Origin of the sequence: Streptomyces sp. 3330 (genome assembly GCF_031456635.1) — a bacterium.
In the GTDB taxonomy this organism is placed as follows: Bacteria; Actinomycetota; Actinomycetes; order Streptomycetales; family Streptomycetaceae; genus Streptomyces.
On sequence record NZ_JAVDVA010000006.1, the window covers coordinates 56,914 to 172,256 of the forward strand.

95 protein-coding genes and 3 pseudogenes (2 of these 98 only partly in view) are annotated in these 115,343 nt (G+C 73.5%); 53 read left to right on the forward strand and 45 right to left on the reverse strand.

Features of this window, described 5'->3' with window-relative positions; genetic code table 11:
* Positions 1-1,189, reverse strand: the 5' portion of a protein-coding gene (lanKC, locus tag J2X68_RS12325; RefSeq protein ID WP_310432526.1) for a class III lanthionine synthetase LanKC. Its footprint begins 1,505 nt before the window's first position; 1,189 of the gene's 2,694 nt are visible here — the first part of the coding sequence; its start codon is at positions 1,187-1,189; the stop codon falls past the left edge of the window.
* Between the two features lie 212 nt (positions 1,190-1,401).
* Here lanKC and J2X68_RS12330 point away from each other — a divergent pair, with 212 nt between their 5' ends.
* The 7 genes from J2X68_RS12330 (at position 1,402) to J2X68_RS12360 (ending at position 8,308) form a co-directional block, all read left to right on the forward strand.
* Positions 1,402-3,852, forward strand: coding sequence for a SpoIIE family protein phosphatase (locus J2X68_RS12330; RefSeq protein WP_310432527.1), 2,451 nt, complete (start codon positions 1,402-1,404; stop codon positions 3,850-3,852).
* 49 nt (positions 3,853-3,901) lie between these two features.
* Positions 3,902-4,249 (forward strand): DUF6479 family protein, encoded by a 348-nt coding sequence (locus J2X68_RS12335; protein ID WP_310432528.1) that lies wholly within the window; start codon positions 3,902-3,904, stop codon positions 4,247-4,249.
* 63 nt (positions 4,250-4,312) lie between these two features.
* Positions 4,313-4,513, forward strand: coding sequence for a hypothetical protein (locus tag J2X68_RS12340; RefSeq protein ID WP_310432529.1), 201 nt, complete (start codon positions 4,313-4,315; stop codon positions 4,511-4,513).
* A 67-nt stretch (positions 4,514-4,580) separates the two neighbouring features.
* A complete protein-coding gene (locus J2X68_RS12345) occupies positions 4,581-5,648 on the forward strand; it encodes a glucose-1-phosphate thymidylyltransferase (protein ID WP_310432530.1) in 1,068 nt (355 codons plus the stop codon).
* The gene (rfbB, locus tag J2X68_RS12350) at positions 5,645-6,613 is read left to right on the forward strand and encodes a dTDP-glucose 4,6-dehydratase (protein ID WP_310432531.1); all 969 of its coding nucleotides are present in this window, start codon (positions 5,645-5,647) and stop codon (positions 6,611-6,613) included. The genes J2X68_RS12345 and rfbB overlap by 4 nt, the downstream gene beginning before the upstream one ends.
* The gene (gene rfbD, locus J2X68_RS12355; RefSeq protein WP_310432532.1) at positions 6,610-7,518 is read left to right on the forward strand and encodes a dTDP-4-dehydrorhamnose reductase; all 909 of its coding nucleotides are present in this window, start codon (positions 6,610-6,612) and stop codon (positions 7,516-7,518) included. Before rfbB ends, rfbD begins: the two co-directional genes overlap by 4 nt.
* Positions 7,505-8,308, forward strand: coding sequence for a class I SAM-dependent methyltransferase (locus J2X68_RS12360; protein WP_310432533.1), 804 nt, complete (start codon positions 7,505-7,507; stop codon positions 8,306-8,308). Before rfbD ends, J2X68_RS12360 begins: the two co-directional genes overlap by 14 nt.
* Here J2X68_RS12360 and rfbC read toward each other — a convergent pair.
* Positions 8,298-8,897, reverse strand: coding sequence for a dTDP-4-dehydrorhamnose 3,5-epimerase (gene rfbC, locus J2X68_RS12365; protein ID WP_310432534.1), 600 nt, complete (start codon positions 8,895-8,897; stop codon positions 8,298-8,300). The two genes, J2X68_RS12360 and rfbC, sit on opposite strands and share 11 nt — an antisense overlap.
* Positions 8,898-8,901: 4 nt before the next feature.
* On the reverse strand, positions 8,902-10,833 hold the full coding sequence (locus J2X68_RS12370) for a glycosyltransferase family 2 protein (protein WP_310432535.1): 1,932 nt from the start codon (positions 10,831-10,833) through the stop codon (positions 8,902-8,904).
* A gap of 134 nt (positions 10,834-10,967) precedes the next feature.
* On the opposite strand from J2X68_RS12370, the gene J2X68_RS12375 reads away from it, so the two are divergent.
* Positions 10,968-11,471 (forward strand): metallophosphoesterase, encoded by a 504-nt coding sequence (locus tag J2X68_RS12375; RefSeq protein ID WP_310432536.1) that lies wholly within the window; start codon positions 10,968-10,970, stop codon positions 11,469-11,471.
* A gap of 195 nt (positions 11,472-11,666) precedes the next feature.
* Here the strand turns inward: J2X68_RS12375 and J2X68_RS12380 are convergent, their stop codons facing one another.
* Positions 11,667-12,767, reverse strand: a complete 1,101-nt coding sequence (locus J2X68_RS12380; protein ID WP_310432537.1) for an XdhC family protein — start codon at positions 12,765-12,767, stop codon at positions 11,667-11,669.
* A gap of 204 nt (positions 12,768-12,971) precedes the next feature.
* On the opposite strand from J2X68_RS12380, the gene J2X68_RS12385 reads away from it, so the two are divergent.
* Positions 12,972-14,834: a cellulase family glycosylhydrolase gene (locus J2X68_RS12385; RefSeq protein WP_310432538.1), complete on the forward strand. Its 1,863-nt coding sequence runs from the start codon at positions 12,972-12,974 to the stop codon at positions 14,832-14,834.
* Positions 14,835-14,901: 67 nt separating this feature from the next.
* Here the strand turns inward: J2X68_RS12385 and J2X68_RS12390 are convergent, their stop codons facing one another.
* The gene (locus J2X68_RS12390; protein WP_310432539.1) at positions 14,902-16,164 is read right to left on the reverse strand and encodes a YncE family protein; all 1,263 of its coding nucleotides are present in this window, start codon (positions 16,162-16,164) and stop codon (positions 14,902-14,904) included.
* A gap of 180 nt (positions 16,165-16,344) precedes the next feature.
* On the opposite strand from J2X68_RS12390, the gene J2X68_RS12395 reads away from it, so the two are divergent.
* From J2X68_RS12395 to J2X68_RS12405, 3 genes are all read left to right on the forward strand, one after another.
* Complete coding sequence (locus J2X68_RS12395) at positions 16,345-17,007, forward strand: TetR/AcrR family transcriptional regulator (RefSeq protein ID WP_310432540.1); 663 nt, start codon at positions 16,345-16,347, stop codon at positions 17,005-17,007.
* A gap of 172 nt (positions 17,008-17,179) precedes the next feature.
* On the forward strand, positions 17,180-17,671 hold the full coding sequence (locus J2X68_RS12400; protein ID WP_310432541.1) for a hypothetical protein: 492 nt from the start codon (positions 17,180-17,182) through the stop codon (positions 17,669-17,671).
* Positions 17,637-19,826: a P-loop NTPase fold protein gene (locus tag J2X68_RS12405; RefSeq protein WP_310432542.1), complete on the forward strand. Its 2,190-nt coding sequence runs from the start codon at positions 17,637-17,639 to the stop codon at positions 19,824-19,826. Before J2X68_RS12400 ends, J2X68_RS12405 begins: the two co-directional genes overlap by 35 nt.
* A gap of 9 nt (positions 19,827-19,835) precedes the next feature.
* On the opposite strand, the gene J2X68_RS12410 is transcribed toward J2X68_RS12405, so the two are convergent.
* Entirely contained in the window at positions 19,836-21,068 is a 1,233-nt protein-coding gene (locus tag J2X68_RS12410; protein ID WP_310432786.1) for a glycosyltransferase, read from the reverse strand.
* Positions 21,069-21,274: 206 nt separating this feature from the next.
* On the opposite strand from J2X68_RS12410, the gene J2X68_RS12415 reads away from it, so the two are divergent.
* The gene (locus J2X68_RS12415) at positions 21,275-23,233 is read left to right on the forward strand and encodes an RICIN domain-containing protein (RefSeq protein ID WP_399039799.1); all 1,959 of its coding nucleotides are present in this window, start codon (positions 21,275-21,277) and stop codon (positions 23,231-23,233) included.
* A 166-nt stretch (positions 23,234-23,399) separates the two neighbouring features.
* Complete coding sequence (locus tag J2X68_RS12420) at positions 23,400-24,170, forward strand: hypothetical protein (RefSeq protein WP_310432544.1); 771 nt, start codon at positions 23,400-23,402, stop codon at positions 24,168-24,170.
* Between the two features lie 178 nt (positions 24,171-24,348).
* Here the strand turns inward: J2X68_RS12420 and J2X68_RS12425 are convergent, their stop codons facing one another.
* A complete protein-coding gene (locus J2X68_RS12425) occupies positions 24,349-24,588 on the reverse strand; it encodes a hypothetical protein (protein WP_310432545.1) in 240 nt (79 codons plus the stop codon).
* Positions 24,576-24,941 (reverse strand): nuclear transport factor 2 family protein, encoded by a 366-nt coding sequence (locus J2X68_RS12430; RefSeq protein ID WP_310432546.1) that lies wholly within the window; start codon positions 24,939-24,941, stop codon positions 24,576-24,578. The genes J2X68_RS12425 and J2X68_RS12430 overlap by 13 nt, the downstream gene beginning before the upstream one ends.
* Before the next feature lie 171 nt (positions 24,942-25,112).
* Here J2X68_RS12430 and J2X68_RS12435 point away from each other — a divergent pair, with 171 nt between their 5' ends.
* Positions 25,113-25,409: a hypothetical protein gene (locus J2X68_RS12435; protein ID WP_310432547.1), complete on the forward strand. Its 297-nt coding sequence runs from the start codon at positions 25,113-25,115 to the stop codon at positions 25,407-25,409.
* A gap of 67 nt (positions 25,410-25,476) precedes the next feature.
* Here J2X68_RS12435 and J2X68_RS12440 read toward each other — a convergent pair whose 3' ends face one another.
* Entirely contained in the window at positions 25,477-27,231 is a 1,755-nt protein-coding gene (locus J2X68_RS12440; protein ID WP_310432548.1) for an ABC transporter ATP-binding protein, read from the reverse strand.
* Between the two features lie 171 nt (positions 27,232-27,402).
* Here J2X68_RS12440 and J2X68_RS12445 point away from each other — a divergent pair, with 171 nt between their 5' ends.
* The 3 genes from J2X68_RS12445 (at position 27,403) to J2X68_RS12455 (ending at position 30,163) form a co-directional block, all read left to right on the forward strand.
* The gene (locus tag J2X68_RS12445) at positions 27,403-28,488 is read left to right on the forward strand and encodes an S-(hydroxymethyl)mycothiol dehydrogenase (protein ID WP_310432549.1); all 1,086 of its coding nucleotides are present in this window, start codon (positions 27,403-27,405) and stop codon (positions 28,486-28,488) included.
* A complete protein-coding gene (locus J2X68_RS12450) occupies positions 28,488-29,117 on the forward strand; it encodes an MBL fold metallo-hydrolase (protein ID WP_310432550.1) in 630 nt (209 codons plus the stop codon). The genes J2X68_RS12445 and J2X68_RS12450 overlap by 1 nt, the downstream gene beginning before the upstream one ends.
* A gap of 131 nt (positions 29,118-29,248) precedes the next feature.
* Entirely contained in the window at positions 29,249-30,163 is a 915-nt protein-coding gene (locus tag J2X68_RS12455) for an SDR family oxidoreductase (protein ID WP_310432551.1), read from the forward strand.
* A gap of 4 nt (positions 30,164-30,167) precedes the next feature.
* Here J2X68_RS12455 and J2X68_RS12460 read toward each other — a convergent pair whose 3' ends face one another.
* Together J2X68_RS12460 and J2X68_RS12465 are read right to left on the reverse strand one after the other, a co-directional pair.
* Positions 30,168-30,704: a hypothetical protein gene (locus J2X68_RS12460; RefSeq protein WP_310432552.1), complete on the reverse strand. Its 537-nt coding sequence runs from the start codon at positions 30,702-30,704 to the stop codon at positions 30,168-30,170.
* Positions 30,705-30,872: 168 nt separating this feature from the next.
* Positions 30,873-32,261 carry a pyridoxal-dependent decarboxylase gene (locus J2X68_RS12465; RefSeq protein WP_310432553.1) on the reverse strand — a complete coding sequence of 463 codons (1,389 nt, stop codon included), beginning with the start codon at positions 32,259-32,261 and terminating at the stop codon, positions 30,873-30,875.
* Positions 32,262-32,322: 61 nt separating this feature from the next.
* On the opposite strand from J2X68_RS12465, the gene J2X68_RS12470 reads away from it, so the two are divergent.
* Together J2X68_RS12470 and J2X68_RS12475 are read left to right on the forward strand one after the other, a co-directional pair.
* Positions 32,323-33,702 (forward strand): PLP-dependent aminotransferase family protein, encoded by a 1,380-nt coding sequence (locus J2X68_RS12470; protein ID WP_310432554.1) that lies wholly within the window; start codon positions 32,323-32,325, stop codon positions 33,700-33,702.
* A 108-nt stretch (positions 33,703-33,810) separates the two neighbouring features.
* The gene (locus J2X68_RS12475; RefSeq protein WP_310432555.1) at positions 33,811-34,506 is read left to right on the forward strand and encodes a L,D-transpeptidase family protein; all 696 of its coding nucleotides are present in this window, start codon (positions 33,811-33,813) and stop codon (positions 34,504-34,506) included.
* A gap of 46 nt (positions 34,507-34,552) precedes the next feature.
* Here J2X68_RS12475 and J2X68_RS12480 read toward each other — a convergent pair whose 3' ends face one another.
* The 4 genes from J2X68_RS12480 to J2X68_RS12495 form a co-directional block, all read right to left on the reverse strand.
* Positions 34,553-35,698 (reverse strand): Gfo/Idh/MocA family oxidoreductase, encoded by a 1,146-nt coding sequence (locus J2X68_RS12480; protein ID WP_310432787.1) that lies wholly within the window; start codon positions 35,696-35,698, stop codon positions 34,553-34,555.
* A gap of 71 nt (positions 35,699-35,769) precedes the next feature.
* Positions 35,770-37,116, reverse strand: coding sequence for a sugar ABC transporter substrate-binding protein (locus J2X68_RS12485; protein WP_310432556.1), 1,347 nt, complete (start codon positions 37,114-37,116; stop codon positions 35,770-35,772).
* A gap of 11 nt (positions 37,117-37,127) precedes the next feature.
* The gene (locus tag J2X68_RS12490; protein ID WP_310432557.1) at positions 37,128-38,066 is read right to left on the reverse strand and encodes a carbohydrate ABC transporter permease; all 939 of its coding nucleotides are present in this window, start codon (positions 38,064-38,066) and stop codon (positions 37,128-37,130) included.
* A gap of 16 nt (positions 38,067-38,082) precedes the next feature.
* Positions 38,083-39,048 (reverse strand): sugar ABC transporter permease, encoded by a 966-nt coding sequence (locus J2X68_RS12495; RefSeq protein ID WP_310432558.1) that lies wholly within the window; start codon positions 39,046-39,048, stop codon positions 38,083-38,085.
* A gap of 173 nt (positions 39,049-39,221) precedes the next feature.
* On the opposite strand from J2X68_RS12495, the gene J2X68_RS12500 reads away from it, so the two are divergent.
* Positions 39,222-40,382 carry an ROK family transcriptional regulator gene (locus J2X68_RS12500; protein ID WP_310432559.1) on the forward strand — a complete coding sequence of 387 codons (1,161 nt, stop codon included), beginning with the start codon at positions 39,222-39,224 and terminating at the stop codon, positions 40,380-40,382.
* Between the two features lie 111 nt (positions 40,383-40,493).
* The gene (locus J2X68_RS12505) at positions 40,494-40,664 is read left to right on the forward strand and encodes a hypothetical protein (protein WP_020129024.1); all 171 of its coding nucleotides are present in this window, start codon (positions 40,494-40,496) and stop codon (positions 40,662-40,664) included.
* Positions 40,665-40,730: 66 nt separating this feature from the next.
* Here J2X68_RS12505 and J2X68_RS12510 read toward each other — a convergent pair whose 3' ends face one another.
* The 3 genes and pseudogenes from J2X68_RS12510 to J2X68_RS12520 form a co-directional block, all read right to left on the reverse strand.
* The gene (locus tag J2X68_RS12510; protein ID WP_310432560.1) at positions 40,731-42,122 is read right to left on the reverse strand and encodes a S1 family peptidase; all 1,392 of its coding nucleotides are present in this window, start codon (positions 42,120-42,122) and stop codon (positions 40,731-40,733) included.
* Positions 42,123-42,241: 119 nt separating this feature from the next.
* Positions 42,242-42,438 (reverse strand): annotated as a pseudogene (locus tag J2X68_RS12515) (SAM-dependent methyltransferase); the annotation flags it as partial.
* A gap of 2 nt (positions 42,439-42,440) precedes the next feature.
* A complete protein-coding gene (locus J2X68_RS12520; RefSeq protein ID WP_399039803.1) occupies positions 42,441-43,556 on the reverse strand; it encodes a hypothetical protein in 1,116 nt (371 codons plus the stop codon).
* Here J2X68_RS12520 and J2X68_RS12525 point away from each other — a divergent pair.
* On the forward strand, positions 43,555-44,733 hold the full coding sequence (locus J2X68_RS12525; protein WP_310432562.1) for an aminotransferase class I/II-fold pyridoxal phosphate-dependent enzyme: 1,179 nt from the start codon (positions 43,555-43,557) through the stop codon (positions 44,731-44,733). The two genes, J2X68_RS12520 and J2X68_RS12525, sit on opposite strands and share 2 nt — an antisense overlap.
* 152 nt (positions 44,734-44,885) lie before the next feature.
* Positions 44,886-45,266: a PPOX class F420-dependent oxidoreductase gene (locus J2X68_RS12530; protein WP_310432563.1), complete on the forward strand. Its 381-nt coding sequence runs from the start codon at positions 44,886-44,888 to the stop codon at positions 45,264-45,266.
* Between the two features lie 153 nt (positions 45,267-45,419).
* On the opposite strand, the gene J2X68_RS12535 is transcribed toward J2X68_RS12530, so the two are convergent.
* The 4 genes from J2X68_RS12535 to J2X68_RS12550 all read right to left on the reverse strand — a co-directional run bounded on the left by J2X68_RS12535 (position 45,420) and on the right by J2X68_RS12550 (position 50,703).
* Positions 45,420-48,206 carry a hypothetical protein gene (locus J2X68_RS12535; protein WP_310432564.1) on the reverse strand — a complete coding sequence of 929 codons (2,787 nt, stop codon included), beginning with the start codon at positions 48,204-48,206 and terminating at the stop codon, positions 45,420-45,422.
* Between the two features lie 179 nt (positions 48,207-48,385).
* Positions 48,386-48,799, reverse strand: coding sequence for a Zn-ribbon domain-containing OB-fold protein (locus J2X68_RS12540; RefSeq protein WP_020129036.1), 414 nt, complete (start codon positions 48,797-48,799; stop codon positions 48,386-48,388).
* Between the two features lie 220 nt (positions 48,800-49,019).
* Positions 49,020-49,733 (reverse strand): TetR family transcriptional regulator, encoded by a 714-nt coding sequence (locus J2X68_RS12545; RefSeq protein ID WP_399039890.1) that lies wholly within the window; start codon positions 49,731-49,733, stop codon positions 49,020-49,022.
* Positions 49,734-49,854: 121 nt separating this feature from the next.
* On the reverse strand, positions 49,855-50,703 hold the full coding sequence (locus J2X68_RS12550; protein ID WP_307166753.1) for a bifunctional methylenetetrahydrofolate dehydrogenase/methenyltetrahydrofolate cyclohydrolase: 849 nt from the start codon (positions 50,701-50,703) through the stop codon (positions 49,855-49,857).
* A 185-nt stretch (positions 50,704-50,888) separates the two neighbouring features.
* Here J2X68_RS12550 and J2X68_RS12555 point away from each other — a divergent pair, with 185 nt between their 5' ends.
* A complete protein-coding gene (locus J2X68_RS12555; protein WP_310432566.1) occupies positions 50,889-51,716 on the forward strand; it encodes a hypothetical protein in 828 nt (275 codons plus the stop codon).
* Between the two features lie 57 nt (positions 51,717-51,773).
* Complete coding sequence (locus J2X68_RS12560) at positions 51,774-52,634, forward strand: peptidoglycan-binding domain-containing protein (RefSeq protein ID WP_310432567.1); 861 nt, start codon at positions 51,774-51,776, stop codon at positions 52,632-52,634.
* A 216-nt stretch (positions 52,635-52,850) separates the two neighbouring features.
* Here J2X68_RS12560 and J2X68_RS12565 read toward each other — a convergent pair whose 3' ends face one another.
* From J2X68_RS12565 to J2X68_RS12590, 6 genes and pseudogenes are all read right to left on the reverse strand, one after another.
* On the reverse strand, positions 52,851-55,199 hold the full coding sequence (locus J2X68_RS12565; protein ID WP_310432788.1) for a SpoIIE family protein phosphatase: 2,349 nt from the start codon (positions 55,197-55,199) through the stop codon (positions 52,851-52,853).
* Between the two features lie 147 nt (positions 55,200-55,346).
* Complete coding sequence (locus J2X68_RS12570) at positions 55,347-55,727, reverse strand: hypothetical protein (RefSeq protein WP_310432568.1); 381 nt, start codon at positions 55,725-55,727, stop codon at positions 55,347-55,349.
* Positions 55,728-56,030: 303 nt separating this feature from the next.
* Positions 56,031-56,954, reverse strand: coding sequence for a MurR/RpiR family transcriptional regulator (locus tag J2X68_RS12575; RefSeq protein WP_054241013.1), 924 nt, complete (start codon positions 56,952-56,954; stop codon positions 56,031-56,033).
* Between the two features lie 98 nt (positions 56,955-57,052).
* Positions 57,053-58,713 (reverse strand): annotated as a pseudogene (locus tag J2X68_RS12580) (glycosyltransferase family 39 protein).
* A 96-nt stretch (positions 58,714-58,809) separates the two neighbouring features.
* A complete protein-coding gene (locus J2X68_RS12585; RefSeq protein WP_310432569.1) occupies positions 58,810-60,726 on the reverse strand; it encodes a phosphatase PAP2 family protein in 1,917 nt (638 codons plus the stop codon).
* Between the two features lie 213 nt (positions 60,727-60,939).
* Positions 60,940-61,848, reverse strand: coding sequence for a BadF/BadG/BcrA/BcrD ATPase family protein (locus J2X68_RS12590; protein ID WP_310432570.1), 909 nt, complete (start codon positions 61,846-61,848; stop codon positions 60,940-60,942).
* A 321-nt stretch (positions 61,849-62,169) separates the two neighbouring features.
* Here J2X68_RS12590 and J2X68_RS12595 point away from each other — a divergent pair, with 321 nt between their 5' ends.
* The 6 genes from J2X68_RS12595 to J2X68_RS12620 all read left to right on the forward strand — a co-directional run bounded on the left by J2X68_RS12595 (position 62,170) and on the right by J2X68_RS12620 (position 70,455).
* Complete coding sequence (locus tag J2X68_RS12595; protein ID WP_310432571.1) at positions 62,170-63,303, forward strand: ROK family transcriptional regulator; 1,134 nt, start codon at positions 62,170-62,172, stop codon at positions 63,301-63,303.
* Between the two features lie 275 nt (positions 63,304-63,578).
* Positions 63,579-64,907 (forward strand): extracellular solute-binding protein, encoded by a 1,329-nt coding sequence (locus J2X68_RS12600; protein ID WP_310432572.1) that lies wholly within the window; start codon positions 63,579-63,581, stop codon positions 64,905-64,907.
* A gap of 110 nt (positions 64,908-65,017) precedes the next feature.
* Positions 65,018-65,929 carry a sugar ABC transporter permease gene (locus tag J2X68_RS12605; protein ID WP_310432573.1) on the forward strand — a complete coding sequence of 304 codons (912 nt, stop codon included), beginning with the start codon at positions 65,018-65,020 and terminating at the stop codon, positions 65,927-65,929.
* Entirely contained in the window at positions 65,926-66,828 is a 903-nt protein-coding gene (locus tag J2X68_RS12610) for a carbohydrate ABC transporter permease (protein WP_310432574.1), read from the forward strand. Before J2X68_RS12605 ends, J2X68_RS12610 begins: the two co-directional genes overlap by 4 nt.
* A 2-nt stretch (positions 66,829-66,830) precedes the next feature.
* Positions 66,831-68,549 (forward strand): hypothetical protein, encoded by a 1,719-nt coding sequence (locus J2X68_RS12615; protein ID WP_310432575.1) that lies wholly within the window; start codon positions 66,831-66,833, stop codon positions 68,547-68,549.
* A 70-nt stretch (positions 68,550-68,619) separates the two neighbouring features.
* Positions 68,620-70,455: a hypothetical protein gene (locus J2X68_RS12620; RefSeq protein WP_310432576.1), complete on the forward strand. Its 1,836-nt coding sequence runs from the start codon at positions 68,620-68,622 to the stop codon at positions 70,453-70,455.
* On the opposite strand, the gene J2X68_RS12625 is transcribed toward J2X68_RS12620, so the two are convergent.
* The gene (locus J2X68_RS12625; RefSeq protein ID WP_310432577.1) at positions 70,445-71,080 is read right to left on the reverse strand and encodes a DUF6461 domain-containing protein; all 636 of its coding nucleotides are present in this window, start codon (positions 71,078-71,080) and stop codon (positions 70,445-70,447) included. The genes J2X68_RS12620 and J2X68_RS12625 overlap by 11 nt on opposite strands.
* Positions 71,081-71,090: 10 nt before the next feature.
* Positions 71,091-71,762, reverse strand: coding sequence for a nucleoside/nucleotide kinase family protein (locus J2X68_RS12630; RefSeq protein WP_310432578.1), 672 nt, complete (start codon positions 71,760-71,762; stop codon positions 71,091-71,093).
* Positions 71,763-71,826: 64 nt separating this feature from the next.
* On the opposite strand from J2X68_RS12630, the gene J2X68_RS12635 reads away from it, so the two are divergent.
* From J2X68_RS12635 to J2X68_RS12645, 3 genes are read left to right on the forward strand one after another with little or no spacing between them, the layout of a single operon-like run.
* Complete coding sequence (locus tag J2X68_RS12635) at positions 71,827-72,222, forward strand: SgcJ/EcaC family oxidoreductase (RefSeq protein ID WP_310432579.1); 396 nt, start codon at positions 71,827-71,829, stop codon at positions 72,220-72,222.
* Positions 72,223-72,281: 59 nt separating this feature from the next.
* Positions 72,282-73,058, forward strand: a complete 777-nt coding sequence (locus tag J2X68_RS12640; RefSeq protein WP_310432580.1) for a beta-phosphoglucomutase family hydrolase — start codon at positions 72,282-72,284, stop codon at positions 73,056-73,058.
* Positions 73,055-75,397, forward strand: coding sequence for a glycosyl hydrolase family 65 protein (locus tag J2X68_RS12645; RefSeq protein WP_310432581.1), 2,343 nt, complete (start codon positions 73,055-73,057; stop codon positions 75,395-75,397). The genes J2X68_RS12640 and J2X68_RS12645 overlap by 4 nt, the downstream gene beginning before the upstream one ends.
* 138 nt (positions 75,398-75,535) lie before the next feature.
* Here J2X68_RS12645 and J2X68_RS12650 read toward each other — a convergent pair whose 3' ends face one another.
* Complete coding sequence (locus tag J2X68_RS12650) at positions 75,536-76,495, reverse strand: hypothetical protein (protein ID WP_310432582.1); 960 nt, start codon at positions 76,493-76,495, stop codon at positions 75,536-75,538.
* Positions 76,496-76,506: 11 nt separating this feature from the next.
* The gene (locus J2X68_RS12655; protein WP_310432583.1) at positions 76,507-77,979 is read right to left on the reverse strand and encodes an APC family permease; all 1,473 of its coding nucleotides are present in this window, start codon (positions 77,977-77,979) and stop codon (positions 76,507-76,509) included.
* A 334-nt stretch (positions 77,980-78,313) separates the two neighbouring features.
* Between J2X68_RS12655 and J2X68_RS12660 the strand changes: the two genes are divergently transcribed.
* Positions 78,314-78,775, forward strand: a complete 462-nt coding sequence (locus tag J2X68_RS12660) for a DUF5709 domain-containing protein (protein ID WP_310432584.1) — start codon at positions 78,314-78,316, stop codon at positions 78,773-78,775.
* 16 nt (positions 78,776-78,791) lie between these two features.
* Here the strand turns inward: J2X68_RS12660 and sthA are convergent, their stop codons facing one another.
* The gene (gene sthA, locus J2X68_RS12665) at positions 78,792-80,195 is read right to left on the reverse strand and encodes a Si-specific NAD(P)(+) transhydrogenase (protein ID WP_310432585.1); all 1,404 of its coding nucleotides are present in this window, start codon (positions 80,193-80,195) and stop codon (positions 78,792-78,794) included.
* Positions 80,196-80,258: 63 nt separating this feature from the next.
* Complete coding sequence (locus J2X68_RS12670) at positions 80,259-80,465, reverse strand: hypothetical protein (RefSeq protein ID WP_310432586.1); 207 nt, start codon at positions 80,463-80,465, stop codon at positions 80,259-80,261.
* Positions 80,466-80,605: 140 nt separating this feature from the next.
* On the opposite strand from J2X68_RS12670, the gene J2X68_RS12675 reads away from it, so the two are divergent.
* Positions 80,606-82,858 (forward strand): MMPL family transporter, encoded by a 2,253-nt coding sequence (locus J2X68_RS12675; RefSeq protein WP_399039812.1) that lies wholly within the window; start codon positions 80,606-80,608, stop codon positions 82,856-82,858.
* Here J2X68_RS12675 and J2X68_RS12680 read toward each other — a convergent pair.
* On the reverse strand, positions 82,815-83,906 hold the full coding sequence (locus tag J2X68_RS12680; RefSeq protein ID WP_310432588.1) for a PP2C family protein-serine/threonine phosphatase: 1,092 nt from the start codon (positions 83,904-83,906) through the stop codon (positions 82,815-82,817). The genes J2X68_RS12675 and J2X68_RS12680 overlap by 44 nt on opposite strands.
* A 232-nt stretch (positions 83,907-84,138) precedes the next feature.
* Between J2X68_RS12680 and J2X68_RS12685 the strand changes: the two are divergent.
* Positions 84,139-84,366: pseudogene (locus J2X68_RS12685) on the forward strand (GNAT family N-acetyltransferase); the annotation flags it as partial.
* A gap of 59 nt (positions 84,367-84,425) precedes the next feature.
* Here J2X68_RS12685 and J2X68_RS12690 read toward each other — a convergent pair.
* The 4 genes from J2X68_RS12690 to J2X68_RS12705 all read right to left on the reverse strand — a co-directional run bounded on the left by J2X68_RS12690 (position 84,426) and on the right by J2X68_RS12705 (position 89,192).
* Positions 84,426-85,316 carry a Gfo/Idh/MocA family oxidoreductase gene (locus J2X68_RS12690; protein WP_310432589.1) on the reverse strand — a complete coding sequence of 297 codons (891 nt, stop codon included), beginning with the start codon at positions 85,314-85,316 and terminating at the stop codon, positions 84,426-84,428.
* Between the two features lie 122 nt (positions 85,317-85,438).
* Positions 85,439-85,642: a hypothetical protein gene (locus tag J2X68_RS12695; RefSeq protein WP_310432590.1), complete on the reverse strand. Its 204-nt coding sequence runs from the start codon at positions 85,640-85,642 to the stop codon at positions 85,439-85,441.
* A gap of 71 nt (positions 85,643-85,713) precedes the next feature.
* Positions 85,714-87,012 (reverse strand): diaminopimelate decarboxylase, encoded by a 1,299-nt coding sequence (locus J2X68_RS12700; RefSeq protein ID WP_399039892.1) that lies wholly within the window; start codon positions 87,010-87,012, stop codon positions 85,714-85,716.
* Positions 87,013-87,341: 329 nt separating this feature from the next.
* Entirely contained in the window at positions 87,342-89,192 is a 1,851-nt protein-coding gene (locus tag J2X68_RS12705; protein WP_310432592.1) for a helix-turn-helix domain-containing protein, read from the reverse strand.
* Positions 89,193-89,458: 266 nt separating this feature from the next.
* Between J2X68_RS12705 and J2X68_RS12710 the strand changes: the two genes are divergently transcribed.
* The 14 genes from J2X68_RS12710 (at position 89,459) to J2X68_RS12775 (ending at position 109,060) form a co-directional block, all read left to right on the forward strand.
* Positions 89,459-90,391 carry an alpha/beta hydrolase gene (locus J2X68_RS12710; RefSeq protein WP_310432593.1) on the forward strand — a complete coding sequence of 311 codons (933 nt, stop codon included), beginning with the start codon at positions 89,459-89,461 and terminating at the stop codon, positions 90,389-90,391.
* A 216-nt stretch (positions 90,392-90,607) separates the two neighbouring features.
* On the forward strand, positions 90,608-93,814 hold the full coding sequence (locus tag J2X68_RS12715) for a LuxR C-terminal-related transcriptional regulator (protein WP_310432594.1): 3,207 nt from the start codon (positions 90,608-90,610) through the stop codon (positions 93,812-93,814).
* 108 nt (positions 93,815-93,922) lie between these two features.
* Positions 93,923-95,296, forward strand: a complete 1,374-nt coding sequence (locus tag J2X68_RS12720; protein WP_310432595.1) for a helix-turn-helix domain-containing protein — start codon at positions 93,923-93,925, stop codon at positions 95,294-95,296.
* A gap of 494 nt (positions 95,297-95,790) precedes the next feature.
* Positions 95,791-96,510: a hypothetical protein gene (locus tag J2X68_RS12725; RefSeq protein WP_310432596.1), complete on the forward strand. Its 720-nt coding sequence runs from the start codon at positions 95,791-95,793 to the stop codon at positions 96,508-96,510.
* A 90-nt stretch (positions 96,511-96,600) separates the two neighbouring features.
* Positions 96,601-98,802, forward strand: a complete 2,202-nt coding sequence (locus tag J2X68_RS12730) for a glycosyltransferase (protein WP_310432597.1) — start codon at positions 96,601-96,603, stop codon at positions 98,800-98,802.
* Entirely contained in the window at positions 98,799-100,073 is a 1,275-nt protein-coding gene (locus J2X68_RS12735; protein ID WP_310432598.1) for an acyltransferase, read from the forward strand. Before J2X68_RS12730 ends, J2X68_RS12735 begins: the two co-directional genes overlap by 4 nt.
* An 883-nt stretch (positions 100,074-100,956) precedes the next feature.
* Complete coding sequence (locus J2X68_RS12740; RefSeq protein ID WP_310432599.1) at positions 100,957-101,739, forward strand: ABC transporter ATP-binding protein; 783 nt, start codon at positions 100,957-100,959, stop codon at positions 101,737-101,739.
* Positions 101,736-102,611 carry an ABC transporter ATP-binding protein gene (locus J2X68_RS12745; RefSeq protein WP_310432600.1) on the forward strand — a complete coding sequence of 292 codons (876 nt, stop codon included), beginning with the start codon at positions 101,736-101,738 and terminating at the stop codon, positions 102,609-102,611. The genes J2X68_RS12740 and J2X68_RS12745 overlap by 4 nt, the downstream gene beginning before the upstream one ends.
* Positions 102,608-103,504 carry a branched-chain amino acid ABC transporter permease gene (locus J2X68_RS12750; protein ID WP_310432601.1) on the forward strand — a complete coding sequence of 299 codons (897 nt, stop codon included), beginning with the start codon at positions 102,608-102,610 and terminating at the stop codon, positions 103,502-103,504. The genes J2X68_RS12745 and J2X68_RS12750 overlap by 4 nt, the downstream gene beginning before the upstream one ends.
* The gene (locus J2X68_RS12755; RefSeq protein WP_310432602.1) at positions 103,497-104,609 is read left to right on the forward strand and encodes a branched-chain amino acid ABC transporter permease; all 1,113 of its coding nucleotides are present in this window, start codon (positions 103,497-103,499) and stop codon (positions 104,607-104,609) included. The genes J2X68_RS12750 and J2X68_RS12755 overlap by 8 nt, the downstream gene beginning before the upstream one ends.
* Positions 104,606-105,883 carry an ABC transporter substrate-binding protein gene (locus J2X68_RS12760; protein WP_310432603.1) on the forward strand — a complete coding sequence of 426 codons (1,278 nt, stop codon included), beginning with the start codon at positions 104,606-104,608 and terminating at the stop codon, positions 105,881-105,883. Before J2X68_RS12755 ends, J2X68_RS12760 begins: the two co-directional genes overlap by 4 nt.
* A gap of 169 nt (positions 105,884-106,052) precedes the next feature.
* Positions 106,053-106,913: an aldo/keto reductase gene (locus J2X68_RS12765; protein ID WP_310432604.1), complete on the forward strand. Its 861-nt coding sequence runs from the start codon at positions 106,053-106,055 to the stop codon at positions 106,911-106,913.
* Between the two features lie 26 nt (positions 106,914-106,939).
* Complete coding sequence (locus tag J2X68_RS12770) at positions 106,940-108,709, forward strand: ABC transporter ATP-binding protein (RefSeq protein WP_310432605.1); 1,770 nt, start codon at positions 106,940-106,942, stop codon at positions 108,707-108,709.
* A gap of 105 nt (positions 108,710-108,814) precedes the next feature.
* The gene (locus tag J2X68_RS12775) at positions 108,815-109,060 is read left to right on the forward strand and encodes a DUF5133 domain-containing protein (RefSeq protein ID WP_310432606.1); all 246 of its coding nucleotides are present in this window, start codon (positions 108,815-108,817) and stop codon (positions 109,058-109,060) included.
* Between the two features lie 65 nt (positions 109,061-109,125).
* Here J2X68_RS12775 and tgmB read toward each other — a convergent pair whose 3' ends face one another.
* The 3 genes from tgmB to J2X68_RS12790 form a co-directional block, all read right to left on the reverse strand.
* On the reverse strand, positions 109,126-110,112 hold the full coding sequence (tgmB, locus tag J2X68_RS12780) for an ATP-grasp ribosomal peptide maturase (RefSeq protein WP_310432607.1): 987 nt from the start codon (positions 110,110-110,112) through the stop codon (positions 109,126-109,128).
* Positions 110,113-110,128: 16 nt separating this feature from the next.
* Positions 110,129-110,320: a putative ATP-grasp-modified RiPP gene (gene tgmA, locus J2X68_RS12785; RefSeq protein WP_020129087.1), complete on the reverse strand. Its 192-nt coding sequence runs from the start codon at positions 110,318-110,320 to the stop codon at positions 110,129-110,131.
* A 223-nt stretch (positions 110,321-110,543) separates the two neighbouring features.
* On the reverse strand, positions 110,544-110,831 hold the full coding sequence (locus J2X68_RS12790) for a DUF1232 domain-containing protein (protein WP_310432608.1): 288 nt from the start codon (positions 110,829-110,831) through the stop codon (positions 110,544-110,546).
* 227 nt (positions 110,832-111,058) lie between these two features.
* Here J2X68_RS12790 and J2X68_RS12795 point away from each other — a divergent pair, with 227 nt between their 5' ends.
* A complete protein-coding gene (locus J2X68_RS12795) occupies positions 111,059-112,156 on the forward strand; it encodes a hypothetical protein (RefSeq protein ID WP_310432609.1) in 1,098 nt (365 codons plus the stop codon).
* Between the two features lie 22 nt (positions 112,157-112,178).
* Here J2X68_RS12795 and J2X68_RS12800 read toward each other — a convergent pair whose 3' ends face one another.
* The 3 genes in view from J2X68_RS12800 to J2X68_RS12810 are tightly spaced (at most 50 nt apart) and all read right to left on the reverse strand, a layout consistent with a single transcriptional unit that may run on beyond the window.
* Positions 112,179-114,290 (reverse strand): xanthine dehydrogenase family protein molybdopterin-binding subunit, encoded by a 2,112-nt coding sequence (locus J2X68_RS12800; protein ID WP_310432610.1) that lies wholly within the window; start codon positions 114,288-114,290, stop codon positions 112,179-112,181.
* A complete protein-coding gene (locus tag J2X68_RS12805) occupies positions 114,287-115,282 on the reverse strand; it encodes a xanthine dehydrogenase family protein subunit M (RefSeq protein WP_310432611.1) in 996 nt (331 codons plus the stop codon). The genes J2X68_RS12800 and J2X68_RS12805 overlap by 4 nt, the downstream gene beginning before the upstream one ends.
* A 50-nt stretch (positions 115,283-115,332) precedes the next feature.
* Positions 115,333-115,343, reverse strand: the 3' portion of a protein-coding gene (locus tag J2X68_RS12810) for a 2Fe-2S iron-sulfur cluster-binding protein (protein ID WP_310432612.1). The gene runs 550 nt beyond the window's last position; only the last 11 of its 561 coding nucleotides appear in the window; its start codon lies beyond the right edge, outside the window; the stop codon is at positions 115,333-115,335.

Here is a 115,343-nt window from a genome sequence, read left to right on the forward strand (position 1 = left end):
GGGCCGCCGCCTCGAAGTCGATCAGGTACACCGACTCCTCGTCGGGCGCGACCATGATGTTGAAGACGTGCAGGTCGTTGAAGACGATCCCGCGCGCGTGCACCGCGCGCACCGCCCGTTCCACCGCCCCGTGGATCCGCACCGCCCACGCCGTGTACGCGGCCACGGCCTCCGGATCGGGGTCGGGGTTCAGCAGCGGGTGCCGCTCCGCGAAGAACGAGTTGAGCGGACGCCCCTCCACGAGGTCCATGACCAGGAAGCGGTGGTCGCCGAGGGTGAACCAGTCCCGCACCTCGGGCACCACACCGGTTCCCGCGACCGCCTCCAGGGCCCGCTTCTCCCGTTCGAGCCGGGTGATCGCGTCGGCCCCGTCCGCGGCCAGCCCGGCGTGCGGACGGCCCTCCTTGAGGACCACCCTGCGCCCGTCCCGGGTGTCGGTGCCCGCGTAGACCCCGCCGCCGTTGGAGAAGTGCAGCGCCTTCTCGATGCGGTAGGGCAGTTCGCCCACCGTCGTCGTGTTGCGGGCCGCCAGATGGGGCTCCAGGAACGGGGGCAGCGTCACCCACTCCGGCACCTGGAAGGAGGGCGCCCGCCGGTCCGGGACCAGCGTTCCCGCGCCGTCGCGCACCGCCGGCACCAGCGAGCCCCGGTCGTCGACCACGTAACTGCGGGCGAACGCCCCGTAACGGACGTAGAGCGGGCCGTCGGACCAGCGCAGGTCGGTCAGGATGTACGGGCCCTCGAAGCCCTCCAGCAGCGCGCCCAGCTCGCGCAGCACCGTGTGCAGCTGCTCCTCGCCGGACGGGTAGACGGTGACGAACTTGCCGCTGGTGTCGCGGCCCGCGTACTTGGTGTTGCGCAGGTGCAGCAGGTGGGGGCCCGGCACGAACTTGAACGGGACGCGGCGCGGGACGCAGTAGTCCCACACGATCGCCGCGATCCGCTCCGCGTTCGCCCGGGTGGCCGAGGCGTGGATCTTCCAGCCCTGGGCCGGGCCCGGCGCGGGCGAGCCGTCCGCGGCGAGCGGCGTCAGGGTCAGCCAGTCGCCGACGCGCGCCGAGGCCCAGCCCGCCGGGACCGGGCGGCACGCCGTGGCGAACAGCGGAGCGGGCCCGTCGCCGGCCAGCCGGTCGGGCGTCTCGTAGAAGTGCGCGTCCGCCAGGGCGTACACCTCGTACCGCTTGTCCATGCCTCCCCTTCCGTGGCCCTTTCCGTGGCCCGGCCAAGAGACTCGCAAGCGGACGGGGGCCGTGGACAGTCACGCCTGTCACGACATCCCTGTGCGGAACGCACGCGTAAAGACATGTTCGGTCCGTTTCGAGCGCGGAGCGGCCGTCCGTACCCCTGACCGCCTCCGTGAAACGGTCGCAGGGGCTGCGCGGGCGCACCTTTGGCGCTGTAATGGCGGACGTGGTCGACGAGGGTGCCGCAGAGCGCAGAACGGGACCCGTGCGTGCCGAAATCGCCCTCAAGACGATCGCAGCCGAACCCGCCACGCCCGAACGGGTGCGGCGCACGCTCGAACAGGCCCTCGTCTTCGCGGGCGCGGTCCTCGCCGCGGTCTACGCACCCGGCGGAGACGGCGACCTGCTCCGGCTGGTCGAGTCGGCCGGTGTGCCGAGGACCCTCTACGGGCTGCGGGAGAGCTACCCGCTCGACGGCCACTCACCGGCCGCCGACGTCCACCGGGCCGGACGGCCGGTGTGGCTGGGCCCCGCGGAGCTCGCCGACCGCGCGGAGGCGCGGCGGATGCCCGGCAACGACGTCCACCTGGCCGTGCTGCCGGTGTCCGGCCGTCCCGGCGGCTGTCTGCTCGCGGTGAGCGAGCGCCCCGGTGGCTTCGGCGCGGACGAACGGGCGTGCCTGGAGCTCGTCGCCGAGGCCGTCGCCCTCCCCGCCCCTGCCCTCCCCGCCGAGGAGGGGGAACTTCTCCCGAACGCCTTCAGCCTGGCCATGGACACCGGCCGGGTCGAGGTCGGCGACGCCCTCCTGGAACTGTTCGGGCTGAGCCGGGACCGCTTCGACGGCCGGGTGGAGACGCTGCTCGGGCTGACCGTCCCCGAGGACCTGCCCTCCCTGATGTCCGTCGTCGAGGCCGGCCACATGTCGATCGGCGAGCGCGAGCTGGAGTTCCGCGTCCTGCAGCCCACCGGGCCGCCGCGCTGGCTCAGGCTGCGCGGCCGGCTGCTGCCCGGCGACGGCCGCCCGGCGCGGCTCGTCGGCACCGTCACCGACGCCTCCACCCTGCGCGGCGAGGTCACCGACGTCGCCCGCGTCCAGCGGCTGGCCGCCGCGCTCGCCACCGCGGGCACCGTCAGCGACGTCGGCCGGGCCGTGGTCGCGGCGCTGCGCAAGCCGCTGCGGGCCGACCGGATCGCGCTCGCCGAGCTGGAGAACGACCGGCTCGTGGTCACCGTCCTCGACCCGCCCGAACCCGAGTCCTGGCCTGACCTGTGGCAGCTGGAGTGGCGCGCCGAGTGGCCCGACGCGCCCGTGCGCGCCATGCCCACCCTCGCCGCCGCCCTGCGCGAGGGCCGTGCCCGCATCTGGCCCGCGGGCACCGCCCTGGAACCGGCTCTCGCCGAGGTGGGCCCCGGCGGCCTCGCCGTGCTGCCGCTGTCCGCCGGGGGACGCATGGCCGGGGTCTGTCTGATCGGCTGGGACGAGCCGCACGACTTCGGCCCCGACGAACGCGCCCTGCTCACCGCCTCCGCCGGCCTCGCGGGCCAGGCGCTGACGCGGGCCCGCGCCTTCGACGCCGAGCACGAACTGGTCGGCATGCTCCAGCGCCAGCTGCTCCCGCGCCGCCTGCCGGACCTCCCCGGCGCCGTCGCCGTCGCCCGCTACCTGCCGGCCACCGCGGGCCTCGAGGTGGGCGGCGACTGGTACGACGTGATCCCGCTGTCCGACCACCATGTGGCCCTCGTCATCGGCGACGTCCAGGGACACAGCGCGGGCGCCGCCACCCTCATGGGCCAGATGCGCACCGCGCTGCGCGCCTACGCCGCCGAGGGCCACCCGCCGGACGTCGTGGTCTCCCACTCCAACCGGCTCCTGATGGAGCTGGAGACCGACCTCTTCGTCACCTGCTGCTACGTCGACGTCGACATGGAGGAGGGCACCGCCTGGTGTGTCCGGGCCGGACACCCGCCGCCCGTGCTGCGCCACCCGGACGGATCGACCGAGATCGCCGAGACGGACGGCGGCCCGCCGCTCGGCGTGGTGACCCGGGCCGACTTCCCGATGACCCCGCTGCGGCTGCTGCCCGGCACCGTCGTCGCCCTGACCACGGACGGACTCGTGGAGTCCGCCGAGATGGACATCGACACCGGCCTGGACCGCCTCGCCCATGAACTGGCCCTGGCCGACCCCGCCCACCTGGGCCTCGTCGCCGACGCCCTGCTCGGCAACGCCCACCGCGGCGACGACGTGGCACTGCTCCTCATGCGCTACGACGGCATGGCCGTCAAACCGCTGCGCGAGGGCTGGACGGTGTGGCGGGTGCCCGAGGCGGCCCGGCAGGCCCGCCGCTTCACCCGGCGCACCCTGCGCGTCTGGGGGGTGCCTGTCGGGGCCATGGACACCGCCCTGCTCGTCGTCTCCGAACTGGTCACCAACGCCCTGGTGCACACCGACGGCCGGGTCCGCCTCGACCTCGTCCTGATCGACCGCAGGCTGCGCGTCGCCGTCACCGACGCCTCGCCCCGCACCCCCGTGAAGCCGACCGGCCTGGGCTGGGAGGCGACCGGCGGCCGGGGCATCCTCCTCGTCGAGGCCGTCTCCGACGCCTGGGGGACGGTGCCGGTCAGCGGCGGCAAGCAGGTGTGGAGCGAACTGGCGCTGGAGTACTGAGCCGCCGGTCGCCTGGTGTCCCGGGGCACGAACGGGGTACCCGCCGCCCATGGACACCTTCGCTTCCGCCTACCTCGCGGCATCCGGAAAGTCCGTGCTGGCCACTGTCGCCTTCATCGTCGTCGGGATCGTTCTCGTCGGCGGTCTGATCTGGGCCTTCCGGCTCGGCGCCAAGGTCCGGGCACGCGAACCCGCGCCTCCGAAGCCGCACGAACAGCCCCGCAGGCCCGCCTCCGGCCCGGCCCACGAGACCAGCCGGGTCCGTGAGCCCAACGAGATGCCGCGGGCGGCGGACGGCAGCGGCGAACGCCTCACGCCGCACGAGCTGCGGCCCACCGGCAGCCGGGACAGCGCCGACCAGAGCCGGCCCCGCTGGGACGAGGGGTCCACAGGCTAGTCGGCAGGGGCGGCCGCGAGGCCGCCCGACCCGGGGCGACAGCCCCAGCGAGCGAGAAGGGCGATGAACAGCGTGACCGCGTACACCCAGGAGATACCGGCGATACCGGCGGTACGCCCGGCCGAGACCGGCTGGGCCAGGGCCCGCCGGCTGCGCCGCGCCACCCCGGTGCCGCGCACCTGCCTGGCCGCCGTCGCCGTCCCCGGGGCGGTCGCCGGGATGCAGTCCGGCCCGGAATGGAACATCGTCAGGGGTGAGGACTGACCGGCAACCGGTCGGCATGAGCGGATGAATCGGTCGCGGCCGGGCGACCGGGGCGGGAGTGGGACCGATGAAGGCTCTCGTACTGTCCGGCGGCGCCGGGACCCGCCTTCGGCCGATCACCCACACCTCGGCCAAACAGCTCGTGCCGGTCGCCAACAAGGCCGTCCTCTTCTACGGCCTGGAGTCCATCGCCGACGCCGGGATCACCGAGGTCGGCGTGATCGTCGGCGACACCGCGCAGGAGATCCGGGAGGCCGTCGGCGACGGCTCCCGGTTCGGCCTCGACATCACCTACATCCCGCAGGACAGGCCCCTCGGGCTCGCCCACGCGGTCATCGTCGCCCGTGACTTCCTCGGCGAGGACGACTTCGTGATGTACCTCGGCGACAACTTCATCGTCGGCGGCATCACCGACCTCGTCGACGAGTTCCGCAGGACCCGGCCCGACGCCCAGATCCTGCTCACCCGGGTCTCCGACCCCCGCGCCTTCGGCGTCGCCGAACTCGATGCCGCGGGACAGGTCGTCGGCCTGGAGGAGAAGCCCGCGCGGCCCAAGAGCGACCTCGCCCTGGTCGGCGTCTACCTCTTCACCCCCGCGATCCACGACGCCGTGCGCGCCGTCGGGCCGTCCCGGCGCGGCGAGCTGGAGATCACCGACGCCGTCCAGCGGCTCATCGACACCGGCGCCCGGGTGCACTCCACGATCGTCAAGGGCTACTGGAAGGACACCGGGAACGTCGTCGACATGCTGGAGGTCAACCGGACCGTCCTGGAGGGCGTCGAGCGCCGCATCGACGGCGAGGTCGACGAGGCCTCCGAGACGATCGGCCGGGTCGTCGTGGAGGCAGGGGCCCGGGTGGTGAACTCACGCCTGGTCGGACCCGTCGTCCTCGGCGCGGGCAGCGAGGTCCGCGACTCCTACATCGGCCCCTTCACCTCCGTCGGCGAGGACTGCCGGATCACCGACAGCGAGCTGGAGTTCTCCATCGTGCTGCGCGACTCGTCCATCGAGGGAGTGGGCCGCATCGAGAACTCCCTGATCGGCCGGCACGTCGAGGTCACCCCGGCGTCCGGTGTGTCCAGCGCCCACCGGCTGGTGCTCGGCGACCACAGCAAGGTACAGATCCACACATGAACCTCCTCGTCACCGGGGCCGCCGGATTCATCGGGTCGACCTATGTGCGCGGCCTGCTGGACCGCGACCCCGCCGTGCGCGTCACCGTCCTGGACAAGCTCACCTACGCGGGCAGCCGCACCAACCTGCCGGCCGGACACCCCCGGCTGGCCTTCGAGCACGGCGACATCTGCGACGCGGGCCTGGTCGACAGGCTGACGGCCGCCGCCGACCAGGTCGTCCACTTCGCCGCCGAGTCCCACGTCGACCGGTCCATCGACGGCGCGGGCGCCTTCGTCCGCACCAACGTCCTCGGCACCCAGACGCTGCTGGACGCCGCCCTGCGGCACGGCGTCGGCCCGTTCGTGCACGTCTCCACCGACGAGGTCTACGGCTCGATCGAGACCGGCGCCTGGACCGAGGACCAGCCGCTGCGCCCCAACTCCCCGTACGCGGCCTCGAAGGCCTCCGCCGACCTGATCGCCCTGTCCTACCACCGCACCCACGGCCTGGACGTCCGCGTCACCCGCTGCTCCAACAACTACGGCCCGCACCAGTTCCCGGAGAAGCTGATCCCGCTCTTCGTCACGAACCTCCTGGACGGCGAGCAGGTCCCCCTCTACGGCGACGGACGCCACGTCCGCGACTGGCTGCACGTCGAGGACCACTGCGAGGCCGTCGACCTCGTCCGCACGAAGGGCCGCCCCGGCGAGGTCCACAACATCGGCGGCGGCACCCAGCTGAGCAACCGCGAGCTGACCGGACTGCTCCTGGACGCCTGCGGGGCCGGCTGGGACCGGGTCGAGTACGTCGAGGACCGCAAGGGCCACGACCTGCGCTACTGCGTCGACTGGACGAAGGCCCGCACCGAGCTCGGCTACCGGCCCCGCCACGACTTCGCCGCCGGTCTCGCCGCGACGGTCGCCTGGTACCGGGACCACCGCGACTGGTGGGAACCCCTGAAACGACGGGCGCGGCTGCCATGAGGTGGCTGGTCACCGGCGCGGGCGGGATGCTCGGCCGGGACACGGTGGCGGAACTGGTCCGGCGCGGCGCGGACGTCACCGGCCTCGACCGCACCGGCCTGGACGTCACCCGCCCCGGATCCGTGGCCCGGGCGTTCGCCGCGCACCGGCCCGACCTGGTGGTCAACTGCGCCGCCTACACGGCCGTCGACGACGCCGAGACCGACGAGGACCGCGCGCTGCTGGTCAACGGCGAGGGGCCCCGGCTGCTCGCCGCCGCCTGCGCCGCGCACGGCGCCCGCCTGGTCCACGTCTCCACCGACTACGTCTTCGACGGCGCCGCCCGCACCCCCTACCAGGAGGACCATCCGCCGTCCCCGCGCACCGCCTACGGCCGCACCAAGCTGGCCGGCGAGCGGGCCGTCCGCGCCGTGCTCCCCGACACCGGCGTGATCGTGCGCACCGCCTGGCTCTACGGCGTCCACGGCCGCAGCTTCGTCCGCACGATGCTGGAACTCCAGGCCCGCCGCGACACCGTCGACGTCGTCGACGACCAGCGCGGCCAGCCCACCTGGAGCGCCGACGTCGCCGCCCGCATCGCCGATCTGGGACCGCGGGCCGGCCGCGGCACGACGGGCGTCTTCCACGCCACGGCGTCCGGCGAGGCCACCTGGTACGACCTGGCCCGCGAGGTGTTCCGCGCCGTCGGCGCCGATCCGGACCGGGTACGCCCCACCACCGCCGACGCCTTCCCCCGCCCCGCGCCCCGTCCCGCCTACAGCGTGCTCGCGCACGGCCGCTGGCGGGAGGCGGGCCTGCCGCCGCCCCGGGACTGGCGCGCCGCTCTGGGGCAGGCACTACCCCTGATCCGCACGGCGACCTTCGACACGGTGTCCCCCAAGGAGTCCCTTCGTGAAACGCCATGAGTTCCTGCGGCAGCTGCACCAGGCCACCGCCAACCGCAACTACCTGGAGATCGGCGTCAACGACGGCCGCAGCCTGCGGCTGTCCCGCGTGCCCAGCATCGCCGTCGACCCCGCGTTCAAGGTGACCTCGGAGATCCGCTGCGACGTCCACCTGGTGAAGGCCACCAGCGACGACTTCTTCGCCCGCCGCGACCCGCTCGCCCATCTCAAGGGCGGCCGCCGTCCGCTGCGCAACCTCGCCCGGGGCCGCCACCCGCTCGGCCGCTGGCGCCGCACCACCCTCGACCTGTCGTTCATCGACGGCATGCACCTGTTCGAGTACGCGCTGCGCGACTTCATCAACGTCGAGAAGCACTCCGACTGGTCGAGCGTGATCGTCCTCGACGACATGCTGCCCCGCGGTGCCGACGAGGCCGCCCGCGACCGCCACACCACCGCCTGGACCGGCGACGTCTTCAAGCTCGTCGAGATCCTGGCCCGCTACCGCCCCGACCTGGTGGCGGTCCCCGTCGACACCCAGCCCACCGGACAGCTCGTCGTCTTCGGCGCCGACCCCCGCAACCCGGTGCTGCGCGAGAAGTACCACGAGATCGTCGCCGAGTTCGACGTCCCCGACCCGCAGAAGGTCCCCGAGGCGCTCCTGGAACGGGTGCGCGCGGTGCGTCCCGAGACCCTCCTGCGCGCGGGCTTCTGGAAGCCCCTCGTGCGGGCCCGCAACCGGGGTCTCGACCGCTCCCGGGGCTGGGAACCGCTGCGCGGGGCGCTGGAGCGGACGGCCCTCAGCCGCTGACCCGCAGCTCCCGGTAGCGGTCCCGGCAGGAGGCGTACGACGGCAGCAGCCCCGACGCCTTCGCCCGGGCCAGCGACGGCGCCCGCGCGTCCTTCGCCGACAGCACCGGCTCCAGGCCGGGCGGCCAGTCGATGCCCAGCGCCGGATCGAGCGGGTGCACCCCGTGCTCGTGCTCGGGGGCGTACCCGGTCGAGCACAGGTAGACCACGGTGGCCTCGTCGGTGAGCGCCAGGAACGCGTGGCCGAGGCCCTCGGCGAGGAACACCGCGTGCCGGGTGTCGTCGTCCAGCCGGACGGCCTCGCAGCGCCCGAACAGCGGGGAGCCCACCCGCAGGTCGACGACCACGTCGAGCACCGCGCCGCGGACGCAGGTGACGTACTTGGCCTGCCCCGGCGGCACGTCCGAGAAATGGACCCCGCGCAGCGCGCCCCGGCGCGAGACCGAGCAGTTGGCCTGGGCGAGTTCCAGACCGTACCCGGTGGCCGCCCGGAACTCCGGTGTGCGGTACCACTCGTGGAAGCTGCCCCGCCCGTCCGTGAAGACCTCGGGTTCCACCACCCAGGCGCCCTCGATGTCCAGCGGCCGCATGCCGTCATGCCCTCCGGGGCGTGACGCTCTGCAGCGCCCGGTACAGCGCCCGGCGCACCCTGCGGGCCAGCCGTCGCACACCGGCGGGCTGGGGCGCCGGGACCACGAGGACGCCGTCCGACGCCACGTGCAGGGCGAAGGGGAGCGGGTGGAAGCGCGCGCCCTCCACTTCCGGGGTGAGGCAGACGGTCGTCAGCCAGGTCCCGCCCATCAGGTCGCCCACCGGCAGCACGGCCGCCAGCCGGCCGCCCGGCGCGAGCGTCCCGAACACCTCGTGGGAGCCGCCCGACTTCGCCCCGGTCAGCCGCAGCAGCACGGCGACGGCCTCGGGCACGTGCAGCGGCAGGACCACGTGGAGGCGTTCCTCGGCGACGGTGACGTCCCCCGCCGCCACGCGGCCCAGGCCCAGCCGCTTCCCGGCGTGGCCGACGTCCAGCGCGAGGCTGGCGTACCGCTCGGTCCAGTACGGCAGCACCACGCGCCCCGCGACGACCCCGGCGGGCGGGACGGGACGGCCGTGGCGCGGCGCCGGGCCCAGCCGCAGCTCCTTCGTCCAGCCGCCCAGGCCGACGCGCACGTACACGTCCCACAGCCCCTCGCCCGCCGGGCCGCCGCTCAGCGCGGTGGCGGGATCGATGGTGGCGGTCGCGCGCAGCACCAGCCGCACCTGGCTGCCGTCGCCGGCCGGGACCGTCTCCCGCACCACGTCCACCGGCTGGAAGTACTGCGCCGAGCTGGCCCGCTCCCGCAGCAGCAGGTCGGGCACGGCCCGGTCGAAGCGGCCCACGGTGTCCGTGCCCAGCCACCAGACCGCCTCGGCCACGTCCCGCGGCGGCCACTGCGGGGAGCCCCCGGCGGACGGGAAGGTCATCGGCCCGCCGTCGTGCGTCAGCTCGGCGGCGAAGGCGATCCGCAGCACGCCGCCCTGCCAGGTGACGTCCTCCGGGTCGACGGCGAGCGCGACGCCCGCCTCCCACTCCGCGAACGCGACGACGTCGTCGTAGCGTCCCTCGGCGGCCAGCGCGGCGACGATCCGCTGGGTGGGCTGGAGCGGCGCCGCCACGCCCGGCCCGAACCGCTCGACGACGACGCCGTGGATCTCCTCGAACAGTTCCCTGCGGTAGTCCTCGGGCAGCCCGAGGAAGCGGGTGCCGCGCAGCCGCTCCACCATCTCCACGCGCAGCCAGCGCCGGAACAGCCTGTCGCGCAGCGGACCCGGCTCGGTGTACCGCTCGACGACGTCCAGGGCCTCCCGGAGGTTCTTGAAGTACCCCACCGGGTCGAACCGCCGGAAGCCCGCGTTCCCGGCGTCGTCGCGCCTGACGTGGTAGTAGCAGACGTAGTCGCTGAGCACCGCGACGTTGTCCGCGCGCAGATAGGCCTCGGTGACGAAGACGTGGTCCTCCAGGCGCCGCCGCCCCTCGGGGAAACGCAGGCCGGTGCGGTCCAGGAAGGCCCGGCGGACCATCTTGTGCGGGGTGAGGCTGTCGATCAGCGGCGCGTTCTCGACGGTGGCGTGCGGGCGGTTGACGCGGAACAGCTCCACCGGAACCCCCCGGCCCTTGCCCGCCATCTTGCCGACGACGATGTCGGCGTCGTTCGCGACCCCGTAGGCGTACATCCGCTCCAGGGCCTCGTCGCCGAGGTGGTCGTCGTTGTCGACGAACATGACGTACTCGCCCCGGGCGAGGTCGATGCCGATGTTGCGGGGCTTGCCCGCCCAGCCGGAGTTCTCCTGGTGGACGACGCGGATCCTGGGGTCCTCGGCGGCGGCCGCGTCGAGGCGGGCGGGGGTGGCGTCGGTGGACCCGTCGTCGACGAGGATCACTTCGTACTCGTCCGGCGGGAGCGACTGCCTCAGCAGCGAGGCGAGACAGTCCTCGATGTAGGGACCTGGGTTGTAGACGGGGACGATGACGCTGACCTTGACCGGCATCGGGCTCCTGGCCCCCTTGCTGGATCGCTCTGCCGTGCGCGGGACGGAGGGTGCGTGTGGCCCGATGCTAACCCCGCCGTCGGCGCCCCACCTGTCCTGATGGGTCCGGGTCGGTGATTTTGTAGTCTGGCGCCGTGCGCCTGCTGATGATGTCCGACACCCACCTGCCCCGGCGCGCCAAGGCGCTGCCCGCCGCGCTGCTCGACGAGCTCCCGCGCGCGGACGTGGTGATCCACGCCGGGGACTGGGTCGACACGGACACCCTCGACCTGCTGGAGAGCCGCAGCCACCGGGTCGTCGGGGTGTACGGCAACAACGACGGGCCCGAACTGCGCGCCCGGCTGCCCGAGGTCGCGTTCGCCGACCTGGGCGGACTGCGCTTCGGGGTCGTCCACGAGACCGGCCCCGCCCAGGGCCGGGAGGCACGCTGCGCCGCCCGCTTCCCCGACCTGGACGTCCTGGTCTTCGGCCACAGCCACATCCCCTGGGACACCACGGCCCCCGGCGGACCGCGCCTGCTCAACCCGGGTTCGCCGACCGACCGGCGGCGCCAGCCGCACTGCACCTACCTGACGGCCACCGCGGCCGACGGCCGGCTCACGGACCTCGTCCTGCACCGGCTGCCACCGCGCCGGTGACGCAGAACCGGGCCGCGCCCGGCCGTGAGGGTCGGGGGCGGCCCGGAACTTGCGAGTGTGCGTTGCTTCAACGGACCTCCTTCCTTCGTGAGACGAAGGACCGGGACATGCATGCCTGTCCGTGATGGGCGCGTACCCCGCTGGTCCGCCCTTCACACATCTTCCCGGAAAAACCGGGACGTCCCGGGACTCTCCTCACGCCGGGCGGTGGATCGCCCCGGCCGTCGAGCTCAGCGGAGCTCCGCTGCCGCCCCAGCGCAGCGCGACGATCTCGGCGGCCACCGACACCGCGACCTCCTCGGGCGTCCGGGCCCCCAGGTCCAGTCCGACCGGTGAGCGCAGCCGGGCCAGCTCGGCCTCCGTGACGCCGGCCTCGACGAGCCGCGCCCGGCGTTCCTCGTGGGTGCGGCGGCTGCCCATCGCCCCGATGTACGCGGCCGGCCGGCGCAGCGCCACCTCCAGCAGCGGCACGTCGAACTTCGGGTCGTGGGTCAGCACGCAGATCGCCGTGCGGGCGTCGGTGTCCGTGCCGCGCAGATAGCGGTGCGGCCACTCCACGACCACCTCGACGCCCGGCGGGAATCGCCTGGGGGTGGTGAAGACGGGCCGGGCGTCGCAGACCGTGACCCGGTAGCCCAGGAAGTCGCCGACCCGTGCCACGGCGGCCGCGTAGTCGATGGAGCCGAACACCAGCATGCGCGGCGGCGGCGCGAAGGACTGCAGGAACACCGCGACGGCGTCCTCGCGCCGCTGGCCGCGCGGCCCGTAGTGCCGGACGCCGGTGACGCCGAGGGCGAGTTCGCCGCGCGCGTCGGCCGTGACGGCCGCGTCCAGACCCTGCGTGCCGAGCGTGCCGGAGGTCCGGTCCGGCCAGACGGCGAGGGCGGCCCCGCGCGGCGCGGGTCCGTCGGTCACCGTGGCCACCGTCACCGGCTCGCCCGCGGCGACCGACTCCGCGACGGCGCCGAACGACGGGTCGAGGCCGGGCGTGACCGCACGGACGAGCAGCGTGATCTCACCACCGCAGGTCAGCCCCACGGCGAAGGCGTCCTCGTCGCTGTAGCCGAAGGTCTCGAGCCGGGCCGCCCCGTCGGCCACGACCTCCCGGGCCAGCTCGAACACCGCGCCCTCGACACAGCCCCCGGAGACGCTGCCCACCACCTCGTCGTCCGGGCCCACCGCCATCGCCGCGCCCGGATCGCGCGGCGCGCTGCGGCTGACGGCGACCACGGTGGCGAGCCCGAACGGCGCACCGGCCGCGTACCACCCGTTCAGCACCGGGAGAATCTCGCGCACGATCGGTTCCCTTCCGGCCGCGACGACCGAAGCGGCCGTTTCCCCTGAACGGTAATCCGCGGCCGGGTCGCGCGCTGTTCCGCGGCCCGGGGCGCGCCTGGGGGAACGGGCGGGGCCGGTTGCCAACTGGGTTGGCAGGGAATGAACTTACTCGCGGGTCAGAAGGTATTGACGGTGTCCGGAAATCACCGGACTGTAGGGGACATGCCGAATATTCGGGCACGTCTGCTCGCTGTTCTGGTGGTCCTCTGCGGACTCTGCGGCTTCCTGACGGTGGCGGGCTCCCCGGCCGCCGGCGCGGCCCCGCTTCCCGACTCCCTCTCCTTCGACGGCACGGCGCTCACCGTGTCGGGCGGCCGCTTCCTCGACGCGCACGGCCGCGAGGTCGTCCTGCGCGGCTACAACGTCTCCGGCGAGACCAAGCTCGCGGAGAACAAGGGCCTGCCCTTCGCCTCCGTCGCCGACGCCAGGAAGTCCGCGACGGCCCTGCGCGCCCTCGGCGGCGGCAACTCCGTCCGCTTCCTGCTCTCCTGGGCCTACGCCGAACCGGTGCGCGGCCAGGTCGACACGGCCTACCTGGCCGCCGCCACCGACCAGCTGCGCGCCTTCCTCGACGCCGGCATCCGCGTCTACCCCGACTTCCACCAGGACCTCTACTCCCGCTACCTGTTCGACCCGGGCAGCTGGTACACGGGCGACGGCGCCCCCGCGTGGGCGGTGGACCTCGGCGACTACCCCACCGAGTCCTGCGGCATCTGCTTCGTCTGGGGCCAGAACATCACCCAGAACGGGGCGGTCAAGGCCGGTCAGTACGACTTCTGGCACAACAACCACGGACTCCAGGACTCCTTCCTGGCCACCGCCCAGAAGACCATGGCCTACCTCAAGGCGAACCTCTCCACCGAGCAGTTCACCGGCGTCCTGGGCTTCGACCCCTACAACGAGCCCTACGCCGGCGCCTATGACTCCGGCCAGACCAGCCGCACCTGGGAACGCGACCTGTTGTGGCCCTTCTACGTGAAGTTCCGGGCCCGGATGGACGCGGCCGGCTGGACCGACAAGCCCGCCTTCGTCGAGCCGAACCTCTTCTGGAACGGCAACGTCAGCAAGGAGGAGGGCGGCCTCCTCGACGCGGGCACGCTCGGCTCCCGCTACGTCTTCAACACCCACTTCTACGACCAGAAGGCCATCTCGGGCGTCCTGATGTGGGGCAACGCGCAGGACGGCCAGTACGTGACCGACTTCGGCACGGTACGCGACCGGGCGTCGGCCGCCGGGACGACGGCGATCGTCAGCGAGTTCGGCCACCCCCTGAACGGCACCACCGCCGGCAAGGCGCCGACCGTCCTCAAGGCGATGTACCAGGCGCTCGACTCCCGGGTGAAGGGCTCCGGTTGGTGGACCGCACCGGCGGCGTCGGGCCCGGTCCTCTCCGGGTCGCAGTGGCAGTGGGACATCTACAACGGCCGCCACCACGAGCTGATGAACGGCAACGCCGACAAGGTGCTCACGACCGGCGACGCCTGGAACGACGAGGACCTCTCCGCCGTACGCCTGGACGACAGCGGCACGGCGACCCTCCGTCAGGACGCCCGGCTGCTCGACCGGATCTACCCGAGCGCCACCTCCGGCACGACCCTCGCCTTCACCTACGAGGACCGCTCCCGCGACGGGTCCACCACCCTCACCTGGAATTCGGTCCCCAGCTCCCTGCCGAGCACGAGACAGCTCGTCGGCTCCGGCCAGTACGGGCTGCTGGTGTGGCGCTCGAACGGCGGCACGGCGCCCACCGAACTGCATCTGCCGGCCTCCTTCCCGACCGCCACGACGACCGTCGTGTCCGACCTCGGCACGGTGTACGCCCCGCCCGCCTACACCACGGCCACGAAGATCGCCGCGGCCGCCGAACCGGGCGGCACCGGCAGCCGCCGGCTGCTGCTCAGCGCGCCGGACTCGGGCACCGTGCACTACGCCCTGGTCACCAACGGGGCGACCGCGCCGTCCGCGACCCTGCTGGCCGCCGCCCGCACGGAGCTGTCGGCGTGGGTGACCCAGAAGGTGGGGTAGCCCCCGCCGGACACGACAGAAGGGGGGCGGCGGTGACCGCCGCCCCCCCCGGGAGCCCGCGGAACCGTCAGCCGCCGGTTCCGGTCCAGTCCGCCGCGACATGGCCGATCCGGACCCGCTGCGGATGGTCGCCGACCGGCACGGACACGGTCTTCCGGCCGGTGGCGAAGTCGATCGCCGTGACCTGGTCGGCGCCGCTCTCGGAGACGACACAGCTCCTGCCGTCGCCGCTGACCGTGGCCCAGTAGGGCTTGGAGGCGGTGACCAGCGGACCCTCCTGGAGGGTCGCGCGGTCGACGACCGTCGCGTAGTCGTCCATCGTGCCCGCCACGCACAGCTTGGCGCCGTCGGGACTCATCGAGATGCCGTGGTGGCGCGAGTCGTTGACGAAGGTGGTGCGGTCGTCGCCGGTCGCCGGGTTCTTCGGCAGGGTCTTCGTCCGCGTGATGCGGTCCGTGGCGAGGTCGTACTCGAAGAAGCCGTTGAAGAACGAGACCTGGAAGTACAGCTTGGACTCGTCCGGCGAGAAGACCGCCGGGCGCACCGCGTCCGAGTAGTCCGTGAGACCGATCGCGTCCAGTCGCTGGCGCATGTCGATGACCCTGACCTGCCGGTACGTGGTCGCGTCGACGACGGTGATGCGCCGGTCGCCCTTCGTGAAGTCCTGCCACGGAGCGTCCTGGGAGGTGTTCACGTCGCCGATCGACATGTTGTAGAGGTACTTGCCGTCCTTGGTGAAGATGTTCTCGTGCGGCTTGTCGCCGGTCTTGAACGAGCCCAGCTGCCTGCCGGTGGCGATGTCGAGCACGTGCACGGTGTTCGAGATCGACGCGGAGACCGCGACCCGGGTGCCGTCGGGCGAGACGGCCATGTGGTCGGAGCGGTAACCGGACACCGGGAAGCGCCACTCGATGTTCCCGGTGGCCAGGTCGATGGAGACGACGTCGGCGAAGCTGGGCCGGGAGACGACCACCGAGGCGCCGTCCGGCGTGGTGTACATGTCGTCGACGAACTGGTCGTGTCCCTCGCCGACTCCGTTGCGGATGGCCTGGAAGTAGATCCACTTGATCGGGTCGGCGTTGATCTCCGCCATCCGGGCGCTCTTGTCGGGGATGACGTTGATCCGGCCGACCTTTCCGAAGTCACCGCTGGACCGGATGACGTCCGCGGTGCCCTCCCAGTTGTTGCCGACGAAGAGCACCTCGCGCAGCGCGGCGGCGGTCGGGGCGTCCGGGGCGGTGGCGGCCGTGGCGGCCGTCGCGGGGGCGGTGACGGTCAGGACGAGGGCGGCGGCTACGGAGCAAAGGTGCCTGGATCTGAAGGCAGGCATGGCTGCTCTCTCCTCTGGGGGCGCAGGTGTGGGGGCAGGGCGGAAGAGGTCCCGCCCGATCTGAACACGGGGGCATTCAGATTTACTTACTGGAAAGTAAGGAAGGGGGGCCCTTCGCCACAAGACTCCGTACACGACAAAATCGACGGCGGGGGAGCACGGAACCACGAGGGAGGGTCAGTGGCGGGCAGGCTCAGGGCGCCGACCGGCCGTTACGGCGGCAAGACCGCCGCACAGCGGCAGGCCGAGCGGCGCGGGAGATTCCTGGCGGCGGCGTTGCAGCTGTTCGGCGACCTCCCCGGCTACCGCGGCGCCACGGTCGCGTCGCTCAGCGAGGCGGCCGGTCTGTCCACCCGCCAGTTCTACGAGGAGTTCCGCACCCTCGAGGACGTCCTGGCCGCCCTGCACCTCCAGGTCAACGACTGGGCCGAGGAGGCGGTCCTGGCCGCCTTCGCCGCCGCCGAGGACATGCCGCTCGTCGAGCGGGTCACCGGCATCTTCCGCGCCTACGCGGCGAACGTGACCTCCGACCCGCGCCGCATCCGGATCACCTTCGTGGAGATCGTCGGGGTCAGCCCCCGGCTGGAGGAACAGCGCCTGGCCCGCCGCGCCCGCTGGGTCGACCTCATCTGCGCCGAGGCGTCGGCGGCCGCCGCCCGCGGCGAGGCGGCCCCCCGCGACTACCGCCTGGCGGCGACGGCCTTCATCGGCAGCGTCAACGGCCTCCTCCACGACTGGAGCGCCGGCTGGGTCGACGCGACCCTGGACGAGGTCGTCGACGAACTGGTACGGCAACTGCTGGGGATCCTGCGCCCGGAAGGGTGGGGACCCCATTCCTCCTGAACCGCTGTCGGGGGACGGCCACGGCCCGGGCGCGTTCCGAAGCGACCTGGAACTGACCCTGCTCGGTCCCGACGGCGAAGGGGACCGGGAACCGCCACCACCCGGTCTGGAGGACGAGCAGGAGTGGGCGGCCTACACGAGAGCGCTGGAGGAGTGTCTGACGGTCGCCGAGGTGGCGAGCCGCCTGGACCGGCGCCCCGGAGCGTTCCGGACGGACGTCACGCGGGCGATGCGGCTGCCGGAGAACGTCACCCGGGTCCGGGGAGCGCCGCTGTACCAGGAAGCCCTGCAGCGCTACGAGAACGCGCGCGACGAGCGGGACGGGGCCGAGGAGCGCGTGCTGGCTCTGCTGCCCGGTCTGGCCTGGGACCTTCCGCTGGTCTCGGCCGCCCTGTCCGCGACGGTTCTGATCGTCCTGGCGGTGGCCGGAAGCGGCTGGTGGCCCGCCGGGCTCGGCGCCGCGCTGGGCGCGGTGGGCTGGGTCCTGTGGCGGTCGGCGTTTCCGCGGCAGGGTGCGGGCCTTCGCCGGATGCGTGCGCGCGCTGACGGCCAGGGCCGCAGGGCTGCGCGCGGTGCGGCACCGGACCGCCGACCTCACGCGTGTCGCGGCGCGGGACGTCATGCCCTCGGTGGTGCAGAACGTCGTCTCGGACCTCCTCGGTGAGGATGCCGACTGTCTGCTCGTCGCCACGCGGTACGAGGGTGTCAGGGACCACCGCGACCGGCGCTATGTGGTCGGCAACCAGGCGCGGGCCGAGATCCGGCAGAAGCTCGACGCCCTGGTCGACGGCACCATCGCCGTGTGCGGACCGCGCGGTTCGGGGAAGTCGACCCTGCTCGCCTCCTGCGCCGACCCGCACGACCTGAAGATCTCCGTCCAGGCGCCCGCCTCCTACGCCCCTCTGGAGTTCCTCACCTCGCTCTTCGTCGACCTGTGCCAGACCTACCTGACGGACCACGGGTACCGGTTTCCGGAGTTCCGGCGGCTCAGCCCGCTGCGCACCGTGCTGCGCAGGCTCGGTGCCGCCGCGAGGGCGTTCACCCAACGCCTGCTCGTCGGGCTGCTGGCGCTCGGGCTGTTCCTGGTAGGCGTCTTCGCGACCGTGCGCGACTTCGTCGAGCACCGGTCCGCAGCGGTCGCGCGGGCCGGTGACGACGGTGCGGAGCGGCTGCGGGACGGTCTGGTGGCCGTCCTGGAGGGCAGGCGGCCGTGGCTGGCGCTGTCGGCCGTCGTCCTCGGTCTCCTGGTCTGGAAGTACGTCAGAAGGTGGCGGTTGAGCGGCCTCACGGGCGTGCTGCGCAAGGTCCTCCTGGCCCCGGTCGGCCGGTTGCTGATCGTGCTGGCCCTGTTGACGACGTGGTCGCCGAAGGCGGTGATCGCCTGGTTCGGGGACTGGCGGCACGACGAACCGGCCGTCTACTACCCGACGATGACCGTCGTGGCGGTGCTCGTCGTCATCGCGGTGTGGAAAGCGGTCACGCCCTTCTGGGACGACGTGCACGGGACCCCCACGCGGGTGGCGGTCCTTGTCTTCGTTCTCGGGCTCGCAGGGGCCTTCGCCGGCGACCGGACGCGGCATGCGGCCTTCGGATGGGACCTGTCGCAACGGGTGGCCCTGGTCTGCCTGGGCCTCATCCTGATCCGGGTGTGCCGGTGGAAGCGCGTGAAGCGGGAGCCGACCCTGGCCGGACGGTGCCGGGACCACCTCTACCGGCTCCAGACGGTCCAGAGCGTGACGTACGGCGCGAGCGGAGCCCCGGCCGGTGGGCTGCTGAGCCTGGGATCCACCTACGGCACCTCGTTCACCGCGTCCCCCGTCACCCTGCCCGAGCTCGTCCAGCAGTTGCGGCGCACCCTGGCCGAAGTGGCCGGGGAACTGCGGCCGCAGGGACGGCGTCTGGTGGTCACCATCGACGAGATCGACCGGCTCGGAACCACGGCCAAGGCGCTGGAGTTCCTCGGGGAGATCAAGGCCATCCTGGGCGTCACCGGCGTGCACTTCTTGATCTCTGTCTCGGAGGACGTGGGGGCGTCGTTCGTCCGACGGGGACTGCCGGGCCGCGATGTCGTGGACAGCACGTTCGACGACGTCGTCCATGTGCGGCCCTGCTCGTTCGAGGAGTCGCAGCGGATACTGGACCGGCGCGCCCCAGGCGTCTCGGAGCCGTTCGTCGCGCTCGCCCACGCCCTGGCGGGCGGTGTGCCGCGGGACCTGATCCGGTACTCCAGGGAGATGGTGGCGCTGCGCGAGAGCAAGGGGGAGGTCGAGCTGCGGAACATCGCCGCCTGGCTCGTCACCCGCGCGATGCGGGACACGGTCGATGCCTTCAGGGCCGGAGCGAAGGAGGCCGCCCTGCCCACCCGGAGCGCGGACATGATCTTCGGGGCGACCCGGCGGCTGGCGGAGTTCCTGCACGCCGACTGCCTGTGCGAACTCGACAGGATGCGAGGACACATCGGCCGGTTCGCGCGGTGGGCGGACGGTCCCGGCGGGGTCGAACTGAGGGCGGAGCTGCCCGCCGACACCCTGGAACGTCTGGACGAGGCCGCCGCCTACGCGTACTTCAGCGTCACCCTTCTCGACGTGTTCGCGATGCCGGGGTTCGAGCGCCGCCGTGCGCAGGCACACGTGCACGGACCCGACGGAAGCGTCGAGCGGTTGGCAGTCGTGCGGGGAGAGCTCTCCCTCTCGCCGCACAGTGCCCGTCGGCTCCTGGACGACACCAGGACGGCGTGGGGCCTGCCGCCGGTGCCCGCTCCCGACCTGCGGGAGATCATCGAGACCGTGCGCAGGTCCTGCCCGCACTACGCCGAGTGAGTCTGCCGGTCACGTCTCTCCCAGCCGCTCCACGGCCTCCACCACCCGCGCCGTTCCGTCCTCCGCCCGTACCCGGGTCCCCAGTTCCTCGGCCCGTTCGCGGAAGCCGGGGTCGCGGGTGGCCCGCAGGAGTGCGGCGGTCAGGGTCTGTGCGGTCAGCCGGCGCAGGGGGACCGGGTTCGGGGCCACGCCGAGGGCGACCAGGCGGCCGGCCCAGAAGGTCTCGTCGAACTGGACCGGCACCGGCACGGCGGGGACCCCGGCGCGTACGCCCGCCGCCGTCGTGCCCGCCCCGCAGTGGTGGACCACGGCGGCCGTCTCCGGGAACAGCAGCGCGTGCGGGACGTCGTCGACGGTCAGCATGTCGTCGCCGTCGGCCGCGAGGCCCGCCCAGCCGCGCTGGATCACGCCGCGCAGCCCGGCCCGCCGCAGCGCCCGGACGATCTCGGCGCTCAGCCGCCGGGGGTCGGGGACGGTCGCGCTGCCCAGCCCGACGAAGACCGGCGGCGGCCCCGCGTCCAGGAACTCCCGCAGGGCGGGCGGGAGTCGGGTCTCCCGGTCGTAGGGCCACCAGTACCCGGTGACGTCCAGCCCCGGCCCCCAGTCGCGGGGCCGGGGGACCACCAGCGGGCTGAAACCGTGCAGGACCGGGCCGAGCCGGTCCCGGCCGCGCGGGCCGACGCCGGGGCGGCGTGCCGCGGGCAGCCCCAGCCGGGCCCGCACCGACGGCAGGACCGGCGCGAAGATCTGCTCCACGGCCAGTCCGACGCCGTGTCCGGCGAGGCGGTTGCCGACCGCTCCCCAGGAGCCACCGCCCAGCAAGGGCGGTGCGAACTCCCGCGTGGGGGCGACGGGTTGGAGGCAGAGGTCGAGGCTCGGCAGCGACAGCCCGGCAGCGATGGTGTGCCCCAGCGGCGCCACCGAGGCGGACAGCAGCAGGACGTCGCTCGCCTGCGCGGCGGCGAGGAGGTCATCGGTCATCCGCCCGACCAGTGACCGCGCCATCCGGGCCACCCGCAGCAACTTGCCCGGGCCGGTGGTGCTGCGGTGCAGGCCCCGGCCCCGTTCCGACTCCAGCTCCGCCCGCGGGTCCACCGGCAGCGCGTGGAAGCCCACCCCCGAGCCCGCCACCAACGGCGCGAACCGCCCGTGGGTGACCAGGGTGACCTCGTGTCCCGCCCGCGCCAGCGCGTGGCCCAGCCCCGTGAAGGGGGCCACGTCGCCCCGGGATCCCGCCGTCATGATCGCCACTCGCACGTCGGACAGTATGGGGGCGCGGCGCCGGGAACGGGTGAACGACCCTTCGCATGCGGCCACTTCACCGTTGAGACCGGTCACATCACTTCTGTCGCAGGCGTTGACTTCACCCTCCGGCGGTTCTAACTTCGGCCCGCAATGCGTTCGGTTCACCGACCCATGTTCGATATTTCGAAGCCTGGAGCCGCCGTATGTTTCCCCCACACCCCCCGCGCCCGGCCCCGCGCCTGAGATCCGCCGTCGCACGGATGCTCGCCCTGCTCCTGACGGTGACCGCCGTCCTGCTGTTCGCCCAGCCCGGACCGGCCCGGGCCGCGACCTCGCGGCAGATCGCCGTGCCCACCGCCCCGATGGGCTGGGCCTCCTGGAACAGCTTCGCCGCGAAGATCGACCACGACGTCATCGAGCGGCAGGTCGACGCGTTCGTCGCGGCGGGCCTGCCGGCCGCCGGATACCGGTACATCAACATCGACGAGGGCTGGTGGCAGGGCACCCGCGACAGCGGCGGCAACATCACCGTCGACGAGTCCGAGTGGCCCGGCGGCATGAGCGCGATCGCCGACTACATCCACAGCAAGGGTCTCAAGGCCGGGATCTACACCGACGCGGGCAAGGACGGCTGCGGCTACTACTACCCGACCGGCCGGCCCGCCGCCCCGGGCAGCGGCAGCGAGGGCCACTACGACCAGGACATGCTCCAGTTCTCGCGGTGGGGCTTCGACTTCGTGAAGGTCGACTGGTGCGGCGGTGACGCCGAGGGCCTCGACGCGGCCACGACGTACACCGCGATCAGCGCCGCCGTCACGAAGGCGACGGCCGCCACCGGCCGCCCGCTCACCCTCTCCCTCTGCAACTGGGGATACCAGAACACCTGGAACTGGGCCCCCGGGCTCGCCCCGATGTTCCGGACCAGCACCGACATCATCTACTACGGCGACAAGCCGTCGATGACGAACCTGCTGTCCAACTTCGACCAGGGCCTGCACCCCACCGCCCAGCACACCGGCTACTACAACGACCCGGACATGCTGATGGTCGGCATGGACGGCTTCACCGCCGCCCGAAACCGCACCCACATGAACCTGTGGGCGGTCTCCGGCGCCCCGCTCCTCGCCGGCAACGACCTGACCACGATGACGACGGAGACGGCGGACATCCTCAAGAACCCCGAGGTCGTCGCCGTCGACCAGGACGCGCGCGGGCTCCAGGGCGTCAAGGTCGCCGAGGACACCACCGGGGCGCAGGTCTACGGCAAGGTCCTCGCGGGCAGCGGCAAGCGCGCCGTCGTCCTGCTCAACCGCACCTCCGCGGCCCGGAACATCACCGTCCGCTGGTCCGACCTGGGGCTGACGGACGCCTCCGCCACCGTCCGCGACCTGTGGGCCCGCGCCGACGTCGGCACGTACGCCACGAGCTACACGGCGAGCGTCCCGGCGGGCGGCTCGGTCATGCTCACCGTCAGGGGCGGCACCGAGGCGTCGGGCAGCACGTACACCGGGACCTCCGGCTTCTCCGGCGTGGTCGCCGGGAGCACGGGGCTGAAGGTCGTCGACGTCGCCTACACCAACACGGCCTCCACCGCCCGTACCGCGACGCTGAAGGTCGACGACCAGGCCTCGACGACCGTCTCGTTCCCGCCGACCGGCTCCGCGCAGGGCACGATCAGCCTCCAGGTCGCCCTGTCGAAGGGCTCGTCCCACACGCTCGTCTTCACGGGCGCCCCGACCCTCGCCGACATCACCGTCAGACCCCTGCCCGGCGCGAACGGGGCGCTCGTCGTCGGCAAGCAGTCCGGCCGCTGCCTGGACCTGTACGACAGCACGATCACCAACGGCGCCCAGGCCGAGCTGTGGGACTGCAACGGCGGCTCCAACCAGGCCTGGACGTACACCTCCCGCAAGGAACTCGTGGTGTACGGGAACAAATGCCTGGACGCCTACGACCTCGGCACCACCAACGGCACCAGGGTCGTCATCTGGGACTGCAACGGCCAGAACAACCAGAAGTGGACCGTCAACGGCGACGGCACGATCACCAACGTCAACGCGGGGCTGTGCCTCGACGCCAACGGTGCGGGCACGGCCAACCGCACCCCGATCGTGCTGTGGGCCTGCGCCGCCGCCGACAACCAGAAGTGGACGCTGACCTGACCCTCGGGTCCCTGACCTGCCCTCAGGACGGGGGCCCGGCCCACGGGTCGGACCCCCGCCGCACCTGGTCGGCGGGGACCCGTCGGCCGGTGGAAGGGAACCGGCCGGGCGTTTCCCGTGTCTGTCGACGTGCCGGACCAGTCGACGGGCGGGACCAGGGGGAACCATGTCGGACACCGAAGAGGCCGAGCCGGTCAGGAGCGGGCGCGCGCGCGTCCGACGGGTGGCGTTCCGCCTCGTCATGGCCGCCCTGATCCTGCTGCTCGCCGGACGCACCTACCAGGAGACGGCCGTGGCGCTCGCCCGGCCGGACGGCCTGCGCACCACCGCGGCGAGCGTGACGGAGCTGACCTCGCACACGGTGTCCGGACGCTCGGGCGGCGGACAGGACGGCGGCGACGGGTCCTCGTTCACCCACACCGAGTACACCGTCCGCCTCGACCTCGGCGACGGCCGGAAGACGGCCGACGACGTCGAGGACCAGGTCGGGCACGACCTCTGGGAGGGGAAGCGGGTCACGGTCGGGCTGTGGCACGGCCGGGTCGTGGAGATCGACGGCCGGGACGTGTGGCCCGGCTGGCACTTCGGCGCGCTGGACGTGACGCTGATCGTACTGACGCCCCTGATCACGGCCTATCTGATCTCCCTCGCCGTGTCCGCCGCCGCCCTCCTGGCGGCCGGGACGGGCCGGGTCCGGGCGGGCCGCGACGACCGCTTCGGGCCCTGCGCGCTCGGAACGGCCGTCGCCGTGGCGGCCCTGCTCGGGCTCCTCGTCCACGCGGCCTTCGGGCACGTCCTCCCGTACTGGCCCGCCGTTCCGGTCTGCGCGGGCACGGCGGTGGCACTGCTGCGGCTGACCGCGGTGGTCCGGCGTCTCGGCCGCACCGCCGCCGAGAGCACCCCGGCCGGCACGGAGGACGCGCCGACGCGGGCCTGAGACGGGGTCCCGCCGCGGCCGCTGACGCGGGCCGCCCGTGGTCAGCCCTGCCACCGCGGCCGGCGGCCCGCCGGAGACGCTCCGTTCCCGCCGTTCCGGGCGCCGTCGACGACACTGCGCGCGTCGGCGCCCGCCCCTGTGGACGGGAGCGGCGGCAGGCGGCACGTGCGGCGCCGGCTCACCGCCGCCGGCCGCACCGCGCGCGCACGGCGGGCGGCGCGGGACGACGCGGACGGCCCCGCACCGCTCGCAGCGCCGTCCGCAGCAGCGCGAGGGACATCAGCCGGCCGGCCTCGGACACCGGCGCCGGCAGCGCGGACCGGGTCGCACGCGACCGCCCCCGCCCCGCCCGCACCGAGAAGGTCCAGGTCAGCCGAGAGGTGACCTGGACCCCTGTCTTCCTCCCTACTCGTCCCATGCCTGGATCATGGTCTGCTCGACGATCTTGCCGTCCCGCAACGTGAGCATCGACTCGGCGAGAACACGGACGCCGTCGCTGTACCGGCAGGACTCGCTGAACGCCGCCCGGTCGCCCTGGACGATGCACTCCTCCAGCTTGTGGGTCATGTCCCGGCTGTAGACGTCGTCGAGCATCCGGCCGATCTCGTCCCGGCCGTGCAGCACCATGGGCTGACTCGGCTGGGTGTTGTGGTCGATGACGCGCAGTTCGGCGTCCTCCGCGTAGAGCGACAGCAGTGTCGCCGCGGTCTGTTCCTCTATGCCCCTGCGCAGGGTGTCGGTATCGAAGGCGGAGCCTGCCACGGTTCCCATGTCGACCTCCTCCGAGGGCCGCGGCCGAGGGGAGATCGGGCCGCCCGACCCTCACCTTCGAGGCTCCTCCGGCGCGCCGGGCTCGGCAAGCGCAGTCCGGTCTCTCCGCCTGTCGGGTGAGCGCCGCCGACCACCCGTGTCCGCGAGGGCGCCGGTGGCGTTGCTGTAGGCATGATCTCCACTCGACGCATCGCCGCAATCGCCGCACTCGCCGCCGGGGTCACGGGCCTCGCGGCGCCGCTGGCGAACGCGGCCGAAGCCCCGGACACCGGCCGGATCAACCCGATGACCGCGCTGGACTCGCTCGCCACGAGCCAGATCCCCGCGGAGCACCGGGCCGACCTCCCGCCGGTCTCCCGCCAGCTCGCCGAGCTCAACAAGGTCAGCGAGCTCGAGAAGCTCAACGAGCTGCACCAGGTCACCGACCTCGTGGCCCCCGTCACCGGGCTGCTGCCCGCGATCGGCTGAGCGCCCCGCCCTTCCCCGCGGGGGCCGTCCGGACGACCGGGCGGCCCCCACCCGCGTCCGGCCCCGTTCAGTCGACGGTCGCCAGGAACTGCGTGGCCGCCAGCTCCGCGTAGAGCGGGTCGCCCGCCACCAGCTCCCGGTGCGTCCCCACCGCGCGGACCCGGCCGGCGTCCATGACGACGATCCGGTCGGCCATCGTGACCGTGGACAGCCGGTGCGCGACGACGAGAACGGTGGTCGTCCGGGCCACGTCGGCGACGGTGTCGCGCAGCGCCGCCTCGTTCACCGCGTCCAGCTGCGAGGTGGCCTCGTCCAGGAGCAGGAGCCGCGGGCGGCGCAGCAGCGCGCGGGCGATCGCCACCCGCTGCCGCTCGCCGCCGGACAGCTTCGTCCCGCGGTGCCCGACCAGGGTGTCCAGCCCCTGCGGCAGCCGCTCGACCAGGTCGCCCAGACGGGTCGTCCTCACCACGCCCCGCACGGCGTCGTCGTCGGCCGACGGGTTCCCCAGCAGGAGGTTGTCGCGCAACGAGCCCGACAGCACCGGGGCGTCCTGCTCGACGTAGCCGATGGACGAGCGCAGCCGGGCCAGGTCCCAGTCCGCGAGGTCGCGCCCGTCGAGGGCGATCGTGCCGGACCCGGGGTCGTAGAACCGCTCGATGAGCGAGAACACCGTGGTCTTCCCCGCGCCCGAAGGGCCGACGAACGCGGTCATGCCCCGGGCCGGGACGGTGAAGGTCACCCCGTGGTGCACGTACGGCAGATCGTCGGCGTACCGGAACCGGACGTCGGTGAAGTCCAGCGCGGCCGGTTCGGCCGCGGGCGGGGGCAGCGGCTCGGGCCGGGAGGCGGGCTCGGCGGGCATCCGCAGGGCCTCCTGGATGCGGCTCAGGGCCGCCGAGCCCGTCTGGTACTGGGTGATCGCGCCGACGACCTGCTGGATCGGCGACATCAGATAGAAGACGTACAGCAGGAACGCCACCAGCGTGCCGATCCCTATGGCGCCCGTCGCGACCCGCGCCCCGCCCACGGCGAGGACGGTGATGAAGGCCGTCTGCATCGCCAGGCCGGCCGTGTTGCCCGCGGCCGCCGACCACTTGGCGGCCCGCACGCTCTGCCGCCACGACTCCTCGGCCGCCGCGTGCAGCGTCTCCTCCTCACGGTGCTCGGCGCCCGACGCCTTCACCGTGCGCAGCGCGCCGAGCACCCGCTCCAGCGAGGCGCCCATCACGCCGACGGCGTCCTGCGCCCGGCGGCTCGCCCGGTTGATCCGCGGCACGATCACGCCCAGGACCGTGCCCGCGCAGACGATCACGGCCAGCGTGACCCCCAGCAGCACCGGGTCCACCAGGCCCATCATCACGACCGTGGCCGCCAGCGTGAGCCCGCCGGTGCCGAGGCCCACCAGCGAGTCGGTGGTGACCTCGCGCAGCAGCGTGGTGTCGGAGGTGATGCGGGCCATGAGATCGCCGGGCTCGCTCCGGTCGACGGCCGTGATCCGCAGCCGCAGCAGATACGAGGACAGCGCCCGCCGTGCGCCGAGCACCACCGACTCCGCGGTGCGCCGCAGCACGAACGAACCCAGCGCGCCCACCGCCGAGTTGGCGAGGACCAGTGCCGTCAGCGCGAGCAACGCGCCCGATATCGAACGGTCGTGGCCCAGATCCTCGATCAACTGACGTGCCACCAGGGGCAGCAGCAGCCCGGTCGCGCCGGTGACCAGCGACAGCGCGGCGCCCGCCAGCAGGGACCATCGGTGGGGCCGTACGTAGTCGAGCAACAGCCGCCACGGCGGTCGGCCGCCGGCGCTCTCTGCGATGGTCACGGGGCTCCTCGGGAGGTCGGTTCGCGGGCCTCAGGCTACGTCGGCCGCCCGCGGCGCGGCCGGGAAGGGCGTGTTCAGAGGGTGCGTCGGCCCCGCCGCCCGTGCCCTTACCGATCCGTCACGCGTAGGGTCGGCAGCGGGACGGATACCGCCGACGAAAGGGGCAGCACCATGCCGCAGGAAGTGCGCGCAGTGATCGCGCCGGGCAAGAACGAGCCGGTACGGGTGGAGACGATCGTGATCCCCGACCCCGGTCCCGGCGAGGCCGTGGTGCAGGTGCAGGCCTGCGGGGTCTGCCACACCGACCTGCACTACAAGCAGGGCGGGATCAACGACGAGTTCCCCTTCCTGCTCGGCCATGAGGCGGCGGGCGTGGTGGAGTCGGTCGGCGAGGGCGTCACCGACGTCGCTCCCGGCGACTTCGTCATCCTGAACTGGCGGGCGGTGTGCGGGCAGTGCCGGGCGTGTCTGCGCGGCAGGCCCTGGTACTGCTTCGACACCCACAACGCGAAGCAGCGGATGACCCTGACCGACGGCACCGAGCTGTCCCCGGCGCTGGGCATCGGGGCGTTCGCCGAGAAGACGCTGGTGGCGGCCGGGCAGTGCACCAAGGTCGACGCGTCGGTGTCGGCCGCGGTGGCGGGGCTGCTGGGCTGCGGGGTGATGGCGGGTATCGGCGCGGCCATCAACACCGGCAACGTGGGCCGCGGCGACACGGTCGCGGTGATCGGCTGCGGCGGCGTCGGCGACGCGGCGATCGCGGGGTCGAACCTGGCCGGCGCGGCGAAGATCATCGCCGTCGACATCGACGACCGCAAGCTCGCGACCGCCCGGAAGATGGGCGCCACGCACACGGTCAACTCCAAGGAGGCCGACCCCGTCGAGGCGATCCGCGAGCTGACCGGCGGCTTCGGCGCGGACGTGGTGATCGAGGCCGTCGGCCGTCCGGAGACCTACAAGCAGGCCTTCTACGGCCGCGACCTGGCCGGCACGGTCGTCCTGGTCGGCGTCCCCACGCCGGAGATGAAGCTCGAACTGCCCCTGCTGGACGTGTTCGGGCGCGGCGGGTCGCTGAAGTCGTCCTGGTACGGCGACTGTCTGCCCTCCCGTGACTTCCCGATGCTGATCGACCTGCATCTGCAAGGCCGCCTGGATCTGGAGGCGTTCGTGACCGAGACCATCCGGCTCGACGAGGTGGAGCAGGCGTTCGAGCGCATGCACCACGGAGACGTCCTGCGCTCGGTGGTGGTGCTGTGATGACCGCGCGCATCGAACGCCTGGTCACCTCGGGCCAGTTCAGCCTCGACGGCGGCACCTGGGACGTCGACAACAACGTGTGGATCGTCGGCGACGACCACGAGGCGATCGTCATCGACGCCGCGCACGACGCCGACGCCATCCTGGCCGCGGTGGGCGAGCGCCGGCTGACGGCCATCGTGTGCACCCACGCCCACAACGACCACATCTCCGCCGCGCCGGCCCTCGCCGACGCGACCGGCGCGACGATCTGGCTGCACCCCGACGACCTTCCGCTGTGGAAGCTCACCCACCCGGACCGCGAGCCCGACGCCCATCTGGCCGACGGCCAGGTCATCGAGGCCGCGGGCGCCGACCTGACCGTCCTGCACACTCCGGGGCACGCCCCCGGCGCGGTCTGCCTGCACGACCCCGGCCTCGGGGTGCTCTTCACCGGAGACACCCTGTTCCAGGGCGGACCGGGCGCCACCGGCCGCTCCTGGTCCCACTTCCCGACGATCATCACCTCCATCAAGGACCGGCTGCTCGCCCTGCCGCCCGAGACGAAGGTGCTGACGGGCCACGGCGACGCGACGACCATCGGCGCCGAGGCGCCGCACCTTCAGGAGTGGATCGACCGGGGGCACTGACCGCCGACCGCGCCCGACCGGGTGACCCGGCCGTCGAAAGACGACAGGAGGTGTCCGGCTTCCGCGGGATCCTCGGGGACGCCATCGATCCTCGATGACGACACCGACGGAACACACGCAGGAGGTCGGACATGTCCGGTCCGCTGGAAGGCAAGGTCGCCCTGGTCGCCGGGGCGACACGGGGCGCGGGACGCGGCATCGCCGTGGAACTGGGGGCGGCCGGCGCCACCGTCTACGTGACGGGACGCACCACCCGCGCCCGGCGCTCCGAGAGCGACCGCCCCGAGACGATCGAGGACACCGCCGACCTGGTCACCGAGGCCGGCGGCCACGGCATCGCCGTGCCCACCGACCACCTCGACCCGGACCGGGTCCGCGCCCTCGTCGACCGGATCGCGGACGAGCGGGGCCGCCTCGACGTCCTCGTGAACGACATCTGGGGCGCAGAGCACCTCTTCGCCTGGGACACCCCGGTCTGGGAGCACGACCTGGACGACGGGCTCCGGCTGCTCCGGCTCGCCGTCGAGACCCACGCGATCACCAGCCATCACGCCCTGCCGCTGCTGCTGCGCAGGCCCGGCGGACTGGTCGTCGAGATGACCGACGGCACCACCGAGTACAACCGTGACACCTATCGTGTGAACTTCTTCTACGACCTCGCCAAGTCGTCCGTCCTGCGCATGGCCTTCGCCCTCGGCCACGAACTCGGGCCGCGCGGCGCCACCGCCGTCGCGCTCACCCCCGGCTGGCTGCGGTCGGAGCAGATGCTGGAGAACTTCGGCGTGCGCGAGGACAACTGGCGGGACGCCCTGGACCGTGTCCCCCACTTCGCCATCTCGGAGACGCCCCGTTACGTCGGCCGGGCGGTCGCCGCGCTGGCCGCCGACCCCGACGTGGCCCGCTTCAACGGGCGGTCCCTGTCCAGCGGGGGCCTCGCCCCGGTGTACGGCTTCACCGACCTCGACGGCAGCCGCCCGGACGCCTGGCGCTACATGGTCGAGGTGCAGGACCCCGGGAAGGCGGCGGACACCACCGGCTACCGCTGAGGACTCAGGCGTCGGGGAGCGGACCGGTCGCCCAGCGCGCCGGGTGCCCCGGCGGCAGGGCGAGATCCTCGCGCACGGCCGCGTAGTAGCCCTCGCGGCCGGCCCGCTGCCGCTCCAGCAGCGCCTGCCAGGCCTGCGGGTCGTGCGTCCCCTCGCGCATGAACCGTTCCATCTCCATCACCGTGGTCACCCACACCCGCGCCCGCTCCACCACCTCCCGGCTGCCCAGCATGAGGAGCGCCTCTCCGGCCGGGTCGCGTCCGTCGGTCGCCTCCGCGAGCAGCGGCTCGGCCTGGGCGGGGGACAGGGGGTGCGGGTGCGGGTCGTTGCCGAGGTGGGAGGCGACGCGGTAGGTCAGGTTCACCGACTTCTTCAGGGCCCGCGCGTAGTCGCCGTACACGCTCAGCCGCCGCTCCTCCCACCGGGCAGCCGTCTCGCGCCGGAACCTGGCTCCGTCGCTGCGCACGATCGCCAGGTACGAGCCGAGGGCGCCGACGACGACACCGAGCAGAGCGGGGAGTTGCTGCAGGAAGGCGGACATCTCCGCACGGTCTCCGTCCTGTTGACGCGGTCGGGGCGCTTGACGGCCCGTGCAGATCCTTTCATCTGACCGCCCGGAGGGCGTCGGGCGGCGGGCGGCCGTGCAGGCCCGCCGCGAACGTCCCTACCGGCGGAACGCGGTGACGAGACCGGCGGAACGCGGTGACGATCAGCCGGAGAGCGCGGCGCCGAGCGCCTTGAGCACCCGCTCCCCGTCCGCCCGCGAGGTGCGCCAGTTGCTGAACGCCGCCCGCAGCGCCGGCACCCCGCCGTACACCGTCGGCGTCAGGAACGCCTCCCCGGACGCGGCCACCGCGTCCGCGAGCGCGCCGACCCGCGCCTGCGTCGGATCGTCGGCGAGGGTGAAGCAGACGACGTTGAGCCGTACCGGGGCCAGCAGCCGCAGCCCGTCCAGCGCGGCGACCCCGGCGCCGAGCCGGGCCGCGAGGTCCACGTTCCGCTCGACGATCTCGCGGTGCCCGTCCCGCCCGTAGGCCACCAGCGAGAACCAGGCCGGCAGCGCCCGCAGCCGCCGCGAGTTCTCCGGCGTGAGATGGACGAAGTCGGGCTCCCCGGTGGGCGGTCCGAGATACGGCGAGGCGTTGTGGAAGACCCGCACCTGGAGGTCACGGCGGCGGGTGAACTGCACCGCCGCGTCGTAGGGCACGTTGAGCCACTTGTGCAGGTCCACGCAGACCGAGTCGGCCGCGTCGAGCCCGTCGACCAGGTGCGCGTACGCGGGGGAGAGGGCGGCGAAGCCGCCGAACGCGGCGTCCACGTGCAGCCAGAAGCCGTACCGCTCCTTCAGCGCCGCGATCGCCCGCAGATCGTCGAAGTCGACGGTGTTGACGGTGCCCGCGTTGGCCACGACGATCGCCGGCCGCCCGTCGAGCGCGGCCAGCGCCGTCTCGAGCGCGTCGACGTCGACCGCCTCCCGGCCGTCGAGCACGGGCACCGGCCGCAGCCGGTCCCGGCCGACGCCGAGCACCGAGAGCGCCTTGGCGACGCTGGAGTGCGGGCTGCCCGACAGCACCTCCACCGGCCCCAGGGCGGCCGCGCCCTCCCGGGACACGTCCACGCCCAGCCGCTCGCCCAGCCACTCACGGGCGACGGCGAGACCGACGGTCGTGGAGACCGTCGCGCCCGTCACGAACGCCCCGCTGTGTTCCTCGCCCAGCCCGAACAGCTCACGCAGCCAGGCCACCGTCTCCCGCTCCAGCGCCGCCGCCCACGAGCCGCCCGCCCCGGAGACGTTCTGGTCGTACGCGGCGGTCAGCCAGTCCCCGGCGACCGACGCCGGCGTCGCGCCGCCGGTGACGAAACCGAGGTAGCGCGGCCCGGCCGAGCCGGAGAAGCCGGGCGCCCAGTGCTCGGCGAACCGCGCCAGCGCGCCCGCGGCCCCGGCGCCCTCACCGGGAAGGGCCGTCCGGCCGGGCGCACGGTCGAGGCGGACCACCGGCCGCTCCGCCAGGCCGCTCACCTCGCGGACGGCGAAGTCTCGGGCGGACTGGAGAAGGGCGGGAAGCCGGGAGAGGTCGTCGGCGAGCGTGCGATGCATACCGGGAGCCTAGGACGGGGGCGCCGGGCGACGACTGGTCCACCTGAGGGAAACTGGACCGATGCACGATGGTTTCGTCGCCGCCCTCGGAGCCTGGCGCGAGCGCCCGGGACCGCTGGCCCGCTCCCTCGCCGACGCCGTGCGCGAGGCGGTGGTCGACGGCAGACTTCCGACCGGCGCCCGGCTGCCCTCCGAACGCGACCTCGCCCGCGCCCTGCCGCTCAGCCGCGGCACCGTCGTCGCCGCCCTCGCCCTGCTGAGGGACGAGGGCTGGCTGCGCACCCGGCACGGCAGCGGCAGCACCGTCCGGCTGCCCGGCCGCCTCACCGAACGCACCGCGCCCTGGTCCCAGGACCACGGCGGAGCGGGCGACGCCGCACTCGACCTCACCCTGGCGGTCACCGCGGCCCCGCACGACGCCTACCTCGCCGCGCTGGCCCGCGCCGCCGAGCGCGCCGCGACCCTCCTGGTCGACGCGGGAGTCGCCGGCCCGGGGCTGCCCCGCCTGCGCGCACTCCTCGCCGACCGCTACACCGACGCCGGCCTGCCCACCCGCCCGGAACAGATCCTCGTCACCTCCGGCGCCCAGTCCGCGCTCACCCTGCTCCTCGACCAGCTGCACACCGACCGCCGCCGCCCGGTCGCGGTCGAGAGCCCCACCTACCCCGGAGCCCTGGCCGTGCTGCGCCGCCGCCGCGCCCGGCTGCTGGCGCTGCCCGTCTCGGCGCGGGACGGCTGGGACACCGACCGTCTCGAGGACGCCGCACGCACCCGTGGCGCCCGGCTCGCCTACCTGACACCGGACTTCCACAACCCCACCGGCGCCCACATGACCGAGGCGACGCGGGCGCGGGTCGCCCGGCTCCCGCTGACCGTCATCGCCGACGAGACGATGCGCGACCTCGACCTGCGCACCCCGCCCGGCGCCGAGCCGCACCTCGCGGGACCCGGCGTGATCCAGATCGGCTCGGCCGCCAAGACCGTGTGGAGCGGCCTGCGCATCGGCTGGATCCGCGCGACCGCCGACCTCGTACACGGCCTGCGGGCCAACCCCCTCCAGGCCCAGCTGTCCCCGCCGCCCCTGGAACAGCTCATCGCCTGCGAGCTGTTCGCCGACGGCAGCGGCCTCGCCGACGTGCTCGCCGACCGCCGGGCCCGGCTGCGCGCCCAGCGCGACCACCTGGCACGACTGCTCGACGGGACCGGCTGGACGTACGAGCTCCCGCCCGGCGGACTGACCCTGTGGCTGCACCTGGGGACGGCCACCAGGGCCGCCGACCTCGCGGCCCGGGCCGCCTCCCGCGGACTCGCCGTGCCCCCCGGCCCGCACTTCGCCGCGGACGGGACGACCCTCGTCCACCACCTGCGACTGCCGTTCACGGCGACCCCGCGGACCCTCGACCGGGCGGTGGGGCTGCTGCGCGGGTGCCTGGCGCGCTGACCGGAAGTTCACCGTTTGGTCACAGCGCGCACCGGCCTACAACCGAAGCCCCCGCAGAGCTGTCTAGGAAGGAGAGATCGCCACTGATGTGCCAGGGAGAGGGCAGCCATGGGGGACATACGCAGACGAGGGGCCGTCGTGCTCGGGCTCACCGGCCTGGTCGCGCCGTTGACGCTGGTGCTCGGTACGGCGCCGGCCCAGGCCGCCAGTTGTACGACGCAGGCCGGGCCGTACCAGAAGCAGGTCGAGAAGTTCCTCGGCCGGCCCGTCGACGGCAAGCAGTCGACCACCGACTGCAAGGCCATCCGGGCCTTCCAGACCAAGCACGGCATCACCCCGAACATCGGCTACGCCGGGCCCGTCACCTGGGGCGTGATGGACCTCATGAACAAGCAGAAGGCGGTCGGCAACAAGCCCAACAAGGCCGGCAAGTGCCCGACCAACAAGGGCCGCATCGCCTGCGTGAACCTCACCCTGCAGATCAGCTGGATCCAGGACGGCAGCAAGCTCGTCTACGGGCCCGTCCCGGTCCGTACCGGCCGTAACGGGTACGAGACCCGCACCGGCCTGAAGAAGATCTACTGGCGCAACATCGACCACGTGTCGACCATCTACAACGTGCCGATGCCCTACAGCCAGTTCTTCGACGGCGGCCAGGCCTTCCACTCGGTCGGCGTCAGCATGTGGAACCCGCCGGGCTCCCACGGCTGCGTCAACATGACCACGACGACCGCCAAGAAGTACTGGTCGCTGCTGAAGAACGGCGACGACGTCTTCGTGTACGGCCGCAAGCCGGGCACCTGAGCGCCCGGGCAGCCGAAGTGGCGCGGACGCCCGGCCGGTCCGGGCGTCACGCCCCGGGCGCGTCCCCGAAGTCCGGGATCTCCAGTCTGACGCCGCCCTGCCGCGCGGACTCGTGCGCGATGATGCCCGGCAGGGTGTAGCGGGCCGCGACCCAGGCGTTGACGGACGGCAGGGTACGCGCGCCGACGGCGGTCACGAAGTCGTCCACCAGGAAGTGGTGGCTGCCCTCGTGGCCGTTGTGCAGTTCGTCGAACTCCCGCGGCAGCCGCGCCCGGTCGTGCACCGGCGCCGAACCCGAGGTGAAGGCGGCCCGCAGCTCGGGTGCGACGTGCCGCAGCGACGGGTCGTCGGGGGACAGGGTGGGCTTGGGTTCGAGCAGCTCGCTGATGTCCTTCACCCCGTTCTTGTCCTGCCACAGCGCCACCGTCGCGAGCTGCTCCATGCTCGCCTCGGTGCCGAAGAAGCGGAAACGGGACTCGCGGATGTGGGACGGGTAGCCCACGCGCCGGAACTCGTTGGTGCGGAACGAGCCGCCGCCCGCCACCTCGAACAGCGCGGTGGCGTTGGAGAAGTCGTTGTCGAACCGGCTGATCTCCTTGTCGAAGACGCCGTCGTCCCGCCCGTCCACGACACCGATCGCCGACACGCTCACCGCGTGCGTTTCCCAGGCGCCCAGGACACCGCCCACCGAGTGCGTCGGGTACAGCAGCGGGGGATAGCTGGCGGTCGCCTTCCAGTGCTCGCCGCCGCTGTACCGGTACGCCTCGTAGAAGCCGAGGTCCATGTCGTGGACGTAGTCGCCCTCGGCGTAGAAGAGCCGCCCGAAGGCGCCCTCCGCGATCTGGTTGCGGGCGTGCACGGTCGCCGGGTTGTACTGGCTGGTCTCGCCCATCATGTACGTCAGCCCGGTCGCCCTGACGGCGTCGATGATCGCCGCGATCTCCTCGGTGGTGATCGCCATGGGGACGGCGGAGTACACGTGTTTGCCCGCCTCCAGACCCTGGAGGACCAGCGGGCCGTGCGTCCAGCGCTGGGTGAAGACGGCGACCGCGTCGACGGCCCCGGACGCCAGCATCGCCTCGTAGGAGGGGAACGTCCCGGTCAGGCCCACGTCTGCCGCGAGCCGCTCGGCGCGCTCGGGCAGCAGATCGGTGACATGGACGTCACCGACGCCGGGGTGGGCCAGGAACAGCTTGGCGAACTAGCCCGAGAACTGTCCGGCACCGACGATGCCGAGGGAGAACGTCATGGGTGGCGTGCCCTTCACTGGTCGAGGATCAGGTTGATCTGGCTGTTGGTCCGGTCGAGACCGCTCACGGACGCGCCGTTGGCGAAGATGTCCTGCATGGCGGGGTGCATGAGGGCGTACACGTCGGCCGCGTAATCGGTGATCGGGTAGGAGAAGGTGGTGAAGCCCTCCTTGTCGGCGACCGGTTCGGTGAACGCGCCGACGTCGATGCCCTTCTTCTCGTAGGCGGCCACCGCGGCCTTCGTGCCGCCGGGCGTAGCCGGGAAGACGATCCCGTAGCTCCCCACCGTCCGCTGGCACTCGTCCGAGGCCAGGTACGCGACCCACTTCTCGGCGCCCGCCTTGTTGCGGGCGTTCCTGGTGACCGAGTCGGCGAGTCCGTTCATCATCGTGGCGCGTTTGCCGGACGGGCCGGCGGGTGTGACGGCGGTGCCGATGTCCAGGCCCTTGAAGCCGTCGTACGACGAGATCATCCACGCGCCGTCGAAGGCGGCGGCCGCCTTGCCCGCGGCCACCTGGGTGTTGGCCTGGTTGGACTGGGAGTTGTAGTCGCTGAAGGGCGCCATGTAGCCCTTCTCCGCCAGGCCGAAGTACCACGCGACGACCGACTGGAAGGTCTTGCTGTCGTACCGGTACTTCGTGCCCCACCGCTCGCGGTCGGTGTAGGTCCAGCCCGCGGAGGCGGTGAAGGTGCTCCACTGGGTCTGGCCGTCGCCGTCCCCGCCGCCGTTGGTGGCGAGGCCGTACACCTTGACGTCGTTCTTGTCGAAGCCGGGCTCGTCGCCCCGCCTGCCCTCGCCGTCCACGGTGAGGTGCGCGACGGCCTTCTCGAACGTGCCGCCGTCCTCGGGGTTCCAGGACAGGTCGTTCAGCTGCCCTGCGGTGAGACCCGCCTCCCTCGCCAGCTCGCGGTTGTAGAACAGGGCGACGGTGTCCCAGTCCTTCGGGGCGCCGTAGCGCCGGCCGTCCCGGCCCCTCCAGTTGGCGCCGAGCCCCGGCTGGTAATCGGCGTCCTCGATGCCGAGGTCGTCGAGCGGTTCCAGCACCTCCAGGTCGGCGAACTGGCCGAACTTCTGGATGTGGTCGGTGAACACGTCCGGCTCGGTGCCCGCGATGAAGCTCGCGGTGAGCTTGGTCCAGTAGTCGTCCCACCCCAACTGGGTTATTTTCACGGTGAGTCCGGGGTGCTGCTGCTCGAAGTCCTTCGCGCACGCCTCGTAGGCGGGCTGCTGGTTGGCGTCCCACAGCCAGTACGTCACCGTGTTCGCCGACGTCCCGGCACCCTCCTGGGCGCAGCCGCTCACCAGGGACAGCCCGAGCGCCCCGGCCAGGGCCGTCACCGTACGCATCCGTGTCCGCATGTCCGTGCCCCTCACTTGATCCCGGTGAAGCCGATGGTGCTGACGATGCGGCGGGCGAAGAACCCGAAGAGCACGAGCATGGGCAGCGCCGCGATGAGCGTCGCCGCCATGAGGCCGGACCAGTCGGTGCCGGTCTGCGGGGTCTGCGCCCGGAAGACGGCCAGCGCCACGGTGAGCACCCGCGAGCCGTCGCTGTAGGACACCATCAGCGGCCAGAAGTAGTCGTTCCAGGAGGTGATGTACGTCAGCACGGCCAGAGTCAGTACCGGCGTGGACGCCATCGGCAGCAGCACCCGGAAGAAGATCCGCACCTTCCCCGCGCCGTCGAGCAGGGCCGCTTCCTCGACCTCCCGCGGCACGTTCATGAAGAACTGGCGCAGGAAGAAGACCGCGAACGGCGTCATGAACATCGTCGGCAGCGCGATGCCCAACAGGGAGTCCACCAGGCCGAGTTCTTTGATGAGCACGAAGTTCGGCAGCAGGGTGAAGACGGGCGGCACCATCAGACCGGCCAGGAAGAGGGCGAACACCTGGTCCCGGCCGCGCCAGCGCAGGCGGGCGAAGGCGTACGCGGCCATGGCGGAGAAGAAGATCTGGCAGACGGTGACGAGGGTCGAGACGACCACCGAGTTGAGCAGATAGCGCCAGAACCGCAGCCCGCCGCCCGCCCCGCCCTGCGCGATCGCCTCCTCGGTGGACTGCAGGCCGAGCGCCCGTTCGAAGCCGCCCGCGGTCGGATCGACGGGCAGCGGATCGCCCGGGCTCGCGGCCAGCCCGGAGTTGGTGGACAGCGCGGTGCGCAGGATCCAGTAGAACGGCAGCAGGGTGACGAGCACGATCACGGCCAGCGCCACCCAGGCCACGATCCGCCCGGGGGCGGGGCGGCGCCTGACGGGCCGTACGCGTGTCGCCTTCGGTGCGGGCGCCGTCGGGACGGTCGCAGCGGTCATGGTCGACTCCTTCCGCTCAGCCGAGGTCGGTCTGTCCGGCTCGGGTGAGCCGGTACTGGACGAAGGTGATCGCGCTGAGCACGACGAGCAGGGCCACCGACATCGCGGAGGCGTAGCCGAACTGGAAGCGGCCGAAGGCGGCGCCGTAGATGTAGTACTGGAGCACGTTGGTGGCGTCCGCCGGGCCGCCCCTGGTCGTCACGGCGACGGTGTCGAACACCTGGAACGACCCGATCACCGTCATGATCAGCACGACCGCGAGGACCGGGCGCAGCAGCGGCAGGGTGACGCGCCGGAACATCCGCCACTCGCTCGCGCCGTCCACCTTCGCGGCCTCGTACATCTCGCTCGGGATGGCCTGCAGTCCGGCGAACAGCAGCAGCGCGGTGTAGCCGACGTGCCGCCACACGTTGATCAGGGCGATCGTGGGGATCGCCCAGGTCCCGTCCGCCAGGAACGGGATGCGGTCGAAGCCGAGCGCCGCGACGATCTCGTTGCCGACGCCGAGCTGGGTGTCCAGGATCCAGAGCCAGACGATGCCGGCGACGACGTTGGACATCAGGTACGGCGTGAGCACGATCCCGCGCAGCAGCGCCGACTGCGTCAGCCGCTGGAGCAGCACCGCGATCGCCAGCGCCGAGACCGTCTGCACCCCGATGTTGATGACCACGTACACGACCGTGACCCTGAGGGAGCTCCAGAAGACCGGGTCGTGCGCCATGCGCACGTAGTTGTCGAAGCCCACCCGTTCCGCGGGCGTGAGCAGGTTGAAGCGGGTGAAGCTCAGGTAGATCCCGCGCAGGGTGGGCCAGAGCAGGAAGACCACGAACCCGAGCAGGGCCGGGGCGATGAACACCGCGGCGAGCCGTCCGTCACCCCGGTTCCCGCCCGCACCCGGTCGCCGGTCCGGCCCCGGTCGGGGTACCGGCCGCCCGACGCCCGGCGGCAGGCGCGACGGAGGGCTGCTGGAGGCGATGGTCATCGGAGACTCCCTTGTCCGCGGCGGCTCGTCCTCGGGCACTTACTTTCGTGTCGGAAGAATCAAGCCGTCAAGGGCTGGGGAGAGCATCTTTTCCGGCCGGGCCGCGCGCAGTAGGGTGGGCTTGATACTTCCGAGGCAAAATAAATCAGCGAGTGTGTGGGAGTCTGCCCCTCATGACCACAGGTACCGCCAGTTGGCTGCCGCTGAGCCCGGGGGAGCGCTCGGTCGCCATCGAGGTCCTCGTCCACGGCCCGCTCTCGCGCACCGACCTCGCGCGGCGGCTCAACCTCTCCGCGGGCAGCCTGACCCGGCTGACCAAACCGCTGATCGAGTCGGGACTGCTGGTCGAGGCGCCCGACGGGGGCCTCGGCGCGGAGGCGCGGCAGGGGCGTCCCTCGCAGCCGCTCGACGTGGTCGCCCAGTCCCGCTCCTTCATCGGTTTCAAGATCACCGGTGACATGGTGTACGGCGTCGTCACCACCCTGCGCAGTGACATCGTGGCCCGTCACGACCGCCCGCTCGCCACGCACGACCCCGCGGAGGTCGTCGCAGTGCTGGGCGAGATGACCGACGAACTGGCCCGCGCCCACCCCGGTCTCGCCGGTATCGGCATCGGGGTGGGCGGGCGCGTCGAGGACCGCGCGAGCGTCGGGGAGTCGCCCTTCCTGGGGTGGCGGGACATTCCGCTGGCCGCACTTGTGGAGGAGCGCACCGGGCTGCCCGTCGTCCTGGAGAACGACGTCGCCGCCCTGGTGGAGGCCGAGACCTGGTTCGGCGCGGGACGCGGCCTCGACCGGTTCGTGGTCCTCACCATCGGCGCGGGCTTCGGCTACGGCCTGGTCCTCTCGGGCCGGCGGGTGCCCTGCGTCGAGGAGGACGGCGGCTTCGGACGGCACCTCATCATCGACCCCAGCGGCCCGCTCACCCCCGACGGGGAGCGCGGCAGCGCCGTCTCACTGCTGACCATCCCCAGCATCCGCTACCAGGTCCAGGCCGCCACCGGCCGTGAGCACACCTACGAGGAGGTGCTCGCCCGGGCGGCGGCCGGGGAGCCCATGGCCGCCCGGGTCGTCGACGAGGCCGCCCGGGCGCTGGGCACCCTGATCGCGCAGATCGCCCACTTCGTGATGCCGCAGAAGATCCTGCTCGCCGGTGAGGGGGTCGGTCTGATGGACGTCGGCGGGGCGACCGTGGAGGCGGCCGTCCGCGCCCGCCGGCATCCGCTGGCCGCGCCGGTGGTCCTGGAGACCAAGGTCTCGGACTTCCACGACTGGGCGCGCGGCGCCGCCGTGCTGGCCATCCAGGTGCTGGTCCTCGGGGCCGCGGAGGGATGAATACCGGTCAGGGGGTTGACAGATGGACGTGATCAGTAACACGTCCGTTTTGTCCGATTCGTTCGTGATGACTCACGCGGTCTTCACTTCTGAAGCCGTAAGCTTCACGGCATGTCCACCACTGTTGAATCCCTCTCCGAGCGATCGGCCGCGGAGGTCAACGAGGAGATCCGGGCCCTGTGGCTCCGGTCGGGCGGGACACTGAGCGTCGAGCAGCGTGCGGAATACCAGCGGCTCGTCCTGGAGTGGGCCGCCGCTCCGTCCTCCGTCGAAGCGGCCTGACGACCACCCGGCCGCGGGCCGCCCGCAAGCGGCGCCCCGCACCGGGCACCTCCCCCAGAAGAACCATCACCCCCACGTCGCCGAGTAGTACCGCTGATACGCCTTGCGGTCCTGCTCGGCGCGGATGTACCGGGTCGCGACGAGAGCGACCATGCTGCCCGCGATGACCAGCAGACCGGGTCCGATGTTCCTCGGATCGGTGAGCCGCGCGGCGAGCGTCTCACTCACTCCGGTCTGCGTCACGGGCGTGGTCGTGCCCGGCGACGCCACGCCGGGGGAGAGCCCCGCCTGGGTGGAGGAGGCGGACGGCGCGGGATCGGCCGACGCCGTGGACGCGCCGGCGTTGTCCGAGGGGGCGGCCACGATCAGCTGGACGCCGAGCTGCGCCAGCGCGCTGTTCACCGGCTGGAAGAACGTCGTCCCCCCGGTGGTGCAGTCGCCGCTGCCGCCCGAGGTGACACCGAGAGCGATGCCGTCCGAGAACATCGGACCGCCGCTGTCTCCCGGTTCGGCGCAGACGCTCGTCTCGATGAGCCCGCTGACCGTGCCCTCCGGGTAGTTCACCGTCGCGTCGAGACCGGTCACCTCGCCGTCGCGCAGCCCGCTGGTGCTGCCGCTGCGGAAGACCCGCTGACCGACCGCCGCGTCGCCGGTGCCGGTGATCCGCACCCCGTTGCCGTTGCCGATGGCCACCACGTCGGCGCCCGCGCCGGCCTTGCCGCTCGCGTACTGCACCAGGGAGAAGTCGGCGCCGGGGAAGTTCGAGTTCACCGTCCGGCCGACCTGCTGCTTGGCCTGATTGTCCGCGAACCAGGTGGACCCGGTGGGCCCGCAGTGCCCGGCGGTGAGGATGAAGTCGTTCGTCCCGTTGGTCACGTTGAAGCCCGCCGAACAGCGCCCGCCGGTCGACAGGATCGGCTGCGCGCCGTTGACCCGGGTCGTGAACTCGCCGGTCGTGCGCTCCATGCGGACGAAGCTGCCGATGCCGCCCGCCGTCTCCGACAGCCGCGACCAGTCGCCGGCCGAGACCGTGCTGTCGGCCTGTACGACGACCTGGTTGGTCCGGTAGTCCATCACCCAGGCCGTGCCGGGCACCTTGGGCGCCGAACGCAGCGTGGCCGTGGCCGACCTGAGCTCGTTCATGCTGTGCGAGACGACCTTGGCCTCGGCGCCCGCCGCCCGGACCGTGTCGGCCGTCTCCTCGTCGGTGACGGCGACCACCGGACGTCCGTCGGCGCCGAGCCAGGTGCCCGCCGTACGCGAGGTGCCGAGCTTCTCGACGAGGGCCGCCCCCGGGTTCGTGGTGACGGACTCCGCCGCGCTGCGCGGCGTCCCGGCCGTGCCGCCCGGCTCGCTCGCCATGGCCGCCTGCGTGACCATGGCCCCTCCCAGGAGGAGTCCGCCGACGGCCGCCAGCCGTGTCACTCGCCGGACGGTCCGTCGTCGTACATGCCTCATGTCTTGGCTCCCGAAACCCCGAACGCACGGCCTCAACACCGCGGGGCGCTCCGGTCGTTGAGTGCCCTCACCTCCATACGTGCGAGGGCCCCGCAGCGTTCAGTCCGGAGATGATCACCTCAGGGCTGGCGCGCCACCCGGCCGGACATCGCGACCTCGTCCGGCGCGCCCCCGCCCCCCGACCGCCACCGGGGCGCCGGCGCGCGCACGACACCACGCCCGGCTCCAGCAGCTCCAGGCCGCCGAGGAAGCGGGCCACGTCCTCCGGCGTGCGCTGGGTGAGCCGGGGCGTGCCGTGCTCGCTCCGGAACGCGACGGTCACGGGCCGGCTCCTGGACGGAAGAAGGGGAGCGGGAGGCACCGACCGGTAATCCGGACCGGTGAGTCGAGCCGCGCGGACCGTCCGCCCGATTCCGTCGTGGGGCCGAGCCGCGCCCAGCTGCGCTCGTCGCCCCACACGGCCGCCGCGCCGGTGTAGGGACGCAGCAGCGCGGTCAGCGCCGGGTCGCCGCGGCCGTTGAGTTCGTCGGAGGCGATCCGGCGGGCGATACCGGCCAGGAAGTCGGCGAGCTGCACCCGCGGGTCGAGCCGCGAGACGACGAGCCGGAAGCCGGCCAGACGGATGCCCCGCACCCGGGCCGCGCCCTCGATCCAGGCGATCCGCTCGGGGGTGAGCATGTTCTGCCGGTCGTGCGCGAGCCGGACCGGACGCCCGCCGGCGCTCCAGTGGTCGGCCGTGTGCAGGATCGAGGGCAGCAGCGGATTGAGGACCGGGGTCAGCACGAACGGCCCGTCCTGGATGCCGGCCCGGTAGGCGAGCGCGCGGGAGCGTTCCTCCGCGAGCCGCGCGAGGATGTCGGCCGCCGCTGTCCCCGGATACCGCTGCCGCAGTTCTCCGACCGTGCGGAAGAAGTGCTCGACGGGCGCGTCCGGTTCACCGTCGTGGCGCACCCACAGCAACTGGTTGGCCGCCTCCAGGAATCGCCGCCATTCCGCCCCGGTGAAGGTCCGCCGCCCGTGCCGGAACAGCGACACGGCCGCCCCGGGGTCGCCGAGCAGCAGGTCGGCGGCCCGGTCCACGACGAAGAAGGACTTCTCGACGAGGTGCACGTGGGCGTGCCCGTACAACGGACCCGAGGCCGACAGCAGCCATTCCAGAACCGCCCGGTGTTTCTCCCGGAGCAGATGGTTGGCCTTGTACTCCTCGGCGGGAGACCGGATCCGGTTCCGGATCTCCTGTACCTGTCCGGCGGCGGAGTCGGCCGACAGCAGCACACTCGCGTGGGCGAACACGTCCGTGTTCCCGCCGGTGAGGTTCTCGCCGTCCGACCCCGACTCGTCGCAGGCGATCTCCGGGATGCCGCCGGCGTCCGCCACAGCTGTCCCGTTCACGTGATCCCAGGTCACACCACAGCCCCCTATCTTGTGCCCCATGACCAGCATCCCGCACGAGACGCCCGGTGCACCGAACCCTTTACAGGCCCTCACGCTCGACCGGCTCCGACGCCGTACGAGCATGAAGTGGCGTACCCATCCCGCGGACGTCCTTCCGCTGTGGGTCGCGGAGATGGACGTGCCCCTCGCCGAACCGGTGGTCGGCGCGGTGGCGCAGGCGCTGGCGCTCGGTGACACCGGCTACCCGGCGGGCACCGCCTATGCCGAGGCACTGGCCCTGTACGCCGCGAAGCGGTGGGCCTGGGACGGGCTCGCGGTCGAGCGGACGGCGATCGTGCCCGATGTGATGCTGGGCGTCGTCGAGATGCTCAAGCTGGTCACGGGGCCCGGTGATGCGGTGGTCGTCAACCCGCCGGTGTATCCGCCGTTCTTCCAGTTCGCCGAGCACATGGACCGGCGGATCGCCGAGGCGCCCCTCGGCGCGGACGGCCGGCTCGACCTCGCCGTGCTGGAAGAGGCGTACCGGCGCGAGGTGTCCGGCGGTCGCCGTGCCGCGCACCTGCTGTGCAGCCCGCACAACCCGACCGGCACCGTGCACACCGCACGGGAACTGGCCGCCGTGGCCGCGCTGGCCGAGCGGTACGGCGTCCGGGTGGTCGCCGACGAGATCCACGCGCCGCTGACCGCTCCCGGCGTCGACTTCGTGCCCTACCTCGCCGTCCCCGGCGCGGAGAACGGCCTGTCGCTGATGTCGGCCTCCAAGGGGTGGAATCTGGCCGGGCTCAAGGCGGCGCTGGCCGTCGCGGGCCCCGGAGCGGCGGCCGACCTGGCCCTGCTGCCCGAGGAGGTGTCCCACGGACCGAGTCACGTCGGCGTACTGGCGCACACCGCCGCCCTGCTGGAGGGCACGGGGTGGCTGGACGCGCTGCTGGCCGGCCTCGACGACAACCGGCGTCTGCTCGCGGCCCTGCTGGCCGAGCACCTGCCCGGCGTCGGATACCGGCCCGGGGAGGCGACCTATCTGGCCTGGCTCGACTGCCGGGCGCTCGGCCTCGGGGACGATCCGGCCGCGGTCTTCCTGGAGAGGGGGCGGGTCGCCCTCAGCCGCGGGCTCGATTTCGGCACGGGCGGGGCCGGGCACGTCCGTCTGAACATCGCCACCTCGCGGGAGATCCTCACCGAGGGCGTGCGGCGGATGGCGGCCGCCCTCCGCTGAGCCGCCCGGCCCTCCGTCGGACCGGGCGCCCCGCGCGAGTTCCTCCGCGGGGCGGCCGGTCCGCGAGCACCCGCCTCGCGGGCGGCCGGATCACGGGACGACGAGCCGCGGCCGCCGAGAGGGTGCGGTGTACGGATGCCTAGACTGCGTGAATGGCTGAGAACGCACTGGACCGGCTGTCGGCGGGCAAGTACCTGCTGATCACCAGCTACCGCAAGAACGGAACCGGGGTCGCCACCCCCGTGTGGGTGGTGCGGGACGGCGACACGCTCGGGGTCTGGACGGTCACGGACTCCTGGAAAGTGAAGCGGATCCGGGCCCGGGGCGATGTCCTCGTGGGCCCGTGCGACGCCCGCGGCAACCCCACCGGGGAGCAGATCCCGGCCACCGCCGAGATCTGCGACGCGCGCACGACCGCCCGCTACCGGACCCTGCTCGCCCGCAAGTACGGCCTCGTGGGCCGCCTCACCCTGCTCGGCAGCCGACTGCGCAGGGGCCCGGAGGGAACCGTCGGGATACGCGTCACGCTGTAGCCGGGAGCCGGGAGCCGGGAGCCGGGAGCCGGGAAGCGGGAAGCGGGAAGCGGGAAGCGGGAGGCGGGAGGGGCGGGAAGCGGAGAAGGGCGTGGAGCCGCGCGAGGGCCCGGACCGTGCGGTCCGGGCCCCGCTCCCGCTCTCGCGGGTGTGCTACGGCGCGTCCACGACCGTTCCCGTCAGCACCGGCCGGTCCGGCAGCGGCGCGGCGTCGTCGTCGGTCAGCGCGAGGCGCATCGACTCGGCCGGCTCGGCCACCTGGTCCTTCACCACGGGCACGGTGAAGTCGGCGCCGGTGGTCCCGGCCGGGATGTTCAGCCAGACCCACAGGTTCGCGTCCGACAGCGGACGCTCCGGGTCGGGCACGTCACCGGAGTGGTCGAGCAGCCACTGCGGGTCCACGTCCTTGGTGGACAGCTCGGCGCCCCCGGTGACCGGCAGCACCCGGACCGGCTGCCAGAAGTCCACGTCGGCGGTCTCGGAGAGGGTGATCCGCCAGCTCAGCGACTCGCCCTCGGTCACCCGGTCGGCGACCGGAGTCAGGGTCACCTCCGGCGCGGGGTCGTCGTTCCGCACCGTCACGCCGCCCCGGTAGGAGCCGACGACCGCGCCGCGCACGGCTTTCACGAGGAGGTCCCGACTCACGTCGTAGCCGAAGCGGGTGTCGCCCTTCACCTCGATCGGCACGTCGATCGGGGTCCTGCCGGCCCGGACCGTGACCAGCTTCTCCGTCGCCTCCCGGGTCTCCGGGTCGACGACGTAGAAGCGGACCCGGCCGCTGCCGTGCCCGGACACCTGGACCGGGACGTGGTAGGTGCGGGTCCCGGAGTCGCCCTCCGCGACCGTGAGCCGGCCGATGTCGACCCGCGGCAGCGCCGCCGCCCTGACCGCGGGCGTGCCCGGGGCCCAGCCCCAGGCGTCCATGAACCAGGCCTGCCCGGATCCCGAACGCGGAGTCAGGACAAGGGACTTGACGTGCCCGAGGTCGAGGCCCGCGCGGGTGGCGGCGGTCAGCGGGACCCGCAGTTCGCGGGCCCAGTACGAGGCGGTGCGGCCGGAGCCCGGCAGGCCGTCGACCGTGACCCGGCCGAGCGTGGCACGGCGGCCCGCCGCGTCGGTCACGGCGACGTCCAGCTGTGTGCCGGTCGTGTTCGGCGGCACGAAGACCCGCAGGGCCAGGTTCGCGGCGCCGGCGAGGGAGACGGGGGCGAGCGAGGCGATCCGCGTCGGTGTGCCCGGCGCGGACCACTTCAGCGCGACCGCGCTCTTGGCGGAGTCCTTCTCCAGATCCCACCAGCCGAAGTGCGGGGACATGCCCGTCGCGTCGGCGTCCAGGCACGCCCTGGCCGGGTCGGGGTCCGCCCAGCACACCCGGCCGCCGGTGACCTCGACGCCGCCGTCGGGCACGAAGCCGCCCGTGCGGCGGGCGCCGACCGCGTGCGTCAGGACGCGGGCCGGGTCGGCGGACGGCGCGCGCCTGCCGGTGCCGTCGAGCAGCGGGCGCACCCGGTCGTCCCCGGCGACGAACAGCCGGGCCGCGGCCGCGATGTAGGTCGCGCCGGCCCGGTGCTGCTGGTCGGCGGTCAACCGGGTGGGGGCGCCGGTGGAGCAGACCGGGTCGGGCTGCGGGGCGTCCGGGTCCTCCCCGAAGTCGTCGAAGGAGGGCGCCACGGCCTTGCCCGGCGTCCACTCGGTGTTGAAGAAGTTGTGGTTGGCGCCCACCACGTAGACCGCGCTGTGCAGGGCCGTGCCCTTGCCGATGCCGCGCGTCCCGTCGAGGTACGTCTCGCCCTCGAGGTCGGCGACGTCGCCGTCGCAGCCGGGCAGGACGGTCGCGGAGGGGACGTCGGCGACCGGATTCTGGCCGAAGATCGTCGGTCCCACGAGAACGGTCCCGCGGATCTTCCAGCGGACCGGGCCCCGGTAGCCGTCCTGCGCGGCGGGCGGCGGGTACAGGCTGTCCAGGGCGGCGCGGTTGACGCCCTCGCCGCCGCGCGAGTGGCCGACGAGCAGGACGCGGGAGAGGTCCGCCTTCGTCGCGGCGGGCACCGACGCCGGGGCGCGGTCCGGATGGGCGGCCCAGTCGGCCCACGCGGCGAGGTGCCGGCGCACCAGCGAGGAGCGCGCCTGCGCACCGCCGTCCTCGGCCTCGCCGTCCTGGCCGTTGACGCCGTTCGCGGAGACCGACACCGTGACATAGCCCTGCGAGGCCAGGAGTTGCTGGTCCTGGAGATAGCCCCGGTAGCTCGGGACCGGCTTCAGGCCGGCCGGGCAGGGCCAGGAGATGTCGAGGTCGTCGCTGCCCGGGCGGTAGCAGGTGGTGTGTCTGCCGTGCAGGAACAGCGCGAGGGGCCGCTTGCCGGCGGCCCCCTTCGGCGCCACCACGACCGCCTGCATCTCCACCGGCCGGTCGAAGCCCGGCACCTTCACGGGGGCGAGGCCGTACTCGCCGCTGACCGTGCGGTACGGGCCCGGCCTGCCCGGGTCGACGGAGTTGGCCGGAGCCGGGGCGGGCAGCCGGGCCGGGGGTGGCCCGGCGGGGCGTGCACGGCGTTCCCGGTGGCCGGAGTCGGCGGCGGCGTCCAGCCGGCGTCCGCCGGCCAGCACCCGGAGGTCCGTCAGGGGGGCGCCGCCGACGCCGTCGAGGGAGAGCCGGAAGGTGCGACCGTCCTTCTCCGCCCTCGGTACGCCGAGCAGCCGCTCGCCCGAGCGGAACTCCACGCGGGCGTCGCCGGGGGGCACGGGCGTGGGCGACCGCCATTCCAGCGCGCGGGCGGCGCCCTCCCCGCCGACCTGCCATCCCGGGGGCAGCGCGCTGTCGGCCGCGCCGGCCGACGGTCTGGTCTCTGCGGGCTGTCGGGCTTGTGCCAGTCCCGGTGTTCCCGCCAGGGCCGCGAGCGCGGCCAGGGCGGTGACACCTATTCGCCGGGCACGGATCAAGGTCCACTCCTCAACACTCGGAGCGCGGGGGCCCCGTCCGTATCGGGAGCCCCTCGCGCCCCGGAGGAAGCGAAAGCACCTCTGTGGGTTGCCTGTGTCCGGCGATCACGTCGTCCGAGCGCAAAGAACCGGACAGCGGGCATCCCGCTGTCCGGACTCGGCCCGCCGACGCGGAAGTTCTAGTGCCAGGCCCGGTACGGCTCGTCGAGGAGTTGGAAGACCGGCTCACCGCGCACCGGGTCCTTCACGGTGGACAGCCGCACGCGGTCGCCGCTGTGGATGCCGATGAGCGGGCCCATGACCCGGCCGCGCACGACGAAACCCTCGGCCATCTCCACCAGGGACACATTGCGGGCGGCGGGGGTGTTGCGGTTCACCACCGTGGCGTGGCGGACCGTACCGGCGCCCTCGCTGCGCTCCGTGCGCAGGTCGCTGCCCTGGCACACCGGGCACAGCAGCCGGTGGTACATCGCGGTGCCGCACCAGGTGCAGCGCTGGAAGAGGATGGTGTCGCCGTCGGTGCTCGCGCGGTCGAGGACGCCCGCCGCGGAGCCGGCGGCCTGCTGAACGGCGTTTCCTGAGTAGTGGTACACGCGGGTCAACTCCCTGCACTCGGCCGGAATCCACGTGCCCGGCTCACCCGTGCACGCACGTGCCCGGTCAGCCGTGCCGCCGTGCACGCCCACAGAGTATGGCACTCAGTGCCACGCGTAAAGGTACTGCGTACCCACAATCTCGCGGGGGTCCGGCGGGGGTCCGGCGGTGATACGGAGGGGGTCCCCGGGGCGCTCCCGACGGGGTCGGCGGCGGAGTTCAGTCGCGTCCGAGCGCCGACTCGAACTCCTGCACCACCCGCCACAGCGGCGCCCCGCGCCGGCAGACCACGACGACGACGTCCTCCGGCAGTGCGTCGGCGGGCGGGGCCGGGAGCGCCGGGAACACGGGGCGGGCCCCGGGCGCCGGGGCTGCCGGGGCCGTGCCGAACGCCGACTGCACGTATCCCAGCGCGTGGTCCACGGTCGCGCTCGCGTCGCCCTGTCCGTCCGAACGCAGCCAGGAGCGCAGCGCGTTGTTGTGGGCGGCGACCACGGCCGCCGCGATCACGTCCGCGTGCAGGGTGCCGTCGGGGCGGCCGGCGAAGCGGCCCCGCAGGTACTCGGCGAGGGCGCGTTCGTAGCGCCAGACGACGGACAGCTCGTACGCCCGCAGCCCGGGCACCTGCTTGGTGAGCCGGTAGCGCTGGACGGAGAAGGAGGGGTTCTCGGCGTACATCAGCAGGACGAGCCGGGCCGCGTCGCAGACGCGTCGCACCGGCTCGTGCTCCTCGCCGCTCGCGGCCAGGAAGGCCGTCATGTCGGCGAGGCACCGCTCGTGGTCGGGGAAGACCACGTCCTCCTTGGAGGGGAAGTAGCGGAAGAAGGACCGCCGGCCGACACCCGCCAGGGCAACGATGTCGTCGACCGTGGTCTGCTCGTAGCCCCGCTCCAGGAACAGCCGGAAGGCCGCCGCGACCAGGGCGTCCCGCATGGGCGGTTTGGCCTCCGCCTTGTGAGTGGCGCTCATGGACGCGAACGTAACACCTGAGCGACACCGATGGCACTCAGTTCCCTCCGCGGGGGGACCGAGTGCCCCGTGCCGGGCGCCGGTGTCACATCCGTTCGGCGGCCTCGACCACGTTGGTCAGCAGCATCGCCCGCGTCATCGGCCCGACCCCGCCGACCGGCGGCGAGAAGGACCCGGCGACACCGCTCACGTCGGGGTGGACGTCGCCGAGGATGCCCTCCACCGTGCGTGTGAGGCCGACGGACAGCACCGTCGCGCCCGGCTTGATCCAGTCGGGCCTGACCAGGTGGGCCACTCCGGCCGCGGCCACCACCACGTCCGCCTCCCGGGCGTGCGCGGCCGTGTCCTGGGTGGCCTCGTGGCACAGGGTCACCGTGGCGTGCTCGGTGCTGCGGGTCAGCATCAGGCCCAGCGGCCTGCCCACGGTGACACCGCAGCCGATGACGCAGAACTGCTGGCCCGTGATCTCCACCCGGTTGCGCCGCAGCAGGTCGATGATGCCGCGCGGGGTGCAGGGCAGCGGGCCCGGGATGCCGAGCACCAGCCGGCCGAGGTTGGTCGGGTGGAGTCCGTCGGCGTCCTTGACCGGGTCGATCAGCTCCAGCACGGCGTGGGTGTCGATATGCGCCGGGAGCGGGAGCTGCACGATGAAGCCGGTGCACGCCGGGTCGGCGTTGAGCCGCAGCACGGCCGCCTCGACGTCGGCCTGGGAGGCGTCGGCGGGCAGTTCCACGCGGATCGAGGCGATGCCGACCTGCGCGCAGTCGCGGTGCTTGCCGCCGACGTACGAACGGCTGCCCGCGTCGTCGCCGACGAGGATCGTGCCCAGCCCCGGATGGATGCCCCGCTCCTTCAACGCCTGGACGCGGAGGGCGAGTTCACTCTTGATGTCGGCCGCGGCGGCCTTGCCGTCGAGCAGTGTTGCGGTGGTCACGGGAGTCGACGAGCCCTTCGGGAGAAAAACGACGGTCCTGTCATCGTACGACCCGCCCGCCCATCGCCCCCCGCGCGTCCCGGCGGCCGCCGCCGTCCCTGCCGCCGCGGCGGTACCGCCCCGGACCGCCCGCACACCGGCTGACGTAACCTTTCCGCACCGTTCGACCGTCCTCAGGAGACCGCATGTCCGCCGCCCGCCCCCGTCTCCTCTACGTCACGGACCTGGCCTACCGGGCGCGCGGGCGCCGCTACGGCGACGAGGACGTCTTCCTCACCTCCCGGCTGCGCGCGGAGTTCGACCTGGCGCTGTGCCACCCGCTGGACGCGGCCTCCCTGATGCACTCCTTCGACGGCGTCGTCGTCCGCAACAGCGGCCCGGTCCTCGGCTACCGCAAGGAGTACGAGGCCTTCCGGGAGCGGGCGCTCCAGGACGGGGTGCGCGTCTACAACCCGCTCACCGGCCGCGCCGACATGGCGGGCAAGCAGTACCTCCTCAACCTGAGCGCCGCGGGCCACCCCGTCATCCCCACCGTCGACCGTCCCGAGGACCTGCACCGGCTGCCCGAGGCCGACCGGTACGTCGTCAAGCCCAAGCTCGGCGCCGACTCCATAGGCCTGCGGATCCTCCCGCCCGACGCGGTGGCCGCGGTGGCCGACGGCTCGGTCCTGGTCCAGCCGTGCGTCGACTTCGCCTACGAGGTGTCCTTCACCTACGTCGACCACGACTTCCAGTACGCCCTGTACGCGCCGCACCCGGACCGCCGCTGGCAGCTGGAGCCCTACCGGCCCACCGTGCGGGACCTGGAGTTCGCCCGGCGCTTCATCGACTGGAACGACCTCGCGCACGGCATCCAGCGCGTCGACGCCTGCCGTGCCCCCGACGGCGAACTGCTGCTCGTCGAGCTGGAGGACCTCAACCCCTACCTGTCCCTCGACGCCCTGGACGAGTCCGGACAGGACGCCTTCGTCGCCGCGACGGCCCGCTCCCTGCACCGGTTCCTCGCCGGCTGAACCCGCCCGGCCGTCCGCCCGTATCTCTCCTGGGGGACCCACGGGAGGGAGACGAGCGTGCCGACACCGGACGAGCCCGGCAAGCCGCACGAGCGCCCGGTCCTGGAACCCATCAGGGTCCTGCGACCGCGCAACACCGACGCGCTCGCGGAGCTGTTCCGCGAGATGACCGAACTGACCCAGGACCCCGACGCCTACGAGTCGATACCCCTGCGGCCCGAGGCACAGGCCCTGGACGAGGCGGAAACGCAGGAACTCCCGCCGCTCCCGCCCGTCCCGCCGTACCCGCGAGGGGACCCTCGCAAGGCCACCGCGGAGACCACGGCCACCGCCACGCCGACGCCACGCGGCGGCCGGGACTGGGCGAGTGAGCGCGGCGGGCACCGACCGCTGCCCGGCGGCGACGGCCGCGCCAGCCGGGAAGGTGCGGCGCGGGAGCGGGTCGGATCCGGGGCCGCGCCGACAGCGGCCGGCACGCGGCCGCGCGCCCGCACCGGGTCCGGGGCGGGGCTGCGCCGCGGCGCCGTCGCGGTCGGCGTGTGCGCGGCGGCCCTCGTCGGCTTCGCCTGCGCGCTGCTGCTGCCGGGCCGCGGCGGCGAGGCCGCCGCGCAGACACCCCCGCCGGCGGCCGCCGCCCCGACCCCGGCCGCCACCGCGACCGGGTCCGCGGATCCCGACGGAGCCGGCACCCTGCGCGAGGGGGACAGCGGCGCCGAGGTGGCCGACCTCCAGCAGCGCCTGCTGCGCATCCCGAACGTGTACGACGACGGCCCCACCGACGGCCGTTACGGCACCGTGCTCACCGAGGCCGTGGCGCGTTTCCAGCTCTGGTACGGCATCCGCGGCGACGAGAGCGGCGTCTACGGCGACGACACCCGCCGCGATCTGGAGTCCCGTACCGCGTCGGGCGGCGGATGACCGGGTAACGCCTCGTCAAAGGGCCGCGGCCGCCGGTGTGCCGCGTGTCACCATGGACGGCGGGTCGGCGGGCGCTCGGCACCCCGGCCCGCCGAGCCGAAAGCCGTCCGCATGAACGTGTCCCGCATCCCGGGTCTGGTGCTGCCCGTCGTGTTCCTGCTGGCCGTCGTCGTCGGGGCGCTGTGGTACTGGCGCCACCGCGGCGACTGAGCCGCCCTACCCCGAACCGCCCTCCCCCTCGGCGTCGGCCGGCACCCGGATGTCGAGCACGCACACGTCGTCCCGCCCCTCCGGCGCCAGCGTCGCGCCCAGCAGCCGGTCCAGCGGCGCGGGGGCGGCCCCGGGACCGGGAGCGGCGGCCCTGGCCAGGCGCTCCAGACCGCGGTCGATGCTCTCCGAGGGCCGCTCCACCAGGCCGTCGGTGTAGAGCAGGATCTGGTCGCCGGGCTCCAGGCCGACCTCCGCCGCCTCGTAGCGAGGCGTGTCGCTCGCCCCGAGCAGAACCCCGAAGGGACGTTCGAGGTAGCGCGCCTCACCGGCGCGCACCAGCAGCGGCGGCGGATGGCCCGCCTGCGCCCACTCCAGTCGTCGCTCGCGCGGGCGGTAGCGGGCCAGCATCATGGTGGCCGAGCCGTGCGGGTCGCGGGAGTGCAGCAGCAGCGCGTTGAGGCGGCTGAGGGCTCCGGTCAGCGACGAACCCGTGATGACCATGCCCTTGGCGGTGAACCGCAGCAGGGCCATCGAGGCCACGGCGCCCATGCCGTGCCCGGCCACGTCACCCACCACGAACAGGGCGTCGCCGTCGGGCAGTTCGATGGCGCTGAACCAGTCGCCGCCGACGCTGAGGCCCGACTGCGCGGGCAGGTAGGCGATGTCCACGCGCAGCCCGGCCAGCCGGACGGGCTCCTTCGGCAGGGGCAGCAGCGCGTCCTGCAGGCGGGCGGCGACCAGGCGCTCGGCCTCGAGCACCCCGTGCTGGGTGAGCATGGCCCGCTCGCTCGCGACCAGGGCGAGTTCGGCGCTGCGCTGCGCGGTCACGTCCTGCACGAAGCCGTGCACCTCGACGGGCGTGCCGTGGGCGTCCGGGACGGCCTCGGCGACCATCCGCAGATGCCGGACGCCGGCCCGGGTGGCGATCCGGAACGGCACGTCGCACGGCCGCCCGTGCCGCACCAGTTCCCCGACGGCGCGGGCGAGCGTCGGCACGTCCTCGGGGGCGGCGAGGCGTGGCAGCCCGGAGAGCGGCACGACCCCCTGCGCGGCATCCCGCTCGAAGATGCGGAAGACCTGGGAGGACCAGTTCCCCTCGCCGGTGTCCGGGTTCCAGGTGACCCAGCCGAGGTTGCCCAGCCGCTGCACGTCCGCCAGCCGCTGCTCCTGCCGGTCGGAGGGGTCGTGCCGGACCCAGCTGACGACCAGGCCGCCGCCCGACGGCATCACCCGCGCCGAGAAGGTGGCCAGCTCGCTGACCCCGGACACGATCTGCTGCCGGGCGAACGGCTCGCTCTCGTACGGCCGTCCGTCGGCCAGCACCCGGAGGCATCCCTCCCACAACGGGTCGCGGGCCGCCTCCGGCCAGCACTCCAGGAAGCGCAGGCCGACCAGCTCACGGCCGCTGCGGCCCACGGCGTCGGAGGTCACGCTGGTCGCGGCGTCGATGCGGAAGTCCTCGACGTCCCCCTGCGCGGAGCGCACCGGGGCGAGGAGCACCGCCGCGACGGGCAGCCGGTCGAGCACGGTCTGCACGGCGTCGGCGGCCTCGTCCGGGGCGGGATCCGGACGGCTGCCGAACGTGCGCAGCGGACCCGCGCACAACTGGGCGACGGCCAGCAGGTGTTCGCGCACCCGCGGCGGGAAGGGGCCCTCGCGGTGGCGCAGGACGCCGAGCACGACGTCGGCCGTCCCGCCGGTCACCACCGGCAGCCAGGCCCGCGACGGCCACCGCTCGGGCGGGTCCCCGATCAGCTGGTACCGCTCGGCGTCCTTGCGGAGGTTCTCCAGCCAGCGCGGCTGCCCCGCCGTGAGCGCGTCCAGCGCGGCGATCCCGCTGACCGGCGGCACCCGGCTCCACTGTTCGGCCAGCGTCCTCTCGATGCCGGCGTGCCCGGTGAGCTCCAGCCCGCCGCCCGGCCGCCGGGCGAAGATCATCACGGCGCCGGCGCCCACGTCCGGGGCGAGCCGGTCCAGCAGGCACCGGGCGAGATCGTGCGGGGTGCCGACCCGGACGAGGACCCGGCTCAGGCGTCCCAGGGCGTCGGCGGCGATCTCCTCGTGAGCCGGTCCGGGCGCGGTCCTGCGCGCCGGAGATCCGACCGGATCCGGCTCGGCGGCGCGATGCGGCGCCGCGGAGAGCGCGCCGAGGACGATCCAGCACTCCTCGAGCAGCGTCCGCTCCCCGGCCTTGGCCCGGTGCTGCAGCTCCTCCTGCGCGGCGTCCGGGGAACAGCCGAGCTGGGCCATCACCGCGCCCTTGGCGCGTTCCAGCACGGCCGCGGTGGCCGCCAGGTCCTGCAGCCGGTCCATCTCCGCGCGCTGGCGCGCCACGATCCGGCTCAGTGCCGCCATGTCGGGCACGTCACCGGACCGAGCGGGCAGGGCGGGTTCGCTCGTCACGCCACGAGCATGGCATATCGCGGTGACTTCGATCGAGGTCTTGCGGCAACGCTCCCGCCAGGCGTGATACCCGTCGGGGAGGGGCGGACGGACTCCCGCTCAGCGTCCGGAGCCCTGCTCGGCCAGGGCCTGGGTGACCGCCCGGACGCTGCGGGCGATGTGCTGCAACTGCATGACCTCGGCCGCGTACATCTTGATCGTGTGCTCGATGACGGACTCGGGCAGGCCGAGCCGGGGCAGGTCGGCGCGGGCGGTCTGCAGAGCGGTGCGGGCCACCCGGACCTCGTTCTGGACCTGGATCTGCGCGTGACGGGCGAGCAGCACCGGGTGGCGCAGCAGCGCCGGGTAGCTCGCGTAGCGCGCGGGCACCAGCTCGCGCAGCCACTTGGCGGCCGAGCGCTCCCAGTCGTAGCTGCCGGGAGTCTTGACCTGGCACGGCCAGTCCGAACTGATGCGCGTCGTCGTCAGGGTCATGATCATCGCTTCCGGTGTTGGCGTCGTGACGGTGGTCCGACGGTTCGGGGCGGCCCCGGCCCAGGGGAAGACCGGGGCCGCCACGGGCGCTCGCGCAAGCGATGCCCCGAACACCCTGGGCGCCGACGCGGGTAGGGGACGGCGGTTTCGGGTGCCCGTACATGAGCCCTTGGCGGGCGGATGCGGCCGTCTGCAGTATTTATATATGCCGACCTGTTTGCAAGACGTATGAAAACATTCATGCGTGATTTGCCCGCAAAGATCCCACTGTGCAATGCCGGGGGAGGGGGGGTGCCTGGGGAAGGAAGGTCACTCACGCAGGAAGAACTGGTGCTGCTCGGCGATCTGCTCGTACTCCTCGAGCCGCGCCTGGGTGCGCTCGGGGCCCGCGTCGGTCATGGCCTGGAGCAGCGCCGCGGCCATCACGCCCGGGGCGGCGTAGGAGTCGAAGACCAGGCGGGAGCCGGTGCCGGTGGCGAAGGTGGCGTCGGCCTCGTCGGCCACCGGCCCCAGCGCCAGATCGGTGATCAGCGCGACCTTGAGACCGGCGCTGCGCGCGACCCGCACGGCGGTCAGCGTCTCCTGCGCATGCCTCGGCATCGAGAACGCCAGCACCCAGGTGCCGCCCGCCTCCCGGGACTGCAGGAGCGCGTCGTAGGCGACGCTGCCGCCCCGGGTCACCAGCCGTACGTCCGGGTGGACCCGGCGGGCGGCGTAGGCGAAGTACTCGGCGAGCGAGACGGAGATCCGCAGCCCCAGGACGGTCAGCGGCGTCGACTGGGACAGCTTGCGCCCCACGTCGATGACCCGGTCCGGGTCGGCGAAGTCGCGCCGCAGGTTCTCCAGGTTCTCGATCTCCGCCTCGACCGCCGCCTGGAGCTCGTTGCTCCGGTTCACCTCGGCCGCCGCCGGGCCGCCGGCCAGGGCGCCCAGCGCGATCGACTGGAGCCTCTCCCGCAGCGCGGGATACCCGCTGAAGCCGACCGCCGCGGCGAACCGGGTCACCGACGGCTGGCTGACCCCCACGCGGTCCGCGAGGTCGGTGATCGACAGGAACGCCGCCTCGGTGATGTGCTCGATCAGATACTGGGCGATGCGCCGTTGCCCCGGGGACAGATGAGGTCCGTCGAAGAGGGCCCTGAGCCGGGAGGTCGGGGACACCTCCGTCTCCGGACCGGTTCTGCCCGAGGTGATCGCGGATGCCTGTGCGCGTGCCTGTTGCGGCGATGGCACCGGTGCGCCTCCTTTGTCTTCCACGGGCTCAACATACTTCAGGGACCGCCCCGGAAAGGGAGGCCGAAGACACCCCTCGCACACCCGGTGATCGCGGCTTACCGCCGGTACAGCGTGATCGAGTGGCCGACCTCGTCGACCGGCCTGCTGGAGCGCAGCAGCACGTCCAGCCCGTCCCGGCCCTCGGCGGCCGCGGAGTCCGACACGACCAGCAGCCCGTGCACCCGCTCGGGCGGCACCCGCCGCGGGTCGTCGGCGTCGATGCCGTAGGAGGCGGGCACCCCGCTGCCCTTGTACACGAGCCACACCCGTTCGCCCGGATAGCGGTCGCGCAGACGGTCCGCCAGCCGGCCCAGGTCCTGGCCCCAGTCCACGTTGGAGTCGTGCAGCCGCAGATGCGTGTCGGCCGGTCCGCCGAACGCCTCGTTGGAGTACGGCAGATAGCAGGGGAAGGTGCGCAGCGAGCTGACGGCGACGAACGCGGCCAGCGCCCCCACCACGACGGGAGCCCACCGCCGGCGCACCGTCAGGACGCAGCCCGCGGCCACCGCCAGGAACATCGGCAGGAAGACGGCGTACCGGGTCCCCAGGTCCCGCGCCCCGGTCATGGCCGAGGCCAGCAGCACGGCGGCCGGGACCAGCACGTACGGCGCGGCGGGCCGCAGCCGTCGCACCCCGGTCATCGCGACCGCCCCGGCCGTCCACAGGGCGAGCATGCCCAGCGGTGTCTTCACGGCCAGGGCGACCGGCAGGTAGTACCAGCGGGCGCCCGTGTAGCGGTGCCCGAACAGGAACCCCTGCCACGACCGGTTCTCCAGGCCGAACTGGATCCGCATGCCGTCCCGGAACGCCTCGGGGAAGGGCAGCGTCCGGACCAGGTGCCCGCGCAGACCGTGCACCACGGGCACATGGGTCGTCCCGGGATCCCAGCGCAGCAGCGGATCGACCGCGAGATACGCGGCCCAGACGACGGCGACGGCGGTCACCGTCACCACGCCCGCCGCCGCCAGGGCCCGCCGCACGGTGCGGGGCCGCCGTCCCGCGCACACCGACAGCGCGGCCAGGGCCGCCAGCACGGGGACCGCGGGCAGCGTGCTCATCTTCGTGGCGAGCCCCGCGCCGAGGGCGGCCCCGGCGAGCGGCAGGTACCGGCGCGCGCTGCCGTGACGGCCCGCCACAGCAGCCACACCGAGGTCAGCAGGAAGCCCGCCGCCGGGACGTCGAGCGTCGCCAGCGACCCGTGCGCGACGACGTCGGGGGAGAAGGAGTACAGGGCGAGCGCCGTCAGCGCGGCGGCGGGCCCGGCGAGGTCACGGGTGAAGGCGAACACCACCAGGCCGAACAGCAGGGTCAGCGCGATCACCGGCAGCCGGGCCCACAGCATCAGCCGCCAGGGGTCGTTGCCCGACCCGTACAGGAGGTGCCGGCCCGCCGCCTCCTGGCCGCCCGTGAACGAGGGATCGACGTGCGGGCGGGCGACGGCCACGCCGACCGCGACCACCAGCTTGCCGAGCGGCGGATGCTCCGGGTTGAGGCGCACCCGGTGCGCGTGGAGGTAGTCGGCCGCCGTGGCGACGTACACCGGCTCGTCGATGGTCGGGGTCTGCAGCACCGCGGCGGTGACCATCACGACGGCCATCTGGGTCAGCAGGACGGCCACCAGGACCGGGACGAGGAGACGACGGCGGACCGACCGCGATGGCCGCGCCGCCTTCGCGTCGGGGGTGGTCCGCGGGACCGGGTGCGCTTCGGTTGCCATCGTCCGCCCTGCGGTGACACCGGCCGGACGGTGGCCGGAGCCGGTGCGGAGCCGCCTCGGGGGCTCGCCGCGCACCGGCTCCCGCCGCGAAGGGTGCTACCGCTTCAGGAGTCGTACCGACAGACCGTCTGCCGTGTACACGGGTACGGCGCGCAGACGGTCGGAGTTCAGCTCGACGCGGTCGAACCGGCCGCGCAGCGCGGAGGCGGCGATCACCGGGACCGTCGTCCCCGCGGCCGGCGGCCGGTCGGCGTCGAGGCGCAGCGACAGCACCGCGCCGCGGCCCAGCCGGACCCGGCCGGACACCGTGAGGACGGGCCCGTGGTGCCCGCGCAGCGCCAGGTCGAGGGCCGCGCCGGACTCCTGGGCCCACCCGCCCCGCACCCGCACCGGGGCGTCCGCGCGCAGCGTGCCGCCGATCAGCCGCACGTCGCCCCGGCCGAGCGCGTTCGCGTGCCCGGCGACGAGCACGCCCTGCGCCAGCACGGTGCCCCCGCGGTAGCCGTTGTGCCCCGTCAGGGTGAGCGTGCCCGAGCCGCGCTTGGTCAGGCCGCCCGCGCCGTCGATGTCGTTGCGCCAAGCGTCGGCGGCGCCGAAACCGCCCTTCGACGCGTCCAGCGTGACCGTGACGTCGCAGTCGAAGGCGCCGTACCCGTCCGCCGCGGCGAACAGGTTCAGCCGGCCCCACTGCTCGAAGCCGTCCAGCAGGACGTACCCCGACGGCAGCGCGGTCGTGCGCAGCACCTCGCGGCGCTGGGCGGCCGTCAGGTACGGCAGCCGGGTCTCCAGCAGCACCTCGGCGCCCTTGGGCACGGTGAGCGGCGTCCTGCGGCCCTCGCGCTCCAGGACATAGGTCATGCGGGGCTCGTTGGCGCGCGCGTTGGCCTCCCGGTCGGCGTAGGCGTCCGTGGCGTCGGAGTGCGCGAAGGCGGCCAGGGTGTCGGCCGTGGTGCCGGTCCTCTCGGTGAAGTAGGCCAGCGCCTGCGCGCGCGCGGCCGCCTTGAGGTCGGCGTTGGCCGGGTCGGCGAGCGCGGCGGCGGCGAGGGCGGTGGCCATGACGCGGCCGCCCAGGACGTCCACGGTCGAGTGCATGCCCGAGACGATCCGGGTGTGGCTGAGTTCGAGGGCGCGGGTCACCAGCTCCTGGAACCGCTCCGGCACGGCGTACGCGAAGGCCAGCGACGCCAGGTGGAAGGCGTTGGTGTGCCCGCTGGGGAAGCCGCCGTCGTCGGTCGCGGAGGTGCCGCGCTGACGCAGCAGCTGCGGGACGACGACCACCTTCGAGTCGTACACCGGGAAGCCGAGGGCGTCGGTCCTGCCGGTGTCGACGACCTCGCTGTTCTCGTTCATGCGCCACGGGCGCGGGTACTGGAAGGCGTACTTGGCCGGGTTGCCGGAGGCGAACGGTCCGCGCACGGTGTCGACGAGCCGGGCCACCTGGCCGAGGTCGGAGGTGTAGGAGCCGGCGCCGATGGCCGAGCCGGCGGGCGCGTCCGCGGGCACCGCGTCACTGATCGTGGTGGCGGGGGTGGTGTCCGGCGCGGCGGTGACCGACGTGACGGCTCTGGCGCCGGTCCTGTAGAGCTCCGCCAGCGGACCGAGTCCGCCGATCATCGCGTAGCTCTGGTGCTGGCGGTCGTAGACGAACGCCTCACGGCCCGCGGCCTCCGAGCGGGCGCGGGTGATCGCGATGCAGTAGCGCATGTTGGCGCGCAGGACGTCGGGGCGCAGCGGCGTGCCGGTGTTCCAGGCGGCGCCGGTCTTCCACACCTGGGCGAAGCCGCCCAGGATCCGCACCACGGCGTTGGTGTCCGGCGTGCTGTTCGCCGTGATGTTCGTCCGGTAGTCGTCGACGAACGGCAGCGGGCCCGTCGCCGCCTTGGCGTCGGCGGCGCCCAGCCACGAGACGAGCGTCGGCGCGGCCACCAGGGCCGCCGAGCCGCCGAGGGAGACCTGCAGGAAGCGCCTTCTGTTCACGGCCGAGGGGGTGGACTGCCCGGCGGGTGACGGCATGGATGTGCCTCTCTCGAGTTCGTCGGCCGTGCGGCCTGAAAGGACGTGCGGTGATGCCTGCGGGGTACGTGCGATCGGGAGCGGCGCGTCGGTCCTGGGACGGCGTGTGCGCCGCACGACGCGTACGAGCGAAGATCTACGGCCGGGTCGTGTCGCTGCCGCGAGGGCCCGGCGACCGGTGCGTGTCCTGCGGGTGAACGAGCGGCCCGCCCCTCACAGGAGGGAGCGCGCCAGCGCCACCGCGCCCTCGACGGGCGCCACGGTGAGCGGCTGCGGGCGCGCGCCGGGCACCGCGCCCGCGAGCGCGGCGGCGAACGCCTCGTAGAGCGCCGGCTGGCCGAGCACCGTGCCGCCGGCCACGACCACGTCGTCGACCGCGACACCGCGCGCGGCGAGGCGGGCGACGAGCGTGGCGAGCGCCGCGCCGGCCTCGGCGATCACGGAACGGGCGAGCGCGGAGCCGTCGGCCGCGGCCGCGAAGACGGCGGGAGCGTGCCGTCCCCACTCGGCGGAGACGTCCGAGGCGCTCTCCAGGGCCGCGCCGAGCGCCGGGACCTCGGGCACGCCGAGAGCGGCGAGGAGGCCCCGAGCCAGGGTTCCGGGTTTCTCGCCGCGGTCGTGGGCCGCCCACACGGCCCGGGCCGCCTCACGGACCAGACCGGCGGCGCCGCCCTCGTCGCCGAGGACCGCGCCCCAGCCGCCCACCTGGACGGGATCGCCGTCGGGCAGCCTGCCCACCGCGACCGAGCCGGTGCCGGCCACGAGGCCGACCCCCTCGGCCAGTCCCGCGGCGGGCGCGAGCAGTTCGGCGTCGCCCACCACGCGCGCGGGCACACCGAGGGAGAGCTGGAGGGCGTCGCGGATCGCCGCGCACTGGCGGGGCGTCTCGCAGGCGTGCGCGCCCACGGCGAGTGCGGCCGGGCGCGCGCCCGGGGGCAGCGTCTCGTGGACGAGGCCGGTCAGCCAGCGGGCGGCGGCGGCCGGATCGTGCGGCCGCCAGCCGGTGCTGCCGCGGACGTGGTCGGCCACGACGGCGTCGTCCGTGAGGGCGCGGAGATGGGTCTTGGTGCCGCCCACGTCGACGCCCACCACGAGGGGGGCCGGAGGTGGAGAGTCCTGCACGGATCCTCTTTCGTCGTTGCTGCGTCGAGCTGCGACGGCGGGCGAACCGTGTCTGAGGGATGGCGGATCGGTGAACTAGGGAAGCCCCGGGACGGGCTTCTGACGAGCACGGCAGGCGAGTACCGTGAAGTTCGTTAGGAAGTTAACTAACGAAGTACAGTGCGTCAAGAGCAATCGCGCACTCGACCGTCCAGGCTCCCGCCCGGGCCGCCGCGGGACGGGGACGCGCGACGTCGGAGCATCCCATCGCCGCAGCCCGCCGAGACGATCGGCCCGGGCGCGCGGCCCTGTACCCGTGTGGGGGAAACTGTGGAACTCGACGTGGCGGAAGCCCCCCGCCTGACCGAGAGCGCGAGTGCGGTGTTCGCCGTGCTGGCGCAGGCGGGCAGCGCGACCCGGCCGCAGCTCGCGAGCCTGGCGGGCCTGTCCAAGCCGACGGTGTCGGCCGCCGTGGCGGAGCTGGAGAGCGCCCGGCTCGCCACGCACTCCGGAACCTCCTCCGGCGGCACCGGGCGCTCCGCGGCCGTCTACTGTCTCGGGCCGGCCGCGGGCGCCGTGCTCGCCGTCGATCTCGGGCCCGCCCGCACCCGGGTCCGCGGCTGCGCCCTGGACGGCTCCCTGCTGGCCGAGGCGAGCGCGTCCCGGACGGAGGCCGCCGACGCCGTGCGCGAGGCGCTCGACGCGCTGCCCGAGGGCATGCCGCTGCGCACCATCGTCGTCGCCGTCGGCGATGTGGCCGCGCGGGACCGGCAGGGCAGCGGGATGCGCCCCGCGACCGCCAAGGCGGGCCCGGTCTTCGACGCCATGGCCGTCGCGCTGCCGCCGGGCGTGCCCGTCCACCTGGAGAACAACGTCAACTGCGCCGCGCTCGCCGAACTGCACGAGGGGGCCGCCCGCGGCCGGCACACCTTCGGCTATCTGCGGATCGGCGTGGGCATCGGCCTCGGCATCGTCGTCGGCGGTTCGGTGCTGCGCGGCTCGAACGGCGCCGCCGGGGAGCTGGCCCGGCTGCCCTACCCCTGGGACGACGGCCGTGAGCCGCGCCAGGAGGCACTGGAGGAGTACATCGGGGCACGGTCGCTGCTGCGCCGTGCCGCGGCGGCCTGGCGCAGCTCCGACGGCCCCTGCCCGCGCACCACCGAGCAGCTCTTCGCCCTGGCGGCGCAGGGCCGCGCCCCGGCGCTCGACGTCGTCGGCCGCCATGCCGCGGACGTGGGCCGGCTGGCCGCGGCCGTGACCGCCGTGCTGGACCCGGGCCTGATCGTGCTGGGGGGCAGCACGGGCGCGGATCCGCAGCTCCTGCCCGGTGTGCGGACCGAGCTGGCGCGGCTGAGCTGGCCCACCGAGGTGGTCAGCAGCACGGTCGGGGATTCCGGCACGGTGGCGGGCGCGGCACGGCTCGCGGTCGCCCGCGGAGTCCAAACCGTGACCGAGGCCGCGCGGGCCAAGGATTGACGGCCCGCGACTCGGTCTGCCAATGTCCGGACAAGCGCTTTCTAAGTCGGCCGGGACGCCGACTCCGGATGAGCCTCCCGCCCGTACTCGACGTACGGCAGCCGCACGAGGGCGTGCTTGTGCGACGACGGCCCTCATGGCCGGGGACCCCATCCTCCAGGGCGACGCGGCCGGGCGAGGCCGCGCCCCCCGGAAAGCGAAACCTCCTGCAAAATGCACCCGTGCCGCATCGATCGGCGCCGTGCTCCATCTCCCATGACGAAAAGGGATCGAAGATGACCAGTGTGGGTGTGCGGCGCTCCCGCCGACTCGGCCGCGGCGGCATACGCCGTCTGGTTCCCCTCGCTGCCGTTGCCACGGCAGGTGCCTTGCTGCTCTCCGCCTGCGGGTCGGATTCCGGCTCGGGCGGGACGTCGAAGTCGCTGACGTTCTGGATCTCCACGGTTCCGGGGCAGGACGCGGGCTGGAAGGCGTCGGTGGCGGCGTACAAGAAGGAAACCGGCGTCAACGTCAAGCTCGTCAACATCCCGTACGACGGCTACGACGCGAAGCTGCACAACGCCGCGCAGGCGAACTCCCTGCCCGACGTGGCGGCGGTGCCGAAGATCGACCCGATCTGGTCGAACAAGCTGCTCGACCTCAGCTCCATCGCCGACAACAAGACCAACAAGATCAACGCCAACTTCGTCGCCAAGGACTCGTCCGGGAAGGTGCTGTCCATCCCCTCGGACGTCACCGCGTCCGGCATGTTCATCAACAAGGCGCTCTTCGACAAGGCCGGCGTCTCCTACCCGACCTCGCCCTCCAAGACCTGGACCTGGACCGAGTTCATCAAGGCGGCGAACGAGGTCCGGGAGAAGACCAAGGCCAAGTACTCCCTGACGTTCGACCAGTCGCCGTCCAGACTCCGCGCCATGGTGTACGAGATGGGCGGGCAGTACATGCACGCCGACTCCTCCGGCAAGTTCTCGGCGGACGAGGCGACCAAGAAGGCCGTGAACACCTTCGTCGGCTGGAACGACGACAAGACCATGCCGAAGTCGGTGTGGACCAGCGGCGCCGACCCGTCGGCCATGTTCCAGAGTGGTGACGTCGTCGCCTACTGGTCCGGTGTGTGGCAGGTCGCCTCCTTCGCGGAGAGCGTCACGAAGTTCGAGTGGGCGAGCGTCCCGACCCCCGCCGAGCCGGTGCAGGCCAGCGACGTCAACAGCGGCGGCATGGTCGTGGGCTTCAACAACAACGGCGACGCGGCCACCGCCGCGAACAAGTTCATCTCGTGGCTGTACGAGCCCGAGCACTACAAGGCGCTGTGCGAGGCGTCCGGGTTCCTGCCGGTCGAGAGCGGCCTGAACCCGACGTACCCCTTCAAGTCCGAGGCGGCGCAGGCGGCGTTCAAGCTCTACAACGAGTCGATTCCGCTCTACGCCCCCATCTCCGGCTACTTCAACGTTGCGCAGACGAACTGGGCGCTGAACGGCAAGAGCCTCACCGACGACCCGACCAAGGCGGAGATCGGCAAGGCGATCAACGGTGAGCAGTCGGCCGACAAGGCCCTGGAGAACATCGTGGCCGGCTACAACCAGCAGGTCGGCGGCGTGAAGTAGGCCCGTCCGGGCGGCGGTGCGAGCCACCGCCGCCCGGACCTGGACGTCCGCGTGATGCCGGGCCCATGTGAGCCCACCGCAATCCCATCCACCAGCACGGAGTCAGGAAGATGACAAAACGAGCCCCGGACGTGTCCGTGAGCCCGCCCAGGAGCCGTAGTAAGTACACCCTTGCGCCGCTCGTCCTCATCGCGGCCAATGTCGTGCTCTTCGCGCTGTTCTTCATCTGGCCGGCGGTGATCGGGCTCGTTTACTCCTTCACGAACTACACGGGCGTGGGGTCGTTCCAGTTCGTCGGACTGGACAACTACCAGAAGCTGCTCGGGGACTCGACCTTCTACGACGCGACGACCCGCACGCTGCTGTACACCGTGCTCTTCGTTCCGCTGAACTTCGTGCTGTCGCTGCTCATCGCCAACGTGCTGGTGAGCAAGCACGCCAAGGGCGCGTCGGTCGCCCGGCTCTTCTTCTTCATCCCGTGGCTGCTGTCGCCCATCATCGTGGGTGTCCTGTGGCGATGGCTGTTCGGTGAGAACTTCGGACTGGTCAACTACCTCATCGAGAAGCTCGGCGGAAGCGCCGTTCCGTGGCAGTCGAACGCGGATCTGTCGCTGATCGTGGTCGTGGTGGCGGCTGCCTGGGCCTGGACGGGCTTCTCGATGCTGCTGTTCATCGCGGCGATCAAGAACGTACCGACGTCGTACTACGAGGCGGCGGCGCTCGACGGCGCCGGTCCGTGGCGCCAGTTCATCAGCATCACGCTGCCGAGTATCGCGCCCACCTCTTTCATCGTCATCCTGCTCAACACGATCCACGCGATGAAGGAATACGCGGTGTTCGCCTCCCTCAACAGCGGCGGACCCGGAACGTCGAACAACCTGCTGGTCCAGTACATCTACCAGACGGGGTTCAAGGCAGGCCAGATCGGCTACGCGAGCGCCGCGTCGTTCGTGCTCATGCTCATCCTGATGGGCGTCGCGATCATCCAGATGATGGTCAACCGGCGGGTGGAGAACCGATGACAACCACAGACATGCCGCGCAAGTCCCACCCCGACTCCGTACGGGCCGTCTCCAAGAAGAGGTCCCGCGGGTCGGCGACCGGCGGGCTTCGGCGCGCGATTGCCCCGACGACTCTGCTGTGGGTCCTGGCGGGCCTCTACGGGATCCCGGTGCTGTGGTTCGTCCTCAGCTCCTTCAAACCGGCGGGAGACCTGTTCTCCCTCCCGCTGACGGTGCTCCCGCAGAACCCCACCGTGTCGGGTTACAAGGAAGCGTGGGCAAGCGCCAACTTCGCCCAGTACTTCATCAACACGACCCTCGTCTGTGTGATCGCGACGATCCTCACGGTGGGTGTCAGCTGCTGCACCGGGTACGCGCTGGCCAAGTACGACAACAGATGGCTCAAGGCCTTCTTCCTCTGCATCCTGGCCACCACGATGCTCCCTGCCGAGGTCATGCTCGCCCCGCTGTTCCTGGTGGTCCGCGACCTGGGCTTCTACAACTCGCTCGCCGGCATCATCCTCCCGGCCCTGCTCACCGCGACCGGCTGCTTCATGTTCCGCCAGTTCTTCCTGACGGTCCCCGACGAGCTCATCGAGGCCGCGCGCATCGACGGCGCCAAGGAGCTGTCGATCTTCCTGCGGATCATGGTGCCGCTCTCCCGGCCCATCATGCTGACGCTCGCCATCCTGTCGTTCCAGTGGCGGTGGAACGACTACATATGGCCGTTGCTCATGCTGAACGACCCCGAGAAGTTCACCGTGCAGATCGGCATCCAGAGCCTCGTAGGGGCGCAGAACATCAACTGGTCGGTGCTGCTCGGCGGGTCGGTCATCTCCATGATCCCGCTGATCGTCGTCTTCCTGGTGTTCCAGAAGTACGTCATGAACGCCGACATCAACGCCGGACTGAAGGACTGACCTTGCCCACCCCGCTCGACCACGAGTTCGTCCGCGCGGCGGCCGGCGCCGCCGACCGGCTGGCCGCCCCGCTGGCGGCCGCGCCCGGCGTGGCACCGGCCGGTGTGACCCACCGCGCACTCGCACGCCGGGTGAAGACTCTGGTCGCCGCGTACCGCTCCGCGGACTCGGCGCTGCACGGCAGCGAGCGGGCCGTCACCGCCGCGACGACCCACCTGCGCGCCCTGCGGGACGCGCAGACGCCCACCGGCCTCTTCGCCGGCGGCGACAACGTGCAGTCACCGCCGGACTCCGCCTTCACCGTCAACGACGTGTGCGACGCGTACGTCCTCGCCGCCGGCGCGGGGCCGGCACTGCACGACGTCGCCGCCGCGCTCGCCGAGATCGCCGGCGCCGCCTCCGGCAGCCTCCTGACCGGCGGGGTGCACACCCCGAACCACCGCTGGGAGCTGTCGGCGGCACTGGCCCGGCTGCACCGGTCGTTCCCCGACGACCGGCTGCTCGACCGCGTTGAGCAGTGGCTCGCCGAGGGCGTCGACATCGACGCGGACGGCCTGTACTCGGAGCGCAGCGCCAACTACGCGGCCCATGTGTCCAACCCGTCGCTGCTCCTGCTGGCCGAGGTGCTCGGCCGCGCCGACCTGCTGGACGCCGTCGAACGCAACCTCGCCACGACCCTGGACCTCATCAGGCCCGACGGCACGGTCGAGACGGTCCACTCGCGGCGGCAGGACCAGAACCACCCGTTCCCGCTGGCGCCCTACCTGCCGCACTACCGGCTGCTCGCGATCCGCACCGGCCGGGGCGACTTCGCCCGCGCGGCACTGCTGGCGGCCGCCGACGGCATCGACGACTCCGACCTGCTCGCCCAGACCCTCCTCACCCCGGACCTGTGCCGCGCCCTGCCCGCACCGGCCGTGGAGCCACTGCCCCGCCACCGCCACCTCGCCACCGCCCGCCTCGCCGCCCGCGCCTCGGCCACCGCGCACACCGTGGTGTACGGCGGCTCCGACGTGCCCGGGCACCGGCGCATCCGCTCGGGCCTGGCCTGCAATCCCACCTTCCTGCGCCTGTTCGCCGGCGACGCGGTCCTCGACGCGGCCCGTCTCTCCCGGGGCTTCTTCGACCTGGGCCCGTTCCGCGCCGCCGACATGCGGCCGTCCGCCGGTCACCGGTACCGGCTCACCGAAACCCTCACGGCCGCCTACTACCAGCCGCTGCCGCCGGACCGGCGACGCGACGACGGCGCCTACCGGGTGGCGGACGAGGGCCGGTTCTCGGCCGCGATGGCCTTCCCGGACCGGCCCCGGGACGAGGTCTCCCACACGACCCGCGTCGAGGTGGACCTGAGGGACGACGGCGCCGACCTGCGGATCGACATCGGCGGACCCCGGGTGCCCTGGGCCCTCGAACTGACCTTCCGGCCGGGCGGCGTGCCGTCGGGAGCCGTACCGATCGGCGACGGGCGCTGGTGCCTGACGACCCGACCGATGACCTACCGGGCCGGTGACGACGAGATCCGGGTCGAGGCCCACGTCGAGGCCGGCGAACCGCCGGCCGGGCCGGACCGCGGCGAGGTCCTGCGGTACGACCCGGGTCAGGACCACACCCTGGTGGGCGGCACCGACGCGACGACCGGGAACCGCGTCTACCTCGGCGGACACGGCCCGCACACGCTGACCGTCGCACTGCGCGCCCGCCGGGCCGCACCCGCGGTGTGACTCCGACGACCCATGCCATGGCCATCTCAGGTATGAAGGGCTGATCCCCGTGCCCCCTACGTCCCCTCCCGTGCACCTCGCCCATCAGGGCGGCCCGCTGCACGACCTGCCGGACACCCCGCAGGCCTACGACGCCGTCCTCGCCGACGTCACCGAACAGGCGCTGCGCCGCCTGACCCCGCAGGGCAACCTGGAGCACCCCGACTGCGTCGACGACATCGGCGACACCTCGCTCGGCATCACCTCGCTGCTGGCCCTGGCCTGGCAGCGCACCGAGGACCACCGGCTGCCCGAGGCGGTGCGCCGCAGCCTCGCCTTCCACCTGCGCGAACGGGTCTACCGGGACGACAACCCGGGCTACCCGAACCTGAAGGTGCGCGGCTCCGGACTCCCGTACGCCCGCTACACCCTGGCGCCCGGCGCGCACCCCGTCGGCGACTGGCCGAGCACGGTGTGGGCGCTGCTCCAGGCCGTCGACGTCCTCGACCTGGCCGACGGACTCGTGCCGGACGACCAGCGCGCCGCACTCCTCGACGTGGCACGCGGCTACTGGAGCTGGCTGACCGAGGCGACCTTCTTCAACCCCCAGGAGGCGGGCAACCAGGCGATCGGCTGCGTGGTCGGCGGCCTGATGCTGGCCCGCCATCTGCCGCCGGAGGACGGCGAGCCGGTCCGCGCCCGGGCCCTCGCGCTGTACTCCGACGAGATCCGCGCCCACCGGGTCCGCGACCGGGGCGCCCTGCTGCCCCCCGAGCACGGCGGCGCCTACGACAACAACTACGGCCCGATCTCCCTCTCCTTCCTCGCCCAGGCCCACCGGGTCAGCGGCGAGGCAGTCTTCGCCGAGGACGGCGAGGCCCTCGCCCGCTACCTCGACGCCCGCCTCACCGGCGGCGGCTTCGACAACGGCGGACCCCGCTACAGCGAGCAGCACTCCGCCTTCGAGTCCGTCCTCGGTCTGCGCTACTTCGGCGCCCGCGTCGGCGCCGACCTGGGCCGCTACCGGGGCGACAGCCGCTGGGCACGGCACGCGGTCAAGGCCGACGGCGGAGTCGACGGCCACTTCGCGTGGATGCTCGTCTGGCAGATCCAGGACACCACGCGCTGGCACCGCGAGCCGTCCACCGGCTCGGCACGGCACCAACTGCGCTCCGGCACGGTCTCGGTGGCCTTCGACGACCGGATGACCCCGGCGGTCGTCGAGGCGGCCGGCACCTACTACCTGCCCGCCGCCGTCGACCGCCAGCACGGCTTCGGCCCCGTCACCGACGGCTTCCTGCTGTGCCGGCCGATGGGCCGGGTCCGGGTCCGCGACGCCCGCGCCGACGGCCTCACGGCCAAGCTGGTCACCAAGCCGGTCGTCGGCCGCGACCACGTCCTGCGCAGCGTGCGCTCCTTGTACGTCACCGACGGCGCCACCCTGTGGACGACGGTCGCCGTGGAGCGCCTGGACGGCAAGCCGTACCTGCTGGCGGGCCTGCCGTACGCCGAGGACGACGGCGACCGGGTCCGCCGCACGGCGCGCGGAGCCGTCTCCTCACCGGGCGGCCTGCGCCTCACGCACCCCGACGCGCAGGGCGCCGAGCACTTCGACGCGCGCGCCGGACTCACCCAGCAGGAAGCCGCCTTCGCGCTCGCCGCCGACCCCCGCGGCTACGGCGACCCCGACGAGGGCTGGCGCCACCTGGTCAGCTCGACGGCGCTGGAGGCACAACCGCTCCCGGACGCGCCGGACGACCTGCACGTGTTCGCGGTGCGGCACGGCTCCGAGGAGCCGTTCACGGTCTCCGCCGCATGGGGCGAGGCGGGCCTGACCGTGCGGACGGACGCCTTCACCGCCGTGCTCGGCCCCGACGACGAGCACGCCGAGCCGACGCTGACGCTGCGCGCCGCCGTCAGGGGCTGAGCGTCATCCGCGGGATGCCGCGCACCGCGTACGCGGGCAGCCGGGCGTCCTGGAGGAACGCGGGGGACAGCGACAGCCCGAACCGCCGCTCCACCACACCGAGGCTGCGGCGGGAGCCCGTCCGGTAGTCCTCGTCCTCCGGCGGAAGCCACGTGCTGCCGTCGGAGGACAGGATGCCCGCCGCGACCAGGTCGGGCAGCAGCAGATCCGGCTCCGCGCCCCAGCGCCACACCTCCTCCCGCAGCCCGTAGCCGGACACGAACACGCCGTCGCGCGCGTAATGGAAGTCGGCGGGCGGGTGCTCCTGCGGCGGCACGTACCGCACCGCCTCCACGCCGTCGCGCGATATCTCCGCGAGCAGGTCCCCGCCGGTCGAGTCCCCGTACTCCAGGGCGAACGACCAGTCCCCGGAGCTGCCCACCCGGACCACGCCGTCCCCGTCCTCGGCCGGCCGCCACTGCGTGATCCCGAGCCGCCACACCTCGGCGTCGGTGATCGGCTCCGTGGCCCTGCCCGGGTCGGCTCCCATGCGCCGGGCCAGCTCCTCGGGGGAGATCCCGCGCGCGAACACGACGCTGGACATCCAGCGGTCCAGATCCACGAGCCACACGATTCCGTCGGTCATGGGACCGAAGCTAGCGCCTGCCACCGACAACGCCCGGGGGGCGGCGGGGCAGGGTCACGACCAGATCGGCCCGGTCCCGCGTCGTCGCCACCAGCTCGGCGTTGCGCTGGTCGCTGCGCAGCACCCAGGCCACCGCCTCCTCGTGCCCCTTGCCGAACTCCTCGTGCCGGGCGATCAGCCGGCGGACGCGCTCGTCCTCGTCCGTCTCGCAGAACCACACCTCGTCCAGGGCGGCCCGCACCCGCGCCCACGCGCCCGTGCCGACGAGCAGGTAGTTGCCCTCCGTGACGACCAGCCGGGCGGTCGGCGGAACCGGCACGGCCCCCGCGAGCGGCTGCTCCAGCTCCCGCTCGAAGCCCGGCGCGTAGACCGGGTCCTCGCCGTCCGCCTCCTCGCGCAGCCGTCGCAACAGGGCCGCGTACCCGGCCGCGTCGAAGGTGTCCGGCGCCCCCTTGCGGTGCCGCCGGCCGAGGCGGTCGAGCTCCACGTCGGCGAGATGGAAGCCGTCCATCGGGACGTGCGCGACCCACGGGTCCCCGCCGCCGTTCAGCTCCCGCACGAGGCGTTCGGCGAGCGTCGTCTTGCCCGCGCCCGGACTGCCCGCGATGCCGAGGAGCGCGCGCCGGCGGCCGTCCCCGGCGAGGGCACGGGCCCGCAGGAGCAGATCGTCGAAAGTGAGCACACAGCAGAGTGTCGCAGTCTCCTGGAGGGTGACCCGCACAGGCCGCGAGGAGAGGAGGACGACCGTGTCCGACGACGAGCGCCAGATCCGCACCCTGATCACCCGCTGGGCCGACGCCGTCCACCGCGGCGACCTCGACACCGTTCTCGACCAGCACGCCGAGGACCTGGTGATGTACGACGTGCCGGCGCCCCACGAGGGCATCCGGGGCCTGGCCGCCTACCGCGCGACCTGGCCGCCCTTCTTCGTCTGGCAGGCCCAGGGGGCCCGCTTCGACCTCGACACCCTCCACGTCACCGCAGGTCCCGACGTGGCCTACGCCCATGCCCTGGTGCGCTGCGGCACGCCCGAGGAGCTCGCCGAGTGCCCCAGCCTGCGGCTGCGGCTCACCTTCGGCCTGCGCAAGGAGGACGGCCGCTGGCTCATCGCCCACGAGCACCACTCCTTCCCGCACGACTGAGCGCGGATGTGGCGCGCGACACACCGGTGAGTGGCCCGATACAGGGGAACGAGAGCCCTATGACGTCGACGCTCGGTCTTCCCGGAACGATCCAGGCATGTCTCTTCGACCTCGACGGGGTCGTCACCCGAACGGCCGTGGTGCACGCGGCCGCCTGGAAGGAGACCTTCGACGCGTTCCTCTACGCGCACGGAGGCAAGGACTTCCGGCCGTTCGACGAGGGCCACGACTACGACGAGTACGTCGACGGCCGCCCCCGGGCCGACGGCGTCCGCACCTTCCTCGCCTCCCGGGGCATCGAACTGCCCGAGGGCGAACCCGGCGACCCGCCCGACGCGCAGACCGTCCACGGGCTGGGCAACCGCAAGAACGAGCTGCTCCTGGAGAAGATCCGCACCCAGGGCGTCCGGCCGTACGACGGCACCCTGCGCTACATAGCGCAGGCACGCGCGCAGGGCCTGCGGACGGCCATCGTCTCCTCCAGCGCCAACACCCGCGACGTGCTGCGCTCGATCGACGCCGAGCACCTCTTCGAGGTGCGGATCGACGGCGTCGTGGCGGCCGAGCGGGGCCTGCCGGGCAAGCCGCGCCCCGACACCTTCCTGGCCGCCGCCCACGACCTCGGCGTCGACCCGGCGCGGGCGGCCGTCTTCGAGGACGCGCTCGCCGGGATGGACGCGGGCCGCGCCGGGAAGTTCGGGTACGTCGTCGGCGTCGACCGGGTGGGGCAGAGCGACGCGCTGTACGCGCACGGCGCGGACGTCGTGGTGAAGGACCTCGCGGATCTCGCGGACCTCGCGGACGGCGGCGACGAGAACGGGGGAGAGCAGGAGTGATCACGGACCGGTCCTACGCCGTCGAGCCCTGGTGCGTGCGCGAGACGCGGCTTGACCTCGACGTCCTCGCGCAGAGCGAGTCCGTCTTCGCGCTCTCCAACGGTCATGTCGGCTGGCGCGGCAACCTGGACGAGGGCGAGCCGCACGGCCTGCCCGGCGCCTACCTCAACGGCGTCCACGAACTGCATCCGCTGCCCTACGCCGAGGCCGGCTACGGCTACCCGGAGTCCGGGCAGACCGTCATCAACGTCACCAACGGAAAGGTCCTGCGGCTGCTCGTCGACGACGAGCCGTTCGACCTGCGCTACGGGCGACTCGTCGCCCACGAGCGGGTGCTCGACCTGCGGCGGGGCGTCCTGGAGCGGACCTGTGAGTGGACCTCGCCCGCCGGGTCCACGGTCCGGGTGCGCTCGACCCGGCTGGTGTCGCTCACCCAGCGGGCCGTGGCCGCCGTCGCCTACGAGGTGGAGGCCGTCGGCAGCACCTCCCGGGTGGTGATCCAGTCCGAACTGGTCACCAACGAGAGCCTGCCCGACCCGAACGGCGACCCGCGCGCGGCCCGTGCCCTGAAGTCGCCGCTGGAGCCGGAGGAGGACGTGGCCGCCGGCATGCGGCTGCGGCTCGTCCACCGCACGAAGCGCAGCGGGCTGCGGGTGGCCGTGGCCGCCGACCACGAGGTCACCGGCCCGGAGCGGACCACCATCGCCGGCGAGAGCAACGTCGACGTCGCCCGGCTCACCGTCACCTCCGTGCTGGAGCCCGGCGAGAAGCTGCGGGTGGAGAAACTCGTCGCGCACGGCTGGTCCGGCGCCCGCTCCCGGCCCGCGATGAGCGACCAGGTGGAGGCGGCCCTCGCGGCGGCCGGGCACAGCGGCTGGTCGGGCCTCCTCGACGACCAGCGCGCCTACCTGGACGACTTCTGGTCCCGCGCGGACGTCGAGGTCGACGGTGACGAGGAGATCCAGCAGGCCGTCCGCTTCGCCCTCTTCCATGTGCTCCAGGCCGGCGCCCGCGCCGAACAGCGCGCCATCCCCGCCAAGGGTCTGACCGGGTCCGGCTACGACGGCCACGCCTTCTGGGACACCGAGACCTTCGTCCTGCCCCTGCTCACCTACACCGCGCCCGGCGCCGTCGCCGAAGCCCTGCGCTGGCGGCAGAAAACCCTGCCCGCCGCCCGCGAACGGGCCGTCCAGCTCGGCCTGCGCGGAGCCGCGTTCCCCTGGCGGACGATCGAGGGCTCGGAGGGCTCGGCGTACTGGCCGGCCGGGACCGCCGCGTTCCACGTCAACGCCGACATCGCCGACGCCGTGGTCCGGTACGTCACCGCGACCGGGGACCGGGACTTCGAAGCGGCCACCGGCGTCGAGCTGCTGGTGGAGACCGCGCGGCTGTGGCGCTCGCTCGGTCACCACGACGCGCACGGCACCTTCCACATCGACGGCGTCACGGGCCCCGACGAGTACAGCGCGGTCGCCGACGACAACACCTACACCAACCTGATGGCCCGGGCGAACCTCCTGGCCGCCGCCGACGTCGTCGCACGGTACCCGGGCGAGGCCGCCCGGCTCGGCGTGGACGAGGAGGAGAGCGCGGCCTGGCGGGACGCCGCGGTGGCGGTGCACGTGCCCTACAACCACGAACTCGGCGTCCACGAGCAGCACGCGGGCTTCACCCGCTACCAGCAGTGGGACTTCGCCGGCACCCGCGCCGACCAGTACCCCCTGCTGCTCAACTTCCCCTACTTCGACCTCTACCGCAAACAGGTCGTCAAGCAGGCCGACCTGGTCCTGGCGATGTACACCTGCGCGGACCACTTCGACGAGGAGCAGATCGCCCGCAACTTCGCCTACTACGAGCCGCTGACCGTCCGGGACTCCTCCCTCTCGGCCTGCTGCCAGGCGGTGATCGCCGCGCAGGCCGGCCATCTGGAACTGGCCTACGACTACACGACCGAGGCCGCCCTGATGGACCTGGCCGACCTCGAGCACAACACCCGCGACGGGCTGCACATCGCGTCCCTCGCGGGCACCTGGATGGCCCTGGTCGCCGGGTTCGGCGGGCTGCGCGGTGACAGCGACGGCCTGCGCTTCGCCCCCCGGCTGCCGGAGCGGCTCAGCCGTCTCGCCTTCAGCGTCCAACTGCTCGGCCGCCGCCTGCGGGTGGAGATCGGCCCGGAGAAGGCCGCGTACACCCTGCTGTCCGGCTCCCCGCTGACCATCCGGCACCACGGCACCCCGGTGCTGCTGAACGGCGACGGGCCCGTCGTGCGCGCCGTGCCGCAGGTGCCCGACCGGCCGGTGCCCCGGCAGCCCCGGCACCGGGGGCCGAACACCCGCTGAGCGCCCGGCCGGTGTCCGGCGGCGTGTCTCCCTGCCGCCGGACACCGGCAGGCCGGGGCCGGCCCTGCCGCGCTCCGGCGCCGTACGACGCGGAGAGCCGGCCGGGCCCCTGTGGCGAAGGGGGCCCGGCCCGAAGGCTCAGTCGCGTACGCCCCATTCCTTGCGCCGTCGGGTGATCTGCTGGACCGGGTCGCCCGTGTACGACCAGGGGGTGCGGGTCAGCCGGCGGCCGAGGATCCGCAGCAGCGGTGTCGCCACGTCCGCGAGGGCCGCCGCACACGCCGCGTGGGCCAGGTAGTGGACGTCGCGCAGTTCACCCGGTGCGACGGCGTCCTCCTTGCGGCCCATGACCCAGCGTTCCCAGGTGCGGCGCACGTCGCCGACGGCGCCGTCGTTGTTCCAGTGCTGGCCGAGCCGCACCGCGGTGGAGCGGTCCTGTGCGCTGTCGAGGGCGTGACGGAACTCCTCGACGCGCGCGTACTGCACCAGCACCGGCAGCGGACAGCCCGGTGGTGCCGCCCCGGCCGCGTCCCGGGCGAAGTCGTACATCAGCCCGTGCGAACCGTGCCAGCGGGCGGAGTAGTAGTGCAGCACCTGCAGGTGGCCCTCCATGCTGTACGGATCGCGCTGGTGCAACTCGTCCCACCAGCGGGCCAGTTCCTGCCGCCGCACCCCGGCCGGATAGAGGCGGGCGACCGAGATCAGCGAGGTCCACGGCGTCGGATCGTCCGGGTACGCCTCGGCGGCGGACAGACAGGCCAGCACCGCGGCGTCGACCCGGCTCTGGTCGATCGGCACGCCGCGGCCCGCGGTGATGGCCAGGTTGAACGCCCGGGCCGTCTCCGTGGCCGCCCGCAGCACCAGCGCGTCGCCGCTGTGCGGCTCGGCGGCCAGCCAGGTCTCCACCGTCGAACTGCCCGCGCAGGCCTGCGCCAGCAGCCGGACCCGGTGGCCGCGGGCGAGCCAGTCGGGACCGGTGGCGCGCAGCAGGTCCCGCAGGCCCTGCCAGCGGCCGATGACGATGTCGTGCCGGGTGGAGGAGAGGGGAGCGTCCCCGCAGTCGGGATCGAAGTCGGGAACGAAGCGGTCGCGCGCCATCGGGTCCCCTCTCAGAAGTCGGTGGACAGACCCTCGTGGCCGGCGGCGTGCGTCGCCGGGCGCCCCTCGGGCACGTAGTCGGCCTCGACGGTGCGCGAGGCGTCCAGGCGGGCGGGCCGGTAGTAGTCGCTGCCCTGCCGCCAGTACCAGAGCATCGGCACGAGCCCCACGGCGAGCCCGCCGATGCCGATGGCGACCGCCGCGGGGGACAGTTCGCCGAGCGACTCCACGAAGATCCAGAACATGAACGCGGAGCCGAACAGCGGCCACAGCCCGCCGAGGAGGAAGTCGGCGGGCGACTTCAGCAGCGTCCTGCGGTAGGCGACCACCGCCGCCAGGCCCGCCAGCCCGTAGTACACGGCGATCTGCAGGCCGATCGCCGAGATCGCGTCGGCGAGGATGTCGCCCACCGAGCCCAGCGCGTTGGAGGCGACGAACAGCACCAGCGCCACTCCGCCCACCACCGCGATCGCCACCCAGGGCGTGTTCCAGGTGCGGTGCACCCGGCCCAGCGCGGACGGCATCGTACGGTCCCGGCCCATCGCGAACAGCGAGCGCGTGACCTGGATCAGGGTCGTCTCCAGGGTGGCCACGGTGGACAGCATCACGGCCACGATCAGCACCTTGCCGCCCCAGCCCGGCCACACCTCCTCGCCCAGCGCCGCCAGCACGTTCGCGCCGTTCTCCTCGATCCGCCGCGAGCTCAGGACGACGTTCACCGCGATGGTGAAGACCTCGAAGAGGAGGAAGACGACGCCCACCCCGACGAGCCCCGCCAGGCCCGTCGTCCGGCGGCTGTCGCGGGTCTCCTCACTGAGGTTGCTCGTCACGTCCCAGCCCCAGTAGTAGAAGGCGGCGACCAGCGCGCCCGAGGCGAAGCCGGACACCCCGTCGAAATGGCCGAATCCGAGCCAGGACCAGTCGAACGGCTGGGCGTTGTCCGTGTGGAGGACGGCGAGCACCGCGAACAGCGCCAGAATCACCAGCTCCACGCCCGACATGAGGAGCTGCGCGCGCACGGTGAGCCGGGCCCCGCCCAGCACCACCGCCAGCATCACCAGGAACCAGGCGGCGCCGACGACGGTCGACAGCGCCGTGTCGTCGGCGAGGCCCTCGTCGAACAGGGCGAGCGTCATCGACCCGGCCGGCAGCGAACCCGCCACCATGAAGATGGTCGCCGAGATCACCAGCGCCCAGCCGCTGATGAAACCGAGGAAGGGGTGGAGCGTGCGCCCCACCCACGAGTAACTGGCGCCCGCGTTGACGTCGATCCTGCTGAGCCGGCTGAAGGCCAGCGCGATGCCCAGCATCGGTATCGCGCAGTACAGCAGCGCCGCCGGCCCCGCCAGGCCCACCGCGCCGGCCAGGACCGCGGTGGTGGCGGCGATGGAGTAGGCCGGCGCGCTGCCGGCGACCGCCATCACCACCGTGTCGAAGGTGCCCAGGACATTCGCCTGGAGGCCTCTTCCCGTGCTGTTGTTCATGGTTGCGCTGCTTTCCGTCGTGCACGCCGCCCGAGCGGGGACGACCGACCCGGCGGCATATGGGGGGTGAGGGGTGGGGCGCCGCCGCGCGTCGAGAGGGATGACCTCGGGGTACGTCGGCGGAGTAGGCGCGGAGGGTACCGTTCCAGCACTGCGTCGGCGGACGGTCACACCGAGTGTGCGAGTGACTATAGCCCTACCTCTTGAGCTTTCAAGATTGACGGATCGGTAATCTCCGCGGCCGCTCGTGCGGGTGGCATGTGCCGCGATTGGAGCGGGCCGCACGGGAAACGCGGACGGGGAGACAGCAGACCCCCACGGCAAGGAGCAACCCATGGGCACGGAGTCCGAGGCGATGGGCGACGACGTCTACCAGCCCACCGGCACGAACGAGGAACAGCAGGACGCCGCCCCGCTCGACCTGCAGGACGCCGTCGGTGAACGCACCTACGACGACGCCCTCGACGAGGGCTGGTCCCCGCCCGAGAAGCCGCTCGGCGTGACCAAGTACGGCACCACCGCGGCCGAGCAGCACGAGGGCGAGAGCCTCGACCAGCGCCTCGCCCAGGAGGTGCCGGAGGTCTCCGAGCCGGCCGGTGACGGCGTCGGCGACCTGCCCGGCGGTGAGGGCGAACCCGTCGACCCCGAGGCCGGCGACGGGCGCGCGGGCCGGCTCGTCGCCCCCGACGAGGGCGCCCGTCCCGACGCCACCTCACAGGAGATCGCCCGGGACGTCGGCATCGACGGCGGGGCCGCGGGCGCCGAGGAGGCCGCCGTCCACATCATCGAGGAGTGAGGTCCCGGCGCCGCCCTCAGTCGCCGATGCGGTCCAACTGGCGCAGCCGGTTGGTGGCGTCGAGGGCGGCGACCTTGTACGACTCCGCCAGCGTCGGGTAGTTGAACACAGCGTCGACCAGGTAGTCGACGGTCCCGCCGCAGCCCATCACCGACTGCCCGATATGGATCAGCTCGGTCGCGCCGGTGCCGAAGCAGTGCACCCCGAGCAGCGTCCGGTCCGCGGGCGAGACCAGCAGCTTGAGCATGCCGTGGGCATCGCCGATGATCTGCCCGCGGGCCAGCTCCCGGTAGCGGGCTATGCCCACCTCGAACGGCACGCTGTCCTCGGTGAGCTGGTCCTCGGTCCGCCCCACGAAGCTGATCTCCGGGATCGTGTAGATGCCGATCGGCTGGAGGTGGTGCATCTGCCCGACGGGCTCGCCGCACGCGTGGTAGGCGGCCGCCCGGCCCTGCTCCATCGCCGTCGCCGCGAGTGCCGGGAAGCCGATGACGTCGCCCACGGCGTAGATGTGCGGGACCGAGGTGCGGTAGTGCTCGTCCACCTCGATCCGGCCGCGCCGGTCCGCCGTCAACCCGGCCTTGTCCAGATCCAGTTCGTCGGTCAGGCCCTGGCGGCCCGCCGAGTACATCACCGCGTCCGCGGGAATCTTCTTGCCGCTCTCCAGCACGGTCAGCGCACCGCGCGCATGCCGTTCCACCGCGGCGACGGTCTCCCCGAAACGGAAGGTCACCGCCAGGTCCCGCAGGTGGTACTTCAGCGACTCGATGACCTCGACGTCGCACATGTCGAGCATCCCGGCCCGCTTCTCCACCACCGTGACCCTGCTGCCGAGCGCGGCGAACATCGACGCGTACTCCATGCCGATCACACCGGCGCCGACGATCACCATGGACTGCGGGACCCGTTCGACCGTCAGCACGTTGTCCGAGTCGAGGATGGTCCGCCCGTCGAACTCCACGCTGTCCGGCCGCGCCGGCCGCGTCCCGGTGGCGATCACGATGTGCTCGGCGCCGATCAGCCGCTCCTGCCCGGTGATCTCGCGCAGCGCTACGGTGTGGGCGTCGACGAACCGGCCGGTGCCGGCGAACAGGGCGACGTGGTTGCGGGACAACTGGCTGCGGATGACGTCGATCTCACGCCCCACCACATGCTCGGTGCGGGCGGTCAGATCGGCGACCGTGATGTTCTCCTTGAGGCGGTAGCTCTGCCCGTACAGGTCCCGCTGGGTGAGGCCGGTGAGGTACAGCACCGCCTCGCGCAGCGTCTTGGAGGGGATGGTGCCGGTGTGGAGGGAGACCCCGCCGACCATGTCGGGGCGGTCGACGACGGCGACCCGGCGGCCCAGTTTGGCCGCGGCGATGGCGGCCTTCTGGCCGCCGGGACCTGATCCGAGGACGAGCATGTCGAAGTCGGGCACCCTCGGGAGTCTGACAGCTGCGGGGCCCACCGGGAAAGGGCGGGCCCCGATTGCCCCGGATTACTAGGGCAGCAGCTTCTCGATCGCGCTCGGTCCCTCCTCGTCGAGCTTGCGCCGCGCCCACTCGAGATTGCGCGGGGTGATGTCCCGTCCGGTGGCGAGGACCATGTCCTCCGGCGACACCTCGGTGCCGGTACGGGTGTGGAGCAGCTTGTCCGGGGTGGCGCGCTCCGGGGAGGGCCGGGAGCCGCCTGGCTGTGACGTCGGCATGATGTCTGCTCCTCGCGTCCGAAGAAGGGCTTCGGCCCGGTGCGGTCATCGGGTCCACTAACACCATTCATCCTGGAGCCGCACCCTGCAATCGCGATCACCTCCGGCCCGAGATGCCGGGAAGATCAAGCAGGGGTGTAATGGGCCGCATGGCACCCACCACCGCCGGGACCCCGCACCGCGGGGGACTGCGCAGGCTCGGCGCCTGGTGCGCCCGTCACTTCGTCATCGTCATCATCGCCTGGCTCGTGGCCGTCGTCGCCCTCCAGGCGGCCGGCCGGTCCATCGGCGGGACCTACGAGGACAACTTCCAGCTGCCGGGCGTGCAGTCCACGGACGGCCTGGACGTCCTCAAGGAGCACGACCCGCAGGCCGGCGGCTACAGCAGCCAGATCGTCCTGCACGACGACCAGCCCGTGAGCACGCTGGGCTCACAGCTGTCCACGGCCGTCGGCGACCTGCAGAAGCTTCCCCATGTGCTCTCGGCGCAGAACCCGCTCTCCGTGACGTCGTCGACGGTCGGCCCGGTGTCGAGCGACGGCAAGACCGCGTACGTCACCGTCCGCTTCGACGTGCAGCCCTCCACCCTCGGCGACGACTACCTGACCGGCGTCGACCAGGCCGTCCAGCCGCTGCGGGCGGCCGGCGCCGACGTCGAGTACGGCGGTTCGCTCGGCGAACTCGCCCGTCCCGCCCCGGACGACCGGGTCAGCGAGCTGATCGGTTTCGCGGTCGCCATCATCGTCCTGCTCGTCGGCTTCGGCAGCGTCATCGCGGCCGGACTGCCCCTGGTCACCGCCCTGATCAGCGTGGTCGGCGGACTCGCCTGTCTCGGGCTGCTGGCCGCCGCGTTCACCTTCGCCACCGTCTCGCCGACCCTGGCCACCATGATCGGACTGGGCGTCGGCATCGACTACGCCCTCTTCCTGATCACCCGGCACCGGCAGAACCTCATGGACGGCGCCGATCCCGCCGAGGCCGCGGGACACGCCGCCGCCACCAGCGGCCGCGCCGTGCTCGTGTCCGGCACCACCGTGATCATCGCGCTCTTCGGCCTGTACGCGTCCGGGGTGTCCTTCATCGGCAAGCTCGGACTCGCCGCCGCCGTCACCGTCGTCACCGCGGTCGTCGGCGCCCTCACCCTCGTGCCGGCCCTGCTCGGGCTCATCGGCAGACGCATCGACCGCTACCACGTCCGCAAGCCGGTCGCCGAGACCGACGCCGAACCGGGCGCCACCCCGCACGGCACCTGGCACCGCTACGCCAAACGCGTCGAGCGCAGGCCCTGGCAGTACCTCGGCGCCGGGGTGGCCGTCATCGCGATCCTCGCGATCCCGGTCTTCTCCATCCAGCTCGGCCACATCGGCGACGGCGCCGACCCGACCTCCTTCACCGACCGGCGGGCCTACGACCTGATGACCGACGCCTTCGGGCCCGGCTCCAACGGACCCCTCACCGTCGTCATCGACCAGACGTCCGTCCCGTCCGACAAGCGCTCCGACCTCTCCGCCCAGGCGCAGAAGACGCTGGGCGCGGTGCCCGGCGCCGTCACGGTCACCCCGCTGACCCCCACCAGCGACGGCGACGTGCTGCTCGCGACCGTCTACTCCAAGCAGGCCCCGCAGGACGCGAGCACCACCGAACTGACGAACCGGCTCGTCGACGACACCCTTCCCGACGCGGTCTCCGGCTACGACGCCAAGGGCTACGTCACCGGCACCACGGCCGCCCAGGTCGACTTCCGGGACATCGTCGCCAGCCGGCTGCCCCTGATCATCGGGGTGGTCGTCGGCCTCGCCTTCCTGATCATCCTCGCCGTGTTCCGCGGACTCCTCGTCGCGGTCAAGGCCGCCGTCCTCAACGTCCTGTCGATCACCGCCTCCTACGGCGTCGTCGTCGCCGTCTTCCAGTGGGGCTGGGGCGGGCCCGCGCTGGGCGTCAACGGCACGGTGCCCATCGAGAGCTATGTGCCGATGATGATGTTCGCGATCATCTTCGGCCTCAGCATGGACTACGAGATCTTCCTGCTGTCCCGGGTGCACGAGGCCTGGCTGCGCACCGGCGACCCCAAGGACGCCGTGGCCCACGCCCTGGAGATCACCGCCCGGGTCATCACCTGTGCGGCCCTGATCATGGTCAGCGTGTTCGCGGCGTTCATCATCAGCGACAACATCGTCGTCAAGATGCTGGGCCTCGGCCTCGCCGTCAGCGTGCTGATCGACGCCACCGTGGTCCGGCTGCTCATGGTGCCCGCCGTGATGACCCTGCTGGGCGCGCGGGCCTGGTGGACCCCGCGCCGGCTGGACCGGATCCTGCCGCACATCGACGCCGAGGGTGACGCGGAGACCCTCAGCGGTCCGCCGGACCCACCGGCTCGAGAACGAGCATCGTGACGTCGTCGCGGACGGCGGGGCAGTGCCGCCGGACGTCCGCCCACACCCGTTCGGCCGTCCTTGCCGGGTCCGCGTCGGCGGCGAGGCCGGGCAGCCGGTCGAGCAGGGGGTAGAAGACCCCGTCGGCGTCCCTGGCCTCCGAGACGCCGTCGGAGGCCAGGAAGAGGCGGTCGCCGGGGCGCAGCGGCAGGACGTGGGCCTTGAGCGGGACGCCGTCCGGGAGACCGAGGCCCAGCGGGGTCCACGGGACGACGTCCAGCTCCGTCGCCCTGCCCTCGCGCAGCAGCACCGGCGGGGGATGCCCGCAGACGACCACGCGCACGGCGTCCGCCTCCGGCGTGAACTCCAGCAGGACCGCCGTCGCGAACAGCTCGGCGTGCGTGACCCGCGCCGAGTCCACCGTCAGCCGCCGGTCCAGGCGCGCGGCGACCCGCGCCAGGTCCGGCTGGTCGAGCACCGCCTCCCGGAACGCCCCCAGGAGCGAGGCCACCGTCGCCACCGCCGCCAGCCCGTGCCCCTGGACGTCGCCGAGCACCGCCCGCACCCCGTGGTCGCTCGTCCGTACGTCGAAGAAGTCACCGCCGACCAGCGTGCCGCGCTCGGCCGCCCGGTACAGACCCGCGCAGCGCACCGGACCCACCCGCTCGGGGACCGGCGGCACGACGGCGTGCTGCGCGGCCTCGGCGATCGTGCGCTCGGTGTCCAGCTGGGCGTCCCGGCGGTGCCGGACGAACGCCACGAACACGCTCAGCACCGCGACGAACGACACCGTCAGCACATCGGTCTGGCCCGGCTGGTCGAGCCGGAAGGCGGGCAGGTCGAGCATCACGATCACCAGGGCGCCGAGCAGCGCGGTCGCCGCCGGACCGTACGACAGCACCGCCAGCGGCGGGATCGCGCCCAGCAGGAACCCGATGTCCAGCGGCTCGGGGCTGATCAGCGTGGCGACGCAGACGCCCGCCACCAGGACGAGCGGCAGCGCCCGCACCCAGCGCGGCGGCGGCGCGCCCCGCAGCCAGCCCCGCCGGTCCGCGTCCAGTCGTCCCACACCCACCACGCTCCACCGTGGCCGCGGCGGGCGCACGCCGAAAAACCGGTGAACGCGGTCGAGGCGGGCCTCCTACCGTGTGACCGCACGCCCGGACACCCACGGAAGGAGGCGAGCGCCATGCGACACCCCTGCATCCCGCGCTCCCGCCCCGTGACCCCGGCGCGCCGCGTCCGACCCTCGTCCGACGCCCCCGGGAGCGCACCACGCCGTACGTCACCCGGAGGAATCCGTGACCGATCTGGTCATCCGCGCTCTCGACGAGAGCGACGCCCATCTCTTCGCCACCCTGCCCGACCCCCTGCGCGCCGCCGACGCCTACGGCAGGATCGCCTACCGGCCCGACTGGAAGCGCGTCGCCCTGCGGGACGGCCGCGCCATCGCCCGCGCCGTCTGGTGGGGCGGGCCCGAGGACACCGAACCGCTCGTGGTGGAGTGGTTCGACTTCGCCGACGGCGAGTAGGAGGAGGCCGCGGCCGAGCTCCTGCGCACCGCCCCCTGCCCCGGGAGCGCGGTGCGTCAGTGCGCCCCGTCCGTCAGCAGGGCCTCGGCGTCCGCCAGGATCTCCGTGACCCGCAGGCCGAAGGCCGCGTCGCAGGCGTGGGCGCGGCCGCTGCGGGCCGAGGCGAGCAGTGCGTCGGCGGCCCGGGCGAGGGCGTCGGCGGCGTCGCCGCCACCCTGGGGGAGCCGCGTCACCCCGGTCGTGCCGCGCAGCTCCACGCCCGCGCCCGTGGCCGCGGGCGGGGCCGTCAGACTCAGCGTCACGGTGCTGGAGGCGCCGTCCGCATGGTCCAGGACCATGTGGACGGTGTCCCGGGGACCACGGGCCGCGGCCGTCACCCGGCGGACGTCGCCGAGGACCGGCAGCAGTACGGACAGCGCGTGCGGGCCCACGTCCCACAGGGCGCCCTTCTCGCCGCGCCAGGGCGTGGCGAACGGGTGGTCGCCCGCACCGTGGAACACGTCGCCCAGCCACTGGGCGTGACCCGTGAACCATCCGCCGGCCTCCGCCTGTTCGGCGATCCAGTCGCCGGCCTCGGGTACGAACCGGGTGGTGAAGAAGACGACCGAGGCGACCCCGGACTCCCGCGCGGCGCGGACCACGGCCCGCGCCCCCGCCACCGTCGCGGCGACGGGCTTGTCCAGCAGCAGATGACAGCCGGCCCCGGCGGCCCGCACCGCGAACTCGGCCTGGACGTCCGGCGGCAGGGCGACGGCCACCGCGTCCACGTCCGCGAGCAGGGCGTCCACGTCGTCGTAGGCCCGGGTGCCGTGCCGGTCGGCGAGTTCCTTCGCCGCCTCCGGGCGCCGTCCCCACACCCCGACGAAGTCGAGCGCCGCGTGGGCTTCCAGGACGGGGGCGTGGACCATCCGCGCCCAGGGACCGGTGCCGAGCAGACCGATGCGCATACCGCTGACTCTCCCTGATGCCGACCGACGTGACGGGCGGCGTCCCCGCCGGGGCGCCGACTCCGACCGCGAGCCTCGCACACCGTCCTCGCCCGGGACACCCCGGACGGCGCCTCGGGCCGTCAGGCGGCGCGGGCGTGGGTGCGGCGGGAGCCCTCCGCCACCGGGGTGGCCGTGGAGCCGCCGCGGATCAGGCGGAGATGCCGCCTGCGCCCGGCATGGCGCCGCTTGGCCTCGGCCGGCGCGAGCAGGCGTTCCTCGACGCGGTCCATGACCGCCATCAGCACGGACAGCAGCGGCAGCAGCAGCACGGCGACCCAGAGCACGGTTCTCTCCTCCGCAGGCGACGCCATGCCGGGTGCTCAGAATCGGGCCGCTGATGCCTGCCGGGCACGGATCAGCCCCCGGACGGCGCCGCGAAGCCCGTCACCAGGGCGTCCGCCTGGGCCAGACCGCTCTCCGCGGAGATCTCCCGCACCGTCTGCGCGGACCGGATCGTGGCGAACGCGACCTCGCCGCCTTCGAGCCGGTAGCCGTACACCGCGGGCCTCGGCAGGCTGTTGTACGACCAGTGCGACGAGAAGTAGTACCCGCCCGTGTCGTGCAGCACCACCAGGTCCCCCTCGGAGAGGGCGGGCAGCGGCCGGTCGTGCGCCACGACGTCGCCGGCGAAGCAGAGCGGCCCGGCGACGTCCTGCCGCACGAGGGGTGTCCGCTTGGGCGTGCCGTCCGGGCCGTACGCGGACACCCGCAGCGGCCAGGCCTCCGGCATGAACACGGTGCGGGTGGCGACCTGCCCGCCGGCGTGGGTGAGCGCGACCCGGCGTCCACCGGCGTCCTTGACGTACTCGACGAGGGCCGCCGTGAAGCCGTTCTTCGCGATCAGGGAGCGGCCGAACTCGGTGACCACCTGGTAGCGGCCGTCCAGCAGCGCCGGCTCGGCGGCGGTCAGCGCGGCCACGTACTCCGTGTAGGTGGGGGTGACGGTGTCGTCGGCGAAGTTCACCGGCAGCCCGCCGCCCAGATCGAGGCTGGTCACCTGGCGGCGGCCGACATGGGCGTTGATCTCCTCGGCGAGCCGGTGCGTCTGCGCCAGGCCCTCCGCGATCAGCGGCAGGGGGCAGCCCTGCGAGCCCACGTGCGCGTGCAGCCGGGTCAGCCACGGCCGCCGCGCGAAGGCCTCGACGACGCGGGCGCGGGCCCCCGGGTCACGCAGGGCCACCCCGAACTTGGAGTGCGCGGTCGCCGTGCTCATCGCGCCGATCGAACCGCCCCCGACCTGCGGGTTGACCCGCACGCCGAGCACCGAGGCGCAGTCGTCGGGGCGCAGGTCGTCGATCCGGTCCAGCTCGTCGAGGTTGTCCGCGTTCAGCGCGACGCCCAGGGCGAGGGCCTCGCGGATCTCCCGGCGGGTCTTGGCCGGCGAGTCCAGCACGATGCGGGCCGGGGCGAACCCCGCGTCCAGCGCCAGCCGCAGCTCACCGGGGCTCGCCACCTCGCAGCCCATGCCCGCGTCGGCGAGCAGCCGCAGCACGGGCACCAGCGAACAGGCCTTGGCGGCGAAGGTGTGCAGGACGTCCGGTACCCGCGCGAACGCCTCGTGCAGCCCGGCGACGCTGTCCTGCACACCCCGCACGTCGACGAACCCGGCCAGCGGCCGGTCCTCGCCGAGCAGCCCGTCGGCGACGGCCCGCAGGACGGCGAGGGCGACGGGAGAACCGTCGGCCGGCTGGTGGGTCTGCTGGTGGGTCGCGCCGCGGCTCCCCCGCTCGGTCGGTTCGTCGGTCCGCTGGTTCTCGATGGGGAGCAGCACGCGCTCGTCTCCTTCGGGCGAGGAAGGGCGTCACCGCCGTCGGGTGACCCTTCCAGCCTCCTCCCGCACGGCCCCGACGTCTTCGGGGGCCGGTCCAAGGACAGGCGGAACCTTTGTGTCCTCGGACAACCGGACGCCGGGCGCGAGGACGCCCGGGCCATCGGCAACGCGATGCCCGGCATCCGGTGACCCGGGCCCCGGCACGCGGGCGGTCAGGGCCGCCCTTCGGGCGGGAGCAGCCGGGTCGCCACGGTCAGCAGCAGCCGGGTGTCGGGGTCGTCGGGATCCACGCCGTACCGCTCGCGGATCCGGCCCAGCCGGTAGCGGAGCGTGTTGGCGTGCACGACCAGCCGGCGGGCCGCCTCGGGAACGTCGCCCCCGGCGTCCACATAGGCCGCCAGCGTCCGCACCAGCTCGCCGCCGGCCGCCAGGTCCGTCCGGATCAGGTCGTGGACCGGCCCGCCGCCGGACTCCCACACCGGACGCGCCGCGTCCAGGATCCGCAGCACCTCCAGTGCCGCGCCCGCACCGGCCGCGTCGGCGTACCGCGGCGGCCGGGGCCGTCCCGCGGCAGAAGCCCTGGCCTCGCGCTCCCGCAGCGCCCGCACGACGAGCCCGGCCCGCCCGAACGACACGTCCGTCCGCTCCGGGGTGACGACCGGGCCGACACCCAGCCACACCGCCGGAGCACCCGGCAACGACGAGACGACGGCGTCCAGTTCGCGGACGACGCCGAGCACCGCCCCCGCGTGTTCCGCCGCGGCGGTGTCCCCGGGGAGGAACAGCGCGAGCCGGTCGCCGTCCCGCAGGACCCCGGCGCCGGGACGGTGCGCGGAGATCTCCAGGGCGAGGACGTCCAGGGCCCGGTCGTCGGCCCGCGCGCCCGGCCGCCGCTCGGCCACCACCACCGCGCACGGCGCGTCCGGGGACAGCCCGAGCGACCAGGCGTGCGTGCGCCGGTCCCCGAGCCCGTGCAGCAGACCGCGCAGCGCGGCCTCCCGGCGGTGGGCCGTACCGCTCTCGCTCAGCCGCTCGCGCACCAGCAGCGGAGCGGCGAGCCCCGCGGCCGTCCGCAGATGGCGGGCGGCGTCCGGGGCCAGCGCGGCGCCGTCCGCGGCGGCCCAGAGGGAGCCGAGGACCTCCCGCCCGCTGCGCACGGCGACGACCAGCCGCTCCGGGCTGTCGCCGTCGGCGGGCCGGTGGATGACGTCCTCGGAGGTCCACAGGGCGCGCAGCAGACCGCTGCGCCGCAGCTCGGCGACCCGCCAGTCGGGCACCCGGCCGCCGAGGATGACGGTCCGGCGCAGCGGGTCGGCGCCGGGACCGGTCGCCGAGTGGGCCAGGACCCGCAACCGCGTGTCCTCGATGGTGATCGACCCCTTCACCTGCGCCGCGACCCGCGCCGCCAGGACCGCGAGGGAGGGCGCCGTCTCCGGGCCCCCGAGCGTCCCGGCATCGTCGGACCGCCCGACGCGGACGTAGGAGAGCGCCGACCGCAGCAGCGCGGCCGCCTCCCCCCAGCCGATGCCCTCGGCCCGGACGAGGAGGGCGACGCCGGCCTCCCGGGCTGCCTCCAGAGGCCCGGTGACCTGCGGGTCGGTGGTGTGCGGGGCGGTGACTCGCGGGTCGACCTCCGGTGCCGGGGTGTGCGGACGTGCGGATTCCGGGCCGGAGGCGCGCCGACCGACGGCGTGCCGGTCGGTGGTCTCCTCGCCCATGTCTGCCAGCACCACCGCGCAGGCACCGCGTCGAGCGGCCTCGCGCACGGTGGCCGCGTCCGGGGCGGCGCCCACGGCCAGGAGCAGCACGCCCGCGCCCGGCGGACGCTCCCGACCCGGCCCCCCGTCCGGGATGCCGAGGCGGCCGGGGTCGTCGAGGGCACCCTCGGGGTCTCCGCTGTCGCCGGGACCGGCGAGGTCGTCCAGGCCGACGGCGATCCGCCGGACCACGGTGCCGGGCACGGCGGGCGCGCACAGCAGCCGTACCGCGTTGCCGTCCTCGAAGGCCAGCAGGGACCGCAGGGTCGCGACGGCCTCCCGGGGGCCCGGCTCCTCCTCGTCCATCGTCCGATGCTCCCGCCCTCGTCCCCGCGACGCACCCCCTGTGCTCCCCGCCGACGGCAGTCGTCCGGCGCGGAGCCCCGGCCATGACCCGGGCCCGGGGCGGCGCCCCGGCCATGACCCGGGCGCCGCCGCCCGCTCTCCTGCGGCGGAAATCCGCGAGACCGGTGACATCGCCGATCCCCTCGCGCCGGTCCCGACCCGACAGTGGCACCGCCCGACCAGTGGCGGAGCCCTCGCGGCCCGCCCGACCGAGAGGACGACTCCTCGTGCAGGATCACACGCGCACCGGTGCGGCCCACCGCGCCTCCACCGGCTCCCCCCACCGCAGGTCCGGACAGCTCGCCCGGCTCGCGACGGCGGTCGCCGCCGTCGTCGGCCTCACCACGCTCAGCGGCCCCGGCGCGCAGGCGGCGGACAACCCCTACGAACGCGGCCCCGCGCCGACCACCGCGAGCATCGAGGCGGCGCGCGGCCCGTACGCGGTCTCCCAGACGACCGTCTCCTCGCTCGTCGTGACCGGGTTCGGCGGCGGCACGATCTACTACCCGACCAGCACCAGCGACGGCACCTTCGGCGCGATCGCCGTCTCGCCCGGCTACACCGCCACCCAGTCCTCCATCGCCTGGCTGGGCCCGCGGCTGGCGTCCCAGGGCTTCGTCGTCTTCACCATCGACACCCTCACCACACTGGACCAGCCCGACTCCCGCGGCCGTCAGCTGCTCGCCGCCCTGGACCACCTCACGCAGGTCAGCTCCGTCCGGAGCCGCGTCGACAGCAGCCGGCTCGGCGTCATGGGCCACTCGATGGGCGGCGGCGGAACCCTGGAGGCCGCCAAGGCGCGGCCCTCGCTCCAGGCCGCGATCCCGCTGACGCCGTGGAACCTCGACAAGACCTGGCCCGAGGTCACCACACCCACGCTGATCGTCGGCTCCGACGGCGACACGGTCGCGCCCGTCGCCTCCCACGCCGAGCCGTTCTACACCAGCCTGCCGTCCTCGCTGGACCGCGCGTACCTGGAACTGAACAACGCCACCCACTTCACCCCGAACTCGTCGAACACGACGATCGCGAAGTACGGCATCTCGTGGCTCAAGCGCTTCATCGACAACGACACGCGCTACGAGCAGTTCCTGTGCCCGCTGCCGCAGCCGAGCCCGACGATCGACGAGTACCGGGGCAACTGCCCGCACACGTCCTGAGACGGGATGAGGAGAACCGGACCGCTGTCGCCGCCGCCGTCGCCGCTGTGCCCGTGCACGCGGAGCGGCGGCGGCCGTTGGGACCCGGCACAAGGTGTGTCACGGCCGTCGCCGACGAACCCACTGGTGACGGGCCCCGAACGGCCCGTGCCGGAGCCGTCGCCGGCACTGTCGCACGGCTTCCACCGCTCGTTACCTGTACGTAACGTCACGGGAATGACCGGACAGACGACCGCCGTCGGCGGCGGTGCGCGGGTCGTGACCGGTGAACCCGGTTGCGGCCGCACGGCGTTCCTGGCCCGCGCCGCCCGCTCGTGCCCGGCCGCGTCCGTGGTCGGTGTCCGGGCCGACCGCGTGACGTCGGCCGTACCCCTCGGGGGTCTGCGCGCGCTGCTGCGCGCCCTCGGCGCACCGGTGGGCCCGTGGTCCGCCACCGGACAGCCCGGGGCGCAGCTCCTCGACGCCTTGCGGGCCGCCTCCGCGGGCGGGCCGATGCTGGTGTGCGTCGACGACGCGCATCTGTGGGACGCGCCCACCAGGGCCGCGGTGGGCCGCGCCGCCGAGCAGCTGCGCGGGAGCGGCCGGGTGAGCGTGCTGCTGAGCGTGTCCGGACACCGCCCGGTCGACCGGGAGTTCGCCGCGCTGCCGGTGGTCCGCGTCGACCCGCTCTCCCCGGCGGAGGCGGCGGCGCTCCTGGACGAGGCGACGGGCGGGGCCCTGGACCGGGCCGTGCGCGACGACCTGGTGGACGCGGGAGAGGGCAGCCCCGCCCTGCTGCTGGCCATGGTCCGGCGGCTGTCGCCCGCCCAGATCCGCGGTCACCGGAGGCTGCCCGGCCCGCCGGCCGACGCCGAGCTCCTGACCGGCCTGGTCGGCGGCCACCTGACGGGGTTCACGCCCGCGCAGGAGGACCTGCTGCTGACGGTCGCGGCGGCGGTACGGGACGCGGACGACACGGAGGACGCCCGGATCGGGCTGGCGCTCGCCCGGCGCGGAGCGGAGCACCTGCGCGGGACGCGTCCCGGCACGGAGTCCGCCCCGTCCGCCGATCCGCTGCCCGGGGTGCTCGTCCCGGCCGAAGGCGAGGTCGGGTTCCACAGCGATCTGCTGCGCCGCGCGGTGTACGCCGGAGCACGGCCCGAACGCCGCCGCGACGCGCACCGCGCGCTGGCCCGGGCGCTGGAGGAGGCGGGCGGCGGGGGACTGCCCGCCCTGCTGCACCGGGCCCGGTCCGTCACCGTGCCCCGGCCCGGGACGGCGACCGAACTGGCCGTGGCGGCCGGTGACCGGGCGCGTCCCCGGAGTCTGCGGTGCGCGGCGTACGCCCACGCCGCCGCACTGGCCGAGGACGGCACACGGCGCGCGGAGTGGTACACGGCCGCGGCCGAGCAGGCCCTGCTGGGCGGACGCACGCACCGCGCCCTGCGGCTGCTCGACAGGGCCCGGGACAGCGCGCCGCCCACGCCGCTGCGCGGCCGCGTCGCACTGGTACGCGGCACCACGGTTCTGTACGACGGCCCGGTCGACGAGGCCCGGGCCTCGCTGCTCCTGGCGGCCCGCCTGCTGACCTCGTCGTCCCCGCGGCACGCCCAGGCGGCCCTCCTGTCCGCGGTGGACGCCGCCTGGGCGGCGGGCGACGCCCAGGGCTGCCTCCACCTGCTGAGCGCCGAGGACGACTCCCCGGCCTCCGGCACCGGCCCGCCCCGCCGGATCCCACCGGCCCGCCCGGTGTCTCCGGCCGGGAGCCCGGTCCGCCAGGACCGGCGGGGTGATGACGGGGACCGCTCCCCGGGTACCGGCCCGCAGTCCGGTCTCCGGCCGTCCGGCGATGTGTCCGCAGCCCGGTCGGGGTCTCCGGCCGAACACCCGGTCCGCCAGGACCTGCCGGGTGACGGCGGGGACCGCTCCCCGGGTACCGGCCCGCAGTCCGGCCTCCGGCGCTCCGGTGACGCTTCGGCGGGCCGGCCGGGGCGTGCGGATGCCGCCCCGGGGCGTCCGCACGTGCCCGGCGGAGCTCCGGATCCCGAGGTCCGGCCCGGTGCGGGACCGTTCGGGGACCGGACGCCGGGGCGTGCGGACGGCGCACCGGACACCGATCCGCGGCCCGGCGACCGGGACCTTGGGGCGGCGCCGGGCGGGTCGGCGTACGGGGGAGTGCCGGCGCGTGCGGGCGGCGGTGCCGTGTCGCGTGGCTATCGCACCGGGCTCCGGGCCCTGCTCGAAGGGCAGTTCACGCAGGCGGCGGGGCCGTTGCGGCGGCTGGTGGCGGACGCGGAGGCCGCGGGCGGCGGGGCGGGCGGGGCCGGCGCCGACGAGCCGGACACGGCGTTGCGCGCGGCGGCCGCCGCCCTGCTGCTGGGCGATCTCGCGGCCGCCCGCCGCGCCGGGGCGCGCGCCCTGGCCGCCGCCCGTACCCCCGGGACCGCCGCGGCCCTCGCGCGGGCCCGGGAGTACCTCGCCTACGCCGAACTGCGCGCCGGACGGCACGCGCTGGCCCGGACCCACGCGGAGGAGGGCCTGCGGGCCGCGCACCGCACGGGGCAGCGCAACACGGCCGCCCACCACCACGCCGTACTCGCCCTCGCCGCGTGCATCGAGGGCGCTCCGGAGGAGGTCGCCGCCCACGCGGACATCGCGCTGGCCACCGCCCGGCGGCACGGCCTCGTCCAGGCCGCGACGCTCGCGGAGTGGGCGGTGGCCCGCGCCGACCTCGCCCGCGGGCGCCCCCGGGAGGCCGCGGACCGGCTCGGTCCGCTGGTGCGCCCGGGGCCCCGCAGGGGGCACTTCGCGGTGTGGATGCTCGCCGTGCCCTGCTTCGTGGAGGCCGCCGCCTCGACCGGACGGGCCGACGAGGGCGTCGCCGGAGTCGTCGAGGAGTTCGCCCGGTGGGCCGGATTCGGCGCCGACCCGCAGGCACCCGCCCAACTGACGCGCTGCCGCGCGCTGCTGGCCCCGGCCGACCGGCCCGACGCCCTGTACCGCCTCGCGCTCGACCTGCACGACGCGGCCGGCGGCGACTTCGAACGGGCCCGCACCGAGCTGCTCCACGGCAAGTGGCTGCGCAGGCGCCGCCGGCTGAGCGAGGCCCGGGACCGCCTCGGCGCCGCCCTGGTCGGGTTCGAACGCTGCGGAGCGCGCCCCTGGGCCGACCAGGCCCGCGCCGAACTGCGGGCGGGCGGCGTGGCGCCGGGCGGCGGAGCGAGGGCGACGGGGTTCGGGCCGGGGCTGGACGGACTGACCCCGCAGCAGTTGCGGATCGCCCGGTGCGTCGCCGAGGGAGCCACCAACCGGGAGGTGGCGCTGACCCTCTCGGTCAGCACCCGCACCGTCGACTACCACCTGCGCAAGGTCTTCGCGGCGCTGGGCGTGCGGTCCCGCGTCGAACTGGTGCGCATGGTCGAGAAGGCCGGAAAGGAGGGTTGATCGGAGCGAAAACAATCGTGCACACCCCTAGGGACCGACCGGACGGTATGCCATCCTTCGTGGCAGGACGAGTCGGACGGCCGGACACTGCCCCGGGGGAGGACCGCGATGCATCAGGCCCTAAGGTCACGGACCGTGTTCCGCCCCGCGGCCGGCGCGCCGGCCGCCCCCGGCCCCCGGCCGCATCCGCAGCACGTCCGGTCACTGATCGACGCCGACGCGCTGCGGGTCCTGCACCGTGCCGCCCGGGTGCTCCTGGCGGACCTGCCCGACCTCACCGACCGGCTGGTGGCCGCGCTCCAGGAGCAGGAGCCCGCCTACCGCGCGGCCGTGACGAGCGATCCCGCCGCCACCTGGCAGGAGGTGCACCGCTCGCTGCGGCACAGCGTGTCCTCGCTGATCGACCCGCGCGGCAGCCGGGACGCGGCCCGCCGTTGCTCGTGGAAGATCGGCGCGACCCGCGCCGAACAGGGCCTCCCGCTGGACGCCCTGCTGCACGCGTTCCGGCTGGGCGGCTCCCTGGTGTGGCAGGGGCTCATCGAGGAGACCTGCCGCACGGCTCCCGAGGACGTGCGGCTGCTCGTGCACATCGCCACCGACGTGTGGAACTTCGTCGACGAGCACTGCTCCCTCGTCGCGGACGCCTACCGGCAGGTCGAACGGCAGCTCGCGTGGCGGCGGGAGAACCGTCTGCGGGTGCTGGCCGGCGCCCTGCTCGACGGCGCCAGCCGGATCGCGGACCTGCCGGAGACCGCCCAGGCGCTGGACCTGCCCGAAGAGGGCCGGTACGTCGTCGTGGCGGTGACGGCCGGGTGTCCTTCCGACGGCGCCGGGGCGCGAGCCGCGCACGGCCGGGGCAGGCGCGTGTACTGGCACACCGGGGTGGAGGTGGACTACGGCATCGTCCTGCTGGGGGAGGGTGAGAGCGAGGGCGGGAGCGGAGGTCCTGACGCCGTCCCGCCGCCCCTGCCGTCCCCTCTCCCGTCGGCCGCGCTTCCGGCGTCCGCCGCCCCCTCCTCCGCCGCCCTCTCCGCTGCCGTCCCGTCGGCCGCCGGGAGCGCGCGGGTCGGGGTCGGCACCGCGGTGTCGGGACTGGCCGCGGTCGGGGACGCCCGCCGCCTCGCGGACATCGCGCTGGACATGTGCCCGCGGGCCGGTGGCACGGTCCGTCTCACCGAACATCTCCCGGCCGCGCTGGTGGTCTCCGCGCCCGACCTGGGCACGGCCCTGGTCGAGCGGGTGCTCGGCCCGCTGAGCGGTCTGGAACCCGCCGACGAGGCCGTGCTGCTCGACACCCTGGCGACCTGGCTGGCCTGTGACGGCTCGGCCCAGCGGGCGGGGGAGCGGCTGTACTGCCACCGCAACACCGTCCTGAACCGGCTGCGCCGCTACGAGCAGCTGACGGGCCGTTCCCTGTCGCGGCCGGCCGACCTGGTGGAGATCAGCCTCGCCCTGACGGCACGGGGCCTGCGCACCCGCTGAACGCCGACGGCAGGTCGTTCTGGAGCAACAAGCGGCTTTTGTTCGGAGTTACCGAACAGTCACCTATGGCGCCGCCTGGGAAAGTCGTCCGCCTTGTGAGATGAGATGCATTCGGGGCGCATGTATGTGCGAGGATCATTTTCGGTCACGCTTGGCGGACCATCATCTTCACACTTCTGACACAAATTTCACGCTTTCACTAGGTGAGTTATAGTCACTGTCCAAGCATCAACAATTTGGGGGGCGCTCGGACCAGGTGGGGGCTTGGTCCGATCGACGTGTGCCTGGCATCGTCTGCGCATCCCTGCAGCAGTCCCGTGGGGGTTGGGTAAGTGGAACATTGGCTGGATGACGCCCAACCTGAAAGGTCGGGCGATGCATCCGGGTCCGACGGCGACACGTTCGCCGGGCGCAGGACCGGCCTTCAGGCCGGCACGCTGCGAGCCGGGAGCTTCTGGGCCGCGGAGGATCCCGGTGCCGCGCGCACCGAGGCGATGGCCCCCCTGTCCGAGGGCACCGCGGTGTACCCCGGTTTCACCGACGCCGCCCCGGCCGAGCCCCTCCACGACGCGGACGAACTGACGGTGCAGCTCGCGGGCATCGACCCGGCGGCCGCGGCAGGCGCCTCCCGCAGCCCGTTCGGGTCCCAGGGCGCCCCCGGCACCCCGGTCTTCGTCGACGAGTCGGGCCGCCGCAGCCGCCGGTTGCGCCGGCTCGGCGTGGCCGTCGGCGTCTCCTGCGCCGTGTACGCCCTCGTCATCGTCGCCACCCTCGTCTCCGGCAACTCCAGCGCGCCCTGGCTGCCCCTGCCGGGCCAGAACGACGACACGCCCGCCGGAAAGGTCGAGACCTCGTCCGTGCCGGCGGTCTCGGAGAGCCCCTCCGGCTCGGACGGCGCCGCTCCGGGCGCGGAATCGTCGGACACCGCCCCCACGGCCTCGTCGACGGGCGGCGCCACCGAAGGGCCCGGCGCCACCGCGAGCGCCGGTGGGGCCGAGGCGTCCGCCTCTCCCGCGGCGTCCACCGGGACCACTCCCGTGAACCCCGCCGTCACGGCCCCCGTCGCCAGCCCCGCCGCGTCGGAGTCCGCCGCCCCCTCACCCGAGGCGAGCGAGCCCACCGCCGGCGGCAGCCCCTCGCCTAGCACCGTCGAGGACACCGGAGGGACCGGCGAGATCGTCGGCGAGGCGAACTCCGCGTCCTCCCTCGGCTGACGCGCCTCCCCCCCTCGCTCCCCCCTCTCGCTCCCCCCTCTCGCTCCCCGCTCACTCGTCCCCTCCTGTCGTTCTGGAGCACACCTTCCGATGGCATTCCCCGCCCGCCGTCGTCGGGCCGCAGTCGCGACCCGTGACAGCGCCGCCCGGCGCCGCCGTGTACCGATGCGCCTGATGCTGCCCAGCCTCGTCCTCGTCGCCATGATGGCGATGTTGATGGTGCGCGGTTACGTACACAGCGAGATCCTCGCCGACCACCGCATCCAGCCCGAGGCGGCCGCCGACAAGGTGCCCGACGAGATCCTGGACGGCGGCCCGGTCATCGACAGCCGGAACGGCCGCAGCACCAGCCGTGAGGTGCCCGACCACCGGCTGGTCCTCACCTTCGACGACGGACCCGACCCGGTCTGGACGCCGAAGGTCCTGGACGTGCTGAAGAAGCACCACGCGCACGCCGTCTTCTTCGTCACCGGCACCATGGCCTCCCGCTATCCCGAGCTGGTCCAGCGGATGGTGGACGAGGGGCATGAGGTGGGCCTGCACACCTTCAACCACCCCGACCTGTCCTTCCAGTCGAAGAAACGTATCTCCTGGGAGCTGTCCCAGAACCAGCTCGCGCTGGCCGGCGCGGCGGGCATCCGCACCTCGCTGTTCCGCCCGCCGTACTCGTCCTTCGCCGACGCGATGGACGACAAGTCCTGGCCGGTCACCGAGTACATCGGCTCGCTCGGCTACCTCACCGTCGTCAACAACACCGACAGCGAGGACTGGAAGAAGCCCGGCGTCGAGGAGATCATCAGGCGCGCCACGCCCGAGGGCGGCGAGGGCGCGATCGTCCTGATGCACGACTCCGGCGGCGACCGCCACCAGACCGTCCAGGCGCTGGACCGCTTCCTGCCCGAGCTGACCTCCCGCGGCTACCGGTTCCAGAACCTCACCGAGGCCCTCGGCGCGCCCAGCGCCCACACCCCTGTCACCGGCCTCGACCTGTGGAAGGGCAAGGCGTGGATCTTCCTCGTCGGGGCCGCCGAGAACGTCACCGGCGTTTTGGTGGTCGGCCTCGCGGTGATCGGCGTCCTCGTCATCAGCCGGTTCGCGCTCATGCTGCTGCTGTCCGCCCTGCACGCCCGCAGGGTGCGCCGGCCCGGATTCCGCTGGGGCCCGACGGTCACCGAACCGGTGTCGGTGCTGGTACCGGCGTACAACGAGGCCAAGTGCATCGAGAACACCGTCCGCTCGCTGATGGCGAGTGAGCACCCCATCGAGGTGCTCGTCATCGACGACGGTTCCTCCGACGGCACCGCCCTGATCGTGGAGGCCATGGGCCTGCCGAACGTCCGGGTCGTCCGCCAGCTCAACGCGGGCAAGCCCGCCGCCCTCAACCGGGGCATCGCCAACGCCCGTCACGACCTCATCGTGATGATGGACGGCGACACGGTCTTCGAGCCGTCCACCGTCCGCGAACTGGTGCAGCCCTTCGGCGACCCGAAGGTCGGCGCCGTGGCGGGCAACGCCAAGGTCGGCAACCGCGACTCGCTCATCGGCGCCTGGCAGCACATCGAGTACGTGATGGGCTTCAACCTCGACCGCCGGATGTACGACGTGCTGGGCTGCATGCCCACCATCCCCGGCGCGGTCGGCGCGTTCCGCCGCTCGGCCCTGGAGCGGGTGGGCGGCATGAGCGACGACACGCTCGCCGAGGACACCGACATCACCATGGCCATGCACCGCGACAACTGGAAGGTCGTGTACGCGGAGAAGGCTCGCGCCTGGACCGAGGCCCCGGAGTCCGTGCAGCAGCTGTGGTCCCAGCGCTACCGCTGGTCCTACGGCACCATGCAGGCGATCTGGAAGCACCGCCGGGCGGTCGTCGAACGCGGCCCGTCCGGCCGCTTCGGCCGCGTGGGTCTGCCGTTCGTCTCGCTGTTCATGGTCGTGGCCCCGCTGCTGGCCCCGCTCATCGACGTCTTCCTTCTCTACGGCGTGGTCTTCGGCCCCACCCAGAAGACGGTCGTGGCCTGGCTGGGCGTCCTCGCCGTCCAGGCGGTGTGCGCGGCCTACGCCTTCCGGCTCGACCGCGAACGCATGACCCACCTGATCTCGCTGCCGCTCCAGCAGATCCTCTACCGCCAGCTCATGTACGTCGTGCTGCTCCAGTCCTGGATCACCGCGCTCACCGGCGGCCGGCTGCGCTGGCAGAAGCTGCGCCGCACCGGTGCCGTCGAGGCGCCCGGCGGCCCCGCGCCGCGTCAGCACGCCGGCAGCAACGACGACCGGAGGCCCGTCGCATGACCCAGGGTTACCCGACCGGGACGAACGCGGGTGCCGAGCGGACGCCGGCCTTCGGCGTCCCCCTGCAGCGCGGCGCGCGCGCCCTCCCGGAACCACCCGCCACGGCCGGAGCGGGCACGACCGCCCCGAGGAAGCCGGGACGCGACCGCTACCTCGACCTGCTGCGCACGATCGCACTGGTCCGTGTGGTCGTCTACCACCTGTTCGGCTGGGCCTGGCTCACCGTGCTCTTCCCCTCCATGGGCGTCATGTTCGCCCTGGCCGGCTCGCTGATGGCGCGTTCGCTCAAGCGTCCGCCCCTCGGTGTCATCCGGGACCGCGTCCGGCGACTGCTGCCGCCGCTGTGGCTGTTCGGGGCGGTCGTCCTGACGCTGATGTTCGCGGGCGGCTGGAAGCCGATGGACGACCCCGACCACGGGGGCACCCTGGGCGTCGTCGAACTGCTCAACTACGTCGTCCCGCTCGGCGCGCCGCCGTTCCCCTGGGACATCGGCTCCAAGTCCGGCCTGCTGGAGAACACCTGGGCGGTCCAGGCGGCGGGTGTGCTCTGGTACCTGCGGGCGTACCTGTGGTTCGTGCTCGCCTCCCCGCTGCTGCTGTGGGCGTTCCGCCGAGCGCCCTGGGTCACGCTGTTCGCGCCGCTGGCCCTGACGTCGGTGGTGGGCACGGGCCTGGTCTCCATACCCGGCGAGACCGGCAACGCGGTCTCCGACTTCGCCGTCTACGGAAGCTGCTGGGTGCTGGGCTTCGCCCACCAGGAGGGGCTGCTCGCGCGGATACCCCGCTACGCGGCGGTCTCCGGCTCGGTCCTCGTGATGGCCTTCGGCCTGTGGTGGGCCTCGGGTCACCTGGGTCCGGACGGCTGGGACCTCAACGACATCCCGCTGGCCCAGGCCGCCTGGTCCTTCGGGTTCGTGGTGATCCTGCTCCAGTACTCGCCCTCGTGGCAGGAACTCCCTCGCGGACTGGCCCGCTGGGACAGGCTGATCACGCTCTCCAACAACCGTGCCGTCACGATCTACCTGTGGCACAACCTGCTGATCATGGCCACCGTCCCGATCATCGACCTGGCGTACGGCCTCCCCTTCATGGGGAACCCGAGCTTCACGGACGCCCTCGACTCCACGTACATGCTGTGGATGTTCGTGCTGGTCTGGCCGCTCATCGGAGCGATGATCCTCGCGACCGGCTGGATCGAGGACATCGCGGCGAAGAGGAAGCCACGCCTGTGGCCCGACGGCCGCACGAGCACGGCACGACGCGCGAAGTGACGCCGTCCCCGTCGGCGGCGGCCGGCGGGTGCGGCCCGCGGCCCGCGGGCCCTGGGCGCCCCCGCTGACCGCGGGGCCCCTGGCCCCGCCCCGCCGTCCGCGCCGTCCGCGCCGTCCGCGCGTCTGCGTCGTCCGTGTCGAGCTTCGGGTCCGTGCTCCCCGCGCTGCCCGCGCCCTTCGGGTCCGCGCTGCCCGCGCTGCCCGTGCCTTTCGCATGGTCCGCGCCGCCCGCGCCCTCCGGGTCCGCGCCGCCCGCGCCCTTCGGGTCCGCGTCGCCCGCGCCCTTCGGGTCCGCGTCGCCCGCGCCCTCCGGGTCCGCGTCGCCCGCGCCGCCGGTGCTGCCCGCGCGGTCGGCACGGGCCGCCGGCCGACAGCGGACGGCGGGCCGGTTCCCCGGGCGTGTCGGCGACACGCCGGCACTTCCGTGCCGCCCCGGACCCCCGGCCACGGGGGCGTCCTCGGCCGGCGCACCTGAACACCTGCCCTCGCCCACCCGCCGGGACCCCTGGCCCCCGGGCGCCCTCGCCTCACCCCGAGGCCCCGCCCTGCCGCAGATGTCTGCGTTCCGCGTCCCCGGACGGTCCCGGACCGTCGCCGGAACGACCGGGGTGCGTCCGTCCCGGCGCCCACCGCCCCCGCGCCCCGGGACGACCGCGTCCCTCCTCTCCCCTGAGCCCCGGCATGCCCTCTGGCCACCCGGGTCACGGTCGCGCGGCTGTGCGCGGGTCGTCGGCCTGGGCACCCGCACAACCCCGCCGACCTCCCGTTGGGGTGGCGCAGCGACCCCGGGTCCGTGCCTGTACCACTCCTCCTCCGTCGTGTTGTCGTGAGCTCCCCTTCCCCCGAAACTCCGTGCCCGCCGGCACGGACCCGAGGAGCCGCGATGCCCGGAGTACCCCCGCAGGAGCAGCCCGCGCTGCACGTCGAGGGTCTCGACGTGACGTACGGGCGGGCCTTGTCAGCCCTGCGCTCCGTGTCCCTGACCGTCCCGCACGGCGCGGTCGTGGCGCTGCTGGGCGCCAACGGCGCCGGCAAGTCCACGCTGCTGCGGGCGGTGTCGGGCACCCTGCGCCTGCACCGCGGCACCGTCACGGCCGGCCTCCTCCGCTACGGCGACACGGTCCTGGACGGACGTGACCCGGTGGCGGCGGTGCGGGCCGGCGTCGTCCAGGTCCCGGAGGGCCGCCGGGTCTTCGCCGGCCTGACCGTGGAGGAGAACCTCCGCACCGGCGGCCTCGGCCTCGGCCGACGGGCGCCCGAGCAGGTCCGGGAGGCCCGCGACCGCGTGTACACGCTGTTCCCGGTGCTCGCCGAGCGTGGTCGCCAGGCGGCCGGTCTGCTGTCCGGGGGAGAGCAGCAGATGCTGGCCATCGGCCGGGCGCTGATGGCCGCGCCGCGGCTGCTCCTGCTCGACGAGCCGTCCCTCGGCCTGGCCCCGCGCATGGTGTTCCGGATCGCCGAGGTGATCCGTGAGATCAACGCCCAGGGCACGGCCGTCCTGCTGGTCGAACAGAACGCGGGCATGGCGCTGTCCCTCGCCGACCACGCCTACGTCCTGGAAGTGGGCGAGGTCCGGCTGTCCGGCCCGGCCGACGACCTCGCGAGCACGGACGCCGTACGGCGCCTGTACCTCGGTGACGACGCCGGCGACCAGGGGGCCGCGTGAGCCTGCGCCCCACCACCGCCACCGCCCCCGGCCGCCTCGCGGCGGCGCCCCCCGAACTCCGGGTCCGGGACGTGACGGTGCGCTTCGCCGGGCTGACCGCCCTGGACACGGTGTCGTTCACCGTGGCCCCGGGGTCGGTGCACGCCCTGATCGGCCCCAACGGCGCAGGGAAGTCCACCTGCTTCAACGTCCTGTCGGGGCTGTACCGCCCGGTGTCCGGAGAGGTCCGGCTCGGCGACGAGAGCCTCACCGGTCTCGCGCCGCACCGGATCGCCGCCCTCGGCGTGGCCCGCACCTTCCAGAACATCGTCACCACCGAGGGCACCGTCGCCGACAACCTCATGCTCGGCCGGCACGTCCTCTCCCGCTCGGGCTTCGCCGCCACCGCCCTGCGCCTGCCCCGGGCGGTGCGCGAACAGCGCGCCCACCTCGGCCGGGCCCGGGAGATCGCCGAACTCACCGGACTGGCGGGCCGCTTCGACACGCCCGTCGCCCTGCTGTCGTACGGCGACCGCAAGCGCGTGGAGCTCGCCCGGGCGCTGTGTCTCGAACCGCGCGTCCTGCTGCTCGACGAGCCCGTCGCCGGCATGAACGGCGCCGAACGCTCCCGGACGGTCGAGGTGATCCACACCGTCCGCGCGGAACTCGGCCTGTCCGTGCTGCTGGTGGAGCACGACATGGGCCTCGTGATGCGGCTGGCCGACGAGGTCACGGTGCTCGATTTCGGCCGCTGCATCGCCCACGGCAGCCCCGACGAGGTCCGCCGCCATCCCGAAGTGCTGCGCGCCTACCTCGGCACGCCCGGGGACGACACCCCCGCGCAGGACACCGCCCTCGAAGAGGAAACCGACTCCGAAGGGGACCCCGCATGACCGCCTTCCTCGACAGCATCCTCACCGGGCTCGCACTCGGCGCGGTCTACGCCCTGGTCGCGCTCGGCTTCGTCGTCATCTTCAAGGCGTCGGGGGTGCTCAACTTCGCCCACGGATCGCTGCTGCTGTTCGGCGGCTACCTCGTCGCCGTCCTCCACGACGACCTCGGTTTCGCCGGCGCCCTCGCGGTGGCCGTCCTCGCGACCGCCGCGCTCGCCGGGGCCCTCGACCGGCTGCTGCTGCAGCGCGGAGACCCCGATCCGAAGGCCGCCCATGTGCAGACCATCGTCACCATCGGTGTCGACATCGTGCTGCTCACCGACCTCTCCCGGCGCATCGGCGGCGACCTGCTGACCCTCGGCGACCCGTGGGGCGATTCCGTCACCCGCCTGGGCTCGGTGACCGTCGCGGACAGCCGGCTCGCGGCGATCGCCGTCTCCGCCATCGCCATCGGCGCCGTCTTCGCCCTCTTCCGCTTCACCTCCTGGGGACTCTCCCTGCGGGCCGCGGCGGAGGACACCGAGGCCGCCGCCCTGATGGGCATACGGCTGAGCCGGGTGCGGATGCTCGCCTGGTGCCTGGCGGGCGCGCTGGCCGCCCTGGCCGCCGTGTTCCTCGCCGCGTTCCCCGCCCCCGGGCTGGAACGGGCCACCGGTCAGATCGCCCTCAAGGCCTTCCCCGCGGCGATCCTCGGCGGCCTGACCTCGCCGCCGGGCGCCCTGGCCGGCAGCCTGCTGATCGGCCTCACCGAGGCCCTGGCGGCCGGCTACCAGTCCGAACTGCACGTGCTGGGCGAGGGGTTCGGCGACGTCGCCCCGTACGCCGTCATGGTCGCCGTCCTGCTGGTGCGGCCCACCGGACTCTTCGGCGCGAAGGGAGCGGCTCGTGTCTGAGCGGATCCCCAAGGGCGCCGTCGTGCTCCTGGCAGCGCTCCTGCTGTGCGCGCCGCCCTTCTACCTGGACGCCTTCTGGCTGCGCATCGGCCTGTTCTCGATGGCCGCCGCCATCGGCGCCGTCGGCCTCGGCCTGCTCACCGGCACCGCCGGCCAGCTCTCCCTGGGCCACGCCTTCTTCCTCGCGGTGGGCGCCTACGGCTACACCTGGCTGGCCGGGGAACCCGGCCCCGGACTCCCGAGCGCGCTCGCCGCGGTCCTCGCGGTGCTGCTCGCCGGGGCGGCGGGCGGACTGTTCAGTCCCGTCGCCGGGCGGGTGCGCGGCATCTACCTGGGCGTCGCCACGCTCGCCCTGGTCTTCCTGGGCCACCACGTGCTGCTCACCGCCGACACCGTCACCGGCGGGTTCAACGGCCGCTCCGTGCCGCCGCTGAGCATCGGCGGGTTCTCCTTCACCGACGACGACCCCGGACTCGTCGTCCTCGGTGTGCCGTTCGGCGCCGAGGAACGGCTGTGGTTCCTCGGCCTCGCTCTCCTGGCCGTCACCTGGTGGACCGCGCGCGGCCTGCTGCGCGGACGTCCGGGGCGGGCCCTCGCGGCCCTGCGCGACAGCGAGACCGCGGCCGCGGTGATGGGCGTCGACGTCGCCCGCCACCGCTCGGCGGCCTTCGTGGTGTCGTCGATGTACGCGGGCCTCGCGGGGGTGCTGCTGGCGCTGGCCTTCCGCCGGGTCGTCCCCGACTACTTCGGCCTGGCGCTCTCGGTCGACTACCTGGCGATGATCGTGATCGGCGGGCTCGGCTCGGTGGCCGGGGCCGCCGCGGGCGCCGTCTTCGTCACCGCGCTGCCCCTGCTGATGACCCGTTACGCCGACCAGCTGCCGCTGGTGACCGCCCCCGGCACCGCCGACGGCGGAGTGGGCCCGACCGAGGCCGCCCGCTACCTCTACGGCGCGGCGATCGTCCTGGTCCTGCTGTACGCCCCCGACGGACTGAGCGGCGTCACCCGCCGCCTGCGCACCCGTCTGCGCCCCGCCTCCCCGGCCGCGGCGCCCGCCACCCGTCCCTCCGCCTCCGCCGTCCGAACCAAGGAGCCCACCCCGTGAACCGCACGCACCACACCCACCGCCTCCCCGGAACCCTTCTCGCCGCCGCCCTCGCGGCCCTGCTCGTCGCGGCCACCGGCTGCAGCTCCAAGGCGGACGGCGACAGCGGCTCCGACAGCGCCGACGGTGTCAAGTCCGGCCCCGGAGTGACCGAGAAGACCATCAGACTCGGCGCCCTCACCGACCTGACCGGCCCCTACGCCACCCTCGGCAAGAGCATCGTGCAGGCCCAGCAGATGTGGGCCGACGAGACCAACGCCGCCGGCGGCATCTGCGACCGCAAGGTCGAGATCGTCGTCAAGGACCACGGCTACGACGTGCAGAAGGCCGTCACCGCGTACGCCGACCTCTCCCCGGACGTGGTCGCGCTGCCGCAGGTCATCGGGTCCCCGGTGGTCGCGGCCCTGCTCGACGACATCGAGAACGACCACCTGCTCACCTTCCCGCAGGCCTGGGCCGCCTCGCTGCTCGGCAAGGACTCCGTCCAGGTCATGGGCACCACCTACGACATCGACATGATCACGGCCGTCGACTTCCTCACCCGCACCAAGGGCCTCGCCAAGGGCGACTCCGTCGGACACGTCTACTTCGAGGGCGACTACGGCGCCAACGCCCTGGAGGGCTCGACCTGGGCGGCCGAGAAGGCCGGCCTGAAGATCGTCCCGCAGAAGATCAAGGCGACGGACACCGACCTGACCGCCCAGGTGTCGGCGTTGAGCAAGGCGGGCGTGAAGGCCGTCCTGATCAGCGCGGGCCCGGCCCAGACGGCGTCGCTGGTCGGCGTCGCGGCCTCCCGCGGGCTGAAGGTGCCCGTCGTCAGCAGCGCCCCCGGCTACGCGCCGCAGCTGCTAAAGACGCCCGCGGCTCCCGCCCTGCTGGGCATGCTGAGCGTGGTCAGCGCGGCGCCCGCCGTCAGCGCGGACCTGCCCGGCGTGCAGAAGATGGTGACGGCGTACGGGAAGAAGTACCCGGCCTCCCCGGTGGACTCCGGGGTGCTGTCCGGGTACAACGCCGCCCAACTGCTGGGCGCCGACCTGAAGAAGGCCTGTGCGGCCGGCAGCCTCGCCCGGGAGGACGTGGTGAAGGCGCACCGCGGGCAGAAGAGCGTCGACACCGGACTCGGCTCCCCGCAGAACTTCTCCGACGTGTCCCGGCCCGCCGCCCTGTCGACCTACGTCCTCAAGCCGGACGCGAAGGCGGTCGGCGGCCTGGTGGGCCTGGAGGACGCGCACCAGGCGCCGGGTGTGACGGAGTACCTGGCGGGCCGCTCCTGACCCGCGCCTGCGCGATTCAGCGGCCCCGGTGCTGAATGCGTTCGCTTATCTCCATTGGACCCGCGGCCGACGGCGGGGCCAGGCTGGAGGACGTCCGGTGCACCGCGATCACCTCCCGGTGCACCGGACTCACCCCTGCCCGCCCGCATCCGAAAGAGGTCGCGAGCCCATGCAGACCCGCCGTATCGGTGACCTGGACGTCAGCGCGATCGGCCTCGGCGCCATGCCCCTGTCGATCGAAGGACGCCCGGACGAGGCACGGTCCCTCGCCACGATCCACGCCGCGCTGGACGCCGGGGTCACCCTGATCGACACCGCCGACGCCTACCACCTCCACGCCGACGAGGTCGGCCACAACGAGACCCTGATCGCCAGGGCCCTCGCCCGCCACGACCTCGGACGGGACGTCCTGGTCGCCACCAAGGGCGGCCATCTGCGCCCCGGCGACGGCAGTTGGACCCTGGACGGCAGCCCCGGGCACCTCAGGACGGCCTGCGAGGCCTCGCTGCGCCGGCTCGGCGTGGAGGCCATCGGCCTGTACCAGTTCCACCGCCCCGACCCGCGGATCCCCTACGAGGAGTCCGTCGGCGCGGTACGGGAGCTGCTGGACGAGGGCAAGATCCGCGCCGTCGGCGTCTCCAACGCGAACCCCGAGCAGATCGGACAGGCGAACGACATCCTCGGCGGGCGCCTGGTCGCCGTGCAGAACCAGTTCTCCCCGGCCTTCCGCTCCAGCGAGCCCGAACTGCGCCTGTGCGACGAGCTCGGCATCGCCTTCCTGCCCTGGAGCCCGCTCGGCGGCATCTCCCGGGCCCGTGAACTGGGCTCCTCCTACGCCCCGTTCGCGCATGTGGCCGAGGCCCACGGGGTCAGCCCGCAACGGGTCTGCCTGGCCTGGATGCTCGCCAGGTCACCGGTGGTGGTGCCCATCCCCGGCGCGAGCCGCCCGGAGACGATCCTCGACTCCCTCGCCGCGACGGACCTCGTCCTCACCGCCGCCGAACTCGCCGAGCTGGACGCCGTCGTCTGACACGACCACCAGGAGGACCGCCGTCCATGGCGTCGTCGTACGAAAGACCGCTCGACCACCGTTACCGGGGCGAGCACCCGATCCGCACCCTCGCCTACCTCCTGCGCGCCGACCGGCGCAGCCTCGCCGGCGCGGTCGGCGTGTTCACGGTCAAGCACAGCCCGGTGTGGCTGCTGCCGCTGATCACCGCGTCCCTCATCGACACCGTCGTCCAGCACCAGCCGATCGGCAGACTCTGGACGAGCACCGGCGTCATCCTGTTCATCCTGCTGGTCAACTACCCCCTGCACCTCCTCTACGTGCGGCTGCTCTACGGCAGCGTCCGCCGCATGGGCACCACCTTGCGTTCCGCGCTGTGCACCCGAATGCAGCAGCTGTCCATCGGCTACCACTCCCGGGTCAGCGCCGGCGTGCTCCAGGCCAAGGTGGTGCGGGACGTGGAGACCGTGGAGCAGATGGTGCAGCAGACCGCCGAGCAGGGGCTCGGCGCGCTGACCGTGCTCACCGGCGGACTCGTCATCATCGCCGTGCGCACCCCCGAGTTCGTGCCCGTCTTCCTCGTCGTCGTGCCCGTCGCCGCCCTCCTCGTGGACCGCCTCAGGGCCCGGCTGCGCAGCCACAACGAGGACTTCCGGCACGAGGTGGAGACCCTGTCCTCGCGCGTCACCGAGATGACCCGCCTGATCCCGGTCACCCGCGCCCACGGGCTCGAGGGCAAGGCGCTGCGCCGCATGGACGGCACCCTGAGCCGGCTGCTCACCTCCGGCATGCGCCTGGACCTGCTCAACGGCCGCTTCGGCTCGCTGGCCTGGGTGCTGCTCAACGTGATCGGGGTGCTCGTCCTCACCGGCGCGGCGCTGATCTCGTACTACGGCGTCTGGGGCGTCACCGCCGGTGACGTCGTCATGCTGAGCGCCTTCCTGACCACCCTGACCAACTCCACCACCACCCTGACCGGACTGGCCCCGGTCATCACCAAGGGCCTGGAGTCGGTGCGTTCGGTCGGCGAGGTCCTCCAGGCGCCCGAACTGGAGGACAACGAGGGCAAGTCGGAACTCAGCGCGCTGCACGGCTCCGTGACCTTCGAGGACGTCGGCTACGCCTACGACGGCGGCAGCACGGCGGTGCGCGACTTCACCCTCTCGGTCACCCCCGGGGAGACGGTCGCCCTCGTGGGGGCGTCCGGCGCGGGCAAGTCCACGGTGCTGAGCCTCGTCATCGGTTTCATCCGGCCGACCTCGGGCCGGGTGCTGCTCGACGGGACCGACATGAACAGCCTGGACCTGCGCACCTACCGCAGGTTCGTGTCGGTGGTGCCGCAGGAGTCGATCCTCTTCGACGGCACGATCCTCGAGAACGTCGCCTACGGCATGGAGGACGAGAGCGACGAGGAGACCGTCCGCGCGGCCCTGCGCGACGCCAACGCGCTGGAGTTCGTCGACCGGCTCCCGGAGGGCCTGCACACCCTTGTCGGGGAGCGCGGGGCACGGCTGTCGGGCGGGCAGAAGCAGCGGCTCGCCATCGCCCGCGCCCTCATCCGGGACCCGAAGGTGCTGGTCCTGGACGAGGCGACGTCCGCGCTGGACACCCGCTCCGAGGCGCTCGTCCAGCAGGCCCTCGCCCGGCTGCTGCGCGGCCGCACCACCTTCGTGGTGGCGCACCGGCTGTCCACCGTGCGCGGCGCGGACCGGATCGTGGTGATGGGGGAGGGGCGGATCCTGGAGACCGGTACGCACGAGGAGCTCCTGCGCCGGGGCGGCGCGTACACCGAGCTGCACAGCGGCCAGGTCGCCTGAGCGCGGATGGCCGGATCGTGACACCGGCGGGTGACATTCCCGCCCGCCGTGCATGATTCGGCCGGGTCCGGGCACACGCAGCGCAAACAGGAGAGAGGGGCGCTCGTGATCGTTCCGGACCCGAAGGTCGCCAGGACGCTGCTGACCCGCTACGCGACGCTGAGGATCGCTCAGGCGGAGTGGGACAACCCGCAGACGGCTCGTGAACTACAGGACGTGACGTACACCTTGTGCGTGCTGATGGACACGCCCGACGTCCGGGAGGCGCTCGCCGCGGCGGACGCCCTGCTCGAGTCCGCGGCGGCGGTGCCGGCCCGCGACCCGGAGAGCGGGCTGTCCCTGGCCGTCTGAGGGCGGCCCCGAGCCGGATCCCGCGCGGCGGTGCGCCCCGGCGGCGCCCGCCGCGCCCGGGCGGGTCACGAGGCGGCGGAGCCGCACCGGTCGGCCTGCCGGGCGTCGCGCTCCGGGGGCTCCGCGGCCAGCCACTCCGCGATGGTGCGGGCGATCGGCTGCCCGGTGTCCACCTCCACGAAGCCGAACTGGCCCGACTGGTTGCACTCCAGGAACCACCACGTCCCGTCGGCGTCCTCCGCGAAGTCGAAGGCGCCGTAGGCCAGTTCCGCCTCCCTCAGATATCTGCGCACGGCCTCGGCGAGGCGTGGCGGGACGTCGACGGGACGCCACGGCCCGGCCGAGGGGGAGTAGCGCACGTCCACCACGTCGGGGTCGCCGCCGGGGGCCGTCTCCTTGCGGGCGGCCAGGATACGGTCGCCGACCGCGGTCAGCCGGATGTCGGCCCGCTTGGCCACCCGGCGCTGGAGCAGGGTCGGACCGTAGGCGACGGCGGCGAAGTCCGCGCCCGGCGGGACCCGGGTGGTGGGCACCGCCCGGGGCGGGTCCTGGGGGTGCGCCCCGGACACCGGCTTGACCACCAGATCCGGGTAGCGGTCCGCGAACTCGCGGGCGGCCTGCGGGAACGTGGTGACGATCGTGGCCGGGACGGGAAGCCCGCTGAGTTGCGCGAGCCGCAGCTGCCACGGCTTGTGCCGGGCGCGCCGGGACGCGTCCGGGTGGTTCATCCAGCGTGCCCCGGTACCGCGGAGCATGCCGTACAGCGCCTGTGAGGCCTCCTCCGTGAGCCACGCGGACGGCTGGGCCGCCCGGGCCGCCGCCGCGCCCGGCCGCCGGACCCAGACCGACCGCAGCCCGTCGAGGCTCACCAGCCGTCCGGCGGACGACAGGTGGCCCCGGAAGGCCCCGTGCACGTACTCCCCGGAGAGCGCGACGGAGTGGGTCAGGTCGGCCGGGTCCAGCCGGACGACGGGGACGCTCGCGGCGTTCAGGTGCACGACCACCATGTCCGCCGTGACGTCCTCTTCACAGGTAAGGATGAGCACGGTCATTTTCGTCGGCCCGTGTTCAGTCGTCGAAGTGGGTCTTGGAGCCCGCCGTCGAGGTCGTGGTGCCGAGTTCTCTCAGGAGGGCGTGGTCACGAGCGGCGATCCGGCCGTCGAGAGTGACGTTCAACTGCATTCCGGGGTCGTAGGCGTACGGAGTGCTGAACTCCAACTCGGCCGCAGGGCGCGCGTAGTTGAGCGTGAACGGTTGCATCGTCTCTCCCTCGTCGGTACTGCTTCGATCAAGCGGTGCCGCTGTGCGACGTCACTCGGGCCCGCTGCGTGGTGCTGGATAGGTGCGTCCTTCAGTCACTTATACGAATCGAACGGGTGGTTGGTTTCCTTACTCTCCGTGATCACCGCGCGGTCGGGCGCCGAACAGGGCGCGGAGCAGGGGAGATCGGGTCGAGCAGGGGTGAAAACCTCTTCCCGGACGGTCAGTCGGGGAGGCGCTCGGGCGCGCCGCCGGGGGTGCGGCGCAGGGAACGCAGGGCGAGCAGGAGGACGCCGATGTCGTCGAGGTAGACGGGGTCCGGCAGTACGTCGGTGGGAAGCACGAAGTACAGGACCGCTCCCCAGAACACCCAGCGCGGTCCGGTGGGAAGCCCTGCTCGTCTCAGGCCGCGGCGGGCGCGGACCAGACGCACGAGCACGGTGGCGGCCACGGCGAAGAGCGCCGCGGCGGCCAGCACCGCGACGACGACGAGCGTGGTTGGCGCATCCACGGGCCCTCCCGAATGGTCCGTCGCGCGGCGTCTGCTCCTACTCGAATTCCCCGCTTTCGGTTCACGGATTCCCCATTCCCGCGGGATTACCGCATCGGACGAGGCTCACACGGCTGCCGCGTCCGAGTGGCGCGGTGCGCCGGACGGCCCCTGTAATGGGCAGGGTCACGTCGCGTGTCGCATCTCGGGGGTGCAGAGGCGACCGCACCCTCCAGAGAGAGCTCAGCATGATCACCCGCTCCACACGGCCCGTCACGGACCGTTCCGTCCCACCCCTCGCCGCCGCTTCCGCCGCAGCCCCCACCACACCGCCCCCGATGCCGCCGGCCGCCCCCGTCCACCAACCGGACGCCGGCCCGCCGGGCGGGACCGGCCCCGCGTACCCCGACCCCGTCGACGGTCTCCTCCACGCCGCGGCGGCCCACCGGCCGCTGGAGGACGTCGCCCGGCTCGTCACCCTGCTCGAACAGTCCGAGGGGGGCGGGGACGCGGCGGCCGGCGTGCTGCGCGTGGTCGGCACCGACCGGCCCCTGGAGGACGTGCCCCGGCTGGTGGACGTGCTGTCCCGGCCGCCGCACGACGCCGACCACGCCGGTCACATGATCCGCGCCGCGGCCGAGAGCCGCTCCGTGGAGGAGGTCACCCTGCTCATGGCGCTGCTGCACCGCGCTCCCCTCGCACCGCACTGCGGCGAGGAGGCGGTCCGCACAGCTGCCACCCACCGGCCGGTCGAGGAGGTCGTGGAACTCGTCGAGCGGCTCGCGCGCCGGCGGGCCGGCCTGGCGGAGCACCCGGCGGCGCCGCCGGGTGACGGGCCGCCCGCGCCGTCCCCCGCGGACCCGGCCGGCGCCGAACTCCGGCCCACGGCACCGGCGTCGGCGCAGCCGCCTCCCCAGCCGCCGCGCACGGCGCCGGACCGGCCCGGAGCGGTCGTGCCGTGGCCGGGACGGGCCGCGGCCCTGGCGCTGGCCCTGTGCGGCGCCGCACACGTCCCCGTGCACCACGACGGCGTCCCGCCGGGCCTCCTGGCGGCCCTGTGCGCGGCGACCGCGATCTGCCTGCTGCTGGCCCTGCTGCTGACCCGCGGCCCCGGTCCGGCGCTGCTCCTGGCGGCCGTTCTGGTGCCGACGGCGCTGGCCGGCGCCCAACTCCTCGCCCGGCGCGCCGGGACGACGGGACTGTCCGGGTTCACGGAGGCCGCCCTCGCCCCGGCCTGGCTCGCCGCCCCGGTGGCCGCCGCCGCGGCGCTGACGGCCCTGCTGGCGCTCCTCGTGAGCCTGCTGGACGGACGGCGGACGCCCGTGGCGCCGAGCACGGCGGACTGACGTCCCGCCCGCCCGGCGACGGTTAGCCGGGCATCGGGTGCTGAGGGGCCTCCAGCAGGCCCGTCAGCACCCGGTCGGGCGTGAGCGGCGGTTCGCGGAAGCGGACGCCGGTGGCGTGGTGCACGGCGTTGCCGATGGCCGCCGCCGTGCCCACGATGCCGATCTCGCCGATCCCCTTCCCTCCCACGGGGTTGAGATGCGGATCGTCCTCGTCGATCCAGTGCGCCTCGATGTCCGGGACGTCGGCGTGCGCGGGCACGTGATAGGCCGCGAGATCCGACTCGGCGAAGTCGCCGAAGGCGGCGTCGAGGGTGCTGCCCTCGGTCAGCGCCATGCCCAGGCCCATGGTCATCCCGCCGACGAACTGGGAGCGCGCGGTACGGGGGTTGAGGATGCGTCCGGCCGCGTACACGCCGAGCAGCCGGCGCACCCGTACCTCGCCGGTCACCGTGTCCACGGCGACCTCCGCGAAGTGCGCCCCGAACGCGTGCCGTGCGAAGGGACTTTCGGCGTCGGCCGCCCCCTTGGTGTCGGCGTGCTCCGCCAAGCCCTCCTCGGGCAGCGGACCCTGACGTTCCGCCAGCCGCGCGGCGAGCTGCGCGCAGGCGTCGTGCACCGCCCAGCCCCAGGAGGCGGTGCCCGAGGAACCGCCCGCCAGCGGAGCCGCGGGCAGATCACTGCTGCCCACCCGGATCCGCACCCGCTCCAGCGGCGTCCGCAGGGCGTCCGCGGCGACCTGCGCGAGGACCGTGCGGGCGCCGGTGCCGATGTCCGCCGCGTTCACCTCGACGAGGAAGGAACCGTCCGGCAGGGCCCGCACGGCCGCCCTCGACGGATACACCTGCACCGGGTACGTGGCGGCGGCCACGCCGGTCCCGAGCAGCAGCGGGCCTGCGGCGCGCGACCGGGGCCGGGGATCCCGGTCGGACCACCCGAACCGGCGGGCGCCCTCGCGCAGGCATTCGACCAGGTGCCGGCTGCTGAACGGCTTGCCGCTGTCCGGTTCGGTCGCCGGCTCGTTGCGGATCCGCAGCTCGACCGGGTCCGTCCCGACCGCCTCGGCCAGCTCGTCCATCGCCGACTCCAGGGCGTACATGCCCGGCGCCTCGCCGGGAGCGCGCATCCACGACGGCGTGGGCACGTCGAGCCGGACCACGCGATGCAGGCTGCGCAGGTTCGGGGCGGCGTACATGACGCGGGACGGGATGCCCGCGTACTCGACGAACTCCTTGATCCGTGACGTGTAGGTGGTCACCTCGTGCACGAGCGAGGTCAGCCGGCCGACGGAGTCCGCGCCCAGGCGCAGCCGGTGCAGGGTGGACGCCCGGTGGCCGACGGTGGTGGGAAGCATGCGGCGGGGCAGGACCACGGTGACCGGCCGGCCGGTGTGCCAGGTGGCCAGCGCGGCGAGCACCACGTCCGGCCGGGGCGTGCCCTTGGACCCGAAACCGCCGCCGACATGCTCGGCGACGACCGTGATCCGCTCGTCGGCCAGCCCGAACATCGCGCCGAGCACGGCGCGCACCACCGTGCTGCCCTGGCTGGAAGTGTGCACCGTGAGCCGTTCCCCGTCCCAGTGCGCGGTGCTGGCGTGCGGCTCCATGGGGTGGTTGTGCAGGGGCGGCACCCGGTAGCCGACGTCGACCCGCACGTCCGCGTCGGCGAACGCGTCGTCGGGGTGCCCCCATTCCCGTACGCCCGGGAACGTCCCGTTGATCTTCTCGGGGACGTACGCCTGCGGGTGCGTCCCGGTGAGCATGACGTCGGGCTTCTCCTCGGCGCAGACGACCCGCACGGCGGCCGCGCCGGCCCGGGCGGCCTCCGGGCTCTCGGCCACCACCAGGGCCACGAACCAGCCCCGGTTCGGCACCTCGGGGCTCTGCAGCACGGCGAGGGTGGCGTCGTCCGCCGAGGCCAGGCGGGGCGCGTTGCGATGGGTGAGCACGGCGACGACACCGGGCTGCGCCAGCGCCGCGCCGTCGTCGACCTCGGTCACCCGCCCCCGCGCGACCGGCGCCGGGACGGGACGGGCGAACAGCCGCCCGGGGAGGTGGTGTTCGGCGGCGTAACGGGCGGTCCCGGTGACCTTCTCCCGGCCCTCCCTGCGCTCGGCGGGAGCGCCCACGGCGGTCATGAGTCCTCCTCGTGCGGCACCAGTCGCGTCAGGACGTCGACGGCGAGGTTGCGGGCCAGCGGCACCTTGTACGCGTTGTCGCGCAGCGGTCTGGCCTCGGACAGCTCCAGCTCGGCGGCGTGTTCGAAGGCGGCCCGGGTGGGGGCCGCGCCCAGCAGCGCCTCCTCCGCCCGCCGGGCCCGCCACGGGCGGTGGGCCAGCGCCCCGAAGGCGATCCGCACATCGGCGACGACCCCGTCGGCGACCTCGAGGACCACGCCGACGGAGGCCAGCGCGAAGGCGTACGACGCCCGGTCGCGGGCCTTGCGGTACGCGGACGGCAGCCCGGCCGCGGCGGCGGGCAGCAGGACGGCGGTGACGAGCTCGCCGGGTTCGATCACGGTGTCCCGTTCCGGCTCGTCCCCGGGCAGCCGGTGGAACCCGGCCGCCGGCACCCGGCGCACGCCCGCCGTGCCGTACAGCTCGACCTCGGCGTCCAGCGCGGCCAGCGCCACCGCCATGTCCGAGGGGTGGGTGGCGATGCAGTGGTCGGACTGTCCGAGCACCGCGTGGTCGCGGTGCACGCCGTCCCGCGCGGCGCAGCCGCTGCCCGGCTCCCGTTTGTTGCAGGGCTTGGAGACGTCCTGGAAGTAGGGGCAGCGGGTGCGCTGGAGCAGGTTCCCGCCGGTCGTGGCGGCGTTGCGCAGCTGACCCGAGGCGCCCGCGAGCACCGCCTGGGAGAGGACGGGATAGCGGTCCCGGACGCCCGGGTGGGCCGCGAGGTCGCTGTTGCGGACCAGGGCGCCGACGCGCAGCGACCCGTCCGGCAGCTCCGTCACCTCGTTCAGCGGGAGCCGGGTGACGTCGACGAGGGCGGTGGGCCGTTCCACGCCGAGCTTCATCAGGTCGACGAGGTTGGTGCCGCCGCCCAGATAGCGTGCGCCCGGGTGCGCGGCGAAGGCTGCGGCGGCCTCCGCGAGGCTGCCGGCCCGTACGTAGGCGAAGGTTTCCACGGATCACGTCCTCTGGTTGCCCCGGTCGCGGCCCCGGACCGCAGGCCCGGTCATGTGCCGC

Coding starts and splice junctions, on each gene's coding strand:
- J2X68_RS12465 (WP_310432553.1), bottom strand. CDS start 32,261: ATGCATCGCACGCTCGCCGACGACCTCTCCCGGCTTCCCGCCCTTCTC.
- J2X68_RS12475 (WP_310432555.1), top strand. CDS start 33,811: ATGGGGGACATACGCAGACGAGGGGCCGTCGTGCTCGGGCTCACCGGC.
- J2X68_RS12435 (WP_310432547.1), top strand. CDS start 25,113: ATGATCTCCACTCGACGCATCGCCGCAATCGCCGCACTCGCCGCCGGG.
- J2X68_RS12525 (WP_310432562.1), top strand. CDS start 43,555: ATGACCAGCATCCCGCACGAGACGCCCGGTGCACCGAACCCTTTACAG.
- tgmA (WP_020129087.1), bottom strand. CDS start 110,320: ATGCAACCGTTCACGCTCAACTACGCGCGCCCTGCGGCCGAGTTGGAG.
- J2X68_RS12565 (WP_310432788.1), bottom strand. CDS start 55,199: ATGGCGGCACTGAGCCGGATCGTGGCGCGCCAGCGCGCGGAGATGGAC.
- J2X68_RS12345 (WP_310432530.1), top strand. CDS start 4,581: ATGAAGGCTCTCGTACTGTCCGGCGGCGCCGGGACCCGCCTTCGGCCG.
- J2X68_RS12470 (WP_310432554.1), top strand. CDS start 32,323: ATGCACGATGGTTTCGTCGCCGCCCTCGGAGCCTGGCGCGAGCGCCCG.
- J2X68_RS12795 (WP_310432609.1), top strand. CDS start 111,059: ATGATCACCCGCTCCACACGGCCCGTCACGGACCGTTCCGTCCCACCC.
- J2X68_RS12750 (WP_310432601.1), top strand. CDS start 102,608: ATGACCGCCTTCCTCGACAGCATCCTCACCGGGCTCGCACTCGGCGCG.
- rfbB (WP_310432531.1), top strand. CDS start 5,645: ATGAACCTCCTCGTCACCGGGGCCGCCGGATTCATCGGGTCGACCTAT.
- J2X68_RS12505 (WP_020129024.1), top strand. CDS start 40,494: ATGTCCACCACTGTTGAATCCCTCTCCGAGCGATCGGCCGCGGAGGTC.
- J2X68_RS12655 (WP_310432583.1), bottom strand. CDS start 77,979: ATGAACAACAGCACGGGAAGAGGCCTCCAGGCGAATGTCCTGGGCACC.
- J2X68_RS12735 (WP_310432598.1), top strand. CDS start 98,799: ATGACCCAGGGTTACCCGACCGGGACGAACGCGGGTGCCGAGCGGACG.
- J2X68_RS12390 (WP_310432539.1), bottom strand. CDS start 16,164: ATGCCTGCCTTCAGATCCAGGCACCTTTGCTCCGTAGCCGCCGCCCTC.
- J2X68_RS12625 (WP_310432577.1), bottom strand. CDS start 71,080: ATGACCGACGGAATCGTGTGGCTCGTGGATCTGGACCGCTGGATGTCC.
- J2X68_RS12570 (WP_310432568.1), bottom strand. CDS start 55,727: ATGATCATGACCCTGACGACGACGCGCATCAGTTCGGACTGGCCGTGC.
- J2X68_RS12640 (WP_310432580.1), top strand. CDS start 72,282: ATGACGTCGACGCTCGGTCTTCCCGGAACGATCCAGGCATGTCTCTTC.
- J2X68_RS12455 (WP_310432551.1), top strand. CDS start 29,249: ATGTCCGGTCCGCTGGAAGGCAAGGTCGCCCTGGTCGCCGGGGCGACA.
- J2X68_RS12335 (WP_310432528.1), top strand. CDS start 3,902: ATGGACACCTTCGCTTCCGCCTACCTCGCGGCATCCGGAAAGTCCGTG.
- J2X68_RS12450 (WP_310432550.1), top strand. CDS start 28,488: ATGACCGCGCGCATCGAACGCCTGGTCACCTCGGGCCAGTTCAGCCTC.
- J2X68_RS12585 (WP_310432569.1), bottom strand. CDS start 60,726: ATGCCGTCACCCGCCGGGCAGTCCACCCCCTCGGCCGTGAACAGAAGG.
- J2X68_RS12720 (WP_310432595.1), top strand. CDS start 93,923: ATGCATCAGGCCCTAAGGTCACGGACCGTGTTCCGCCCCGCGGCCGGC.
- J2X68_RS12330 (WP_310432527.1), top strand. CDS start 1,402: ATGGCGGACGTGGTCGACGAGGGTGCCGCAGAGCGCAGAACGGGACCC.
- J2X68_RS12410 (WP_310432786.1), bottom strand. CDS start 21,068: ATGACGGCGGGATCCCGGGGCGACGTGGCCCCCTTCACGGGGCTGGGC.
- J2X68_RS12545 (WP_399039890.1), bottom strand. CDS start 49,733: ATGCGGGACGCCCTGGTCGCGGCGGCCTTCCGGCTGTTCCTGGAGCGG.
- J2X68_RS12705 (WP_310432592.1), bottom strand. CDS start 89,192: ATGGACGAGGAGGAGCCGGGCCCCCGGGAGGCCGTCGCGACCCTGCGG.
- J2X68_RS12675 (WP_399039812.1), top strand. CDS start 80,606: ATGGGCCGCATGGCACCCACCACCGCCGGGACCCCGCACCGCGGGGGA.
- J2X68_RS12385 (WP_310432538.1), top strand. CDS start 12,972: ATGCCGAATATTCGGGCACGTCTGCTCGCTGTTCTGGTGGTCCTCTGC.
- J2X68_RS12610 (WP_310432574.1), top strand. CDS start 65,926: ATGACAACCACAGACATGCCGCGCAAGTCCCACCCCGACTCCGTACGG.
- tgmB (WP_310432607.1), bottom strand. CDS start 110,112: ATGACCGTGCTCATCCTTACCTGTGAAGAGGACGTCACGGCGGACATG.
- J2X68_RS12600 (WP_310432572.1), top strand. CDS start 63,579: ATGACCAGTGTGGGTGTGCGGCGCTCCCGCCGACTCGGCCGCGGCGGC.
- J2X68_RS12370 (WP_310432535.1), bottom strand. CDS start 10,833: ATGCCGGTCAAGGTCAGCGTCATCGTCCCCGTCTACAACCCAGGTCCC.
- J2X68_RS12420 (WP_310432544.1), top strand. CDS start 23,400: ATGTCGGACACCGAAGAGGCCGAGCCGGTCAGGAGCGGGCGCGCGCGC.
- J2X68_RS12765 (WP_310432604.1), top strand. CDS start 106,053: ATGCAGACCCGCCGTATCGGTGACCTGGACGTCAGCGCGATCGGCCTC.
- J2X68_RS12445 (WP_310432549.1), top strand. CDS start 27,403: ATGCCGCAGGAAGTGCGCGCAGTGATCGCGCCGGGCAAGAACGAGCCG.
- J2X68_RS12715 (WP_310432594.1), top strand. CDS start 90,608: ATGACCGGACAGACGACCGCCGTCGGCGGCGGTGCGCGGGTCGTGACC.
- J2X68_RS12690 (WP_310432589.1), bottom strand. CDS start 85,316: ATGCGCATCGGTCTGCTCGGCACCGGTCCCTGGGCGCGGATGGTCCAC.
- J2X68_RS12670 (WP_310432586.1), bottom strand. CDS start 80,465: ATGCCGACGTCACAGCCAGGCGGCTCCCGGCCCTCCCCGGAGCGCGCC.
- J2X68_RS12800 (WP_310432610.1), bottom strand. CDS start 114,290: ATGACCGCCGTGGGCGCTCCCGCCGAGCGCAGGGAGGGCCGGGAGAAG.
- J2X68_RS12430 (WP_310432546.1), bottom strand. CDS start 24,941: ATGGGAACCGTGGCAGGCTCCGCCTTCGATACCGACACCCTGCGCAGG.
- J2X68_RS12770 (WP_310432605.1), top strand. CDS start 106,940: ATGGCGTCGTCGTACGAAAGACCGCTCGACCACCGTTACCGGGGCGAG.
- J2X68_RS12740 (WP_310432599.1), top strand. CDS start 100,957: ATGCCCGGAGTACCCCCGCAGGAGCAGCCCGCGCTGCACGTCGAGGGT.
- J2X68_RS12510 (WP_310432560.1), bottom strand. CDS start 42,122: ATGAGGCATGTACGACGACGGACCGTCCGGCGAGTGACACGGCTGGCG.
- J2X68_RS12530 (WP_310432563.1), top strand. CDS start 44,886: ATGGCTGAGAACGCACTGGACCGGCTGTCGGCGGGCAAGTACCTGCTG.
- J2X68_RS12425 (WP_310432545.1), bottom strand. CDS start 24,588: ATGGGACGAGTAGGGAGGAAGACAGGGGTCCAGGTCACCTCTCGGCTG.
- J2X68_RS12730 (WP_310432597.1), top strand. CDS start 96,601: ATGGCATTCCCCGCCCGCCGTCGTCGGGCCGCAGTCGCGACCCGTGAC.
- J2X68_RS12660 (WP_310432584.1), top strand. CDS start 78,314: ATGGGCACGGAGTCCGAGGCGATGGGCGACGACGTCTACCAGCCCACC.
- J2X68_RS12555 (WP_310432566.1), top strand. CDS start 50,889: ATGTCCGCCGCCCGCCCCCGTCTCCTCTACGTCACGGACCTGGCCTAC.
- J2X68_RS12485 (WP_310432556.1), bottom strand. CDS start 37,116: ATGCGGACACGGATGCGTACGGTGACGGCCCTGGCCGGGGCGCTCGGG.
- J2X68_RS12500 (WP_310432559.1), top strand. CDS start 39,222: ATGACCACAGGTACCGCCAGTTGGCTGCCGCTGAGCCCGGGGGAGCGC.
- J2X68_RS12415 (WP_399039799.1), top strand. CDS start 21,275: ATGTTTCCCCCACACCCCCCGCGCCCGGCCCCGCGCCTGAGATCCGCC.
- J2X68_RS12520 (WP_399039803.1), bottom strand. CDS start 43,556: ATGGGGCACAAGATAGGGGGCTGTGGTGTGACCTGGGATCACGTGAAC.
- J2X68_RS12650 (WP_310432582.1), bottom strand. CDS start 76,495: ATGGCGCGCGACCGCTTCGTTCCCGACTTCGATCCCGACTGCGGGGAC.
- J2X68_RS12605 (WP_310432573.1), top strand. CDS start 65,018: ATGACAAAACGAGCCCCGGACGTGTCCGTGAGCCCGCCCAGGAGCCGT.
- J2X68_RS12340 (WP_310432529.1), top strand. CDS start 4,313: ATGAACAGCGTGACCGCGTACACCCAGGAGATACCGGCGATACCGGCG.
- J2X68_RS12460 (WP_310432552.1), bottom strand. CDS start 30,704: ATGTCCGCCTTCCTGCAGCAACTCCCCGCTCTGCTCGGTGTCGTCGTC.
- rfbD (WP_310432532.1), top strand. CDS start 6,610: ATGAGGTGGCTGGTCACCGGCGCGGGCGGGATGCTCGGCCGGGACACG.
- J2X68_RS12495 (WP_310432558.1), bottom strand. CDS start 39,048: ATGACCATCGCCTCCAGCAGCCCTCCGTCGCGCCTGCCGCCGGGCGTC.
- J2X68_RS12725 (WP_310432596.1), top strand. CDS start 95,791: ATGGCCCCCCTGTCCGAGGGCACCGCGGTGTACCCCGGTTTCACCGAC.
- J2X68_RS12490 (WP_310432557.1), bottom strand. CDS start 38,066: ATGACCGCTGCGACCGTCCCGACGGCGCCCGCACCGAAGGCGACACGC.
- rfbC (WP_310432534.1), bottom strand. CDS start 8,897: ATGCGGCCGCTGGACATCGAGGGCGCCTGGGTGGTGGAACCCGAGGTC.